Below are 114,942 nucleotides of genomic sequence, written 5' to 3' on the forward strand. Positions count from 1 at the left end.
ATCAAATTGACGGCACCGTCAAGTTTAAATTGTTTGCCCACCTGCGTTTTGGAAAAAGTGTTGCCGCTGTCAAAAAGCATAAAGGGGTTTTCTTGGTTCGAGAGTAAATTCTTCAATACCGCGATTCCGCCGGTCGGACGGTTGTCGTTTTCGGCGGATTTGCGGGCCCAATAAAAACCTTGTATATCGTTCGTGTGAAAAATATCAAGCTCTATTCCCGGGTCTGGGCTGCAGGCGCATAAGAATATCAAACACGCCGATATGAAAGAGAAAAAATATCTCATTTTAAATCAACTTTCTTTATCCTTCCGTTCTTGACGCCTTTTATGCCCTTGGGATTGGCTTTGACGTAATCGATAAAAAGTTCCGTAATAGTCTTTTGGGAATAAGGTTCTTTATCCTCTATCTTTTTGAACATATAACCCTCAGATCCGCCCTTGGCGGTATAATCGTTGGTGCCTATGGTGTAAGTCCTTTCAAGGTCCAGAGGTTCCCCGTTAACCTTTACGGAAATTATTTGCGGCTTCTTGTGTTTGTATCCGTATTCCACTTCTACGCCGGAATATTGGAACAGGCTTCTGTTCTGTTTCAAACTTTTAAGTATCAGTTTTTTTAAGAAATCGCCCTTTACCCTTACGATATAGGGTTTATTGGGGAATGGGAAAATCTGATAAGCTGCTCTTGTGGTGATGTCGCCTTTAAGCAGAGCTTCGCGCACGCCGCCGGTGTTTTGCAGGCCTATTTCCGCGCCCGTATGTTTCTTGACCAAATCGGCAAAGAGATTGCCCAGCGGCGAATCGATATAATCCGCGTTTTTAGGTGCTGTGTTGGGGATGGTTTCCAAGGCTTTGCCGATAGGTTTATCCATATATTTGGCGCGGTTAGCCTCCGCAAACTCCTGCATATAAGGGTCGGGCGAATATTTATCGGCATCTAGTTCCACGAACTCCGAGTAGGCTTTTACGAATTTGCCTGTTTCGTCGTCAAATTCCAGCGTGATATGGCTTACATGCGTCAAGGCCGTTCCGCTTTCCACAAACAAAGTTCCGTTTTTGTATACGTTTTGGAAAACCTTATGAGCATGGCCGCCCAATACTACGTTTATTCCTTCAAGGCCTTTGATAAGGTCGCGGTTGTTTTTCTCGTCGGTATGTTTATCGTCTTCAATGGAGGCGTGCACAAGTAGGATAATGGCGTCGGGCCCCTGCTGTTTTAATTGGTGCAAAGCTTTTTTGAGGGCTTTTCTTTCGCCGGATATTTTTATATTGTCGGCTTTGGTGGAAAACTCTTTCCCTATGCCGATTACGCCTATCTTCTTGCCGTTGATGATATAGGTTTTAAACGGTTTAACTTTGGAGAGTGCGGGATTGTCGGAAGAGTCTTTTAAATTTGCGGCCAGAATGTCAAAAGCGGCGGAGTCGACGTTCTTTATCAAATTGGCTTTGCCGAAATCATTTTCGTGATTGCCTATGGTGGCGGCATTGTATCCCAGCCTGTTCATAAACTGTATGGAAAGGTTGCCGCCGGATTGTTTTGCCTCATAAGTGCCGGAGGAAAAATCGCCGCTGTCAAGCAGCAGATAAGGCGCCTGCTGTTGTTTTAGATAAGCGTCCAATACGGCAAATCCGCCGATATTTTTGCCGTTTGTTTTTCTGGGAAAGTAAAATCCGTGAGTGTCGGAAGTGTGAAAAATATCTACGGTTGCGGCAAAAGCGAAAGAGCCGAAAATCAAAAGAAAAGCCAAAGAAAGGAATTTTTTGAGCATTGGGCCTCCGTTCTAATAGAAGCGGCGTCGGTAACGCCGTCGAATAATTATATATAAAAAGGATAACAAAATTAGATATAATATGCAAAAGGGCCGGCGCGCCTGATTGACAGCTCGGCACGCGGTTTAATATAATATATAAGTCCCTTAAAAAGGGCGGATTTATTTCAGTTAGGAAATAGATGAAAATAAACAATAACAGAAGCAGTAAGGATCTTTTAAGAAAAAACGAACAAATCCGCGCCGCCGAAGTCAGATTGATAGACGAAGACGGAACAATGCTGGGCATAGTGAACATCCGCGAAGCCCTGGCAAAAGCGAGAGAAAAAGAGCTTGACTTGGTGGAGATATCTCCCACAGCGCAGCCTCCTGTTTGTAAGATATTGGAATACTCCAAATATATCTATGAACAGGGAAAGAAGAATAAAGACGCTAAGAAGAAGCAGAAGGCGGTCTCTTTAAAGGAGATACGCTTGAAGTCCAGAATAGCGTCCCACGACTTGGAAGTGAAAGTTAGGCAAATTGAAGGATTTCTTAAAAAGAAAGACATGGTCCGCGTGTCCGTCGTGTTCTACGGGCGCGAGAATCAGCATAAAGATATCGGCTTTGCGATGCTTAACGATATGAAAGTTAAGCTTGAGCAAGTGGGCGATATTGATGGCAATATACAGACGCAAGGCAACAGGGTAACCGTTACCTTCGTCCCCAAAGCATAAGAAAAGAGGTAAGGAAAGTTAATATGCCAAAACTAAAAAATCATACCGGAGCGAAGAAGAGATTTAGAGTTACGGCTTCCGGTAATTACAAAAACAGAAAAGCCGGCAGGCGGCACTTACTCGCCCCTGAAAAGGCAAGCATTAAGAGAGAAAGAAGAGAAGCCTCTATAATAGCGGCGAACTCGGCGGAAGGTAAAGTTCTTAGGAAATACCTTCCCATGAAATAAGGTTGGAGTGGCAAAATGAGAATAAAATTTAGCGTCGCGAGACACGCGAGAAAGAAAAAAGTTCTTAACAGAGCAAGCGGATACTACGGTGACAAATCCCGCCGCTTGAGAATGGCCACCCAGCAGGTGGACAAGTCCTTGGTACATGCGTACACGGACAGGAAAGACAAAAAAGGCAATTACCGCTCGCTCTGGATTACCAGAATCAACGCCGCGGTACGCGAAGAAGGCATGAATTATTCCACCTTCATCAGCGGCCTTAGCAAAGCCAATATTACGCTTAACAGGAAGATGCTTTCGGAAATGGCGATTAAAGACCCGACTTCTTTTAAACAGTTGGTCGATATAGCCAAGACCGCCGCAGCGAAATAATCGGCTTGGTAAAATCTGAGCGCCCCCGCCCTTAAAAGCGGGGGCGTTTTTTTATGGGGGGAAAAAGAGGGGTGTTCTCGGCGGTGTTTTATATTGATGTTTATGCGAAAGCCTTAAAGCGGCAAAAGTAAAAGCCGATATTTATTGTAATACGTGATTGAAATTATATGGGGTTACCGGAAGGCTTTTATTTAAGCCTGTACAGCTCTATGGTATTTTGCGTGGTAAGATCGGCCGTTTTGCTTAGCGTTTCGCCTGTAACTTCCGCTATGGTTTGGGCGATCTCGGGGATATAGGCGGGGGAGTTTCTCTGTCCGCGTTTGCTTTGCGGCGGCAGGTAGGGGCAGTCGGTTTCGAGGTGGATATATTTTAGGCCGACTTTTTTTACTATTTGGCGCAAGTCGTCGTTTTTCTTGTATCCTATAATACCGTTTATTCCTAGTTTAAAACCCATATCCAGCGCCTTAAAAGCGTCTTGCTCGCGCCCGCTGAAACAATGCATAATACCGCCAGTGTATACTGCGTTTTTTAGTATTGAAAACATATCTTCATAGGCGGAGAAATCTTGGGGATCCCTGCTCTTTCTGCAATGCAGTATAACGGGCAGGTTTACTTTTGCCGCCAATTTTAACAAGGCCGCAAAGGCTTGTTTTTGTACTTCTCTGTCTTTTGGCTGATCGTCGTATTCATTATAGTCCAGGCCGATTTCGCCCAGCGCTTTTACTTCCGGATTAAGAAGATATTGTTCCAAATCGTTTAAAGATTTATCGTTAAGAGTAGCAGCGTAGTCGGGGTGTATGCCGCATACGGGTAAGATTATGCCTTTGTACTTGCGGCTTAATTCAATGGCGGGCTGCCATTCTTCAATTTCGCAGGCGATTTCGGCAATGCGTTTGACGTCGGCTTTGAGGCACTGTTCAATAACCTCTTGACGGTCTGAGTCAAAGGCCGGGTCGTTAAGATGCGCGTGCGAATCTATAAATTCCATATATATATTATACCAATTTATAACCGCCTTATTTTGTTTATAAATTCTATTTTCCCCGACGTATTTAGACTTTTAATCAGCCTTTGCCGCGGCGATTTTTGGACAAGAATTTCGGCAAATTATTTTTAGCAGACTAAAAAGGGGATTGACAATTTTGATTTTATTAGCTAGAATATTAGCAGTCGTGATAAAGGTTTGCTAATAAATAAGCAAGAAGGTCGCCGAGAAATGAGGATACTTAAACCTGAGATAGCCAAAGAACGGGAAGAGAAAATATTAAGAATGGTAATCCAAGAATATGTGGAAACCAGGAAACCCGTAGGCTCGGAACTGGTGGCGCAGAAAGGGCTGCCCGGAGTATCAAGCGCGACGATAAGAAACACGATGAAAAAGCTGGAAGAGGAAGGCTATTTATATCAGCCGCACGCTTCCGGCGGCAGAATCCCCACCGACAAAGCATACCGCTTTTATGTGGACTATTTGTCCAAAATCCAAAAGATAGCCGTCAAGGAACGGGAAAGGATAGAAAGCGAATATAAACAGAGCCACGCGGAAATCAACCGCGTAATGGCGCAGACATGCAAGATGCTGTCGATGTTATCGCATTCGGCGGGCTTTGTGTTCAGGAGCAGCGTAGAGGATTTAAGCGTACAAAGGCTTGATTTTATACCGCTTGGGCCATATAACATTTTGGCCATATTGGTAACGGAAGAAGGGGTAATAAAACATTGGCCTCTTAGAGTTAACCGCGCGGTATCGCCTACTTGGCTTATGATGTTCAACCACTTCATAAACGAGCAAATATCGGGTTTGACGCTTAAAGACGCGCACAGGGTGCTGTCCGAAAATATGAGAAGAGGCAGCGCCGATCAGGAGGGATTTACGGAGCTGGCCTGCGATATATTAAACGAAATGTCAGCCAATCAGCATAGGGAGGAGCGTCTTTATATAGACGGCATCAGCCAGCTGGTGGACACTATGACGCAGGAAGAATACAGCCAACTCGGCCAGATGATGCGCATAATGGAAGAGCGTGAAAGATTTGCCGGGCTGCTTAGCGAAAAGATGCAGCAGCTTGACAGCGAGAACGGCAAAAGGATAGATGTTAGCATCGGTTCGGAGAACGAACTGAGCGAACTAAGGGACTTGAGCATAATATCTTCGGCGTGCAAGGTAGGGGGAAAGACTATAGGGCTTATAGGAATAGTAGGGCCCAAACATATGGAATATAACAGAATGATGTCGCTGGTAAATTTTATTGGAGATATGCTTGGCGCGACGATAAAGAATTGGCGGGCCTCATTGGAATTAAAGGAAAGGAGCGACAATGAATAAGAAGAAACATTCCAAGCCGCAGGGGGGAGAGGAACTTTTGGAAGAGGAAGGACTTTCGGAAGCGACTCAAGAAGAAGCGGCCGGCGAAGAGGAAAAAACGCAAGAGAGCGACAAAGCCGCTCAGTACTTGGAACAGCTGGTAAGATTACAGGCGGACTTTGAGAACTATCGCAAAAGGACGGAGAAGGAGAAGCCGCAGCTTATAAACTACGGCAAGGTAGAAACCTTAAAGAAACTTTTGCCGCTTTACGATACGCTTTTAAAGGCTGAAGGCGAAAGCGCTAAGCCGGGGGCGAACGTAGAGCATATAAAACAAGGCCTTAAAATGATATTTGATCAATTTGACAAACTTTTTAAGGCGGAGGGCGTAAAGATAATAAGCGCCAAGGGCAAACCATACGACCCTATGACGCAGGAAGTAATAACTACGATCGCATGCCCGCCGGAACAGGATGGCATAGTTCTAGAGGAACTGGCCGCGGGGGTGGAAATAGACGGGAAGACTGTCCGGCCGGCGCAGGTGATAGTGGGCAAAAGCAGTGAAGACGAGAAAGAAGAAGCAGAAAAACAAGAGATTTTATAAGGAGAAATAATATGTCTAAAATAATAGGTATTGATTTAGGAACATCAAATACCGCCGCGGCGGTAATGGAGGGCGGACGCCCTACGATAATCCCTTCGGCGGAAGGCAGCTCTATCGGCGGTAAAGCGTTCCCTTCTTATGTGGCTTTTACCAAAGACGGGCAGCGCTTGGTGGGCGAGCCCGCAAGAAGACAGGCGGTATCCAACCCGGAAGGCACGGCTACGGCTTTTAAGAGAAAGATGGGCGAGAGCTTCAAATATGATTTAAGGGGTAATGAGTTTACGCCTCAACAGCTTTCGGCTTTCATTTTGCAGAAAGTGAAAAAAGACGCCGAAGCCTTTTTGGGCCAGCCTGTGGAAAAGGCGGTAATTACCGTACCGGCCTACTTTAACGACAACCAGCGCCAAGCGACTAAAGACGCGGGCAAGATTGCGGGTTTGGAAGTGGTAAGACTTTTAAACGAGCCTACGGCCGCGGCTTTGGCTTACGGTATCGATAAGACCGGCAAGGAACAGAAAATATTGGTCTTTGACTTGGGCGGCGGTACTTTGGATGTCACCATTATGGAAATGGGCAAGGAAGGAACTTTTGACGTATTGGCTACTTCCGGCGATACGAAACTCGGCGGTACCGATATGGATAATGCCATAATCGATTGGATAGTTGACGAGTTTAAGAAAACTTCCGGCATCGACCTTAAAAACGACAAGCAGGCGATGATGCGTCTTAAAGACGCGGCGGAAAAAGCGAAGATTGAGCTTTCCACCACCATGGAAACGGACATCAACCTGCCGTTTATCACCTCTGACAGCACGGGCGCGAAACACCTTGAACTTAAACTTTCCAGAGCAAAACTTGAGAGCTTGGTAAGCCCGATAGTTGAACGCTGCGGCGCTTCTATCGACAGAGCGGTAAGCGATTCGAAACTTTCGATGAGCAATATCGATAAGATTATTATGGTAGGCGGTCCTACCCGCATGCCGATAGTACAGGAATATGTGGAAAAACACGTCGGCAAGAAAATAGAACGCGGTATCGACCCTATGGAATGCGTCGCGGACGGCGCGGCGATACAGGCGGGTGTACTTACCGGTGATGTAAAAGACATCTTGTTATTGGACGTAACCCCTCTGTCTTTGGGTCTTGAAACCTTGGGCGGAGTATTTACGAAACTTATCGACAGGAACACCACCATACCGGTACGCAAGACGCAGGTATTCTCCACCGCGGCCGACAATCAGCCTGCCGTAACGGTAAACGTCTTGCAGGGCGAGCGCCCTATGGCAAAGGACAATGTTCCTTTGGGCAAATTCGACCTTGACGGTATTCCGCCCGCTCCCAGAGGCGTACCTCAGATAGAGGTAACCTTCGATATAGACGCGAACGGTATATTGAAGGTATCAGCCAAGGACTTGGGCACGAACAAGGAGCAGCATATAACGATTACGGCTCCCAACAAACTCAGTGAGGCCGAGGTTGAAAACTTCGTCAAACAAGCGGAGAAATTCGCCGAGGAAGACAAAAAGACGAAGGAAAGAATAGAAGCCAAGAACGAAGCCGACAGCGTACTTTACCAGACCGAGAAAGCCTTAAAAGAGCACGGCGATAAAGTACCGCAGGACGAACGTCTTAAAATAGACCAGGCTTTAAGCGAACTTAGGGAAGCCATCAAGTCCGAAGACACTGACAGAATCAAAAAAGCCAAGGACGAGGCTTTGGCGGCCAGCCAGAAACTGGGCGAGATAATCTATAAAGAAGCCCAAGCCAAAGCGCAGGCTGCGCAAGGCGCGGCTGGCGCAAGCCAGGCGGGAGCGCAGGAGGCTGCACAAGGCGAGGCCAAGAAAGACGACGTCGTAGAAGCGGAAGTCGTAGACGGCAAATAAGGATTGTTTAACGAACAAGGGCGGGTAACTCCGCCCTTGTTTTTTTGTGGAAACGGTAAAATTAAAAAGCTTGGCGCAAGGGCGGCAAAGCGTCAAGTTTGATAAAATTTATATAGAGCCGCGAAGTTCAAAAAACTATAATGAACGGCAAAACAATGCTCCATAGAGGAGCGCTAATAGCGGAAAACTAAACGGGAATTTTTGGAAATGGCAAAGAAAGAAGACTATTACTCGGTACTTGGCGTAAACAGAAACGCCGATCAAAACGAACTTAAAAGCGCTTACAGGAAGATGGCGATGAAATACCACCCCGACAGAAATCCGGGTAATCCTGAAGCGGAAGAAAAATTTAAAACGATAAATGAAGCCTTTGAGGTACTTTCCGATCCGCAGAAAAGGCAAATATACGATAATTACGGCGCCGAGGGTTTAAACGGAGCCGGCGCGGGCGGATTTCACGGCGGATTTGGCGGATTTGAAGATATTTTCAGCTCGGTATTCGGCGATATGTTCGGAGGCAGTTTCGGGGGGGCGTCGACCGGCGGCAGGCGCAGAGCCCAGCGCGGCGGCGATTTGAAAGAAGAAGTCGAAGTTACCCTGGAAGAGGCTTATGACGGCATAGAAAAGGAGGTATCTTATAGCCGCGTTGACACTTGCTCCACATGCCACGGTACGGGCGCGCAGGAAGGAAGCGGCCGCAAGACTTGCCCCACTTGCCGCGGCAGCGGCGTGGTGCAGTTCAGCCAAGGGTTTTTCTCCATGAGGCAATCCTGCCCCGATTGCGGCGGGCAAGGCAGCATTGTTGAAAAGCCTTGCCGCGATTGTAAAGGTACGGGGCGCCAGCGCAGCAAAGCCAAGTTTACCGTAAAGATACCGGCGGGCGTAAAAGAAGGCGTAGTTTTAAGAGTGCCCAACGGCGGTGATATTGGCACCAATGACGGCGGCTATGGTGATTTGTATATACAGACACACGTAAAAAAACATAAAATCTTTCAGCGCGACGGTGACGATTTGGTGTTGGAAATACCGCTCTCTTATCCGCAGGCGGCTTTAGGCGCGGCGATTAAAATCCAAAACATTAAGAAGGAAGAAATACAAGTCGTCATACCGCAAGGCTCCCAACACGGGCGCGTGGTTACGGTTGACGGGGAAGGTATGCCGGTGCTTGGCAAAGCGGGCAAGAAGGGCAATTTGCGGGTTGTAGTAAATCTTGAAGTGCCCAAGAAGCTGACGCCAAGGCAAAAGAAACTTATAGAGGAACTCGGCCAAGCCTTTGAGGAAGAGGTCCAAAAGAAAAGCTTGTTTGAAAAGATTTTCGGCTGATTCTCCGCTTAAAAACCTAGAAATATAATTTAAATTGACACAAAAAAACGCGAGGCATACGCTCCGCGTTTTTTGTTTTGTATTATTGAAATTTTATACTTCTTGCGCGAAGCATATTCCGTCCTGCGCTTTTGTTATTTTGACTTTGCGCAAAGCGGGTTGTAAAGATACCCCTTTAATAAGCGCTCTTTGGAAATTGGGCAAGACACCGCTTACGGAGTTGTTTGCTTTTATAAAAGTTTCAGCCAGAAATTCCGCCTCTTTGTCTATAAGGCTTTGAGCGGCTTTTTGTCTAAGCTGTTTGTCTTTTTGATGCAGAATTTCGGAACGGCGTTTTATTTCTTCCGGCGGGAGTTGCTTTAGCGCCGCGGCCTTTGTTCCTGCGCGCGGCGAATAGCTGAACACGTGCAAACCCGCAAAGCCGACTTCCTCCAAGAAAGACAAAGAGCTATTGAAGTCCGCCTCCGTTTCGGTGGGGTATCCGGCTATAATATCGCAATACAAAAATATATTTTTAAAGTAACTTCTGATATATTTTACGCGTTCAAGATATTCTTTTGTGTCGTAATGGCGGCCCATATGTTTTAGGACGGCGTCGCTTCCGCTTTGAAGCGGCAGATGCAGATAATCGCAGAATTTTTCCCCGCCGGAGGCAGCCGTTTGGATAAGTTTGTCGGTTACGGTGTTTATCTCTATGGAGGAGAATCTTATTCTAAAATCGCCTTCTATTTTAAAAACCTCGCCCAGCAAATCGGCCAAGTCCGCCCCGCTTTGCGGGCAGCGGTAATTGCCGATATTTATGCCTGTTAGCACTATCTCTTTATACCCGTTTTTTATCAGATTTTGTATTTCCGCCAAGGCAATTTGCTTGGGTTTGGAAGTTTTCAAAGGGCGGGTATAAGGAACTATGCAGTAGGAGCAGAAATTGTCGCATCCGTCTTGTATTTTGACGAATGCTCTTGTTTTGCCCTCATGGTGTTTTACCGTCCAGTCCAAATCTTCTCCGAAAAGAGTTTTGCCCAAATCAGGCTTAAAAATTATTTGGGCTTGCGGGAAAAGGGCTTTAATTTTATCGGCGGAAGCCATGGCGTAACAGCCGGTAACAATAATCCTGCAATAGGGATTATCGCGCAGGATTTGGCGTATAAGTTTGTTGGCGTCCCTGTCGGCTTTAGCGGTTACGGAGCAAGTGTTTATCAAACACAGCTCTGCGTCTTTGGGGGCCTGCACAATGACGGCCCCGCCGTCTTTAAATTTCTCCAGCAGGGCTTCGCTTTCCACCTGGTTTACCCTGCAGCCGAAGGTTTTAATAAACACTTTCATTGCAGGGCCGCCCAGCAGGCTGCGGCCGCGGCCGTTTCTGCGCGTAAAATATTTTGCCCCAAAGTTACGGGCATAACGCCTTTTTGTTTGGCGAAAGCTATTTCCGCTTTATCGTATCCGCCTTCCGGCCCGATAAAAATGGAAAGATCCTTTGTTTTTATCGTTTGGATATAATCAATTATAGAGGTTTTATTTTCATCTTCGTAGCAGATTATGGCCGGGGTAGAGAGCTTGGTTATGGCTTCTTCAAAGGGGAGAGGTTTTTCTATAAGCGGTACGGAAGGGTTTTCGCACTGTTTGCATGCGGCCAAGGCGAGCTGATGCCAACGGGAATATTTCGTTTCCCATTTTTTAAGCAGGTCCTTTTCCGAGAATTTCGACAATACCGCCGCAAAGCGCGAAACGCCTACTTGCGTACATTTGTCTATGATATCTTCCGCGGCGGCGCGCGCTACGGCGCTAAAGTAAAGGGTAATATTGCGCTTAAGCGTAGGCGCGGGCAGAGGTTTTAATATTTCGCCGCAGGCGGATTTATCTGACAGAGCCGTAAGCCTTGCCAGGAATTTTGAACCTTTCCCGTCAAAGATTTTTATTTCCGCGCCGATATGCAGGCGCGCCACTTTGAGGTGATGCGCCTCCTCTTTATCCATAGTAAAACGTTCTTTAGATATATCTGCTAAATATTGGGGCATATCGCTTAATCCGGCATACCGTCCCAATTAAGGGTGCCGTCTTTTTTGCATAATTTTGCGGGCAAGCCGTTGCCAAGCCCGAAGGAATTGCCGTATACAGGCGCTTCGCTGTTGGCTATGCGTCGTTCTTGACGATATTGCTGAACGTAAAGATAGGGATAGCGTATTGGTTCCAAAGCGTCCGGATGCGCGAATACAAAATATCTTTTATTGCCGCCGCCAATATCTACGTATCTTACTTTAAGCTGGTTGCGCAAAGTATTTTCGGAACATTGAGTTCTGGTCATTAAAGCGGCGTATTCGGTATTAGTTATTTCCATATAATTTTGGGATATTAAATTGCGCACCTGCATCTCTATTTCCTTTTGGGTGGCGGGCAATTTTTCGCCGGGGCGGTAATAAGATTTCTCGCCGCGTAACATTTTGGTAAACGCTGTCAGGCCTTCATCGGTAAGATTGCCCATATCGTTGAAAATCGGTTTCCTGTTTTCGTCCCTAAGGGTAAACAGATCCGCTACGCTAACGCCTTTATTGATTAAAAATTGCTTGGCGTCTGAAGAGAGCTTTCTCAACAGATCATTATATCCCGTAATGGTAAGCATTTTGCGAACATATACTTTATTGCTGTCGCGCTCCACGATAAGGCCGTTGGGTATTTTGCCGCCGTATTTCTGCGAAAGATATTCTATACCGTTGCTCTTTTCGGCGGTTATCATTTTTGAGAGAGTTTGCATATCCTCGCGCGAAAATTCCTGCGCGGCTGGGTCAATTATATTGCGCTCTTTCATCGTTCTTAGCAGTTCCTCTTTTGTTAGGATATCGGGTTCAAGCGCGATGAGCCTTTCCCTTGAAACGATATTAGTAAAATCCACCGCCAACGCTTTTTTGTAATATTCCACCGCTTTATTTATGTCGCCCGTTTTTTCCTCGCAAATACCCGCGCCGACAAGAGCATTAATGTTTGCCGGTTCGTATTTGAGGGCTGTTTTATAATATTTTTCGGCCTCTTTAAGATTGGCTTTCCTCATATAAATATCGCCCAATCTTGAATAAATATAGGCTTTATAAGGGGATTTGGCGTTCAAATAACTTAAGGCCTTTATAAAATTCTTTTCGGCATTGTTGAATTTGCCCAAAATCATTTCCACGCCGGCAAGGCTTATTAGGGCGTCGGCGTTCTTGGGATTTGTTTTAAGACAGCCGTTTAGAGTCTTTTCCGCCAGAGAGTATTCCTTTTCGTTAAAATACTCCTTGCTTTTTGAAAGGCATGCGTCGATATTCGTTTTTGCTTTGGCCGCAGCCGGCATAAGCGCGAAAGCTAAAATAAACAGGGCGGGAAGTAACTTCATAGACGGTTTCTCCATGTGTTAAAGAGTATTCTTATTTTTTCAATCTTATTTAACTTTATCTTTTTATCGTCCAATCGGCAAGGGCGGGCGATAAGTTTCGCCAATATGGCCTTATAGGTATTGCCCATAGCTCTGGCCGGGAGCATGGCTTTAAAATCTTCTTTCGGGAGAAGTTTTTCCGCTTGGATAAAAAGTTCCTGCGCTTTTTGCGCTTCAAAAAAGAGGAGGGCTTTTGTCCTGCGGTTGTCCTTGAGCTTTAAAATATCTTCTTCTTTCACTCCGAAAGATTCCAAATCCTGCTTTGGTATGTATATGCGGTTTATTTTTGCATCTTCGGCTGCGTCCCTTACGATATTGGTAAGCTGTACGGCATAGCCTAAGGCTACGGCGTATTTTTCCGTCCGCTCGTTTTTGTATCCGAAGATTTTTATGCACATCAGCCCGACTGTGGAGGCTACCCTGTACATATACCATTGCAGATCGCCGAAACTTTCATAACGCACAGGCGTTTTTAAATCTCTTTCGCAGCCGTCCAATAAGTCGGACAGATATTGTTTTGGTATATTAAAAGGCTTTACGGCTTTTAGAAGTTCTTTACCCAATTCTGTTTTTGGGCAGCCCTCGTAAACATTGTCCAGTTCTTTTCTCAAATCGTCCAGCTTTTGCTTAGCATCGGAAAAGCCTTCGTCTACAATATCGTCGGCAAGGCGGCAAAATGCATAAATAATACTCAAGGCTTGTTTCTTTTCTTTTGACAGAAAGAAAAAAGCCCCGCCGAAATTGGATTTTTTATAAGCAGGCATATTGTCGCTCATTAATAAAATTCTACTAAAAAACAGTATAAAAAACAGCCCGATAGTTTGTATTTGCGGAAAATAAAAAGCCCGACTCTTATAAGTCGGGCTTTTGTCTTTTTAAAACGATTTATTTTAAAGTATACCCATCGCCGCTTTTTGTCCAGCCGGAAGAACTCGCCACCTTGTGAAACACGTCACCCCTGTTCCCGCTTGCCAAAACGACGAATTCTTTTCCTGCTCCGAATATCGTGCCAGAATCGTTAATGTTATACTTAAATACGAACTTGTATTCCGCGGTGTCTCCTTTGCCGCATTCCATAGTTACCGCTTTGTTTGCGGAGTCTATGGAAACAATGCAAGATCCGTCATCTGCGGTGGCGGTCAATCCGCTGACGCTGTAACTTTCCGGCAGTGATACGGGCAGTTTCTTTAAGCTGTCCGGGAACTCGTCGTTAAAACTGTAATACTGCAATGCGGAATCGTATATAGGTTTTAACACGCTCATATTGCTTGTTACCCTGGCTCTTTCCACCGATATCATATATTGCGGAAGAGCAATCGCCCCCAATATCCCTATTATGAGTACGACTACCAGAACTTCTATTAAGGTAAACCCTTTTTTGTTTTTTAACATTTTTATTTCTCCTCTATTTTATCAAAGGTTGTATCAAATTAAGTATCGGCGCTATGGTAAGGGAAACTATGGCTATAAGTTTCATTAGTACGTTAAGGCTTGGGCCCGCCGTATCTTTGAAAGGATCTCCTACCGTATCGCCTATTACGGCGGCTTTATGCTGGTCCGAACCTTTCCCGCCGGCCGTCTTTTCTATATGTTTTTTTGCATTATCCCACGCGCCTCCAGCGTTTGCCATAAACAAAGCCAGCATAACTCCTGTTATGGTAGTTCCTATTACCAAACCGCAGAGCATATCTTTGCCGAAGATTAAACCCGTCAGGGTCGGCGCAAGTACGCCTATAAGCGCGGGCAGAACCATTTTCTTTATGGCAGATTTTGTGGATATGTCCACGCAGCGCGCGTAATTGGGGGTGGCTGTCCCTTGCAATATTCCGCTGTTTTGTCTGAACTGTCTTCTTACTTCCTGCACCATATCATTAGCCGCAGAGCCTACCGCGCGCATGGCTAAAGCCGAAAACAAAAACGGCAGCATGGCGCCTACAAAGAGGCCGGCCATAATATACGGGTTGGCCATATCCACTTGTTCTATTTTGGCGGCTACCCTATAAGCTTCAAATAGGGCAAGGGCGGTTAAGGCGGCGGAACCTATGGCAAACCCTTTGCCGATGGCGGCTGTGGTATTGCCGACTGCGTCAAGACGGTCGGTTCTCTTTCGGACTTCGGGCTTCATTTTCGCCATTTGCGCTATGCCGCCGGCATTGTCGGCGATAGGGCCGTAGGCGTCTACCGCAAGCTGTATGCCGGTGGTCGAAAGCATACCGAGCCCGGCTATCGCTACGCCGTACAGTCCGCTGAATTTGTAAGATAGTATTATCGCGGCCGCTATAAAAATAGCAGGCCACATCGTAGATAACATTCCTACGCCCAAGCCCGATATTATGTTTGTCGCCGCGCCGCTTTTTGAGCTTTGCGCTATCTCGGCTGTGCAGGATTTGCCTTCCGCGGTGTAATGATCGGTAATAAGGCCTATAAGAACTCCGCAGGCAAGGCCCGCTATTACCGCGGCGTAAATGCCGCCCGCTTTATAAAATTCATCGGAAAAAGAGAAGACTTCCGGCGAATAATACATTGTTATCGGGTAAGCCGCAACGGCAAACAATATAGCCGCCAAATACATTCCCCTGTTAAGAGCATTTTGCGGGTTGCCTTTTTCGTGTGTTCTTACTATAAAATTGCCCAAGACGGAAGCTATTATGCCCGCCGCGGCTAAAATAAAGGGCAGTAGCGCGAGCATTATATCACCGCCGGCCGCCGCCGCGCTGGCGCCGATTACCACCGCGCTAATTATCGCCCCGCTGTAAGATTCGAACAAATCCGCTCCCATTCCAGCGACATCGCCCACATTATCGCCGACATTATCTGCTATCGTAGCCGGGTTTCTGGCGTCGTCTTCGGGAATGCCGGCTTCCACTTTGCCGACCAAATCCGCGCCTACGTCGGCCGCTTTGGTGTAAATGCCGCCGCCGACTCTTGCAAACAGCGCAACCAAACTTGCCCCAAGCGAAAAACCTGTAATTATGGGTAAAATGGTGAGGTTTAAAGCTTCCTGATCCGCTCCGAATAGTTTAGTAAGCAGCAAGAATAAAGATGATATCCCCAGCAAAGAAAGCCCCACTACGCTCAAACCCATTACCGAACCGCCGTTAAAAGCGACTTTCAAAGCCGCGTTTAAGGATTTTTGCGCCGCATTGGCCGTTCTGGCATTTGAGAAAGTGGCGACTCTCATTCCTATTACGCCGGCCAAACCGGAAAATATCGCCCCGCATATAAACGCCGCCGCGACAAGGCGCACTTCTCCTTTGTTAAAAGCGGCAAGCAGCGCCGCGACTATTATTATCACTACACCCAGAACTTTGTATTCCCTTTTAAGAAAAGCCTTCGCGCCGTCTTGTATTGCGTGGCTGATTTGTTTCATCTCATCGGTGCCTTGAGATTGTTTGTAAACCCATAATCCTTTCAAATAAGCCGTGATTAAAGCCAATATCGCGGCCGCTATGGCAAAAGCAATCAATAGATTCATAAGACCTCCGTATAAAATTAACGGCAAAGTGTTAATATAATAACAAATTTACAAGTCTTTACAAGATTTATAAATGCTTTTTATTTTAGAAAAAATTTTTTTGAACGCTTTTACCGCGTGCGGATCAAAGGCTTTTTCGCTTTGATCTATTATGAATTGATAGGCTTTCATTATATCCCAAGGTTTTTTGTAGCAGCGTTTCATGCATAAGGCGTCGAACACGTCGGCTACGGCCACTATTCTGGCTTCAAGCGGGATTTCCTCCCCTTTAAGGCCCTCGGGGTAACCAGTCCCGTCAAAACGCTCGTGGTGGTACAAACTCATTTTATGCGCTATTTTCAATAAGGAGGACTGAGCTCCGCCCAATATTTTCCCGCCGTATACTGTATGACGCTTCATTATTTCAAACTCTTCGGGTGATAATTTGCCGGGTTTTAGCAAAATGTTGTCGGGTATGGCGATTTTGCCTATATCGTGCAGTGCGCTGGCGTGTTTTATCGTTTGGGCCCTGCTTTCTTCCAATCCCAGGCCGCGCGCTATAAGATAGCTTATTTGCTCTATATTCTCGATATGTTGTTTGGTGTCCGCCTGATCGCGGTATTCCGCGGTTATGGCCAGGCGGTATATTGTTTCAAGATTGGAGAGTTTTACTTCTTCATAAAGTTTTGCTATCTCTATTTTGCCCGCCGCCAAATTGGCCATAAGCTTCAGCAATCCTTCGTCTTTTTTGGAAAAAGGGGTCGCGTCTATTTTGTTGCTTACTTGCAGCACTCCTATGGTTACGTTTTCCTTATTTTTTAAAGGAACGGCCAAAAGAGAATTAGTTTTAAAGCCTGTTACCAAATCCACCTCTTTTGAAAATCTTTTATCCGCGTAAGCGTCGGGCAGATTGATGGTATGTCCGCTTTGGCATACCTGCGCGGCTATACTCGGCCCTTTAAGAGGCAAATGTATTTCGGTATATTCCAATCCTTTGCCGCGTACGGTTTTGGACCATAACTCCCCCGCCTCTTCGTCTTTGATGAAGATAAAACATCTTTTCGTACCAAGGATATTTGTTACTTGTTTTGCGGTAAGTTCCAAAAGCGCGTCGAGGTTGGTTTCATGCGAAACTCTCCACCCGAACTCCACTAGAAGATCGAGTTTATTTTTATCGGTGAGGGTTTGATTCTGAGTTCTTGCCATAAAACTCTTCCGGTATTTGGGATACGTGTAAAATTTTAAGCCGCTTTTGCTTGAAGTTGCGGGCGGCCTTTTTAAACAGATTTTTATCCGCGTAAGAAGAAACCACAAGATAATCCGCCTCAATACTTTCAAGCGTATCGGCGATTTGCGCTGTTATGATTTTATTACCTTTCACTTCCGTCCAATAAGACGCACCCGCCGACGGCAGTTGTTTGCTTTGAATACACTCTAGCAAAAAAATGTTTTGCGGGCAAACAAAAAGTTCCGCAAGGCTTATGCCCAAAGCTTTTAACTCGGGCGAAAAAGAGTTGTGATGAAGGATAATTTTTTTACCCGAAAGGGATACTTTAAAACTTTTGGGCGCTTTTATGTATTGGGTTATAAACTTTACCCTGTTTGAAAGAGGGGTAAATTCTTTGCCGAACAAGGCGGCCTTTTTCAATATGGAAAAAATCTCCGCCGAATCCACGGCCATATCGGCGGGGTTTTCCTCGCTTAGTTTTAAAAGTGCGCGAAGGACTTTCCTTACCCCCATAATATCGGCGCAAAAATAGAGGTGCTCCAGTTCCGCGGCGTTTAAGTCCGTCAGCGCACTAAAACCGGCTTCGTTTAATATTTTTAAAGAGTCTTTTATCTGCCTGAAGCCCAGCAGGGAAGGAAGAAAAATAATTTCTTTTTCCAAGGCGGGCTGGCGTTTTGCCGCGCGCAGGATTTTATGGCGGGCATAGGCGCGGGAGAAAATCTTTCTTAACGCGGAGGCCTTTGTTTTTCTCTTGCCCAAAAGCGAAAAATTTAGCTCCGCCATCAAATCGGACACTGGCGTTTTTGCCGGGCAAAAATCGGTGCAGGCTCCGCACATTAGGCAGGAAGCGGAAGTGTTTAAAATATCGGTTTTATCCTGTTTTAAATTGAGTTTTCTCTCAAAGATACACTTTAGCAGCTGGCTGCGCCCGCGGGGGGAGTAAAGCTCGCTTTTTAGCGCCTTGAAAGATGGGCATCTCTGCAAACACGCCCCGCAGCGCGTACAGGTACTCGCCGCATATTGCGCCTTGAAAGGGCCTTCGCCCTTGATATAAAAATCAAGCCCGCGTTCGCTGCCCAATTTCAAAGGGGCGGGCGGGAGTTTAAGGTGTTTTATTTTCATCTTCGGTGCCTTCAAAAAGGAAAGGATTTAAAATGTTGTTCGGATCCAACGCCTTTTTTAGCTTAAATTCTACGTCGGAAGGGAGCCTCCTTTTAAAAGGGAGAACTTCACTTTTTTGCGCTTTATAAGGCAAAAGCCTTAAAGTAAGAGATGTTACTATGCCGTAAGCCCCGCGTGCGCCGCACATAAGCGCGATTAAATCGTAGCCTGCGGTATTTTTAACGTATTTCCCGCCATAGGATATAAAGGAACCGTCGGGCATAACAGCCTCTATCGCGGTTACATAGTCTTTAAGCGCGGGTATGGTTTTGGCGGAAAAGACTCCCCCGATACTGCCTTTTACCGCGGGTACGGGCAAATATAAATTATGCTTCTTGAGTTCCTCTTCCAGCTCTTTCATGCAAAACGATGGCTGAATGGTTATTGTGTAGTCGGTCTTATCTATATCAAGGATTTTGTTTAAATTTTTTAAAGACAAAATATTTCCCTTTTTCAATTTTAGCTTCGTGTTTAGCCCGACAATGTTCAGCGGTTTGTTTTCCGCGTTGGCTAGTTTTACGGCCTCAATCAGCGGGATAATGTCTTGCGGAGGGGAGGCCTTCTTTTCGGAAACGGAGGCTATCGGCAGCACTTTATCGGGGTTGGCGACATTTTGGGGATCCAGCGCAGTTTTGATTTTGCGAAATATTTTAAGAGTATTTTCATCGAACATCATTGCCATGGCCGCGCGCTTTTCCACGCCGATTCCGTGTTCTGCGCTGATAGTGCCGCCGAGCGCGCAAATAGTTTGATGTATTTCCTTTATCGCTTTTTTGATATTTGAAAGTTCGTAAAGATTATTCTCTTTAAAAGCTATGTTAGGGTGCAAATTGCCGTCGCCAGCGTGGAAAACTATTCCCGCCCTGAGGCCGTATTTGCCGAATATGGCGGAAATTTGTTCTATCGCTTTTGGCAAATTGGCTCTGCTTACGGCGCAATCCAAGGAGAAGAGCCCGCTTCCCAAACTGGCCAACGCGGCCGCGGCCGAAAGTCTTGTTTGCCACAAGGCGCGGCGTTTGGCTTCATTTTGTGCCGCCTCTAACTTTACGGCCTTGTTTATTTTGCAGAAAGATTCTATTTGCTTGGCATGTTTGGGCAGCTCGGTCCTTTTTCCGTCAAGCTCTATTATCAGCAAGGCTTGCGCTTCTACGGGAGATTCGCTCGCTTTTAAAGTGGCGTGGTCCAGCGCTTCCAAAGCGGAAGGTATGATGCCTGCGGCGATTATTTCCTTAACGCAGAGCATAGCGTCCGTGAGCGAGGGAAAATAAGCCAGAAAAGTTCTTTTGAAAGAAGGCTTGGGCAATATTTTTAAGCGCAGTTTTTTTATCAATCCCAAAGTACCCTCGCTTCTTAAAAGCAAAGAGAGCAAATCCGGCCCCTGGGAATTTTTGGACAAGGCAATTTCCGTCCCGTCCGGTAAAATAAACTCCGTTCCCAATACATTGGCCAAAGTTGCGCCGTATTTTAAAGTTTTTGGGCCGCCCGCGCCAAGCGCGCAGTTGCCGCCTATGGTGGAAAATTCTTTGCTTGCCGGGTCAGGCGCGTAAAAAAAGCCCTCTTTATCCAACATTTTTTGCAGATTGCCGTTTACCGTGGAGCATTGAACCAGGGTATAACCCTCTTTTATATTGATATCTTCCACGGCGTCCAAATGGTTCAAATTTAATATCGCGCCGCCTTTAATGGCTACTGCCCCCCCGTCGTGATTTGTGGCGGCGGCCCGCGGCACAAAGGGTACTTTATGTTTGTTTAAAACGGCGATTAAGGCGGGCAGTTTGGAAATGTCTTTAATTTCCAATACGGCTTCCGGCAGGCTTTTTACGGGGCTGCCGTCAAAACAGTTAAGCAGTAAAGCCGTTTTGTTTGTGAGTACGTTTTCCTTTCCAAGAAGTTTAATTACTTCCTTCTTAGCCGTGTTGAATTTGTCGGATTTTATCATTGCCATTACTATTATAGTATTTACATTGGTATAATTAAAATATGGCGAAAAGCAAATTCCGCAAAATATACGCGATAGGCGACGCGCACGGCAATTACTATTCTTTCAGCGCGGTTTTAATTTGCGCCGGCATAATGGATCCGGAACTTAATTGGACTGCGGGCAATTCGATAGTGGTGCAGATGGGCGACATATTGGACCGCGGCGACAGCCCGTTGGAAATAGACCGCCTCTTGGACGTGCTTGCCATTCAAGCCAAGAAAGCGGGCGGGCAGATTATAAGGCTTGTAGGCAATCACGAGTTGGAAATTTTAAGAAGGAATTATCATATAACCTCGCTGCCTTATTTTCATATAGAAGCGTTCAGACGCAAACTTATCAAGGGTATTCTTGCCGGCGCCTGGCAGGCGGCATATAGCGCGCGGCACTATCTTTTTACGCATGCGGGAGTATGCGACGGTCTTTACCCTGTGCTTAAGGAAGAAATCGGCCAAAAGCGCCCCAGCCTTTCCAAGATAGCCAAGCATATAAACGAAGTCTTTTTGGAAGCCGTCCGCACCGACAGTTATCATCACGCCATATTTAATGTCAGCCATTTGCGCGGCGGGCGCGACAGATACGGCGGCATATTTTGGGAGGATTTGACGTCTCTTATCGCGGGGCACGAGTATCTGCCCTATAAGCAGATAGTGGGGCATACGCGCACCGGCCAAATAGTGCGCAGCGAGGACAGCAAAATCCTGGCAATAGACGTCGGTATGGAGAAGGTGTTTGACGGCGAATTTGAATATTTGGAATTTAATTCTTCGGGCAAGCCCGAAGCTGTGGGAGTAAAGTGATGAAAGATGACAAAGAAGCCTGCCGCCTGTTCGGCGAGCTTAACAATACCATACTTGCCTTACGCGCTCCAGGCGGCTGTAAATGGGACCGCGCCCAAACGCACGAAAGCCTTATAAAAAACCTGCGGGAAGAGAGCCAAGAAGTCATCGACGCCATAGAAAATAAAGACGATGACAACTTCTGCGAGGAATTGGGGGATCTGCTCCTGCAAGTTTTGTTCCACGCCGCGATAGCCGAAGAGCAAAACAGATTTTCCATAAGGGAAGTAATAGACGGTGTAAATCAAAAACTTATCCGCAGGCACCCGCACGTATTTGGCGGGGCAAATGCATCTTCGCCTGAAGAAGCGCTTGCAATGTGGAAAGCGGTCAAAGCCAAAGAAAAGGAAATGAAAGCCGCCAAGAAAAAGGAAATCAAATGAAAAAGATAAAAATAATTTCGGCTTTGCTGTTTTGTTTCGCCTGGCAATATGTTTTTGCATATCAAGGGTTTAACGTCAACGGCGGATACATTATGCCTATGGAAGTGTCTTTATACGGCGGCGCGGCCTTTTCCGACACTCGTAAAACTTGGCTCGGGCAAGATGCCGATTTCGGCGGAAGCGGATTTGTGCTGGGCGGGACTCTTATGGGGCTGATAAGCAACTATTTCAGCGTTGGTTTTGACTTTTCTTACACCAATTCTGGTTATGGCAAGAGCGTAGCTTTGCCGCAGGGCGATTTTGATTTCCGCATGGAGCAATACCGGCCTATGTTGCTAACGAAGACATATCTTATTTCGCCGGCAATTTCCAGGTTTTCTTTGTATGTTCCGCTTGGCGCGGGGCTGGATTTTGCAAGGGTGAGCCAAAGGCAAAGCGGAGTTGAGGATAAAAAAGCCGACACTCTTTCGGGATTTGCGCTGTCGGCGGGCTTGGGTGCGGAATTTAATTTCGACAACAACACTTTTATTTCTTTTGAAGGGCGTTATAATTGGGCGTGGTATCCCGGCTCAAACGATTATGATTTATCCTCGGCCAAAAGCGCATTTGCCGCCGTTAAGCTGGGCATAAGATTTGACAGCGGATACGAATTCCTCTACTGATTATTGGCCTGCTGCGCCGGGACGGTAAAGAGTTTCTTCAGCAATTCGTAAACTTTTTTGTTCGGGTTGCCCTGCGCGTATTGAAGCAAGGCCCTGGTGTCGGGCACCGTTGCTCCGCTTTGTAAAAGCAGGGCGGGGACTTTCTCATTCGGGTTTTTATTGGCCGCCGCCATAATTATGCTGGTGCCGTTATTATCCGTTGCGTTTACGTCTGCGCCCGCGGAAATAAGGGCCTGTATTACCGGTAAATTTTTATTTGTCAGAACGGCGGTCATCAGGGGGGTGTCGCCGTTATTGTTTGTGCCGTTTACGTCTGCGCCCGCCTGTACCAGGGCGTTTATCGGTTCTGCCGTTTTGCTGAACGCGGACGCCAGCATAAGCGCATTGATTTGGCCTTTCATTAAAGCCTCAAGATTTAAATTTTTCTTAAGTTCTCGCTTAATGACGGCGGTATTGCCGCTTCTTATCGCCGAAACGAGCGCGGCGTTATTGAACCAGATTGAACTGTCGTTAAGATTTTTTGGGTTTTTGCGTTCCTCAAATTCCGCGTTAAGCTGTTTAATTACGGCATTGTATACGTCTTGATTTTGATTTTGTGCCGCAAAATCCATTATGTGGCCGGTATCAAGTTTATTTTTGCTTTTTTCCATAAGGGCCAAAGTCACTTCCGGGACGGGATTGCTTGTCGCGGCGGTAAGAAGGGCGGTAAAACCCTGATTGTTTTTGGAATCGATATTGGCGTTATTTTCCAAAAGCAGGTTGATGATTTTGTCGTCCTTTGCGTTTGCCGCGGCCAAGATCAGGGGAGTATTGCCCCTTGCGTTTTTTAAGTTGATTTCAGCTCCGTTTTTGATCAGAAAATCTATCAATTTAGGGTCTTTGTTTTCCTCTATAAGTTTAAAAATCAGGGTGGATCCCTCCCTGTTATATCCGGCGTTCAGATTGGCACCGGCTTGTATGAGGGCTTTTATATTGCCGAGTTTTTCGGGCTGATTCAAGACGGCGGCCATTACGGGGGTGGTGGCGTCTTTGGCGCGGATATTGGGGTCAGCCTTAACGGTTATTAACGCTTTAAGCCAAGCGTCGTCGCCTTCTTGCGCGGCTTTGTAGAGCAAAGTTTTTCCGTCTTTATCCTGAGTGTTTATGTTCACGCCGTTTCTTACGAAAAGAACCAGTTCCTCTATGTTTTTGTGTTCACTTAAAAGCGAGGAGGCGTCCATTCCCGAGTTTTCCTCTTTCGCGGTTAAATCCGTTTTTCTTACGGCACTCATCAATTTTTTTGTATCGCCAGACTGAAACGCGGCTTTAAATTCCGTGCTGTTATACCACGGTATTTTTACCGTATTTTCAATTTTGCCCATAAGCAGGAAGTTTATGTCCGCCTGCGTAAGATTGACGTTCTGTATAAGCGCCTGTCTGAAGGCGGGGTCGTTTCTGCCTTGTGCGCCCGCCTGCAAAAATAGCAATATTACATTTTTGTTTTTATTATTTTCGGCCGCCAGCATCAAGGGCGTTTTGCCGGAAGGGTCGGCTTGTTCAATATCCGCACCAGTCATTATTATGGCTTTGGCAATATTGGGGTTTATATTGTTTTTCGCGGCAAACATAAGGGCGTTATATCCTTGTTTGTTTACGGCGTTTGGGTCTATGCCGACGTCTATCAGTGTCTGGATAAGTTCGGCGTCGGTTGAGTACTGTACGGCCAAAGTAAGCGGAGTGTCGCCGTTTTTGTCTTGGCTTTTTACGTTTATGTTCGAGGTGTAAATATATCCGCTTACCGATTTGAAATCTGACAATTGTAAAGCCTTGAGGAAAGATTGGTTTTCATACCATTCATTGTTTTTCCCGCCGGAGGAGCAAGCCGCCCCAAAAAAAGACGATAAAATCAGACAGATAAACAAAAAATGTTTCATAATGTTTCCTTTATTCTATTATACCGCCGCCCAAGACGGTATTACCTTCGTAAAACACCGCGCTTTGCCCGGCGGTAATCGACATTTGCGGCTCGTCAAAAATTACCTGTGCCTTGTCTTCTCCCAAAGGCTTTACGGAAGCCAAAGCAGGGATATGCTGGCGCCTTATTTTTACCATCGCTTTAAATTCGCCTTGCGGTCTTCGTACGGAACACCAATTAACCGAAGACGCAGTTAATTCGTGGGAGAATAAATCTTCCTTAAAGCCCGCCACTATTTGATTCTTTTCGGCGTCTATTTTTATCACGTATAAAGGTTTTTGGTTCCCGCCGCCGGTGAGGCCCTTTCTTTTGCCGATGGTGTAATTCCATATTCCGTTATGCGCGCCGATAACTTTGCCTGTTTTGTCGACTATTTTGCCGGGCTTGGGCGGAAATTTTAGAATATCGTTATAATCGCCGCAGTAGAAATCCTGGCTGTCGGCCTTGTCGGCTACGGGCAAGGCATATTTTAAAGCCATTTCCCGGACCTCTTTTTTTGTATAAGCGCCAAGCGGGAATAATGTCTTTGAAAGCTGTTCCTGGCCCAATCTGTAAAGGAAATAGCTTTGGTCTTTAGTTTCGTCCTTGCCTTTTTTGAGCAGCCACATATCTGTTTTGGCGTCAAATTCTATAATTGAATAATGCCCTGTGGCGAATTTGTCAAAATCAATGCCGTTTTGTCTTGCGGCATTGGGCAAAGCGCCGAATTTAACGTAACTGTTGCACCATACGCACGGATTGGGCGTTCTGCCAAGGCGGTATTCATCCTTAAAATTGCCCAAAACGATATTTTTGTATTGTTCGCGGCAGTCTATTACTTTAAGAGGTATATTAAGGAAATCGGCTACTTTTTGGGCTGTGGCGATATCGTTCTCTTCAGGGCCCAGACAGGCTTTGTTGGGCACTTTAGGCGTGGGCATGGATTCGTCCCAAATGGACATAATCGCCCCAATGACTTCATAGCCTTGCTCTTTAAGGAGCAAAGCCGTCATTGTCGAATCTACGCCTCCGCTTAAACCTACCAATACTTTTTGCATAGCAATATTCTAACAATTTTGAAGCCGCTGAGAACAATATAAACTTAATTTGATATAATAAATAAAGAAGTTTAAACGCTTCTAAACAAAGAAAGCAGGCCTCTGCGCCGGCAATAAGCCGGAGCGAATGGCTATTTTCCGCTTTTTTTGATAAAATAGAGTTATGTATTCAATAATAGAAACAGGTGGAAAACAGTACTGGGTAACCCCCGGTCAAAATCTGCAGGTTGAAAAACTGGAGGCGGAAGTCGGTTCTACCGTAGAGCTTAAAGCTCTGTGGGCGGCTGAAGCGGAAGGTACCTCGTCAGATGCCAAGGCGGCGAAAACCGCCAAGGTCACCGCGGAAGTCGTAAGACATTTACGCGGTCGCAAGATTATTGTTTTCAAGAAAAGACCCAAAAAAGGTTACGAAAGGACCATGGGTCACAGACAAAATCTTACAGAAATCAAGATTAAAGAAATAATCTTATAACCGGCTTAAAGCCAAGAATAGGTGGATAACAATGGCACATACAAAAGCACAAGGTTCCTCTTCCAACGGAAGGGACAGTCACGGTCAGAGGCTTGGTGTTAAGAGATACGGTTCACAGTTTGTGAACGCCGGCGAGATTATTCTTAAGCAGCGCGGCACCAAAATATTGCCGGGCAACAATGTCTCGAAAGCCAGCGATGACAGCCTCTTTGCCAGAGTTTCGGGTATCGTTACCTTTGAATGGGCTAAAAAGGGCAAACAGCAAGTTTCTGTTTATCCTAAAGAGGAAGCTAAAAAATAGACTTTTTTAGTCTTAAAAGGCGGCCTTTTAAGGCCGCCTTTTTTGTTTGGGAAATTATTTTTGGTGTTTTACTCTTTTGACTAAAAGGCTTATGTTCGTTTTTGACTTGCTATAATAAATATATGAGCAAACAGATTTTATTGATTTTGTTTTTAATTCCTTTCGTTGCGGGTTGCCTTGGCGGGAAAGCCAATATCTATGAACGCCAGAAGAAGAACATAAAAGCCGAAGAGTGCAGCCCTTCGCAAGTTTATCGTACTTTTGACTACGAGCAAGGGGAAGTAGAGAAAGCTTGCAAGCAGGTATTGGAAGCTTACGAATATAAAATAAACGACGAGCTTATCAAATACGGCTTTCTTTACGGGCAAAGCGGGAAAGCGGATTCCTCTACCGCTACAAACATATTCGTAGCGCCGTGGATTTGGCTTGGCATAATCTCGCTAAGATATGAAGAGGAAGTATCTTTTTCTGGGAATATTTTTATTAAGCCGGAAGGAGATATTACTAATGTCAAAGCAGTTTTCTTTAGGGAAGCGTGGGATAATAAAGGCGAACTGCTTAGAAGTTATAGAATAAAGAACAAAGCTTTATATGATAAATTTTTTGAGGATTTGGCCTTTGTGCTTTCTCAAGTTATTCCGGAGCCGAAATGAAGAAGATATTTTTAGTTTTGTTTTCTTTTGTCTTTTTATGCGCTTGCGCGCATATCTCGGCTAATGATAGCGGCGAGCAATTCCGTTCCAAATACTATGATGCCGCTTATCAAGAGCTTACGGCTCGCGCCCTGCTTGAAACGCTTAGCGAAGCGGGCTTTGCCGTGGAAAAGCCCGAAAATAAAGACTTTTTTGCCAAAGGCGTTTCTCAAGACGGGAAAACCGAGGTCTTGGTTTTTCTGAAGGAAACAACCAAAGGTGTGCTAGTGGAGATTTCTTTTTATTATAAAGATAAACCCATAAAAAAAGAGAAACCGTATAAAGGCTTTTTTTCCGATTTGGATAAAAAAGTTTTTGCGGAGTGAAAATAAAGCTCTATAATGTGTACTATATCTCCGATAAAAGGTAAAATATAAACAATACGGACTATTTTATGGAAGGGAAACATGCAGGCCAATAATTTTTTAGACAGAGTTAAAATATACGTAAAAGCGGGCAAAGGCGGGGATGGCTGCCTTTCGTTTAGGCGCGAGAAATTTATAGAATTTGGCGGGCCCAACGGCGGTAACGGCGGGCGCGGCGGCGACGTCTATTTGCAGGCCGAGCCTAATCTTACCACTTTGCAGGAACTTGCCTATAATCCGCATATAGAGGCCGGCAACGGCGCCAAGGGCGGCACTTACAATAAGACGGGCGAAGACGCGGAAGACAAAATAATACTTGTTCCGCTTGGTACGGTAGTAAAACAAGACGGCAATATAATAGCGGATTTGACTTTGCCCGGCCAAAAGGCGCTGGTAGCGCGCGGCGGGCGCGGCGGGCGCGGAAATCAAAGTTTTAAGACCAGAAACAATACCGCCCCGCGCATAGCCGAAAACGGCCAGCCCGGCGAAGAAGTAACCCTTATATTGGAGCTTAAAGTATTGGCCGACGTCGGTTTGGTGGGTTCCCCCAATGCCGGCAAAAGCACGTTTTTAAGCGCAGTATCTGCGGCCAGGCCGAAAGTGGCAGATTACCCTTTTACCACTTTAAACCCGAATTTGGGCATAAGCACGCACAAGGGCAAGAGTTTTATAGTAGCCGATATCCCCGGCATAATAGAAGGCGCGAGCGAGGGCAAAGGCTTGGGGCATCAGTTCCTTAAACATATAGAACGCACACGCGTTTTGGTGCATATGATAGATCCCCAGGGTTTTGAGGATATGGACGCTTTGAAATCGGTCAAAGTGATAGAGGGCGAACTTAAGAATTTCAGCAAAGAGCTGTCCAAAAAGCCCAGGATACTCGTCGTAAACAAAGCGGATTTGCCCGATGCCAAAGAAGTTTTTGAGAAGATAAAAAAGAAATACGCCAAATATCCCGTCTTTTTGATTTCGGCCGCGGCCGCTGTGGGGATAAACAAGGTTTTGGACGAAGTTATAAAGATTTTAGCCAAGAACCCGATAGTCGCGCCGAAAGAGGTAAAGACGGGCGGCCCCGTAATCCACGCGGTGGAGCCGATGTTCAGGATAACCAGGCTGGACGAAGAGCGTGTGCAAATAAGCGGCAAGAAGATAGAGGAATTTATCTCTATGACGAATTTCTCTCAGCCGGAGGCTGTGCAGCGGCTTAGAGGCATTTTCAAGAAGGTGGGGCTGGAGAAAGCTTTGTTGAAAGAAGGCGTAACTGACGGCAGTGTTATAGTGGCCTGCGGGCGCGAATTTGAATGGAACGGCAGTGAAGTCGACGAAGAAGTTTCCGCCTTGCCCGATAGAATAGGCGGATACAAACGGCGCGAAACCAAGGCCGAGCGCCTTGCCAAGCGCAAAGCGCGGCGCGCCGCAAAAGAAGGTTTATAAGTTGTGGGGGGGTATATGGAACTTGCCGAAAAAGCGTTAAGACATTATTTCGATTTCAAGGGCCGCGCAGGCATTAGGGAATTTATTTTGGCGCACATAATGATAGCGCTTGTTAATATATGCCTGCTGGCCGTTTTGCTGGGGCTGGTTTTTATAGGCAATCTTATAGCCTCAAAAGTCGGCGGGATAAGGGCGTCTTACGCTTTCTTGGACGGCGCGCAGACTTTTGTCAGCATTGTGTTGGTGTTTTCGATAGGTCTTGGCATAGCGGCGATAGATTCCCGCAGGCTGCACGATTTAAATTTAAGTTCCTGGTGGCTGGTCGGCGCGGTGGCGCTGTTGGTCGCCTTAAACATATACGGCTTTTTTGCTTTCGCGACTTATTTACATCTTTTCTTTATAATCGTATTGCTCTTCCCCGCGGACAAACGGGCCAACAGATACGGCCCCGCGCGCGTTTCGGTGCTTAGGGAAGAGGACGAAGACTTCTAACCTTATAAGAACAAACTTACTATTTTTTCGGCTTTGGCGTTCATCGCGTTTCTAAGCTGAGGAGTATCGTCTTTGTATCCGATCAGATGCAGTGTGCCGTGTGCGGCCAGTACGGCGTTTTCAAAAAGAGCTCCGTGGCCTTGTTCTTTGGCTTGCCTTTTGGCCTGCGCGGTGCAGACGAACACATCGCCAAAGGTGCCGCCTATCTTCTTGTCGTAGGGATAATTGAAGGAGATAACGTCAGTCACGTAATCGTGGCCGATATATTCGCGGTTTATTTTATGTATTTCTGCTTCTCCCACGAATACGATATTTACTTCGCCTTTAAACCCGGCAGCTTTGCCCAGGGCTTTTAAGACGATGTTTTTGTAGGCGGAAGTTTTCCTGTAATACTTTGCTATCTGCGGGCGGTAGAAGATGTTTACTTGCATTTTTTCTCCCATTTGTCATAGGCTTGAATAATGTCTTTTACCAACGGGTGGCGGACAATATCCTCGTTTTCAAATTCGAAGAAGCCTATCTGCGGCACTTTGCCCAATATTTTTTTTACGTTTAAAAGCCCGCTTTGTTTGGAATTGGGCAAATCTATTTGGGTAATATCGCCGGTAACTATTATCTTGGAGTTAAGCCCCATACGGGTAAGGAACATCTTCATCTGTTCGGGCTGGGTGTTTTGGGCTTCGTCCAAAATAATAAAAGCATTTTCAAGTGTGCGGCCCCTCATATAAGCCAAAGGTACGATTTCTATGATATTGGCGTAACGAAGGGAGTTAAACTTTTCCGCGCCCAGCATAGCCTGGAAGGCATCATATACGGGCCGCAAATAAGGGTCCACTTTCTCGTTGATGTCGCCGGGTAGAAACCCTAGCTTTTCGCCGGCTTCCACTATCGGGCGGGTAACGACTATTTTGCCTATTATGCCAAGCTGCAGCGCCCTAAGCGCGCAAGCGGCGGCAAGGAAAGTTTTGCCCGTACCCGCAGGTCCTGTGCAGATGATAAGATCCCGCTCCCAAATCAATTTGACGTATTCGTTTTGGTTTAAGGTGCGCGGCTTTATCGGGGAAGCGTGTGCGGGACGGAAAACTACTCCGTCCGCGAAAGGCACTTTTTGGGAAGCGGAGGCATTAGGGGCGGGCGGCACTCTGAGCAATTCCAAATTTTTCTGTATTTTTGAATAGGCCTTATCCACGCGGGAGTGTATCCCGCTGATTGATAATTCCGCCCCGCCGTCTTCGTCGGTGTGTTTCACGTTGAGGGCTATTTTAAACTCCTTTTCCAAAGCGCGGAGGTTCCTATCCTGTATTCCTAGTACGGCGTAAATTTCGTCTTTGTTTAGGAGCTTTATTTTCTTTATCACAGAAATTTCGTCCTTCCGCGCGGTATCACCACAATGCCCGAAGGATCGATATAGTAATTTTGGATATCGTCCTCGTGGTTTATGCCGATTTTGCTGCCCGCGGGGATATTGTTGAAACGGTCCATAATGGTCTTTTTAATATGGCAGTTTTTGCCTATCACGCAAGAGTCCATTATTACGCTGTCCTCAATTATCGCGCCGTCCATTACCACCACATTGCTGGCCAGAACGCTGTTCTTTATCAAGGTTTTGGGGTGAATGACGCAGCCGTTGCTAAGCATGCTGTTTTCCACCGTGCCGCCCAGATAGGAAGTCGGCGGCAGATTGTGGACGGAAGTGTTTATCGGCCAATGCGGATTGTTCAAATCGAATTTAGGATTTTCGCCCAAGAGGTCCATATTAGCCTGCCAATACGCTTCTATGGTACCGACGTCGCGCCAATAGCCTTGCTCTTCGTAAGGCCTTAGCCCGGCGAGTTTATCGGACGGGAAATCGTAGGCGAAAGTCCTGTGCGTTTTAAGTATTACGGGTATAATATTCTTGCCAAAATCCAAAGAGGGAATGTCGCAGTATTTTTGCTGAAGGATTTTTAAAAGGACGTTCTTATCGAAGATATAATTGCCCATAGATATATAGGCATTTTTCGGGTTGCCCGGTATCGGGTGCGGATTTTTAGGTTTTTCTTCGAAGTTGATAATTCTGTTATTGTCGTCGACCGCCATAACGCCGAAGGCGGAGGCCTCTTTAAGCGGCACCACATTTGCCGCGACGGTTACATCGGCTTTATTTTTGATGTGGAAGTCTATCATTTTGGAAATATCCATTCTGTAAATATGGTCCGCGCCGAAGATTACCACCAAATCGGGGTTAAAATCATTAATCAAGCTGATGTTTTGGCGTATGGAATCGGCGGTTCCTCTGTACCAATGTTCGCCAAGGCGCATTTGCGGGGGCACTACGGTGAGGAAATGATCCCTGCTGATGCCTTGCGTGGGCCAGCTTGTCCTTAAATATTCTATAAGCGACTGCGACAAATATTGCACCAATATATAGGAAGAAAATATATTAGAATTGACGAAGTTGGAAAGCACAAAGTCTATAATTCTGTACTTGCCGCCGAAAGGCACCGACGGTTTAGATCTTTCTTTTGTCAGCGGGAAAAGCCTTTCTCCTTTTCCGCCGGCCATAATCATACCCAATACTCTCATAAAGTCTCCTTAAAAAGCCGAAAAGGGCTTTTATTTTTTATGTAAAAGTTCAAAAGCGGCCCAAGTCCAGGGCAGTTTTTGTTTAAAAATCTTTTCGATCGCTTGCGCGTATACGCGTATTTCGTATTGTGCGTGTCCGTCGGCCCTGAGGGAGAGGAAGTTTAGCAGGCTTCTGGCGTTGACGGTCCAATAGAACTGCGTATACTGGCTTACCGGCAGCAGGCCGCGGGCCATTTCTCTGGCGACGCCGGCCTTTAACAATTTTTGATACGCTTGATAAGAGGCTTCAATACTGTCGGCATAGATTTTTAAAAGGGTTGCGTTGTCCAAGTCCTTGCTGGAGAGGGAACCTTGTTTATTGTGGGTATCCTGCACGCGGAATTCAGTCGGTATATAAAATTCGTCTTTGACTTCGGTATACCTTGCGCTGACTTCGTTGTAGGAGGCTATTCTGTGCCTCATCCATTGCCTGGCCACGAAGATAGGGCATTTTATGTGAAATTGAAATGTGCAGTGCTCAAACGGTGAAAGATGCTGATGCTCCATAAGATATTTTATTAAGGCTTTGTCTTTTTCCTCGCCTTTGCTTACCCCTCCGAAGGATACTCTCGCGGCGTTGACGGTTCTTAGGTCGCTGCCCATGAAATCTATCAATTTGACGAAACCGTGGTCCAGAAGATGGACTATTTCTTCCTGTTCGGTTTGCGGGTAAGTTGTATTCATAAATATCTCCTGAAGTTAAAAAGTTAAATCTAAATTGTCTGCGGGTTATCCGCTTTAATTTAATATATTAAAAATTGTCCGTTGCGTAAACTGCCATAAATCCGCCTTCGGCGGTGCCATAAACGGCGGCAAGCGTGTTTTTAAACGGGCCAAAATTGCCCTGTTTCATATCGTAAAGCGTGCCTTGCAGCGGCAGTACTTTATATTTGCCGAAATTGCTTCCCGTCCATTTAAGTATATAAATATTTGCGGAAGGATTGTCCTTATCCATATTATTTTGCGCGGCGGCCAAAAAAGTTTTACCCTCTTCGCCGCCATTAAATATGGGCAGAGGCAGATAAAGAGAGTGTTTGGCTTTGTTAAACTCAAAAACATTTGGTGAAACGGAAAAATTATTTCCGCCTTCGGATAGCGCAAAGTCTGTCGGCTCGCCGAGGCGTGTTCTTATCTTGCCGTCTTGTGTGATGTATATGGGTGTCAATACGCCATCGCCTTCCAAATCCGCCATATTAAAACCGAAGATGGTATTCAAGCCTTTTATTTTCAAAGCCTCTCCTGCTTGATAAGCGCCGTTTTCAAAAATCAATCTGGCGGGCGGAGTAAGATTGTTCCTTTTTCCCGTTTTTACCACTTTTTGGGTATAAAGCACTCTGGGCCTGTTGTATGGTGCCAGGCCTTGGGTTAATCCTTCGAAGGGTTGTCCCGCCTTAAGTTCGCCGCCCTCCATTGAAAGGGGAAGCGTTTCAAAGGTATTGTCCAGCGGGTTGAAAATGGTAACGAACAGCGTCGCCTTGCCGGTATCGGGCAGAGTAGCGCAGTCGAGCGCGAGTATATTTTTTACCCGCGGAATTTTGTAAGAAGCTTTTTCAAGAAGTTTTTTATTTTCCGAAAGCGAAAAGATTTTTATTTCATTGTCGCGCGCAAAAGAGAGTACTGCTTCGTTTATAGCGTTGCCGTCGATGTCGCAAAGCGCGGCGAAGCGGGGCGCCTCTTTAAAAGCTGGGCTTTGCCAGAGCGATTTTACGGCATTTTGTTCTGGGAATTCGGCCTCTAGGAAAAGGACGTTTTGTTCGGCCGGGTTATTTTTACTTTTAAATTGCGCTTTTAAACCCAGTACTTCTATATCCTTACCCAATTCGCCTACGGCGAAAAGGTCTTTTACTCTGATAATAGTGCCGTTTATTCTTTCGCCTTCTTCCCTGCCGAGCGATTTGCCCGTTTTCGGGTTGATAATTTCTTCTCCCGGCAAAACTATTTCAAACAAATCCCCGCCGCGCGGAAGTTTTTTTGTGTCGGACAAATCAAAATAAACTGTTTTTCCGTCTTGTCTTATCACTTCCGCGCCTTGCGCGAAAAGGGGCAAAGCCAAGGCGGAAAACGCCAAGAAAAAAAGCAGAGATTTTACGGGAATTTTCATAAAATTATTCTAACTTATTTGTTTATTAAATAGGAAGAGTAATTTGATAGAATTAAGTATATGGAAATAAAGAAAGCGGCGATATTTTTTAATCCTTCGCGCGAAAGCTGCGCGGCGGCGGCTGACGCATTGGCGCAAGCGGCGCAAAAAAGCGGGATAAATTATTATTTTGCCGATTATTCCGCATCTTTAAACGACGTTGAAAAGGATACGGACATAATATTTTCGGTCGGCGGGGACGGAACTATTTTGAAAACGGCGCGCGCGGCGGCCAAAAGCAATATAAAGATTTTGGGCATAAACGCGGGACATTTGGGATTTTTGGCGGCGGCGGAGCGCGGGCTTGACTTTGTTAAACTTTTTGAAGACATAAAAAAAGACAATTTTATTTCCCAGCGCCGTATGATGTTAAATTGCCGCGTATACAGGCAAGGGCGGGAAGTATTTGGCGACTTGGCTTTAAACGAGGCCGCCGTGAGGGCGGTTTCGCCAAGGAGCGTCAAATTGAGCGCTCAATATTGTTCCTTGCCCATAAAGGAATATACGGGCGACGGGATTCTGGCGGCAACTCCCACAGGGTCTACCGCTTACAATTTGGCGGCGGGCGGGCCGATAGCCATGCCGGAACTTGACGTTTTTATTTTAACGCCGATTTGTCCGCATACTTTAAATCAGCGCCCTTTGCTGCTGCCCAGCGCGGGCGAGCTGCGCGTTAAGGTTATGTCGGAAAAGAGCCAATCTGACGCGGCGCTCAGCTTGGACGGGCAAATAAATTTTCCTTTGGATTGCGGCGACGAAATATCAATAAAAAACTATGAAGGCGGGGTAAATATTTTATTCCCTAAGGGATACGATTTTTTTAATATATTGAGCATTAAGCTCAAGTGGGACAGCAGATAATGCTAAAAAGTTTGGAAATAAAGAATTTTGCGATAATAAGTTCCGTAAAGGTGGCGTTTGGCGCGGGCCTGAATATTTTTACGGGCGAAACGGGCGCGGGCAAATCGATAGTGATAGAGGCTTTGGGTTTTCTGCTCGGTGCGCGCGGCGACAGCGGCCTGATAAAACAAGGTTCTTCCAAGATGACGGTATGCGGGGAATTTTCTTCAGATTCTCTGTCAAAAGCGCAGCTGGATAAATACGGCATAAAGGGCGCCGGTTTTACCTTAAAGAGGGAGCTCGACGTAAAAGGCCGCAACAAGGCTTGGATAAACGATAAAGCGGTATTGGTGGCGGACTTGGCGGATTTGGGAGCGGATTTGGTCGACTTCCATGGCCAGCACGAACATCAAACATTATTTAAGGCCGCCGCTCATTTGGATTTGCTTGACGAATTTGCGGGGCTTGGCGCGGAATTGGCGTCGTTTAAAAAAGAATATGATGCTTTTGTGGATTTAAAACATAAGCTTGCGGCTTTGGAAATGTCCTCGGAAGAAAAGCAAAGAGCTTTGGATTTGTACAAGTACCAGCTTGAAGAAATAGAAAAGCTTAATATAAGGGAAGGCGAAGACGAGGAAATTGAAGAAGTTTTACCCAAAATGAAAAACTCCGGCCGTTTATTGCAAGACGCCCAAACGGTATACGGCTATTTAAGTGAGATGGAAGGCTCGGCGGTGGAAACGCTGGCCAAGGCTTTAAACGCGTTAAGGCAGATGGCGGAAACGGACAAGACTCTTCAAAGCGCGGCGGAGGAATTGGAAAGCGCGCTTAATTGCGCGGGAGATACAGCCTCCACTATATCTGCGTATCAAGAGGGTTTGGACGCGGACCCGGAATGTTTGGATAAACTGCTTAGCAGACAGGAGGATCTGCGCCGCGCCAAAGCAAAGTACGGCGCAACCCTTAAAGATGTTTTGGCTTTTGCCGACACTCTGCGGGAAAAGATATCGGCGCTGGACTGCAGCGGGGAGAATATCGCCAAACTCAAGCAGGCCCTTGAAAAACAGGATAAAAAACTTCTATGCTTAAATGAGGAGCTTTTTAAACGCAGGGAGGCCGCGTCCAAAGCGCTGGCTGCGCGCATTAAGGAGGAAATATCTCCGCTCGGGTTCGGGAAGGTGCGTTTTGAGGTCAGCTTGGACAAGCGCGGCGAAATCGGCCCGAAAGGCGACATAGCGGCGGAATTTTTGTTTTCCTCAAATGCGGGCCAGGCTTTACGTCCGCTTAGAAATATAGCCAGCGGCGGCGAGATATCCAGGCTGATGCTTGGATTAAAGACGGTGCTTGCCGGATCATGCGGGACAATGGTCTTTGACGAAATAGATGCGGGCATCAGCGGCATTACGGGCAAGCTTGTAGGGCGCAAGATGCGGACCTTGGCCAAGAATAAGCAGATAATCTGCGTAACGCATTTGGCGCAAGTCGCGGCCTGCGGGGAAAAGAATTTCAATATAAGTAAAAAAGAGAGCGGGCAGAGTACTGAAGTTGAAGTCCGTGCGCTTGAGGGTGAGGACGTAATCCTGGAGGTAGCCAGAATGATCGGCAGCAGCGAAGGCGCCAAAGCAGGCTACCAGCACGCGGCGGACTTGATAGCGGAAGCCCTGTCGGTAGATTTAAAATAAAAGGAGAGTTATTTATGGCAGAAAAAGAAGAGAATATACCGGAACAGGAAACTGCTGTTACGGAATGCACCAAGGAAACTTGCTGCACGAAACGCAAATGCTGTATTACTCACAAATTATTTGGTCTTAAAGGTTTGAGCATAATATATAAGGTATTAAGCGTGCTTGCTTTGCTTTATATGGTATATGTACTTGCGATGCTCTGGTACTATGCTTTTAAAGAGAGCGCACCTTTAATGGATTCTCTGGCGATAACTTTGCAAGTGATTATAACATACGGCTTCTTTGCTTTGGTTATGATTACGATATCCAGAGTACTTAGAGTTCTTAAGAAGATCAAACACGCGGTAGAACACAAATAAGCGTTTTTTGATTATGCGGCGCGGCCTTTTTAAGGGCCGCGCCGTCTGACGGTAACACAGTAAGTTTAAGCGGTTTATGAAAAGATTTTTATTTTTAATTTTAGTTTTTTCCCTGCTTCCTTTGGTATCCAACGCCGAAGCCATCAAACTTAAAAACGGGACTATAATAAACGGATCGATCTTGGATAGGGGGGAATATATTTTAAGGGTGCAGACGAGCTACGGCCCCATATCGATAAATCAGGGCGAGGTTGAAGCCATAATGCCGGATTTGCACCGCGTGCTGTTGAAGGGCGGCGGGGAGTTCGTCGGAACGGTTGTCGATTTGGACGAATTTAATCTGACGTTAAATACGGACAGCGGGATAGTAAATTTGGACGTGGCGGAGATTTCTTCGATGGAAGTCTACGATTACGAAAGTGCGGAAAAGCAAAAGAAGTATATAACCAAGAAGCAAGAACTTGAACAGGCCGCTAAGGAAGAGGCCAAAGCCGCACAGGAAAGCGGGGATTCATCCTCCGGGGCCGCCGCGGCCGCTGCGACGGTATCATCTTCGGGATTATCCTTCGATGAAGATTTGGAAAGGGTATTCCCTTCCAAGCCGGAAGTGATTGAGCCTAAAATAACCTATAAATATCACGTTCACAGCATTCAGCAGCAAGAAGAACCCGAAGAAGAGGCCGAAAAACCTGCGCTGACGGAAGAAGAAAAGAAACAGCAAGAACAGGAAGACGCCTTGATTACCGATCAAATAAAGAAAAAGGATACGGGCAAAAACTATTTCGCCGTGAATCTTGGTATGATGAACAGCAGCCTTAATTTGGACTTATCCGAATATGGCGGCGCGGAAGAAAAAATCAGCGGTGCTAATGTAGCGTTTTCTTTAGCGTATATGAGGAAGATGACCAATCGTCTGTGGTTTGGCGGCTCAATAGGATACGCCATGCTGCCCGGCGGGGAGTTTGAGTTCCCTTTAAGCGGAGCGGAAAAGATGTATGTGGAAACTTCCGGGCAGGTATACGATATCAACTTGTTAAGCAATTTTTATCTTAATACTCAAAGTGCTTTAAGGTTTTATCTTACCGGCGGGCTTGGATACACCAGCTCAAGCGTGGAGGAAAGCCCCTCTAAATATGAATTGCTAAACGTTGAAACGGGCGAATACGGTTGGACTACGCAAGAAACGCACAGTATAAGCGGCGGCAATTTCAACGCTATGTTCGGGCTTGGTGCGGAATACGCGATTGACGACGTCAATTTGGGCTTTGAGGTTAAGGGCAAGTATTTCGGCTTTAAAGACGAGTTGGAGAACAGCTCGAAGATGAGCGTTTACGCGATGTTAAAGATAAACTGGTTCTTCTGATGAGGATTTTATTTGCGCCAAATTCTTTTAAAGGCAGTATAAGCGCGCGGGATATATGTGCTCGCGCGTCTTTTTTATCTGTCGCGCATGATGTGAAGTTTATGCCGTTTTCGGATGGCGGTGACGGTGTGCTTGACGTCTTTGCCGCCTCTTTTCCGTCGGCTAAAATCTATAAGGTAAAAGCTAAGGACGCTTTGGGGCGGACGAAAGAGGCGCCATATTTATTTTTACCGGACGGCAATACTTGCGTGATAGAAAGCGCCAAAGTTTGCGGGCTCGGCGAGCTGAAAAAGAGCGAGCTGGATATTATCCATGCTTCTTCTTACGGTATCGGACAGGTGATAAAAGCGGCTTATAAAAAAGGCGCGCGAACATTTTATATAGGGCTTGGCGGAGTCGCTTTTAACGATGGCGGGACTGGTATGGCCAAGGCTTTGGGATATAAATTTTTTGATGCTTCGGGCAGAGAGATTGGCACAGACATTAAAACATTACGCTTTTTGACGGGTATTAAAAAAGGCTCTTTCTGGGGGGATATTAAAGTATACGGCTTAAGCGATGTGGATAATCCTTTGTTGGGGGAGAAGGGTTCCGCGCGGGTATACGGCCCGCAGAAAGGGGCAAATGCGGCGCAAGTGGCGGAGCTTGAAGAAGCAATGGCGGCTTTATGCCGCGCAGCCAAAAAAGGTTTGGGCGTAAACATCAATACAAGGCATTGCGGCGCGGCGGGCGCTTTGGGCGCGGGCCTTAAAGGGTTTCTTGGGGCCAAGCTGGTAAGCGGAGCTCCGTTTATAGCGGCGCGGCTTAATTTGACGAGTGCGGTAAAACAGGCGGATTTAATAATTACGGGTGAAGGGAAGTTAGACGGACAAACTTTTTACGGGAAGGGACCTTTTTATATTTGCGATACGGCCAGGCGTCTGGGCAAACCCGTAATATTTATATGTGGTCTTAACGAAATAAAAGATAAGGCTTTGCTGAGCAAATATTCAATTGTCAAAGTAGTTGAAACAAGCCTCATAGCGGGCAGTGTGGATAAATCTTATAAAAAAGCCGGTTTTTATATTCAAGCGGCGCTTAAAGATTTGTTCGGATAAAAACGGGGAATTTAAGTTCTTTTCGCGGTGGATTTTGACGGCTGTGCAAATGATGCATAGCCATTTTATTTTTTAAGAGGCAGTACGAAGCGAAGGTGTAGAAGACGGATCTAAATTTTATTGCCTTTGGAAAGATTTTTTTGTTTTGCGTTGACAATCAGGCCCGCTAATTTTTAGACTAATTTATATCAAAATTGGGGGTAGCAATGAAAAACAGATATATAATGTTTTTTGTTTGTTTGCTCGTGTGTTTCCTGCCGATGCTTGGCGGGTTCGCGATAAGCGCGGATTCATTGGAGAAATGGTACGCCGCTTTAACAAAACCGGCTTTTACGCCGCCCGGGTGGCTGTTCGGGCCGATGTGGACGGTGCTGTATATACTGCTCAGCGTGGTGCTATACAAGTTGGTGCGCGCGGATATTGAACACAGCCTGAGAAAGCTTCTGCTGACATATTTCGGCTGGCAGCTGTTTTTGAATTTTCTGTGGACGCCGGTTTTCTTTGGGTTTCACGCGATTTTTTTAGCTTTATGCGTAATAGTGTTGATGGCGGCCTTATGTGTGGATTTTATCAGGCAGGCTTGGCGGGCAAAGCCCGTATTGGCATATTTGATGATGCCTTACACGCTTTGGCTTTGCTATGCCGGGTATCTTAACTGCGGGATATATATATTAAATTAAAGGAGAAAAGAGATGAAAGTTTGTATGATAGTGGCCGACGGCTTTGAGGAAATGGAAGCGATGTCCTCTTTTTCTGTAATGACGCGCGGAGGACTGGATGTTGATTTATACGGCCTTAACGGTGCTGAGGCTCTAAGCAAGCATGGGGTAAAGGTATGCGGATTAAAGCCTTTTGCTCTTTTTAAAGATGAAGATTATTCCGCCTTGGTATTGCCGGGCGGGCCGCATTACGCCGCTTTGGAAAGCAGCGAAGCCGTGCAATCTTTGATAAAAGATTTTTTGGCCAAGGGCAAGAAGGTGGCCGCGATTTGCGCCAGCCCTACAATACTTGGGCATATGGGCCTATTAAAGGGCAAGAACTATACCTGCTATACTTCCATGAACGAGGATTTTGGCGGAACTTATAAAGAGGATTATGCCGTTACCGACGGCCAAATAATAACGGGCAAAGGCCCCGCCGCGGCGATAGACTTCGGTTTGGAAATAGTGAAGCAATTAAAAGGAGAAGCCGCAGCCAAGGAAGCGAAAGAGGGAATGTATTATAGATAATTTTTTACGATTTGTGTAAAGAATTTTGATTAGAAAATAAAGCATCTTTTTGGGGCTTGCCAAAACGGGTTTTATTTTGTTATATGGAAGGGTAAGCTGTATAACACACAGAAAGGAGGAGTAGCATGAAGAAACTACTTGGCTTGTTTATGGCATTAGCTATTGCGATGCCTGCAAGCGCAGAGCTGTTAAGAAACTTTGAGCTAACCGGGGATGTGCAGGTTATAGCTTCGGACGTCAGGCATAATGCCTCAGGCGAATTCACCACCGGCACCAATATGCGTGTTTTGGCGGGCGGTTCATTTGACGTGGCGGAAAATGTACGCGCCAATTTAATGTTCCAGTACCTCAATCAATGGGGTTCCGGCCCTACGATAGAGGGTGTCACGCCCGGTACCATAGGCAAGAGCGCCAATGACTATTTGGATCAAATCCGCTTGGTGGAAGCCAATGTGGAGATGAAGGAGCTCTTCGGCTGGCTGGATATGAAAGTAGGCCGCCAGTTCTACGGAGACGAGGACAGTACGGTAATGTATATCGGGCCGAGATACTATAACTCGGAATTGAATGGTGCCACCAATTATAATTATGCCACCTCCATTGACGCGGTGAAATTGGCCTATGCCAATGACTTTGTCAACGCCAATGTGATTATGGGTGAGTTAGAAATATATAACTCTGCCGGCGCCGGGGTTCCCCCTATTTCCGCTACTGGCAACAAACATTATATGTACGGTTTGGACGCAAAGTTTAGACTTAGCGATCCTTTAAGCTTCCAATTATACGGCTATAATATAAAAGATGTTGGCGAAGACTATAATGGTTTTTACGGCGGCAAATTAACTTTCGCGCCGGAGGCTTTCCTCGTCAGCGCGGAATATGCCCGCAACCATGAGGGCAACAGGCTGATAAAAGAGTCGCACGATAATCCTTACCTGTTGAAATTGGACGCCAAACTCAATATGGACGCGTTTACGCCCAGAGCGGCTTTTGTATACAGCAAAGACTTTGCAGCGCCCTTTGGCAATTACAGGCCGGGCTTGTTGATGGGCGATTGGGCTCCGACGGAGATTATTTTAGCTTATGGCAGGATATACAATGTCGGCTTGGATTACAACTGGGAGAAATGGAACTTCGCTTTGGACGGCTATGCCTTCCAGGACAGAACCGCCCAGCATTCTGCTTCTTTGGAGGCGGACCTTGTAGTCAAGTATGACTATAACGACAATATCCAGCTCTTCGCGGGCGCCGGTTATATCAAATATAATTCTAACGATAGCAATACATTTGATGCCGCTGACAATACCAAGGGTCAGGTCGGCGTACTCGTAAGGCTTTAATATATAAGGCTTTAAATAAAAGCGGGGCTTTAAAAGCCCCGCTTTTTGTATGTTGTGAAAACCCCCAGCTAGGCCGGGGGATTTTTATTTTTGTTGTCTGACGGATAGAAAAATCGGTTTATAAAGAGGATTCTCCTTTCTTTATTTATTCAAAGACACATCTCCGCGCCGCTTGCCGAAAAAGGGCCGCTTAGGCAAATAAAAAACTCCGCTTTTTATAACAGTTCGCAAATATATTTGAATTTTCAAAAAAAGTCTTAAAGTATAAAATATATAAATAATCTTTTTAATTGCGTCTAAATATGGGGGTAAAATGTTTTTGGCAAGGCGTCGGGCTTGTTTGAAGTGGAGGCAAAGCGCGGCGCTGGCGGAGAAGCCGCGGAAAAGTAAAAAGGCTTGCCTTTGGAGTAACTCCAAGTATTAAAATATAAATAGCAGGGAATATTTTAAGGGGAGGAGGCTTTTAATGAATAAAATTAAAAAAACGGCATTCCTTGTTTTTGGCGTATGCATATTGGCATTGGGATGCGCTAGCGCGGCGAACAAGGCGGATAATCCCGCAGAACCTTTGCCCGGCAAACAAGCTAAAGCGATAGTATACTTTACCGAGGACATCACTCCCGAAGGGCTTGTAAAGATTTACGATAAAGTCGGCGTTAATATCAAAGGCAAGACGGCCATAAAAATACACACCGGCGAGCCTAACGGGCCAAACATAATACCGCGTGATATGGTAAAGGCCTTGCAGGCGCATGTGCCCAACAGTAATTTGGTGGAAACGAACACTTATTATAAAGGTGCTCGGCATAACACAAAAGACCATTTGGAAACTATAAAGACCAATGGTTGGGATTTCTGCGAAGTTGACATAATGGACGCCGACGGCGCCGTTATGCTGCCTATAAATGGCGGGAAGCATTTTAAGGAAATCTCCGTCGGGAAGAATTTGCTTAATTACGATTCAATGATAGCCCTTACTCATTTTAAAGGGCATGCCATGGGCGGGTTTGGCGGTTCTTTAAAGAACATTTCCATAGGCTGCGCGGATGGTAAAATCGGCAAGAAAATGATGCACGAGAAAAGTATGCAGAGCAAAGACGAAAGTTGGAGCGTTTCCGGCGCCGCTTTTCAGGAAAATATGGTTGAAGGAGGCAAAGCGGTTACGGATTTCTTCGGCGATAATATAGTTTACATCAATGTGCTTAGGAATATGTCGGTAGACTGCGATTGCGCGGGGGTCGGCGCGGCGGAGCCCAAAACTCGCAATATAGGGATATTGGCTTCCACCGATATTTTGGCGGTGGATCAGGCTTCTGTCGATATGGTCTACGCTTTGCCCGATGAAGAATCCCACGACTTAAAGGAACGTATAGAAAGCCGGGAAGGTTTAAGGCAGCTTAGCTATATGAAAGAACTCGGTATGGGCAATAATGAATACGAGCTTGTGAATATAGACTGAAAAAGAAGTTGTTTTTTGATAAGCGGGCCTATTGAGAGGCCCGCTTTTTTGTCAGAAAAGTTTATCAATACACAGGTAAAGCCCCAGCATATGAATATATTTGTTTATATCGTAGCTGGATAGGGATGCCTCTTCAAGAAAGCCTGTATCCGGGTAGAAGTAAGCGTAGTTTAATTTTAAGGAGAAATCGTCAAAAGCGTAAGCGGCCGACAAATTGACTTCCGAACCTATATATTGATTAAAAGAATCTTTAAAAGAGGAAGAGTAGTAAAATATTTCGAAATCCAAATTTAGGCGCGCCATTGCCTGAGGGGAAATGTTTACCCCGAAGGAGAGTGCCTGTATCGCGTTGGAAAACAGCTTTTGTCCGCCCGCTATATCGCCGTAGATATTGTAAGCGGATATGGGGGTAAAAGGCTCGGAAGATCTGTCGCTGGGGGAGGAGAAAGCCCAATTAAGAAATAATAGCGTAGATAGAGAGTCGGAAGATAAATCCGCCTCCGCATTGACGCCTAAAAAATAACCGTTGTATTTCTTTTCAAAAGAGTTGTTAAACATTTGATATTCTTCTTTTCCCGCGTTAAAAGCGAAATAGGCCGCCGCACTTAGTTTTGAGGTAAGATTGAGCCTCGTTCCCCCGCCAAAAAGATAGAGGGTTTCTTCTTTAGGCAATTGCGTAAAGTAGGAGAATAAGGAAATTTTCCAAAACGCATAGGGGGAAATATCCAATTTAAAACCGCCGGTCAAATCTTCGGCCTTTCCTAAGATGATGTCATAAGAAAGAATATCGCCCCCGAAAGAAAACGCCGCTCCGTCGATATAAGAGGGAAAGGAAAAATCATAATTATCGTCCGGGCCGAAATATACGGCAAAATTGGTATCACTGTCTGCGTAATACTGCCGCCCCAACTTTAAGGAATATTGGCCGAAATTCAAAAGCAAAAAAGCATTGGCGAAGGCGAGTTTTTGATCTTCCTCAAAGGCCTTGGAATAGTAAGTTTTAAAATAAGGCTCCGCGTATAAGGCCGCTGGAATAACGTCAAAAGAATATTGCAGCGGAGCATTGATAAAAAGATAGGCTAGGGAATAATCCTCCCCGTTATATATTGCCGATTTATTGTTTGATGCACCCGCATAGGATTGCAAAGACGGTTTGAACTCAAAATTGTTTATAGAGAACGAATTGGCCGCAGTTAAGAACGCCAAGACAAAAGCGGCAAACGAAAATAACCGTTTAAAGGACATAAAATAAAAATCCGAAAATATATTAACAAAAATATTTTAGATAAAAAGAAGAAATAAATATGTAATCAAAAAATATTATAAAAATAAAAAATATCGGTAAAAAGGAATAAAATTATAAAAAGTTTTTTGTGGTAAAGGGATAAATGTTGTATCTTTGTGAGTTGTAAACACCAAAATTTATTTTGCGTATTATTAAATACAAAAACATAAAATAGTATATATGCTTAGTTTTAAAGGTTTTCTGTATGCGGTAATTACTTCGGCTACATTCGGGCTGATACCGCTGTTTACCATTCCTCTTTTGCACGGCGGGATGAATACCCCTTCAATATTGTTTTATCGTTTTTCTATGGCCGCGGCTATGATGTGGGCATATTCTTTTTTTATGCGCAAATCGCTGCGGATAAGCATAAGGGAGTTGATAACCTTAGCCTGGCTAAGCTTGCTTTATATAGGTTCGGCTGTTTTTCTGTTTTCATCTTATTTGTATTTATCCAGCGGTATTGCGACTACGATGATGTTTCTTTATCCCGTATTTGTTGCGCTTATAATGATGTATGTGTTTAAGGAGAAAAAATCGCTTTGGACGATGTTCGCGATAGTTTTGGCTGTACTTGGCGTGGCTATGCTTTCTTGGAACGGCAGTGATGGCGGGGTAAGTTTTTTTGGCATTTTGCTGGCCGTTTTATCGGGGTTGTCGTACGGGGTGTATATTATAGCCGTGAACAAATCCTCTGTAAGAACAATGAGTTCCGAAAAGCTTACTTTTTACGTCTTTTTATTTACGGCCGTTTTTCTGCTTGCGGGAACTTCGTTGACGGGCTCCTTCCAAACGGTCGAGGCTTGGCAAGATATTTTTAATCTTGCGCTATTGGCTTTGGTGCCTACAATAATTTCAAACTTAACTTTAGTTTTGGCGATAAAGGCCATAGGCTCCACCTTTACTTCCGTGTTGGGCGCGATGGAGCCGCTTACGGCTATGGCGGTAGGGGTGTTTGTTTTTTCCGAGCCGTTTACGCTTTCCACGGCTTTGGGGGTTTTCCTTATAATTGCGGCGGTAAGCGTCGTCGTTTTGGCGCCCGCATTAGAAAAAGGTTACAGGACGGGCAAGTTCTTATATATAACTAAGATAAAAAGGATTCACCCCCATATAATCCCCCACCATTGACGCTTTGCAAAGTACGAATAATAGATAATCGTTAAATAACGCCGCAATATAGGCTTGCTTCTCTCATCGGTATGGCATATTATTGAAATTTGCCCCTTTTCCCTTAATATTGTTATATGGCTGCCTATGCGCGTTTGTAAAAAAGATTGTGGGTGCTTGCGTATGAGGGGCAAAACAGTATCGATATTATTTTATAGGTAAATAATTTACATATCAATTATTTTTTGTTACAATCCTTTTATGGAAAAACATCTTGTAACAAAATTGATCCAAGCCAATAAGACTTTAAGGCGTTCGCGTAATTCCTCGGAGTTATTGGTTAGGGCTACGGCTTTTTTGTATGCCAAGGCGGAAAAAATCACTAGCGGATTTTTTCTTTCCCAAGGCATTACTACGGCGCAGTATAATGTTCTGGCGCTTTTGGCTGAAGAGGACAATCACATCAATCAGCTGACGATAAGCAAGAGGATGTTGGTTTCCCCCGGAAATATTACGCGTATTTTGGATAAGCTGGTATCTGCGGGGCTTATAAAGCGGGAGGAAGACCCCCGTGACCGCCGCCACAAATGCATATCCATTACGGCAAAGGGGAGGGCTCTTCACAGCAAGATAAAGCCCGCCTATCACGCGTTTATACGCCGTCTTACGGAGTGGATATCGGAAGACGAACGCAAAGAGATGGCCTATGTTATGATAGAATGGGCGAATAAATTGGACGGTTTTTCTTATGATAAAGCGTAAATTGATTTTTGTTTTATGTTTATTGTCGGCTAGCACCCTGTTCGCGAAGGAATATTCTTTTGAGCAAGCCTATGACCGCGCTTTACAGACAAGCGACACCCTCTCTTCAGTCAAGCGGGAGCAGGAAATGTACCGTGCCCAGCTTAGCAGTGCGCGCGGCCTGTATTTGCCGCAAATAGGGGTAAAGGGCAGTTATACCGCGATTAACGATCCTATCTCGATAGATCTTAACGAAATTCGCAGCGCCATTCAGCCGCTGTATCCCGCGGGCGTAACTCTGCCGCCTTTTATGCTTAAGGTTCAAGACGAACAGTTTTTTCAGGCTCAGGCCTATGCGGCGTGGACGCTGTATTCAGGCGGGAAGATATCCTCCGCCAATAAGGCCGCGGGCGCCAATGTGGCGGGGGCCCAGGCCAAGCTGGATATGCTTAGCAATAATTTATTGGTGGAACTTACCAATAAATATTTTGGCGCTTTATTGTCCGATAAGATGGTGGAAGTGCGGGAAAAGTTTTTACAAAACGCGCGCCAAAACGCCAAGGACGGCGCGGATATGTTCCGCGTTGGTATGATAGCCAAAGTGGGAAAAATGTCCGTCGACGTGCTTCTGGCTCAGGCGGAACGCGACTATGCTTCCAGCTTAAATGACGCGCAAATGGCGCAGTCTTTGCTTAAAAGCCTGCTGAGGGAAAACGAGGATATAAAACTCGGGTCCTCTTTATTTGTCGTCGCGACAGAAAAGCTGCCCACTCTGCGGGCATTGCAGGATAAGGCTTTGGAGAATAATCCATCGCTGGCTCTTTTGGATAGTAAAATGGTACTGTCGGAGGCGAACGCAAAAGCCCAAAAATCCGGTTTTTTGCCTTCGGTATATTTGTTTGCCAACCGCGAATTATACACTAACGATTTAACGGTGCTGGACCCGGATTATGCTTACGGCGTCGGCTTTGCATGGAATCTGTTTGAAGGTGGGCGGACATATAACCAGACCAAGGCGGCCGAGAAGCAAACGCAAAGCATAATATCCCTTAAGCAACAGCAGACCAAGGATATTTTGACCGGCTTGGAATATTATTACAAGAAAATGCAGAACGCGGAACAAAATTATCGGGCTTTGCAAAAGGAATTGGCTTTTACCGAGGAATTTTACAAGACGAGGCGTTTGGGATTTAGGACCGGCACCAGCACCTCTTTGGAAGTGAATATGGCAATGACGCAATGGCTTAAGACGCAGCTGGACAGCCTTAAGGCGCAGTATGATTTTGTTACTTCGCTGGCTATGCTGCTCAGTTTAAGCGGTCAGGCGGATTTGTTTGGCGAGTATGCAAAGCAGGCTTTATAAGGAGAATTTATGAATAGTAAAAAATGGTTGTTTATCTTGGGCGGTGGTATAATAGCGGCGGCGGTATTGGCGGCACTGCTATGGCCTAAGGATATGTTTTTGCAGGGGGAAGTAGTTATAAGGCAGCTGAGTGTATCGCCTAGGATAGCGGGGCGCGTAGACCAAATTCTGGCGAGGGAAGGAGATATGGTCAGCAAAGGAGAGGTCGTGGCGACGCTTTACGCCCCCGATATGCTGGCCAAAGCCGCGCAGGCGCACGCCCCCCGGGAATTGGCGCAAAAAAGTTATGCCCGTATGAAGGAACTGTATGACGGGGGCGTAGTATCCGCCCAGAAATTGGACGAAGCCCGCGCCAACGCGCAGAAAGCGATGGGCGCGGTAAACGAGGTGGAAAGTTTCGTAAACGAAATGAAATTGGTTTCCCCCGTAGACGGGGAAGTGTCCTCAGTAGTGCTGGAGCAGGGCGAATTGGCCGCACCCGGCATAAGCGTACTTACGGTGCTGGACACTTCCGACGTATGGGTTTCTTTTAACGTCAGGGAGGATTTGCTTTCCAACTTCGCTTTGCAGAAAGAAATTATGCTGACTTTCCCTTCCTTGGGCAAAGAGTATTATCCCTTTAGGGTGACCTATATTTCCAAACAAGGCGATTATGCCGTTTGGAGCGCCACCAAAACGAGGGGGGAATTTGACTTGAAAACTTTTGAAGTCCGCGCAAAACCCGTCAATCCCATGCCCTCTTTGCGCCAAGGCATGACGGCTTTGATGGAAATCCCTTTATGAAAAATATTTGGCGCCGCATTATCCATAGGGAATGGGCTTTTATCTTTGAACGCAAAAAAAACTTCGGTTTTTTTATGCTCGCCTATCCTTTTGTAATAATGGGGCTCATACTCGCAATATTTTCCGGGAAAGTGTTGGACCAAATCCCCGTAGGAGTGGTAGATAATTCATCTGGATATTATTCCCGAGAGTTGATGCGGACATTAAAAAGCAACAGGTTTTTGTCGCCCCGTCCTTTCGCTACGGTCGCGGCCGCGCGCAAGGCTTTGGACCAGGGGCGGATATACGGAGTGGTATCAATAGATGAATCTTATGATAAAGATTTGCTAAAGAATAGCGGGGCGAGTATAAACGCCTGGATAAATAACGAGTTTTTGCTGGTAGGCGGCAATTTGACAAAAGGCCTAAACTCCGTAGTGGGTGCACTGCAAGCCAAATACCAGCGCAGAACCCTTGCCGCATTGGGGGTGCCAGCGTCGATGGGGGATTCTTTCGCCTCTCCTGTGCAGGTAAGCGAAAATATTCTTTATAACCCGGGTATGAATTATATTTATTTCCTTGGGTTGGGCCTTTTGCCCGCAGTGTTACAGATTTTTATTTGCATAAGCGTAAGCTACGCTTTGTTATGGGATATAAAAACATATCGCGCAAGACGATTAAGACGTGTTTTTGAAGAGCACCCCTACGCTGCCTGCGCCGCGAGAATAACTTTTTACTCCGTGGGTTATTTCGCGGTTTTTGTCATAATGTTGACCGGTATTATCGCTTTATTCCAAGTACCTGTGGAAGGAAGTCTTTTCCGAGTTATGTGCGGCGGTATTGCTTTTATTTTTATGACGGCTTGCGCAGGCCTTTTATTTGCTGGCTTTACCAATAATTTACGTTTTTGTTTAAGCATATGCGCCATTTATGCAGCCCCGGCATTTGCGTTTTACGGGGTATCTTTCCCGGTGCAGTCTATGCCGATATTGGCGCGGGCTTGGGCCGAATTTTTGCCGGGTACGCATTTAAACCGCATTTTCGTAAACGAATTGCTGCGCGGCGTCAACGCGGCCGGAACCTGGCAGGATATTTTGTTTATGACGGCTGTGGGGGCGGTATGTTTTGTGCTGGGGGCCAAGGGTTATTCCCGTTGGGTAAAACAGGATAAATATTTGGGGCCAAAGTTATGATTGAGTTTATATTAAGAGAATTGAAGGCATTGCTTAAAGACGGCGGCTTTATCCTGCTGGCTTTTGGCGGGCCGCTGTTTTATTCGTTTTTTTATCCGTTTCCGTATGCGCGCGAGGTTGCGCGCCAAATACCGGTGGCGGTGGTAGATCAAGATAATTCTGTCCTTTCCCGCCAGCTGGTGCGCATGATGAGAGCGGAGGAAGAAATATCCCCCGTTGCCTATCCTTCGCTGTCCGAGGCAAAGAAAGCGCTGGACCGTAGAGAAGTGTTTGCCGTAGTGTCGCTGGACGAGGATTTTGAGAGGGATATCCTCAAGCAAGTGCCAAAACGGGTACATATATATACCGACGCCAGCTATCCAGTTTACTATAAACAAGCCACTACCGCTTTGCAGAAAGCTATTAAGACGGTTTCCGCGGGCGTGGAAATTAAGAAGTTGCAGTCTCTTGGGGCAGGCAAAGCCGCAGCGCAGCTGCGCAGCCCGATAAAAATGAATATTGTCAATTTGTATAATCCTTTGGGATCTTATAGTAATTATGTGGTGCCAGCCGTGTTTGTGGCAATGGTGCACCAAATTATGCTGATAGTAATAGGCCTTAGGGCGGGTACGTTATACGAGCGAAAGAAGGAATACTCTAAAAGGCTTAAGCCGTTTAAAATATGGCTGGGGAAGATGTCTGCTTTCTTGCTTTTTATGGCGGGCTATTTCGTGTATTTGTTTATAATAATGTATCGTCTGTACGGGTTTAGCGGCGGAGAGCGTCTTCTTGAGTGGTTCTTGTTCTATATGATTTTTGCCGTGGCGACTATCGGTCTTGGTCTTACGATAGGAGGTTTATTTAAAGAGAGGGAAACCCCGATAGTATTTATCGTGGTAACGTCTTTGCCGCTATTGTTTATGTCTGGGGTTATTTGGCCGGTCTGGAAAATGCCTTTGGCGATACAAGCTCTAAGGCTGTGTGTGCCGATGACATACGGCATTAACGGGGCGGTGCGTTTGTTTGTGATGAATGTTTCTTTAGGGGATATTTTGCCTTATATTTACGGTTGTTCGATATTATCCATATTGTTTGGTTTTACGTCCTATTTGACTATAAAGAAGCGCTATCCGTTGGAGATGTAACTTAGGGGAATGTCCTGCAAGGGAAAAGGTTTTCAGGATAATTTTCTCCGCCAAACAAGACTGATATTAAATAGCAATAAATGGTATTTAAAATATTGGCAGTGTAGCGCTAGCGACTTAATGCACACTACAAACGGCAAAAATAGACAAACAGACGTATTATAAAGCACTTGCTTTGCAGATGCGGGAATATATGAGGGTAAATAACCTTTCCCAGCGGGAATGTGCCGCGGCCCTTGGCATGAGCCCCGCCCGCGTGAGCCAAATTCTTACTGAATATTAAATAAATTAGGAGTTGATGGCACTTCATCAATTGGAATGAGTTTGTAAAAGATTATTTTAGGCTTTTTCTCAGTAATATTTCCGAACTCATCTTCTCGACTTACAATACCATAAATTCGGCATTTTCTAAATATGCAATTTTTATATTGTTTAATGTCGCCTTTTTCTGGAATACAAGTTAGGATTTTTTCTTTATATTTAATTCCTAACCTGTTTGTAGAGGAATTACCACGAGTTATTTCTCCGATAAGTTCAACATTTTTTGCGTGTACCAATTCGGGAAGGATATCATCTTCCTCTTCTGTGCTAGCAAATATATATTTTTCTGAGAGCGAAATGTTTTCTTTTTGTAGCTCTTGATTTTCATCAATATATCCAACTTCCAATTCTCTTTCTGCAGAAATAGTGTTTGCCATTTTTCCCAGTAATCCCGGTGGTGTCTGTAAATACATATCAATCATATCTCTATGAACAACTATTTCTTTTCCAGCATCATTATATATTGTGATAAAGGGATCTCCAAAGGAACTTTTAGTTTTAAAAGTTGTATTTCCGAAAGACCCCAAATGTTTTGCTATTTTAATTACATTTTTAATGCATTTTAATGAATGTAAAAAAATATCTTTTGATGTAATATTTTTAAAATCATTTTGAGCTATTTGGGTGATTACACCTGCTGCATAAATGACAGCACCCCATTTTATAAGTGGAACGATAAATTCAAGACATCCTTGTTGAACTTTTACAGGAAGATCAAAGTTTAAATTTTCATATCTAGGATCTTCTTTTTTTAAGTAAAACTTAATAGCATTATGAAATCCACTAAGAGAAGAAACAATCTCTTGCGCCCCCATAATACCTTCTTGGACTGCGGTCCCTTCATATTTTAAATAACCAACGATATTATTTGTATGTTGTAATTGCCCCATAATTTTTTGTATTCCTGTAATTTTCTTAGATTAAGTTTGAACCTAGAATCTATTTTTAACTTGTTTCTGCCTAATGTACCCCTCATTGTATAACACACAATAATTGTTTCCAAAGAAAGCAAAATAGATTCTAGGTCGTTTTACTAGCTTTTAATGATTTAAGCGAAAGTCTGGGAAATAACTTTGGTGTCCTGTTTCTTCCACAAAGACTTTTTGGAATATTTCTAATTTACTTTCATCAGATAATGAAATATTGTTATCTTTCTCAATTTTGGCAATATACATCTCCCATTCTTCCAGATAAATTTTGTCTTGATTATCAAATAATAATTTGGCTAATTTCAGTTGGGCCGGGGTTGCCTTTAATAAATCGTTCCATTTATTAAATCCAACAATATTGGCTATGAGATGCTGAGCATTCATCAATGTGAAATGTTCTTCATCCCAGTCAAAAGTGAGAAATATTTCGTCTATATCAAAATACTTTGGGGAATACTTGTAAAAGGTATAACCCGTCACATTATCTATATAAGGAGTTTTTGTTTTATAATCCCGGAAGAGATTTTTGGCTTGCAATTTGAAGTATTCGATTTCTTTCATAATATAATCCTCTCTGTAACCAAGCTTGTTATCCATTATTATGCGTTCGTATCCTTAATTGGGATAATATACTTGGTAAGGTTATATTATCGTGTTGGCTGATAAAATCTTTGCACGAACGAGCTGGCTTGCCAACAAGCACAGATATATTCTAGTAAATTTTTTCAAAAATTAAATTTCGGGCAGTTAAATGAAGGGCAAAAGGATACAAAGATGCCTTTTGCCCTTGCTTTTGGAGCCCAAATGCGCCATAGGCAAAAGTATCTATTGGGGGCCGTGTGGCCCAAAATAAAAAATCCCCGACGATAGCGGGGGATAAACAAGCTAAAAAGGCATTAAAAAATCCCACCAAAAGTTCGATGGGAGTAAATATGGGGTGGTGTCCACTTGCGGCTACCCTGTTGCTATTGCCTCCCCGCCTAAAAGATAGTTTTTCTGTTCCGGCAAACAGGGAATATCTTTTTGTGGCAAAGCTATTGTTATATCTACTTTTTATCCAGATATTAAGATACGCGGAACAAGACCTTTATAAGGTGGCAAATTCCCTGATAAACAGGGAAAATACAGGGAATTTTTGTGTTTTTCCCTTATTACATAAGGAAAGGGGCGACTCTCTGTATAGTGCCGTTCCTATCTAATTTACCCAAATTCCCTAAAATCATAACAAGGAAATTAAATATCGATCAGTGTTTAAAAAAAGATTTTTTTGATTTTTTGTCCCAAATATATTTGCATTTGTCCCGTTTTTTTGTATCATAACCTAAGGAGTCTTTCTATGAAAAAACAAAATATTGTTAATTTAATCAAATATCATGTTGACAAGAACGAGGATGCTTTTATTTCGGAAGTTACCGAGATTGCTAGAGATTTTGATATGAAAGGCGATCATTCTCTTGCACAATATATAATGGAACTTATTGCTAGTGCAGATTTCTATATTCCCCAAAATAGTTATACAAATTTAAGATACTTGCAAAAAAAGGAGTACTCCTTAAAACCATTATTATTGCCTAACATTATTGAAGAAGATATTATGGGTATAACCAGGGCAATTAATAATAAGGCAGGTTTGTCAAAATTTCTTTTTTATGGAGAACCAGGAAGTGGAAAGACGGAGTCTGCTTATCAAATTGCTCGTTTGCTTAATCGGGATATTTTATCTGTAAATTTTGAACAATTGGTCGATAGTCGGTTAGGAGAAACTGGGAAAAATGTTTCCCTTCTTTTTGATGAGATTAATCACCTTTCATATAACAGAGTTATAATTGTTTTTGATGAAATTGATTCTATAGTATTGGATCGTGTTAATAAAAATGATTTGCGAGAAATGGGGAGGGTTACCTCATTATTTTTAAAAGAAATGGATAGACTCAACGAAAATATCATAATAATAGCAACGACCAACTTACATAAAAGTCTTGATAAGGCTCTGATGCGTCGGTTTGACGGCGTAATATCATTTGATAGATATTCAAAAGAGGATCTAGTCGATATTGCCTCCTCAATGCTTGTAGATTATTTAAAAAGGCTTCATAATTCCAAGCAAGATATGCGTTTGTTTCATAAAATACTTAATAAACAAACGAAATTACCTTATCCCGGAGATCTCAAGCAGATTATAAGAACAGCAGTTGCTTTCAGCGATGCTTCGTCTGGCTATGATTATTTAAGAAAAATATATTTGGCTCTTAATGGCAATTTAGAAAAAGTTGATATTCAAACTCTTAATAATGAGGGATTCACTACGAGAGAAATCGAAATTTTATCTAGAATTTCTAAAAGTAGTGTATCGCGTAAGTTACGGAGAATATAAATGAATCGTTTATTACAAGTCAAAATGCCTTTTACGAGTGAAAAAAACACTCAAACGCCAGGTTCTAGAAATTTGCGTAAAGGGAATGAAACAAGTGTCGAAAAAATCGATAAACTTTCTGCAGATTTGAAAGCGGTATTGCTGTATTATAAAGGAATTCCTAAGATAATTGATAATATTATCATTGATGTTAATTACAATGATATCATTGCAAAATCTAACAGAATTGTGGATTTACTTAAGCCAACAGGGAAAAGTACGAATGATATGGTAGTTGGGGCAAGGTTTTCTGCTGGTAGTGTTGGCGAAGAAAATCATATCATTACTTATTATATTGATGTTAAAACAATTTCTAAAACTTTAGATGAGTTAGAAGTTGCGAAAGCTTTTTTAACAGATAAACTTTCTGGAAAAGCTGTCGTTGATAATTTTAATGAACCCTTAAATAAATTGTCTTATGAAGGGTACTCTCTTTCTAAAAGCAAATTAAGAAATCTTATTGTAGATTGTTCTGTGGTATCTTCTTTTTCTGTTCCTAAACCTTCTTATAGCGCAGGTAAAGATTCAGTCTTGATTACTTTTTATAAAACAGAAATTCCTCTTGCAACACTTTTAGAAAAGCTCCAAATAGATGAAAGAAAATATCCATATTATTTTTATGGAGAAGATTCCATATCTGTTACCAAGGATTTGTATGAGATACTAACGGATAGAGTTCCTTATTTAATATCCATGATATCTTCTGATATTTCTAAAATTGCTTTTGAAAAATCTGTGAACAATCGCTCTATGGAAGCTTTTACTGTTCCCCTTCCTGCAAAAGAACCTGTAATCGGAGTAATTGATACCCTTTTTGATGAAAATGTGTATTTTAAAGAATGGGTTGAAAATATAGATTATCTGGACGATGAAGAACGGTATTTTATGGGAAGCGCATCAAGAGATCATGGAACCGAAGTCACTTCTTTAATTGTGGATGGTCCTCAATTAAATCCTTGGTTAGAGGATGGCTGTGGCCGTTTTAGAGTTAAACATTTTGGAGTTTGTATAGATAAAATTTCTCCAGCTAGGCTTATTAGAAAAATTAAAGAAATTGTTTCCAATAATCCTGAAATTCATGTATGGAATCTCTCTTTGGGGACAGAAGATGAAATATCAAAAAATTTTATTTCATATGATGCTGCGATGTTGGATGAATTGCAAGTTAATAAGAATATTATTTTTGTAGTTTCTGGAACTAATGATAACAGAAAGGATAAGAAGAACACTATTAAGATAGGTTCTCCTGCCGATTCTTTAAATGCGGTAGTTGTAAATTCCGTAAAACGTAATGGTAGTCCTGCCTCATATTCTCGGCAAGGAAATGTGTTGTCTTTTTTTAATAAACCCGATGTTGCTTATTACGGGGGAGATTTTAATGAACGTATCAAAGCATATTCTTCGAATGGCGAAGTGGATGTTTTTGGTACCTCCTTTGCCGCCCCTTGGATTAGTAGAAAATTGAGTTATTTAATTGATGTAATGGGTTTATCAAGAGAGGTCGCTAAAGCAATAATTTTGGACGCTGCGGCGGGGTGGGAGTATAAGAAAGCCACGTACAAAATTAAAAATCTTGTTGGTTATGGTGTTGTTCCTGTACATATACAAGATATTTTATCAACAAAAGATGAAGAGTTTAAATTTATGGTTTATGGAACTGCTAGTTCTTATAAAACTGTTAATTATGCAATTCCAATTCCTAAAGATGAAAATGGTAACTATCCGTACGTCGCGAGAGCAATATTGTGTTATTTCCCAAGATGTTCCCGGAATCAGGGCGTTGATTATACCAATCGAGAATTATCAATAAAATTTGGGCGGGTTGATTTGAAAGGAGTCATTAAAGATATAAACGATAATGTTCAAGATGATAGTGAGTCTTATATTGATGAACGAAAGTCAAGGGAAGAATTTAGAAAATGGGAAAATTCTAAATTCATTTCAAAGATTTTTAATCGTAATAAGCCTCTGCAATCATATAAAGATCGTTTGTGGGGTCTTTCTCTAATATCGAAAGAAAGATTGAAATCAAGAACAGAAGAAGGTTTGAACTTTGGGATTGTTATCACACTAAGAGAACTGTTTGGTGTAAATAGAATTCAAGATTTTGTTAAAGCTTGTTCTTTAAGAGGCTGGATTGTGGAGTATTTGAATGTTAATCATAGGCTTGAATTATATAATACCAATCAAGAGGAAGTAAAATTTGAATAAGTCTTTATTTGCGGATGCTGTTAATGGAAATGGAGTTAGAAAGCAATGTCGCTGGTATTTAAGAAAATAGAAAGTGGAGAGATTTTTACACGAGATTTCAATCCTCTAGTCCAAAATAATGAAATAACTTTTCCGACAACTGAGGAAATAGTAGTAATTTATGGTCCGAATGGCACAGGAAAAACGAGCCTTATTAGGGTTTTGGCAGATACCCAAAATACAAGAGTTCAGTTTTCTCTGAATGATACAGAGTACAATAGAGGCTCAGAAATTTTTCATATTATTAATGATCAAAATAATCGTAATATTATTTCTGGAAAAACTAGTGATTTTTTTCTAGGGGATAATATCCGGAAAGAGGTTAAACTACAAGAACAAATTCTTGTTGATCGTAATGTCCTTTTGTCCTCCATTTTAGACCTTATAAAAAATACTTTTAATATTTCTGCAGGTAATAGCCCACTAATCGACTTGTTATCTAAAAAAGAATTGATTGCCTTTATAAAAGATTGCGCTAATAGTAGATCTAAAGGCAAGCATTATACGATGGAGAAACTGGTAGAGTTATTGCAATCTCTGACGTTTCAGCATATACCAAAATATGACTCTAATAAACTCGCATTTCTTCAGAGGGACTGGGGTGATAAATCATCAATAATAAAACAAATAGAGGCTTTGGTCGGTGCCGACATTAGCCCGAATATTCATGTTTATGAGATTGAGGAAAACACAGAGGCAATTAAAATTCTTTCTCGCTTTCATAGAGATAAATGTATAGTATGTGATAGTGAAGGCATTAATTGGAGTGCTCTGCTGAAGGCCAAAACGGACCATAGACAAACTACGCTTGAGGCCTTGGATAAAAAAATCAAAGAAGCTATAGAGAAAGCGATACCATTCGTGCCTACTTCTGATCCATTTAATATAAAAACTTGCTTATTAAATGCTACTGCGAGTGGAGATACGGAAGGACTTACTTCTTTGTTCAAATAGTTTGCTGTGTACAAGAAGCTATATGGGGATCTGATAGAAAACGAAATTATTGATATTGTAAAAGGAAATGATCTGATTGCACATTATGCTGAGTATCAACGTGTCATTTCAGAAAAACCTAATATTACAGATGAGGATTATCTCTATATTCAAGAGATTATCAGCAATAGTATGAGTAAGCCTCTCACTGTAGAGAGAGATGAAAATAAACGGTTACGAATTTACCTGTCAAATCAAGAATTTTTAGGAAAGACTCGCGATGAGTTACCGTTAAGTGCAGGAGAACAGAATTTTCTTTCTTTGACCTTTGAATTTTTGCGCGCGAAGAATTCTCATTGTCCAATAGTAGTGATTGATGATCCTGTATCCAGTTTTGATTCTATATACAAGAATAAAGTAGTATATGCTATTGTAAAGATGTTGTCCCATAAAAAACGGATTATATTAACTCACAATACTGACTTAATTCGGTTGTTGGCTTCTCAGTATAGGCATTGTTTCAATCTATATCTGTTAAATAATACCGAAGGCGAACTTAATGGTTTTATCCCGTTGCAAAAACATGAGCAAGACATGCTTATCAGTCTTGAAAAACTTTTAGTTGCTTTTAGAGAAATTGTCCCTTCCTGTGTCATTAGTCCAGAGCTATTTTTAATTGCTATGATTCCCTTTATGCGCGGATATGCGAATGTCATTTGCAACAAACCTTTGGTTGACACTCTGACTCAAGTAATGCATGGATATAAAACAGAAAAGGTAGATATTGCAGAAGCGTATTCGCAATTATTTGGGGCACATTCAAATCTTCCGATTTCTTATAAGGTGTCTGTAACAGATATTCTCAGTAAAACCGTTGATGGTATACACTTGCTTGATCCTAAAAGGTTTCCTTTACTGGATCGAACATTACGTCACTCATTTATATATTTATTTCTTCGTCTGCTAGTTGAGAAAAAACTTGTTGAGAAGTTTAGGATTAACACCGCGAAGTATAGCCAGCTAGGACAGATTATATCGGCTGCATATCCCGATGAAAAAGATGTCGCACAAATTCGCAACCGTATTCGGTTAACTTCAAAAAAGACTCTTATCAATGAATTCAACCATTTCGAAGGGAACCTAAGTATTTTCCAACCAGCCATTGATATTACGGATCAAGCTCTTGGAAAGGAGCGGACGGATCTTATAACTTTTATTAGTACTTTATAGACCTATAGGATATCTTTTAATAGGGTAATTAGGTACTATTTTGGTTTTTGGGATAAATTGGGTGAGAAAAATGGGTATTTTAAGAGAAAATAATAAGAAAGCTTTATATATAGATAATTCCACATTGTTTCTTTTAGGAAATGGCTGTTCGATGGAATACGGTTTTCCTAGTGGGGATAATTTGCTTGTTGAGGGATTTAATATTATTCAAAAATATACCTATGATACTAATAGTCTTCTGCAGGGAAAAGCGTTTGGGATATATCAGTCCTTAGAATCATTATTAAGTAGTTTGAGTGATTTACATAAAAAAGTTTCAGTAGGAAATCTTGAGTTTTTGCATGTGCCTGAATACTTGTACAGACTTATAACCGCGCATGAGCCTAATTTGTGTTCTTGTAGAGAAGAATGTCCGTATGCGTGCCATGATAAAACATTATCAGAAATTGGATTTGAGATTTCAAAAGAAAAATATGAAAGCTGTAAAAAAATACGAGAAATTTTAGATCAAAACAAGATTTGGAAACTCTTTCCTGAGTTGACTGAAAAATATCAAGACAATGAAACTTACGGTCAGGGTTGTGTGGATTGGAAGAAAAAATCAATAACTGATATCTATGATAGTCTTGCAAATTTGACAGTTTCTATTTTGTTTTTCTTTTATGAACAGGCTAAGAAAAATATCAAAGTCGATCCTTATTTAGATTTCTGTCAAAAATTAAAAAGATATCAGGGAAATATTATTAATTTAAATTATGATTTATTATTTGAGGATGCAAAAAAGCAGTGTAATGTTGCTTCATTTAAGATATATAAACCTCACGGTTCTTTTGATTTGGTGTATTACACGCGGGAACCGAGGGATTATTGGAATTGTGCGAGAATTCGGCAGAATGTATATCAGCTTTTAGAGGAAAAAAATATTAATGAATTTTATCAAGGGAGGTATCTTGTTAAGAATCCTTTGTGTGTGGCTTATTCTAATATAAATACCCATCAATCAATTTCTCAAACGAAACAAGCTCGATTTGTCAAAGAGTATACAATCCCTATGTTGCAACAATTAAAAAGGGAAATGAGTTCATTTAATAAGGTTGTTTCAATAGGATACTCATTTTCTGTCGATACTACTGGCAATCAGTTCATCGATCACCATATTATTGAACTGTTTAGAGGTAAAGATCTTTATATTGTGGGCAAAGGGAATACTTCACCTATTGCAAGAATCGTACGCAAGATTATGCCTAATATTCAAGCCCATCCTACTGATTTTGATGGATTCTCTGATTATGTGAAGCAAATAAAATAATGTTTGTTTTCCCACTATTTTAATAGAGAAACAGCCCTCTTATGCGAACCAAGAGGGCTATTAGAAAAATATTTAGAATTTTTTCAATAAGTGGTGAAAGTCCACACCTCTTTTGTTAATTTTAATAGCAATTCTTGGCGTTGCTCAATGGACTGCTTTGTCCAAGTATTCCAATGGGGTAAGTTTTGGAAAAACTGGCCATGCTGGCTCGTAGCCCCGGTTGTGACTGATAGACCAGCAATGCTTTTCGTGAATACGCAGTTAGTTTCTGTTGCATATCTCTGTTTTTTGTTTTCGAAAAAATCATTACCCAAAGAGATATTAAGTGGTTTTTCTAGTAAGGTCAGATTTCCTAACCTATTCTTGTATTCTTCATATATTTCTTCTCCAAATTCTTTTCTTAAGGCTCCCTTCGGGTGATCGGGTAAAATATGCTCTATGTCCAAGTCTTTAAACAATTGGTTGGGGCAGGAATGACCATTCCATTTCTCCTGTACATATAGACTTATTTTATTCAAAATATAACGCGTACGCGTTCTGTTTTTTCCCATTTGCAAACGTTTAAAATAATCGTCAAAATTATCCATTCTTTGCTGTGTGGGGCTTATTAAGGCCTTGGTAATAAATTCATTATATGATGAGATTTGTTCTGCTTCATTTGGAATCTTACTGAGAATATATAACTGCTTAGCCCAGCCGGCACACTCGCGTTCCAATGCATTGGTATTGTTTCCCGGAAGAATGTAGAAAAACATAAAAGATTCTACTTGTTGAATGAAATGCTTGAGAATGGGCTGTGGCAAATTTTTAGCAGCCAACAGGGCAATAATATATGTAGATAAACCACCATTTAAGGTGTTAATATTTTGCAGTTGGTCATTGTCTTCTCCATTGAGTTTCCCTTCTAGAAAACCATTGTAATCAGATGCGGCTTTATACAAATTATCCAAGAAATTATGGGGATTATTAATGTTATCCAACTTAGATGTAAAATTAAAGATATCATCGGTTCTTAAAATGCCATTTTTATAAATACTAGAATCAATCTTGTCGGGGAAATTTGCCATAAGGAAATAGCGGATAAAACGCAATTTATGGGTTTCGTTCTTGCGAAACAGTTTAAATACTTCTTGCCATTTATCTTTTAGAATTTTAAAATCTTTTTTATCGATATGACCAAATAGACGGTTTTTAATTAGATCCAAGGGATTTAATCCGACACCACGCTCATTAATTGTTTCAAAAATTTGTAAAGCCCGATTAATATCTGTGCTGATTTGCAAGACAAAAACTTGGTGTAAGGTGTATGTGATAAAAGCGAACAACTCTTCCGGAGTTGTACAATGCTCGTCTAAAAAATCGTTAATTTGTTGATAAGCATTATATAGATTTTTAATGGTATCTGGTAAGCGATTGCCATAATCAGTGCGCAACTGTTTGAGAAGATGATCTGGTTGGGCGTTAATGATTTCTAAAAATTCCTGTGCATTTGCATAATTTAAATTGAGATGATAACGCGAAGATAACTTGCCAGATGAATCCCAACTTTTATTTTTGATAAGGTCGCTAAGGAATTTTTGATAATCGTCTGTAACTTTTTGTGTAAAAATACTTAATAAAATAAACAAAGTTGTTAGGCGTTGCTGTCCGTCAATAACTTCCAAAGATGCGTTATATGGGTTATTTGCCACAACTGTAGTTCCAATAAAATAGGCATTTTGCGGATCTTCTTTAAATGCTGAATAAATATCATTAAGTAAAGCTAATACATTTGCTGTTCGCCATACATATTCGCGTTGGTAATCAGGCACTTCGTAGAACTTATTAAAAATTTCCTCAATATTTAATTGATCTTTATCAAATAATTGGCTATTCATAGGTTTTTCTCCGTTATGTATGTTACATTAATTGGGCGACAACGTATTGTCGCTAAGGACAGCTGGAAAGTCAAACGGAAAGCAATAAAAAACGGCTGTTATTCCTAATGGCAACCAATACGCATTAGAAACACAGCCGTAGTTACTTACCAAATTGGCAAATAACATTCGCCGTAAATTGGCGGGCTCATGACTTCCCTCCGCATTACGGTTAATTGGCCTTGTCAGTATTGGTTGCCTTTTGCCCTAAGGCAAAAGCGTGCCGTTTCTTCGGCACTAAGCCAGGTTTAAATCGTTAATTTCTTTTTTCTCTTTTGATCCTTTTTAAAAGCTAATTTTATTGTAGCAATTTGTACCAGAAATATAATAAAAATACGATTTTGGCAAACTTTCCTAAAAATATTTATGCAATTTTTTGTCTTGCCTGTGTCACTTTAAACTTCCGTCGAGAAAATAATCAAATCCTTAATTCTTAAATCTACTTATTATAATAAATAATTAGCACTCATTTGACTTGGTTGCTAATTTTAAGTAGTATATCTATCAAATTAAGCGGGAAAACCGCTTCTCAGGGTCTGTTAATGGCGAAGTTGGAGGAGTCAGTTTCTTGGACCCTATTAGAAACCATAGCACAGGGGCAGAATACTGTGCTAGGCTAACCCCAGCCTGAACGGGGACTCCATCCTGCAGTGCAAACCAAGGCCAACTGGTATAAAAACCTGAAGCGTTTCGCTTCAATTTCCCACAATTAGGAGTATTTTTATGAGGCAAAAATTAAACTGCGACCTTACGGTCGTCTATATCTCCTTGGACACGCTGACGGAGTATCCAAATAATCCCCGCCAGCATGACGCCAAGCAGATTACTAAAATCCAGCATTCTATTGAAGAATTTGGGTTTGTAAATCCTATTTTGGTAGATGAGCATAATGAGATTATTGCTGGCCACGCTCGGCTGGAAGCGGCCCGTCTTGCCCACTTGCAGCAAGTGCCCGTGATTCGTTTAGGACATTTATCTGTGGCCCAGAAAAAGGCATATCGTATTGCCGATAATAAACTGGCCGAGTTGGGAACATGGAGCATAGAGAATTTGCAGTTGGAGTTCCAAGAACTGGAAAAGTCTGCGTTGAATTTTTCGCTGAATATAACCGGCTTTGATATGGGAGATATTGATCTGATTTTAGAGGGAAAAGAAACAAAAGCCGATCCCAAGGTTAATAATATTCCGTTTATCCCGGATGATGAGATTGTCAGCAAGGAGGGGGATATATGGCTTTTAGGGGAACACCGCATTATGTGCGGGAATTCTTTGCAAAAGGACGCTTTAAGCCAACTGATGGAAGATAAAAAAGCCGATATGGTGTTTACGGATCCGCCGTATAACGTAAAAATAAACGGCCATGTCTGTGGAGCGGGGAACGTGCAGCATAAAGAGTTTAAATTCGCTTCCGGCGAGATGACTAGCGAGGAATTTACTCAATTTTTGAAAACGTCCTTTGAACTGTTGTGTGCATTCAGCAAAGACGGTTCTCTGCATTATATCTGTATGGATTGGCGGCATATCAAAGAGATTATGACGGCGGCAGAGGTGTATGACCAGTTTAAAAATCTGTGTGTATGGCGCAAAAATAATGCGGGGATGGGCTCATTCTATCGTTCCCAGCACGAACTAATCTTTATGTTCAAACACGGGAAGGAGCCTCATATCAATAATGTGGAACTGGGGATACACGGCCGCTATCGTACTAACGTATGGAATTATGCGGGAGTAAATACCCCCAGCGCGGAAAATGCTGAAAAGCGGGCAATGCATCCGACGGTTAAGCCAGTGGAGCTAATTAAAGACGCTATTTTAGATGCGTCCAATCGGGGCGGTGTTGTATTGGATGCTTTTTTAGGTTCCGGCAGTACGCTAATAGCGGCGGAAAAGGCCGGCCGTATATGTTATGGCGTAGAACTGGAACCGAAATATGTGGATACGGCTATCCGACGGTATGAAAGTTTGGGAGGAAAACATTTCGCTGTACATATGGGCAGTGGCAAGACTTATCAAGAACTATTGACCGCTAAACGGGCGGAAGGAGGCAAACATGACTAATGAATACGAAGTGGGATACGGGAAACCGCCCAAGAAACATCAGTTTAAGCCGGGATACAGTGGTAATAAAAAAGGCCGCCCGAAGGGAAGTCCCAATATAAATACGATGGTGAATGAAATTTCATGCGAGCGTATTAGTATATATCAAAATGGCAAGAAGAAAAAAATCTCCAAGCGTGAAGCTGTATTTAGAAAATTAGAATTGGATGCAGTTTCCGGTGAGCCAAAAGCACGGAACAAATACCTTGATATGTGTATGAACGCCGAAAAAAATGCCGCTGAATTAGAGCAGCGGAAGGAATTTATTAGACAAGATGATACAAAATTGTTGGAAGAAGCCTTAAAAGAATTTTCTAAGGGGGAACCTCTTAATGAGTAATGAAGAAATAATTACACAGCAGTTCTATGCAGTTTTACGTCAAGACCTTAAAACTTTTGTCCGCAAAGTATTTCAAGAAGTAAGCCCACAGAGTCAGTATTTGGATAATTGGCATATTGATTTAATTTGCTCCGAACTAATCGCTATGTTGCGAGGGAAGAATAACCGGCTAATTATCAATATTCCCCCACGATATATGAAGTCTATTATCTGTTCGGTTGCGTTGCCGGCATTTATTTTGGGACATTTCCCCCAAGAAAGCGTTATTTGCGTTAGTTATGCGGATGATCTGGCAAAAAAGCTGGCGGCGGACTGCCGCCGGGTAATGGAATCGGCATGGTACAAGCGGACATTTCCTTGTACCCGCTTGGCGCTTAATCGCAAGGAATTGATGGACTTTGAAACTACACAAGGCGGCGGGCGCTATTCTACAACGGTGGGCGGGCCACTAACCGGACGAGGTGGAAATTGGATTATCATTGATGACCCTATCAAACCGGCTGATGCCAACTCTGATTTGATTCGGAATAAAGTAAATGAGTGGTATGGTAATACACTATACAGCCGTTTAAACGATAAGAAAAATGGAAAAATTCTACTTATTATGCAGCGCACGCACGAACAGGATTTAACAGGTTTTTTGTTAGAAAGCAAAGCCGGTTTCAAGCGAATATCCATCCCCTTGCTGGCCTTGCAAGAGGAGCATTGGGAATACAAGAAGTACCTTGGCGATAAGGCGTTTTTGTATCATGCAACGCGTCAAGTGGGTGAGCCGTTGCACCCCGCCCGCGAGGGTAAGGAACAGATCGCGCAGATGAAAGTAGCTATGGGCAGTATGGCGTTTTCCTGTCAATGCCAACAGAGTCCGCTTGCCCCGGACAGTAATATCGTTAAATGGGGGTGGTTCAAACGGTATCATAAAAATGTTTTGTTGAATCCAATTCATGATGAAAACTATCCTGAGATTATTCGTTTAGAATTTAGTTTTGATTTAGCCTTGAAAACAGGGCGCGAAAATGATTACAGTGTGTGCATTTGCGCCTTACGCGCGCCTAATCAAACATTTATTTTGGATATCAAACGTTGGAAACTGGAACTCCCCGAACTGGTGAAAACGGCGCAGGCTTATATAGACGTCCAACTTCAGAATTGCAAGGTGGTAAACCGCTATTTAGGGGTCCGTCTTTTGATAGAAGATGTTGGATGTGGAACAGGGTTTTATCAAGCGATGAAACCTTTGAGGTATCGCATAGATCAAATTCATCCGAAAGAGGATAAAATAACGCGTTTAAAAAATGTAACCCCACTTATAGAGAGGGGTGTTTGCTTGCTCCCGGATAAACCCGAACCATGGGAAGCTGATTTTAAGCATGAAATCCTAGGTTTTCCTAATGCAGCGCACGATGATCAAGTGGATGCCTTGTCCCAAATGTTAGAGGTGAGTGTACACAAGACGTTTGATTTTATCTAGTTGACTTTCCGCCCGACAGTAAGGCGTACTGTAATTGTCGGGCGGAAGCCTAAGGAGGATTTATGAATAAACTGGAAATGTTAACGCAAAGTCTGCAAATTTTGACGGAATTATCCGCGGATATGCAACAGCAAATTGCCAATGCCCAAGAGGGCATAAGTGAAAAGTCTGCTAATTTGATTATAGGCAGTTTGGCCGGTATAGAGGACACGGCTTCGCACATCAAAAATATTTACGAGGCGATGATGTTTATGCATAGAAGATAAATAAAATTAGTACAATACGCTTATGAAAACTTTATATATTTTGGCGGGTGCCAACGGCAGCGGTAAAAGCACCATTGCCAAGGAGTTATTGCCTGCGGAAAACATCTCGTATGTAAACGCTGATGATATTGCACGGGAGCTGTGTCCGGAAGATATGCAAAAAGTGCGTATTCAAGCCGGCAAAGAGGTGCATTTTCGCATAGCTGAGTTGGTTCGGGGCGGGAAATCTTTTGCTTTGGAAAGCACGTTGTCCGGCGTTGGGCATTTAAAGACCATTTCCTTGGCAAAACAAAATGGATATAAAGTTGTGATCGTGTATACTTTTGTGGATACGGTGGAAACTTGTCTAGAACGTATCAAAGCACGCGTTCGTAATGGAGGCCACCCCGTGCCCGAGGAAGACGTGAAAAGACGATTTTTACGAAGCAGAGAGAATTTTTGGCATAAATACAGATGGGAAAGTGATCAATGGATGATATATTTTAACGGGGGTAATGATATCACGTTGGTGGCTCAACAACAGGGGGCTGAGGTTGAAATCATATCGGAAAATCTCTATACTATATTTAAGAGGGATTTATGACGGATTTAACGATTAAATTAACGCGCATCGCCAGCCGCGCCGTCCGTAAAGCGCAAGAAGAAAACCGGCGTAAAGGTATTGCGAACGTATATGAAATTAATGGGAAGAACGTATGGCAGCTTCCCGACGGTTCATTTACGGATAAAAGTCCTTTTTAATTATAATGTTTATGGATTTAAAAAAGAACTCCTAAGTTTATAACCTAGGAGTTCGTTTTTTTAGAACATTTTATAGAGGTAGATAGGTTTTCTTTAAGGGAAGTAGTATTTTCCCTTCAGCAGAAAAGTTATCATAATATCGTTCTATAATACCTGCGAGTCTGTCAATATCCATTAGTGTCAATGGAATAGTAGAGCGTTCTGCTTCATATTTTGCATCTTTTGTAAATCCACCGGTACTGACAAATATGCATCGGTCGTATTCTTTCCTGCTTCCCAAGAACTGACGTATTTCTTTTGAGCCCATTTTCCCATTTCTATGTTTTACTTCAACGCAAATCCTAGGATCTTCCAACCCTAATCCATCTTTTGAAGCAAATACATCTAAGGCTCTATCTGGTCCTTTTGGTGTTTGTTCTGCAATATAACCCATTGCATTTAAGATTTCTTTTAATAATTTTTCCATTTGATCTGGATCTAATTCCATGATTCTATCTTTTAGACGTTCACGAGCCTCATCAATGATTGCGGCATTTTCTTCTTTTATATTTTGTGCTTGTTCTACTACCTTTTCTAGTTGGTTATTAATTAAAGATAAAATTTCCTTGGTTTGTTCAGGTTGTAATTCAGAAAGAGTTAATGTTGTTCCCAAAGAATTCTTAGTATTTTGAGAAAGAATATCTCTAGATATAGGTCTGGAATTCCATTTAGTTTTACGAATATGAGGCCAATTTTGACCCATGAAAGACATTTTGGGAGCATACTGATACTGACCGGTTATTTCTCCGAGCAAATAATTCCTTTCTGTTGAGTTATAGGTTAATACCATGTCTCCAATTTGTATTTTATGGATAAACTTTTCAAAGTAGGAGGCCCAAATGTTAATAGCGGTTTCTCTTTCGGGATATGCTTTTAGTAAATCTTTTTTAATTGCTTGGGTCGTTTTATGACTTAAATCTTCTGCTAATTTATCCCATCCTAACGCCACACATGCCTTATCTATAAAAAAAGGAACTAATTCTCCATGTAGGGAGCGTAAAAACCAAATTTTTTTCATAAATTCCTCCTATCTTCAATTTATTTTATCTTATTTATAAAATAGCCGTGATCTATATCTCGAAAACAAGCGATAATCGAACCCGTTTCTATAGAAGATTGCATAAAGGGCTGTAGGAAACTGTCTTTTAGTATTTAGTATAATTGATTTATTTATTTGGGGCGGGCAATGAATGTACAGTACTACTTTTTCTGTTAATTCGATTGGTCAAATTGATTGCGGAACATTTACACATTTTTATTTATTAGGTTTTCTCAAAAGATTTAATGAAGAACTGATACCTAAATTAAAATAACCAAATTATATGAATGATATGGAAGAATTGTTTAAAGAAGAAACAGGCGTAGAGTTAAAAATAGAACATAAGCAGTGGATTGAGGAAATATGTAAGATTGGCTTGAAAGTTTTATTATTGCTTATTTTATTTTATATTTTAAATATTATTGGGGAGAAATTAGCTCAAAATAATTTTTTAATACAAGGAGGATTTAACTCAGATATTTTATATTCGGTATTAGTTTTACCTCTTTTGTACTCCTTAAAAGATATAAAAGATTGTTTCGAATCTGTGTTTATTAAAGTATGGAAAGGAAATGGCTATATTACGGTAAAAAGAGGATGCCTGAATATTAGGTATGATAAGTTATATCTTAATGAAATCAATAATATAGAGTTAACACGTTCTCTTTGTGGCAAAATGGGACAGTATTGTAGTATAGATTTATATGCAATGGGTGGATTCCTTCGCATTCCGCATCTTAAAGACAATAAAGAGAATGTTAAAGTAATCGAAGAGTTAATGACTATAATACAACATAATAACGATAAGGAAATTCCTTGTAGTGCTACAGCAGGATCAGTATCTGTGCATAAATAACGTATAATATAAATAAATTAGCCGCGCTTCTATTTTTTACTTGTATTATGAAACATTTTTCGGAAGAAGATATTAAATTAAAATTTATTACGCCTGCTATTGAAAAAAAGTGGGATAAAATGGCCCAGATCCATTGCGAATTTACGGCGGGCCAAGTCCTTGTTAGAGGAAATATTGTAAAACGAGGACCTAAGAAACGGGTTGATTATTTATTATCTTTGCGTAAGAACTTTCCTATTGCTATTATTGAAGCCAAGGACAATACGCATTCTATTGGTGCCGGTATTCAACAGGCAATTAGTTATGCAGAAATCTTAGATGTTCCCTTCGTGTATAGTTCTAATGGGACTGGTTTTTTAGAACATGATATGCTTACAGGAAAAGAAAGAGAACTGCGGTTAGAAGATTTCCCAACACCCAGCGAACTTTGGGAGCGGGTAAAACAAGAACGTTCTATTTCTATTTCAGAAGAAAAAATTATTAATGAACGGTATTATTCTGGAATAGAACACAAAACGCCCCGCTATTATCAACGCATTGCTATTAACCGTACGGTTGAGGCAATTGCCCGTGGGCAACAGCGTATTTTAATTACTATGGCTACGGGAACGGGGAAAACTTTTACGGCCTTTCAAATTGTTTGGCGGCTTCTTAAATCTGGACTTAAAAAGAAAATTCTGTATCTGGCGGATCGGAATATTTTAGTAGATCAGACGATTGTAAACGATTTTAAACCCTTAGCAAAAGTAGTTACAAAAGTTGAAAAGAGAAAATTAGATAGTTCTTATGAAGTCTATTTTGCACTTTATCAACAATTAGTTGAAAATGAGGATAGCGACCCTTTGTCCACATTAAAACAACTAAAACAGGATTTCTTTGATCTGATTATTGTGGATGAGTGTCATAGAGGCAGTGCAGATGAAAAGTCTAAATGGCGGGCAATTTTGGAGTATTTTCACTCTGCTACGCATATTGGTATGACCGCAACTCCCAAAGAAACCAAAGATGTTTCTAATATCCACTATTTTGGTGAACCTATTTACACATATAGTTTAAAACAAGGAATTGATGACGGTTTTTTGGCTCCTTATAAGGTAATACGTTTAGATTTAAACGTGGATTCTCAAGGTTATCGTCCGGAAATGGGTAAAACGGATGTAGAAGGAAATCTGGTGGAAGATCGGGAATACAATGTTAAAGATTATGACAAAAATTTGATTATTTATGAACGCACCGAGGCTGTAGCACGGAAAATTACAGAATTTCTTAAAAAAACGGATCGCTTTGCGAAAACCATTGTGTTTTGTGTAGATATTGAACATGCTGAACGTATGCGTCAGGCACTTGTAAATGAAAATTCCGATTTAGTCGCTCAATATCCTCGATATATTATGCGGATTACGGGGGATAATCCAGAGGGTAAAGCGCAATTGGATAATTTTATAGATGTTGCAGAAAAAACTCCTACTATCGTGACGACTTCTAAGTTAATGACCACTGGGGTAGATTGTAAAACTTGTAAATTAATTGTACTTGAAAACAATATTGAATCTATGACGGAATTCAAGCAAATTATTGGCCGTGGAACGCGTTTATACCCTAGTGCGGGAAAAGAATATTTTACAATAATGGACTTTCGAGGGGTGACGCGTAAATTTGCCGATAAAGGATTTGATGGAGAACCAATATCTATTTATGAACCTACGGGCGTAAACCCGGATCCCGTGCCTCCCGAGGAGACTCCCGTGCCTCCGGAGATGCCTAGCGAGGGCTCGGGAATAGACCGAGGGTCTATATTGGTAGATCCTCCTTTTCCACCGGAGACACTTCGCAAAAAAGTGAAAATAAAAGATGTAGAGGTATATTTGCTATCAGAGCGCGTTCAATACTACAACAAAGACGGTAAATTGATTACTGAAAGTTTGACGAACTACACCAAAAAGAATATTTTAGGTAAATATGCTACCTTGGATGCTTTTTTGCAGCGTTGGAATAAAGACGCTCAGAAACAAGCTATTATTGAGGAACTCCAAGGAGAAGGGGTGCTTTTGGATGCCCTACGTGAAGAATCGGGGAATAAAGATTTAGATGACTTTGATCTTATCTGTCACATCGCTTATGACCGGCCTCCACTTACTAAATCAGAACGTATTAGAAATGTGCAAAAACAGGGATATTTGCACAAGTATTCTGCACTGGCGCAGCGCGTCTTAAATGCTCTTTTGGAACAGTATAAGAATGAGGGCATTAAAGATTTGTGCGGCACTCAAATATTAACCATTGACCGGTTCCGTCAAATTGCCAGCCTGCCTGCGATTATGCGTGAATTCGGTGGAAAAAATGCCTATATGCAGGCCGTAAAAGGTCTTCAAGACCAACTGTATAGTTCGTCTATCTATTACAATTAGGAAGGATGTATGAGTTTAAATAATATCGTCAAAAGATTGCAGGATATTATGCGCAATGATGCTGGTATTAATGGGGATGCCCAGCGTATTGAGCAAATGACATGGCTTTTATTTTTAAAAGTATATGACGCTAAGGAAGAAGAATGGGAACTGACTGAAAATGAATATACTTCTATTATCCCAGAAAAATTCCGCTGGCGCAACTGGGCTGTGGACCATAAAGACGGTAAAGCTCTTACCGGGGATGCCTTACTTACCTTTGTAAATACAGAATTATTCCCTGCATTAAAAAATATTGAACTGGATGAAACTACCCCTATGAGTAAGCTGGTAGTTCAAGCTACTTTTGCGGATAGTTATAACTATATGAAAGACGGCGTTCTTTTACGGCAAGTAATTAATGTGATTGATGAAATTAATTTTGCGGAATACGCCGAACGCCATGCTTTTAACGAAATTTATGAGCAAATTTTAAAAGATCTTCAATCCGCCGGAAACGCCGGGGAGTTTTATACGCCGCGTGCTGTAACGGATTTTATGGTAAAAATGGTAAATCCACGGTTGGGTGAACAAATTGCTGACTTTGCCTGTGGAACGGGTGGCTTTTTAACATCTTCGCTCAAGCATTTGCTTCCCCAAGTAAAAAACGTATCAGATAAAGAAATCTATTGTAGTTGCGTATATGGCGTAGAGAAAAAGGCCTTGCCCTATTTGTTGTGTGCGACTAACCTCTTATTACACGATATTGATCAGCCTCGCGTAATTCATGGAAATTCGTTAGAAAAGAATGTACGGGATTATACAGAGGAAGATAAATTTGATGTGATTTTGATGAACCCTCCTTATGGCGGCAGTGAAAAAGAGGTGGTAAAACAAAATTTCCCTGTAGCGCTTCGCAGCAGTGAAACGGCTGATTTGTTTATGGATGTAATTATGTTCCGTTTGAAACAAAACGGACGTGTGGCCATTGTCTTGCCGGATGGCTTTTTGTTTGGTGAAGACAATGCAAAAGTGGCTATTAAAGAAAAACTTTTAAGTGAATATAATCTACATACGGTAATTCGTTTGCCGCATAGTGTGTTTGCGCCTTATACGTCTATTACCACCAACTTGTTGTTTTTTGATAAGACGGGTCCGACTAAAGAAACATGGTTCTATCGTATGGATATGCCGGAGGGATATAAGCATTTTTCTAAAACTAAACCTATCAAGTTGGAACACTTTGCGCCAGTCATCGAGTGGTGGAATGATCGTAAAGAAATTATTGTAGATGATGCTCCCAAAGCACAAAAATATAGCATTAATGAAATCAAAGGGAAGAACTACAATATTGATCTGTGTTGTTTCCCTCACGAAGAGGAAGAAATTTTAGAACCTAAAGAGCTGATAGCGCAATACCAAGAAAAACGCGCCACTCTCAATGCTAATATAGATTCTATCTTATCGCAGATTACAACCATCTTGGAGACCAAGTAATGAAAGCGAAAGATTTAAAGAATTCTATCCTACAATTGGCGATTCAAGGCAAACTGGTTCCTCAAGACCCCAAAGATGAGCCCGCTTCCAAACTATTGGAAAAGATTCGTGCCGCCAAGCAAAAACTTGTCAAAGAAGGGAAGATAAAGAAAGACAAGCAGGAAAGTTTTATCTACAAAGGTGACGATAACAACTATTATGAGAAGATTGGTAAAGACATCCGCAATATAACGGATGAGATTCCGTTTGAAATTCCGGATTCTTGGGAGTGGGTAAGACTGGGTCAATTGTGTGCACTTGAAAATGGTAAAAAGGTGGAAAATTTATCTCTACCATTATTGGATGCTAAATTCTTACGTGCTCAGAAAACGGCAACTTTGCTTTCAAAAGGCATTAAAGTTGAAAAAGATGAGTTAATTATATTAGTCGATGGAGAAAACTCGGGTGAAGTCTTCATTGCGCCCGAAGATGGTTTTTTAGGGTCTACATTCAAAAAATTATTTATTACTCCAGAGACATACAGAGAGTATACTTTAATCATTCTCAAATTTTATCAGGATTTATTCCGAAATTCTAAAAAAGGCGCAGCAATTCCACACCTCGATAAACATTTGTTTCACGATCTGCTTGTCGGGATTCCTCCATTTAAAGAACAAAAACGCATTGTTTCTAAAATAGAGTCTTTGGAACCTTTCATTGACGATTACAATCAAACTGAAACCGAATTATCCAAACTTAATGAAACTTTTCCCGATCAAATAAAGAAATCTATTCTACAATATGCCATCCAAGGGAAACTCGTGCCACAAGATCCGAGCGACGAGCCTGCTTCGGTATTACTAGAGAAAATAAAAGCGGAAAAGCAGAAACTTATCAAGGCTGGAAAGATTAAAAAAGACAAGCAAGAGAGTTATATTTATAAGCGTGATAATCGCCATTATGAGAAGATAGGCGATAAAGAAGTAGATATAACCGATGAAATTCCGTTTGAAATACCCGATAGCTGGGCGTGGACAAGATTGGAAAATTTAGTACAAGTTTTAAGTGACGGCACTCATAAAACGCCCCAATATGTGGCAAAAGGGGTTCCATTTCTATCTGTACAAAATATTTCTTCAGGAAAATTTGATTTCACAAAGTTAAAATATATTACCCAAGAAGAGCATTCAAAACTGATTCAAAGGGTAAAACCTACTTATAATGATATCCTCTTTTGTCGCATTGGCACCCTTGGGAAAGCCATCAAGTGTACTTTGGATTTTGAATTCAGTATATTCGTCAGTTTAGGATTAATCCGGTTAGTCAACTTTTCCATGAATGACTATGTGATTCTGCTTTTCAACTCTCCTTTGGGAGATCGATGGATTCAGGATAATAAAGTAGGAGGGGGCACTCACACTTTTAAATTGAATTTGGTAGATATTCCTCGTATGCTATTGCCAATACCACCGCTTGCCGAACAAGACCGTATTGTGGCAAAAGTGAAAAAACTTCTAAAATTATTGCCATCAAACGACTAAGACAATGTCTTAAATAATTGCTCTATTTTTTCAACAATTCTCTTCTGCTCAGTATAGGGAGGAATTGGAATCAATGCCCGATTTAAATTGCTCTGTGTAATCTGATTAATTGTTTCTGTTTTTGTGGATTTTAGCATCGTTTTAAACAAGGCAGAATCTAAATATATTTTGATATACTCATTCAATTTACTTCTGAAAATTGCCATAAATGCCCCGAAGGACATTTTTTCTCCCACATTTATACTGTTTATAATTGCATTTTTCCCAACTAATGATTTGCTACCATTTCTTACACAAATTAAAATATCTCCATTTTTAACAAGCAAGTTATGGGAAACCTCACAATTAACATGTACCATATTGTTTAAAATTATTTCTCCGTTTTGAATATTTCCTGAACGAAGTACAGGAGTCCCTTCTTCACAAATATCTTGTGGCTTGTAAGTTAATCCTATCCTTGAAAATCCGATGTGCCCCAATCTTGTCCACGCCCAGTTATCAGGTATCTCAAACGGAATTTCGTCGGTTATATCTACTTCTTTATCGTCTATCTTCTCATAATGGCGATTATCACGCTTATAAATATAACTCTCTACTTTGTCCTTTTTGATTTTTCCGGCTTTAATAAGTTTCTGTTTTTCAGCTTTTATTGTTTCTAATAATGCCAAAGCGGGCTCGTCATTGGGATCTTGTGGGACCAATTTCCCTTGGATAGCGTATTGTAGAATAGATTTCTTTATTTGTTCAGGAAAGATTGCGTTAAGCTTTGTCAATTCTGTATTTGCTTTATCGTAATCTTCTATAAAAGGTTCTAAGGATTCTAATCTTGTAACTATCCTTTGTTGCTCCTTTAAGGGAGGCAAAGGTATATATGTCGATAAAATTCTTTCTATAGCCAATTTTGGCTGAGCGACTTTATTGGTTTTTTGATGAAATTGATGTTGTACACAAGGAGATTGAAGGAGTTTTAATAAAAAGGATTTATCAATTTGAATATTGGTTAATTTTACTGCATTTTCCGTCAAATTCATGTTGTCAAACACGGGAGGAACTTCGCCAGCTTTCCCGATCGTACCTGCTATTGTTAGATATAAATCTTCCTTATTGATTATATAGTTCTTAATAGCTTCATATATCTCATTGGAAATATATTTTAGTTTATCCGGTATTAGAGTGTTTTCCTTCATATTTGTAACTCTAATATAAATATGCGAAGTAGGAGTATCTAACAAAGTATATCCTTTAGGAACCCGTTTACCACCTTTTACATTAGTGACATCTCCTATTCTCACCCACACCCAACTATCCGGAATTTCAAACGGTATCTCATCCGTTATATTACGGACTGCCTTGCCAATCTTCTCATAATAGTTGTTATATCGTAGGCTACCAGTCTATGATGTTATCTACAATGGCTCTTTGTTCTAGGCTTGTTTTGCGAAGATAAATACGTGTGGTCTCAATGCTTTCATGGCCCATAAGATCCGCGAGTAGAGCGATGTCATTGTATTTTGCTAAAAAATTTTTGGCAAAACGATGCCTAAAAGAATGAGGATAAACTACTTTTGTATTAATTTTATATCTTAAGGCTAGTTGTTTTAGTTGGCTAGATATTCCTCTGGGAGTAATTCTGTCTCCAAATCGATTTCGAAAAATAAATCCAGAAGAGAGAGCTTGTTCCTTTAGCCATAAGAGGGCCTCTTGTTGTAGTCTGATAGGAATATAAATTCGTCTTATTTTCCCTCCTTTAGAATACAAATCTAAATATCCTAATTGTATGTGTTCAGCTTTGATTTGAATTAACTCGCTGACGCGGGCTCCTGTCGCGGCTAAAAAACGTATTACGAAATACCAAAATAGATTATATTTTTTAAGTTTCTTCTTGAAGTATTCATAATCTGCTTCGCTAATAACATTTTCCAAAAAGTTTTTCGTTTGTACTTTTACGCAGCTTAGTTTTAGCTGTTTTTTATTTATAAACTCGAGGTAGCAATTAATCCCACGGATTCTTAAATTAATAGTGTTGGCAGTATACTTGTCTAAAAGGAAACTTTTAAATTTTTGTAAATTTTGTTTATTAAAACGTTTGTGATATATTTTGTTAAATAATTTTAACGTATATAAATACGAGTTAATTGTATTAAATGCTAGGTTTTTATTGATAAGATATTGAGCGAAAGAAATGTTCATAAGTCCTCCCTGTAATTAATAAATTTTTGTATATATTGTGATAATTTGTTATTACAAATGCCTAGCATCTAGAAAAGATAGCACTTAAAATATACCTTGACTTCTGTCCCCATAGTAAGCGGTAATACAGTACCGGCTGGAATATGCCGGAATATATACCGACACTAGAGGGATAGAAATATGAAAAAGACGAAAAAAAGAACTTCTGTTCTGCCTATAGAACATACCCCAGAAGAACTGCAGCTACGGGAATATGCAGATAAAATAAATCCATTGGAGGAACTCATCAAGAAGAAGCAGACACATAAAGATAAGAAAGCTCAGAATAATCACGGGCGTAAACTGCGTGATGTCCGTTTGCCGCTTCCCGGCAGTGTTTTAGAGAAAGATTACAAGGGAAAACGTCTGGCTGTAAAAGTCCTCGAAGTAGGTTTTGAATACGAGAGTAAGTATTATAAAACTCTGTCTGGTGTAGCCGTGGCTATTACAGGCCAGCATATTAGCGGGTATTATTTCTTCGGGTTATGAACGAGATTATCAAGCCGATGCGCTGTGCGGTCTATACTCGTAAATCCACCAGTGAAGGTTTGGAACAAGATTTCAATTCCCTGGACGCACAGCGCGAGGCTTGTTTAGCTTATATCTCCAGCCAACGCGGGGAGGGGTGGATTCCTGCGGAGGAACATTATGACGATGGGGGATTTACTGGAGCGAATACTGATAGACCGGGTTTGCAACGTTTATTAGATGATATTCGGGCCGGCAAGATACATTGTGTAGTCGTGTATAAGGTGGATCGTTTGTCGCGCTCTTTGTTAGATTTTTCCCAACTCTTAGAGTTTTTTGATAAGTATGAAGTATCCTTTGTGTCTGTTACACAAAACTTTAATACCAAGACTTCTATGGGGCGTCTGACGCTGAATATCCTGTTGTCCTTTGCCCAATTTGAACGTGAAATTATTGGAGAACGCACCCGTGATAAAATGGCGGCCTCCCGTATGAAGGGAAAGTTTATTGGCGGAACCATTCCATTTGGTTATAAGTTAGACAAGGAGCGGCATATATTAGTGCCGGACGATATACAAGCTGAGCAAGTACGGTTTATTTTTGAATGTTTATTACGTGAAGAGAACTTGGCCTATGTGATGAATATCCTTCAAGCTAAAGGAATCGGTCTGCCGGAAAAGAAGTACAAAAATGGGGGTATCCGTTCTGCTAGACCTATATCTCGCGCGTACCTATATCGTATTGTGCATAACCCTGTTTATATTGGCAAAGTACTCTATAAGGGGAAAATATACGAAGGTGAGCACGAAGGGTTAGTGCCCGAAAGAACATTTAATGCGGTGCAAAAGTTATTGGCAGAGAAGTATACTGCCCGCGGCTATGTGCGCAAACGGATAGAGGGCGTACTCAATGGATTGTTATATTGCAAAGAATGCGGCAGTAAAATGGTGCCTACCTATGCTAAAAAGAAGGGCCGGAAGCACTTTTACTATGTATGTCATAAATGTGTAAAAGAGAGATATTCTGCTTGTCCGACTAAAACCGTCCGGCAGGTGGAATTTAACGAAGCCGTATTTAGGCGCTTAATGGAACGCGGGTTATTAAATAAAAACGACTTTAATCAATTGGATATAGATAAACAAACCGAAGAATTAATGAAAATTGTATCTAGGATTACTTACGAATACAAAGAAAGTTATATTGAGGTAAGTTTGAAAAACGGGGTGCAATTTGGTTTCCGCGCTGCTGTGAAACCGCACCCGGGCGGAATACCGAAACAAGAACGCCAAGCCTACAAAGAAATCCAACACTTAAAAGCTGATAAGGCTACCTACTACAAAGCCCTCGCCCTGCAGATACGTGAATATATGCGTGTAAATAACTTAAGCCAAAAGGAATGTGCGCAAGCCCTTGGATTAAGCAGTGCAAGAGTGAGCCAGTTGATGAAACTTAATACTTTGTGTGGATAGAGCTGTTAAAGTTTTTAATTAGTTGTTTTCTTTGTAGACAGCTTTACAATTGTTTCCACTATATTTCCAGTATGTAATAATTCCATTCTCAACAGTAAAAGTTGTATCACAGTAAAAATGAAAGTAATTTCCATTTAAAGTGAAATTATTTTCTTCTTTATAAAGTAAGTATTTCTGCCCCTCTATTTCATATGTTTGAGAAGGAATTCCCCATTGTTTGATAAGTTGGATTTCTCTGGCATTTTCCCAACTTTCCATTATTTGTGTATATCCTTCCCCAGTAGGTTCAGTAAGAGAAATTTTTTTCCCATTTTTAATTGTATAGGAGCCACATGCAATTAAGCATACAGAGATAGTTAATATTGATATAATTTTTTTCATAGATATTCCCTTAGAAGTATTCTAATAAATTTCAATCACCAAGACAAAAGAGTTAGGAGTATAGGGCATTGTGGTGAAAGCCTCTCACAAGTGGATTGTTGTTTAGAGGTCAAGATACGAAATTAAATTTTGAAAGTTAAATTTAGGGGCAAAAAGATACAAAAAGCCCAAAATAGCCCTTTTTTCTATTTTTTGGGGACACCCCAATAATCTATCTTTTCTGTATTAGCAGCTGATAAACCAAAAATCCCCGACGGGGAACGGGGATAAATGGGCCAAAATACAATTAAAAATTCCCGCCGAAGGTTCGACGGGAAAATAAATGGGGTGGATGACGAGATTTGAACCCGCGACCTCCGCTTCCACAGAGCGGCGCTCTAACCAGCTGAGCTACATCCACCGTAAATCCTCTTAACGCCTTATATCACAAATACTCATTGAAATATTTCCGGCTCAATACGCTAAACCGCTAAGGCATTATATCAATTCCTTTTAATTTTATCATTTTGCCACGCCGCCTGGCAAGATTTATGCAAAAATAAATGGCAGATAATTATCTGCCGATTGATAATCTCAACAGAATATACAAGATTTCTACCAACTTTCGGCGTGTACTTTCGCGGGGTCAAAACGATCTTCTTTCCCTTTTTCCTCATCGCCGTAGCCAAGCACTACTATGCCGACAGGTACTATATTTTCTGGGAGAGAAAACTCCTTTGCAATTCCGTCCGCTCTTTCTTTATTGGGATATACTCCCAGCCAGACGCTGCCAAGCCCCAAGTCTTTTGCCGCTAATAGCATATTCTGTATAGCCGCGGCACAATCCTGCTGAAAGAAGGGTGTGCTTTCCTGCGTGTCCGCGCACACTATTACGGCGCAAGGGGCTGTTTGGAGCATCATAGAATAGGGGTGCGCGTTCATTATCTTTTGTTTGCCCTCTTGCGTTTGTACTGTGATAAAGCGCCAGCCTTGCATATTCCTAGCGGTGGGGGCGCTCATTGCGGCTTTTAAAATTAAGGTCAGTTTTTCCGCTTCAAGAGTTTGATTTTTATATTTACGGATACTTCTTCTGCCAAAAATAGTTTCCCTGGTTTCCATCTTTATTTTCTCCTTAAAATTTTCTCTTTAAAAAATTTGGCCAGCCCGCCTTTTGCGGTTTCGCGATAGTCGCTGTTCATATCTTTGCCGGTCTGCATCATAGTGGCTAGAATATCGTCATAGGATACGCGGTTGTCGTCATCGGACGCTATTGCATATGTTGCGCAGTCTATCGCGCGGCTGGCGGCGAGGGCGTTTCTTTCTATGCAAGGGATTTGCACCAGGCCGTCCACCGGGTCGCAGGTAAGGCCCAAATGGTGTTCCAACCCCATTTCAGCCGCGTATTCTATTTGGCGGTTGTTGCCGCCTTCAAGCTGACAGGCTGCTGCGGCTGCCATCGCACAGGCGACGCCCACTTCGCCTTGGCAACCTACCTCCGCACCTGATATTGAGGCATTGGCTTTAGCCAGATTACCGACAAGCCCCGCCGTAGCCATTGCGCGGAGTATGGGGGTATCGTCCAATTCGTAAATTTCTTTGGTTATTCTTAGCACAGCCGGCAGTACGCCGCAGGATCCGCAAGTCGGCGCGGTAACTACTACTCCGCCGCTTGCATTTTCTTCCGAACAGGCAAGCGCATAGGAAAATAGTTTATGCATACGTCTTACGTACCTTGGGGAAGTATCGGATATTTTAAAATATCTTCTTGCTTTTCTTTCAAGTTGAAGGCTGCCGGGCAGAACTTCCCATTTTTTTACGCCTGCGTCTATCGTTTTCTGCATTTGGCTCCACATATCAAGCAGGTAATCCCAAATTTCGGGGCCTTCAACCTCCTCGACATATTCCCACAGGCTCATCTTTCTTTTTTTGCAATATTGGTTTATATCCTGCATGGTTTTTAGGGGATAAATCGTTTGTGGCGGATTATCAAAGTCTTTATCGTCTTTAATGTCGCCGCCGCCTACGCTGTAGACTAGCCAGGAATCCAGAATATTGTCCTTTTCGTCCAAAGCTTCGAATTTCAGGGCGTTTGGATGTTTGGGCATAAAGGTTTTTTCTTCCCAGACCAGCGATACAGGTTTAGGTTCCAATCCGGAAGTTACGGCGAAGTCTGTCAGATGGCCTTTTCCGGTAAGAGCCAGCGAGCCGTAAAGATAAACTCTAAAGCTGTGGGCCGAGGGGTTTTTCTTGTTGAAAATTTCGGCGGCTTTTCTTGGCCCCATAGTGTGGCTGCTTGAGGGGCCCATACCTACTTTAAACAGTTCTTTTAATGTCTGCATATAAAAATGTTACTATATATTTTAGAATTATGAACATTATTGATATTATACTTATAACATTCAGCCTTTCAATAGACAATTTCGCCGTAAGCGCGGCCAGCTCCTGCAGCGGGAAGGGCTTTTCGTGCGCTCATATTGCTAAAGTTGCCTGCACATTTTGCGCGGTTGGGGTTTTGTTTTTGTTTTGCGGGTATTTCGGCGGGGTGAAACTGCTGGGCTATATCAGCAGTTGGGATCATATAGTCGGCCCTCTGATTTTATTTTATATCGGCGGTAAAATGATAAAGGGTGCATTTTTCGGCGGCGATGATGATTCCGAGTGTCACTCAAGGCTTGATATGCGCGGATTAAAAGTTTTGTTAGCTTTGGCATTAGCCACCAATATAGATGTTTTGGCTGCCGGGGTATCAATGGCGGCTTTTGAGGTTAATATAACTGCGGCGGCCTTATTTTTGGTTTTTTTCGTATGTTTGGCTGTGGCTTTAGGTTTTACGGTCGGTTCAAGGCTGGGCCGCAGTTTCGGCAATAAGGTGGAAATAGTCGGGGGACTGGTATTGATAGGGCTTAGCGTCAAGATTTTTTTGGAAGGTTGAAAGTTGTTAAAAAATGGCAATTTAATGTAAAATCTTGGTATACATTATGATAGAATAAAATATAGGATATATATATGGGAATAATATCGTTGATACTAGTATTGTTGTGCATATCGACCGGCTGTTTCGCCATTGGCGTTACGTCCGGCAGCAAGCTGGGGAGCTGCTATAAATCTTCGGTGGCTTTGAAGACGACATTGGTATTTGTCGTGACCAGTCTATTGGCTTTATCGTTGAGTTTTATTCTCGGCAAGTTATTGTATGACAGCGTTGCGCATGTTTCGCAATGGATAGCTTTCGCGATGTTCTTCTTGATAGGCGTAAGGCTTCTTATGGAATCGATAGAGAAAGCGCCGAGTTTAAACTATACGGATATAGTTCAAAGTTCCTATCTGATAAGGGTGGCTGTACAGGCCAGCGTAGACGCTTTTATGCTGGGCTTTGTGCTTGCGCTTATAGCGCCGCGTTATTTGCTGGGGACTTTATTTTTATCGGCGTTGTTTACGTTTTTGGCTACGACTTTAGGCCTTTCGCACGGACACAGTTTTACCAAGACGGTTTTGGGCAACAGATTGCAGCTTGTTGCCGGTATAATAATGGTGATAATAGCAGTAAAATTCATTATCGTGGCCAACGGTTAAGCCCTGGCCTAAGAACATATTTAAAAAACGCTGCCAGTTTGCAGCGTTTTTTATAGCAAGGAGTTTTATTTATGGAATATAATCCGCCTGTAAAAAAGGTACTTATCAGCGGGGAACAGATAGATAAAAGAGTAAAGGAACTCGCCGATAAGATTTCCGAAGATTATAAAGGAAGAACGCCGATCTTAGTCGGGATCTTGCGGGGCTCGGTATTGTTCTTCTCCAATTTGGTAAAGAATTTGAGCATAGACTGCAATTTGGATTTTATGTGTTTGGCATCGTACAGCGGCACTGAGAGCAGCGGTAAGGTGCGGTTCATTTTGGATATGCGCGAAGACGTAAAAGGGCGCGATGTAATCATAGTGGAAGATATCGTAGATACGGGCATAACGGGGCAATATCTTTTGGATTTGCTTAAGACGAGAAATCCCGCCTCGGTGGAGATATGCTCACTTTTGGATAAACCCTCAAACCGCCAACTTGAGATAAAGCCGAAATATGTCGGTTTTGAGATAGAGAACGAATTTGTAATAGGTTACGGTCTGGATTATAACGAACTGTACCGCAACTTACCTTATATAGGAGTGTTTGATGAAACAAAGAAATAACAAAAGGCTGCCCGGAGTACCGTTAAGGCAGATATTGCTGTGGATATTAACTTTTATAATAGTCGTAAGCATATATTCCAAGATGGGGCAGAACCAAGCCGCCAAAGAGATAGACTATTCCGATTTTAAAGCGAAGGTGACAAACGGGGAGATCTTATCTGTAACGATAACCCCCGATATGGTTACCGGTACATTTAAAGACAATGGCAAAGAATCCAAATTCCAAACGATAAAAGTAGAAGACAACTCGCTGGTGCAGGAGTTGGTCGATGCGAAGGTTCCGTTTAAAGCGCAGGCCGACAAAAGCTGGATATACAGCGTATTGTTCAATATCGGCATGGTGCTTTTGTTCGTATTTGCGTGGTGGTTTTTGTTTATCAGGCCGCAGCGCAACGACGGCAGGAGCGCTTTGAATTTCGCCAAGAGCAAGGCCAAAATGCAAGATCCTTCCAAGCAGGAAGTTACGTTTAAAGACGTTGCCGGCTGCGACGAGGCGAAGGAAGAAATGCAGGATATAATAAAATTTTTGAAAAACCCCAAAAAGTTCCAAACTTTAGGTGCGAAACTGCCCAAGGGCATATTGCTTTACGGTGCGCCGGGTACGGGTAAGACTTTGCTTGCCAAGGCGGTAGCGGGCGAAGCAAAGGTGGCGTTTTTCTCCGCTTCTGCATCGGAATTTGTGGAGATGTTCGTAGGCGTGGGTGCCGCGCGCGTAAGGGATTTGTTCAACAATGCCAAGAATAATGCTCCGGCGATCATTTTTATTGACGAGCTTGACGCCGTCGGGCGCCGTCGTTTTGCCGGCATAGGCGGCGGACATGACGAAAGAGAGCAAACCTTAAACCAACTCTTGATAGAGCTTGACGGTTTTGAAAGCAAGCAGGGTATAATTTTGATGGGCTCTACGAACCGCCCCGATGTATTAGACCCCGCCTTAACCCGCCCCGGCAGATTTGATAGACACATCAATGTCCCCGCGCCGGATATGCAAGGGCGCAAGGATATACTGGAAGTTCACGCCAAGAAAGTCAAAATGGGCAAAGACGTTGATTTGGGTGTAATAGCCAAGAGCACTCCGGGCTTTGTGGGTGCGGATTTGGCCAACGTGATAAACGAAGCGGCGATTTTGGCCGCGCGCGCCGATAAGCCGGCGGTAGAAACAGACGATATAGAAGAAGCGGTGGAAAGAGTAATGGCGGGCCCTCAGAGAAGGAGCCGCGTCATCTCCGAACACGAGAAGCGCGTAATAGCGGCGCACGAGGCAGGCCATACGGTAGTGGCCAAGCATTCCAAACACAGCGATCCTGTGCATAAAGTATCAATAATACCCAGGGGCCCGGCTTTAGGCTATACTATGCAGCTGCCTTTGGAGGATAAATATCTCACCACCAAGAGCGAGATTTTGGACAAACTGACAATACTGCTCGGCGGCCGCGCTGCGGAGGAGATATTGTTCGACGAGATAACCACCGGCGCGCATGACGATTTGTCGCGCACTACGGCCTATGCCAGGAAAATGGTGGCGGAACTGGGTATGAGCGAGAAACTCGGCCCCATATCGGTACAGACCGACCAAAACGAAGTGTTTTTGGGTATGGATTTATCCAGGCACAAAAACTATTCCGAGGAGCTTGCCAGAGAAATTGATAATGAAGTCAGCCTTTTAGTCAAAGAATCTTACCGCAAAGCAAAAGCCATACTTACCGAAAATAGAGCAGCTTTGGAAAAGCTTATAGAACGCCTGCTTGAGAAAGAGGTTGTCGATTCCGACGAAATCGATGAAATACTCGGTTTTAAGAAGGAATCCCAAACCGATGAAAAGGCCGCTTCCGCAGACGAGGAAAAGAAGGCCGATGGCAAAACGCAAATTAGCGATAATGCCGAAAAAACGGAGGAAGAGAATGCCTAAATATTTCGGCACGGACGGCGTCAGGGCTGTTGCGGGTCAGTTTCCGCTTGTAGAGGATTTTATAACAAAGCTGGGCTATTGCGCTTTGAAAGAGATAGAAAAGCAAGGCCGCGCTTTTGCAAACAGAGATGTTATCATAGCGGAAGACTCCCGCGCTTCCGGCCGAGAGATAGCGAGTTATCTTTCCAAAGGGATAAGAGCGGCGGGCTACAATGTGGTGCATATCGGTATCGCGCCTACGCCCGCGGCGTCTTTCCTCACCCAAAAATACAAGGCGGTGTGCGGGATAGTAATATCGGCCAGCCATAACCCGGCGGAATTTAACGGGATAAAATTTTTCTCGCCGCTGGGCTGTAAAATTAACGAGGATTTGGAAGCGTCTATAGAAACGGCGATAGAAAACTGTTCATCCGTCCCCGCGGAAAAGGAAGGGACCTCGTACAGTGAGAAAGGCGAACTCGTAGACGATTATATCGCTTTTCTTAAAAGCACTTTCCCCAAGGATATAGATTTAAAAGACACAAAGATAGTTTTGGATTGCGCCAACGGCGCATCATATAAGATAGCGCCGCGCGTTTTTAAGGAACTTGGCGCGCAAGTGCTGTCTTTAAATACCTTACCCAACGGCGTAAACATAAACGCGGGCTGCGGGGCATTGCACACGCAGGGCATGCAGGACGCGACGAAAGACAATAAAGCCTATATAGGTTTTTCTTTCGACGGAGACGCGGACAGGCTGATCGCTTCCGACGAAAAAGGGCGGCAGCTTGACGGGGATAATATCATCGCGGCGGCGGCGCTTTATTTAAAGGGTAAAGAAGCGCTAAAAGGCAATAAGGTTGTGCTTACGATAATGGCCAATTTGGGCTTAATAAACTTTCTTAAGGCCAATGCGATAGAGCCCGTCCTCACGAAGGTAGGGGATAAATATGTCTTTGAGGAATTAGAAAAGGACGATTTATCCATAGGCGGAGAAACTTCCGGCCATATAATATTTAGGGATATATCGCAGGCGGGGGACGGTATTTTGTGCGCTTTGCAGCTTTTGGCGATAGTTAAATATTCCGGCAAGCCGGCCTCTGCTATAAAGGATTTGTGGACTAAATATCCGCTTAAACTGGTGCCCGTAAAGGTAACGGAAAAGACGCCGCTGGAACAAGTGGACGGCTTTTTGGATTATGTGGCAACCATGCAAAAGGCGATGGGCGAAAAGGGCAGAATAGTGATAAGATACTCCGGCACTGAGCCGCTTTTGAGGATATTGGTGGAAGGCGAAGATAAAGCCTTGGTTGAAGAAACGGCGGAAAAAGTGGCGCAATACTACAAAAGCAAAGCGAGTGCGGCAGTATAAAGAGGTGTATAGTATGAAATTGGAATTAGGCGTAAATATAGATCATATAGCGACTTTAAGGCAAGCGCGCGGGATGAATAATCCAGTCCCGTTTGAAGCCGCCCAAGCGTGTATAAGGCTTGGCGTAGAATATATAGTAATACATTTAAGGCGGGATAGACGCCACATACAGGAAAACGATCTGCGCCTGCTTACCAAAGAGTATAGGGAACATATCCACTTGGAAATGGCCGCCACGCAGGAAATGACGGACTTGGCGGTAAAATACAAACCGGGCTCGGTGTGCATAGTGCCTGAATATCCGGGCGAATTGACGACTTCCGGCGGGCTTAAACTTGACGAGAAACATATCCCCACGATACAAAAGACTGTAAAAATTTTAAAGAAAGCGGGTATAAGGGTAAGCCTGTTTGTCGACCCCAAAGCGGATAATATCCGTTGCGCAAAAAGGATAGGAGCCGACATAGTGGAATTGTGTACCAAAGATTACAGCGAGGCCAAAACGGAAAAACAGCGCCAGTCTTTACTAGAGGAACTTTCCGTAGCCGCCATACTGGGGCGCGAACTCGGGCTTGAGGTCCACAGCGGACACGGCCTGGATTACGATAATGTGGAAGACGTCGCAAATATAAGCGGAATGCAATGCCTTAATATAGGGTTTTCAATAATAGCCAGGGCGGTATTCGTCGGATTGCCGCAGGCCGTATTGGAAATGCGCCAAAAGATTGCTTAGGAGCGGAATATGTGCGGAATAGTGGGATATACCGGCGGTAAAGATTGCGTAGACATTATAATAGACGGGCTTAAAAAACTTGAGTACCGCGGCTATGATTCGGCAGGGATAGCTTTTGAGGAAGACAAAGGCATAGATATTCTTAAAGCCGTAGGCCGTGTGGAGAATTTGGAAAAGTTGGTAATAGCGGGCAAGGTTAAATCTCATTGTGCGATAGCGCATACCCGCTGGGCTACGCACGGCAAGCCAAGCGTTTTAAACAGTCATCCGCACGGCGACTGTAAAGGCGAAGTCGCCATAGTCCATAACGGAATAATAGAGAATTACGACGAACTTAAAAAAGAGCTTTCTTCCAAAGGCCACAAGTTCGCTTCGGAAACCGACAGCGAAGCCGCCGCCCATTTGATAGAAGAAGAATTAAAAAAACAAAAAGATTTTTTTAAGGCTTTCGCCTGCGCCGTAAAGAAGCTTAAAGGGGCGTATGCCCTGGCCGCGACGTATAAAAACGCGCCAGGAGTAATTTGTGTAGCCAAGAAGCAGAGCCCGCTGGTAATAGGGCAGGGCAAAGGCGAATATTATTTGGCTTCCGATGTGCCGGCCTTCCTTAATCACACCAATAAGGCTATATTTTTAGAAGACGGCGATTTGGCGAAGATAACCGCCGACTCCTGCGAGATTTACAATCTTGCCGGCGTGAGGCAAAATCGCAAGGTCAATATAATAAAGTGGAATCCCGCCACCGCTCAAAAAGGCGGATACAAGCACTTTATGATAAAAGAAATTTTTGATCAACCCCAAGCCACAAAAGATACTATTTCCACTTTGCCGCCGGACATCAAAAAGGCTTTCGGTATAATGCCCGCGGCGGCAAGGAAAATCAAGGGACTCTATATAGTGGCTTGCGGGACGGCTTATCACGCTGGGCTGTGCGCCAAGTATGTGATAGAGCACTTTGCGAAATTGCCGGTAGAGGTTGAAACCGCTTCGGAATTTAAATACAGGAGCATAAACTTCCAAAAAGATTGGCTGTTTATAGCGGTGTCGCAGTCGGGCGAAACGGCCGATACCTTGGCCGCTTTAAATAATGCCAAACAGGCGGGCCTTAAGGCTTTGAGCATTTGCAATGTGGTAGGCTCCACTATAACGAGGGCTAGCGATTATACTGTCTATACACACTGCGGTCCGGAAATAAGCGTAGCTTCGACGAAGGCTTTTACCTCCCAGCTGGCGGTACTATACAGCTTCGCTTTGAATATCGCCAAAGAGCATGGAACTATTACGAAAACTGCCTTTGATAAATTATATAAGGAATTTAAGGCGCTGCCCGCACTTATCGAGCAAACGCTTAAAGACGCCGCTCAAATAAAGAAACTTGCTAAAACGGTTTATAAGAGCAATTCCTATATATTCTTGGGCAGGAACGCCGCTTTCCCGATAGCGCTTGAAGGCGCTTTGAAACTTAAGGAGATATCTTATCTCCATGCGGAAGGCTTTGCAGGTGGCGAAATAAAACACGGCCCGATAGCCATAATAGACAAAGGTATGCCCGTGGTGGCTTTGGCACCGAAAGGCGAGCTGTATGAGAAGATGTTGTCTTCCTGCCAGGAAGTCGGCGCGCGCGGTGCGAAGTTGATAATCGTAACCAATGCCCCTTTAAAAGGTGCGGTAGAGGTGCCTTACACAAACGAGTATTTGTTCCCTGTTTTGGCGGTGGTGCCGCTGCAGCTATTGGCTTATTATGTTTCGGATATGCGCGGGCGCGAAATAGATAGGCCGCGCAATCTGGCAAAGAGTGTTACTGTGGAGTAATATGGCGATAATCGGCATAGGTGTCGATATGGAAGATATCTCCCGCTTTAAAAATGCGGAAGAGAAACTCCTCAAGCGCGTTTTTACCGATGCGGAACTTGCCTTTTGCTTTAAATCCGTTAAACCTTGGGAGCGTTTGGCCGCACGCTTCTGCGCTAAGGAGGCCGCTTTCAAGGCTTTGCCTTTTAAAGAAATAGCTTTTAAAAATATAGAGGTTAAAACTTCTCAAGATGGCAAGCCGAACCTCGTAATATATGACGAAAGAGCAAACGGGCTTGATATAAAGCTTTCTTTATCGCATACCGATACGGCTGCGATAGCTTTTGTAGTAGTAAGCGAGTAGCTTATGCAAAAAGCCGAAAGAACTGACAACAACTTCTTTAAAAATAATTACCCGCGCAGAAGCAGAAATTCCTATAAGAATTTAAACGGGAAAGTGTTTATCGTAGCCGGCAGTAAGGATATGCCGGGCGCGGCCGTTTTGGCGGCGCGCGCAGCTTATAGGGCGGGTGCGGGCTTTGTTACGGTGGCAAGCGCGCAACAGTGCAGGGGCGCCTTGATTAAGGCTGTTCCAGAAGCTTTGATATTGGATATACAATCTCCTAAAGGCTATCTTGGCGAAAGCGCTTTAAAAAAGATACAAAGCTATATCAAGCAAAACAAACAAGATATAATCCTTATCGGCTGCGGACTTGGAAAAGGCGCAGATATCACCTTTAAACTTTTACGCTCCGTCAAAACGCCTGCCGTAATAGATGCCGATTCGCTTAACTTCATAGCGAAGCGCGGCATTAACCTTTTAACGGATATACCTTCGATACTTACTCCGCATGAAGGCGAAATAAAGCGGCTGCTTGGCGATATATCTTTTAATAAAGATACCGCCGCTTTGACGATATCGGATATTACCGGAGGCGTTTGCCTGCTCAAAGGCCCGAATACTCAAATTTGTTTTAAAGGGCGTAAACAAATCAACACCAGCGGCAATGAAGGTTTGGCCAAAGCCGGCAGCGGTGACGTGCTCGCTGGCATTATCGCGGCGATATGGGCCAAATTGCTTAAAAACGCTGCGGAAGCGGACGCGCGGGAAAAAGGATTTCTCGCGGCCTGTATGGGAGTGTATCTGCACGGTTTTGCAGCCGATTTGGCCGTTAAAGGCATTTCCAAGGAATCGCTTACGGCAAGCGATGTTATAGCGGCTTTGCCCGTTGCTCTTAAAAAACTTTTGGGATAAAAAAATATAAAATATATATATGACGATACTTATAATCATTCTTTCTATAATACTGATAGCGCTGTTGATGGTCTTTATAGCTTATAAAGAAAGCGACAAAATTATATTGCGCAATACAAAGCGCTCTCAAATAACGGTGTTTCCGGATCAGCTTAAGTTGGAATTTGAAAGGGTTATTTTTAAAAATTCCGACGGCATTACCTTAAAAGGCTGGTTTATACCCTCGGAACAGGAAAGCTCCAAGACAATCGTATTTATGCATGGCTGGGGTATGAATAAAGGCACGATATTGCAAAACACGGCTTTTTTAAGAAGGAAATACAATTTGTTTTATTTTGATTTCAGAGGTTCGGGCGAAAGCGGGGAGGGATTATCCTCCATCGGCTATTTGGAGATACGCGACGCAAAAGCCGCGATAGAAAAACTTATTGAGACTCGCCCCGATGCCTGTAAGGAGATCGGGCTTTACGGCCTTTCGATGGGCGCGGCCGTAGCAATTTATGAGGGTTCTCATAACGATTTGGTCAAATGCGTGGTAGCGGAAGGATGCTATTATTCTTATGAGAAAGTGGTCGCCCGCTGGGCGCGCCTACATAAGCATACGCCGTATTTCCCGCTTGTGGCATTAGCCTTGTATTTCGCCAAGAAGCGATTGGGTATGGATCCCGAGGACTTCAGCCCGAAATACAATATAGAGAAATTAAACGGCAAGCCCGTATTTATAATAAATGGTGCCGACGACACTCTTTCGCCGCGCCATGACGCGCGGAAATTATACCGCCGCGCCAAGGAACCCAAACAGATTTGGATAGTGCCCAACGCCACCCATACGGAAGTGGCCGACGTCGCGGGGCAGCAATACAAAAACAGATTAAATGAATTTTACGATAAGTATTTGTAATATCTAATTTGTTTAAAGGAAATAAATCCCGGCTTTAAGGCCGGGATTTTGTTTGTCGGTTTGTAGTATTTATCTAGAAAAAGTTTTTGTTTAACCCTTTCCCAAAGCGTTCTAAATCCTTCTTGCTTATCTTTATGGCTTTCGTTTTGAAGTCCTTATGCGGATAATATTTTTGTAAATATCCTTGCCAACGGGTAGCTTGCAGGATATGCTTATCCGTTGTGGTTCCACTTTCAAAAGTGCCGTAAAGCCAACGGCGCCCTTTGTTGATGAAATCTCTTATCTTTTTTGCTTCTTCCGGGGTAATCAATTCCTGATCTGACGAGGAGATTTTATTATCTCGGCTTTGTATTATGGCGAACTTGTTATAATTGCGCATATTGTAAACGAACATGGTTCTGTCCGTTACGGCGTATGCCAATGCTCTTTGATCGTCCAAAATGGCGTACACATAAAGGAGTCTGCCTTCATTGTTTTTTATTTTCACCATCGTGCGAGATACTTCATTGTTAAAAGTTATTTCCCGGATTATTCCGCCTGGGGCATATTCATATACGATGGTGTTTTTATCTGCGGGCACTTTTTTTCTTTTATCCGATGTTAAGTCCACAAGGATATATTTGTGCCCGTCGTCTTTAGGAAGGTCTGGCACCTTTAAGGTATAGGGTATGGCGTCGCACTCCGTGCGCGTAGTTTTTTCCAAAAGGTCGAGAGGAGCCCTAAAATCTATTTTCAGGGAAGATTTTATTTGTCCGGTTTTGCAAAATTCGGTAATGTAATAACAACCGTTAAAAAAGTTCAACATCGGTTTCTTGTTTGTTTGCATGCCGTTGCGGAAAGATATTCTTTCGCCATTTTCGTTAGGACAAAAAGATTTAAACTCAAAATTGTTTGCCAAATCCTGGTAGTCTTGGGGTATTTTGTTTGTTTTTCTCATTGTAAGATAGATGGCATTTGCCAGCGCGTCGGCGTCATCGCAGGTAAGATCTCTTGCCCTATCCATTATTGACGGGCGCAGATCGCTGCTGTATACGATGTCTTTCAATTTAGCGCCGCCTCCGTAAGAGTCGGCTATACCCAAACTGTGGCCGACTTCGTGTATTAGTACCTGTTGCATAATGGCGGGGGAAGCTTGTCTTAAATATATGAATGTGCTAAGAAGGCCTTTGTCAAAAGAGCCGGAAGCTAAAGTTTTCAAACGGTTCCAGTAAGGGTCATCTGTTTCCAAAATGCCAATGGATAATCCTGCGTTTATGCTTACAAGTTCCTCATCTGCATGGTAAAGTACTTTTTCCGACATTCCAAATTCTATTATATCCCGCATAAAGGAAAATTCTTCCTCGCGGTTTTGGGCTGTTATTAAATCGTTAAGATTTTCGAACCAGGCATTATAAGCTTTAGTCGGATCTACTGTTGCTTTATCCGGTGTCAGCGGCGTTTGCGTGTTGTTTTGCCTTATGAATATTAGGTAGGCAATACTTTCTTGGTTCACGATATGGTCAATGGCGTATCTTTGGCTGCCGCGAATATCGGAATCTAAATGCGATTGCAAAAGCACATACGGCGCCGCATAAAGGGCCGACGACGTAATTGCAAATAAAAGAGAAAATAAAAGTTTATTCATAATTAAAGTCTATATAAAAGAAAATAAAAAATACAGGGTAAAAAGACCTAAATTCATTTGGGCCTTTAGGGCGTAAAAATGATACTGTTAAAGCGGACGCAATATTCAGAAGTTGTTTTAAGCAATATCAAAGTATTTTATATTCTTGTTAAGCCTTTAATATTCTTGCCAAAATCCACGATATCCTTATCAGTTATTTTCAGGTCCTCATAGTTGACGGCTGCGTTGCTGTGCGGATAATATTCGTTAAGATATTCCTGCCAGCGTATTCCTTGTTGTAAAATCTGTTCGGGTGCTGCGCCCGTTTCAAAAACTCCGTAGGGTTTTTCCCCGTCGTATCGGAAAAGGTTATAAATCTTGCGCAGTTCTTGCCGCATAGCCGGATTGTTTATGCCTATTTCTTCAATGGGTTGGCTGCTGTAATAAAATTTCATTCCCACAAAAGATGAAGGGGTGAGGGTATCGTATAGCATTGCCACTCTTTCCGCAAGCGAATATAAGAAAGCGTATCCGTCATCTAAAAGAGCATAGATATATAATAACCCTCCGTCTTTATCTTTGACTCTTACGGTTGTTTTGGCCGTTCCCTCTTTAAATCTTATTTCCCGTATAATATTGGCTACGTGTTCATAGATGACGGTATTCTTTGCGGCGGGTATTTTCTCTTGGGCGCCTGAGTATAAGTCTACAAATTTGAAAGTTAAATTCTGCTCCAAGGATATATCTGGTTTTTCCGCTTGATATGGAATAGACTCGCAAACCTTTTTCCTTTCTTTTTTAAATAGATTGATAGGTTCTAACGCATTTATTTCCAAAGTGTCTTTAATGTCGCCGTTTTTGCAAAACTCCACTATATAGTAATGCCCTTTTACGTAAGAGATAATAGGCTTTCTGTTAATTTGTTTAGTATCTCTTAAAATTACAGGTTCTTGATTTTCGGTTCGGCAAAACGATTTGAACTCAAAATAGTTTATAAGTTTTGCTTTAAACTTTTCCTGTGTTTTTTTATTGTCCTTAAGTGCTTTGAGGGGTTGATCTGCTTCTTTGATGAAATACTGAGGCAGCTTGTTTTTATATCGTAAGGTTTTATATATAACATTCATTAAGGCGTCGGCATCATCGCAGGTGAAAGTTAACTCCTTTCCCATTAAGGAAGGTTTTAAGTCGCTGCCGTATTCTATTTCTTTTAACATTGGTCCGCCCATATAAGCATCGCTTATTCCCAAGCTGTGGCCTACCTCGTGGGTGAGAACCTTTTGAAGGTCCTTTTCGCTTTCCATATTGATATATATAAAGATTTTGTCGTAATCCCTTAAGAAAAGCCCGCCCGCCAAAGTTTTTATTGTTTTCCAATAAGGATCGTTTTCAAAAGCGAGATATACCGTAAGTCCATTTGCTTTGTCGATGTCATTTTCGTATTCCGGATATACTACTTTATCCGACATCCCGAAATCTATTATATCTTGAAAGAAGGCAAACTCTTCCTGCCGCCCTTGTTTGACTATGAAATCGTTAAGATTTTTAAACCAATCGTTATAGGCCTTTGTGACGTTTACCGGGCTGTTTTCCTGGCTTATGGGTATTTCTGCGCCGCTTCTTTTGTCTATAATTTTGAAAGGCGCGGGAGTCATGTCGACTATATGGTCTATGATGTATTCTTTTTGGCCCTTATTGCGGTAGAAATCGCTTCGTGTTTTCAAGAAATACTGGCTGCTCGCGGCGAAGGCCGGGCAGGCACCGTAAAGGGTAGCGAACAATAGTAATAAAAAACTCTTCATATTTAAAATTTATATAAATAAAAGCGTAATGAAAAGAGCTAAAAGGCCCATTTAAAGGTGGGCCTTTTGGCACGAAGACTAGTTGCGATCTTGCGCTTAAATGGTAAAGTTTATTTCTTTTTTGCTTGTTCTTCTTTTTGTCTGAATACGCTTATAAGCTGTTGGCTGTAAGCGTAGAATTTATAGAAATCGCCGGAGGTGTTTCTTGCCGACAGTTCATCAATGGTAATATAGAAAGTCTTGTTTTTATTTATGACGAAAAGCGTTATTTTGGATGGATCCTTTGGCTCAGGCAGAATGTCGCAAGGCATCATTTTGTCGCAGAGTTTGGCGCCTTCCTCTATAAAGGTAAGGGCGGCGTTCTTTACGCTGTCCTCGTTCTCTCCGATAAGCCCGCCTATGCCTGCGGGGCTGTTGTTTTCGAAGTAGAGGCTGGCGTTGCCCAATACGGAGGCTGCCAAGATGATATTTTTTAGTATGCCGTTATGGTCCTTCATACAATATTCCAGCCCGGCCACCAGGATTTCTTCCTTGCCGATGCCTTTAAGTTCTTTTTTGCTTTCCAAATTGTTTACGTCCAGCCAGAAGCCTCTCATATTTTTATAGGCGTTATTCATAGCTACCCCCTTGCTAAGCAAATCTTTTTAATATACATTGAAATTATATCAGTTCTCGGAGGTTTTATGCAGGCTAAAGGCAGAGTTGTTATCTTGATGATGGATTCTTTCGGCATCGGCGGCGCTAAGGATGCGGCTTCTTTTGGAGATGAAGGTGCAAACACTTTTTTGCACATAGCCGAAAACTATAAAAATCTTAGGGTGCCTAATTTAAAGAAACTTGGTCTTGTAGAGGCGGGCAAGGCTTCTTGCGGAGTATCCGCCCCTACCGACGAAAGCGCGAAAGCGGATTTTGATTTGCCTTCAAAATATGGATATATGAAGGAAGTAAGCAAAGGGAAAGACACTTCTTCCGGCCATTGGGAAATGGCTGGCGTGCCGGTAACTTTTAATTGGGGTTATTTTAAACCGGAGTATCCGTCTTTTCCGGAGGATTTGATAAAAGCGATATGCGAGGAAGCCGGCCTAAAGGGAATACTGGGCAATAAGGCGGCTTCGGGCACGGTGATAATAAATGAACTCGGCGAGGAGCATATAAAGACGGGTTTGCCGATATGCTATACTTCGGCCGACAGCGTGTTCCAAATCGCGGCGCACGAAAAATATTTCGGTTTGGATAAATTATATCGTCTTTGCGAGATAGCTTTCAAACATTTAAAGCCATACAATATAGCGCGCGTAATAGCGCGGCCTTTTGAGGGCGAGAAAGCGGGCGAATTTAAACGCACTAAGAACCGCCACGATTATTCCGTCAAGCCGCCCGCTCCCACGGTGCTTGATATTATGAAAGAGGCTGGCGGGCAGGTAATATCTGTCGGAAAAATATCCGATATTTTCGCCGCGCAGGGCATTACCCGCGCGGTAAAAGCCAGCGGTCTTGAGGAGCTTTGGGATGTAACTTTAAGCGAAGTTAAATCCGCGCCCAAAGGCAGCATAATATTTACCAACTTTGTGGATTTCGATATGACTTGGGGCCACCGCCGCGATATAAAAGGCTATGCCGAAGGTTTGGAATATTTTGATTCCAGATTAAAAGATTTGGCGGCGATACTTGAAGATGAAGACATCGTCTTTATAACCGCCGACCACGGCTGCGATCCGCATTATAAAGGCAGCGATCATACCCGCGAGCAGGTGCCGGTGATAATGTTCGGCAAGAAGGTTGAACCTGGCTTTATCGGCGGGCGGGAGAGTTTTTCGGATATAGCCGCGACGATAGCCGATTATTTTAAGCTCAAAGCGCCCTTAAACGGAAAGAGTTTCCTCTAAGCAATTAAATCATAAAAAGATAAGCCCCCGCGGTTATGCGGGGGTTTTCGCGTTTAAATTTTGTCGGCGCCATTATCCCAACAATCTGCGCCCGGCAAGAATTGCCGCCAAGGGGCGGGTAGGCTTATAACGTTCGAAAATCATTTTGGCTATTGAGGTAAGCGGTACGGCCAGCAAAGCTCCCATAACGCCCCAAACCAAAGCCCAAAAGATTAAACAGGCTATAACTATTACTGGGTTTAAATCCATACCCTTGCCCAGCCATTTCGTTTCAAGTATATTGCCTATGACGAAATGTATCGTAATCAACAAGGAAATCGCCAATATTATATGCCAGTCAAACCCGTATTGCAGGAAAAGCACCGGTATCGGCAGCATAGTGGCTATAAAAGGCCCGATGTTTGGGATAAAATTCAGCGCGAAGGTAATAAACGCTATCATTAAAGCCAGCTCTGCCCCGACCAAAGTAAGCGTAAGCCAGGTAAAGAAACCCGTCAATAGAGAAACGAGGATTTTTATTATCAGGTAATAGGAAATTTGCTTTTCTATATTGCTTACGAAATTTGTTTTTTCCTTGGTGCTGCTCATAAAAATAAATATTACGAACAGCGAAATTAAACCCGCATTGGTGAATATGGAAACAATATTGCTGCCCATGGTTTTGACCATATTGAAAACGGGTATATTGTTAAGGTAGTTCATCAGCACTTCTGAGTTTAACACTATGCCCATTTTTTGCGCCGTCAAAATAAACCAGTCGATGGTATCATTAAGTTTTGAGGCGTAAATATCGGTGCTTTGGATAAAAGATTCTATTGAGGCGGAAATGAAGAATATCGAAAGAACCGAAAGGCAAACGAACAACAATACCGTAGCCAAAAGGCCCAGAAAGGTAGGGACGTGCCATTTTTCTTTCATATACGCCGCGGCGGTATTTAAAAGCATGTAGATAAAATAAGCGATTACGAAAGGCATTAAAATGACTCTCGTGTAAACCAGAAACGCCGTAAGCGCGCCCGCGGCGAGTATCATCAGGCAGACATTATTTGCCGCGGCGAACTGTTCCAACTTTTTATTTATATTATTTGTCTTCATCTATATCCTTAAGCCATAAATCTCCGCCGATGTCGCTTGGCAGGCGCAGGTCCGCGCGCGGGCTTATGGCGGCGGAGCCTATTTTCGGGCCGTCGGGCAGGCAGGATCTTTTAAACTGCTGGCTGAAAAATCTTCTAAAAAACACTCTAAGCCATTTGAGTATTTGATTTTTGGAATATTTATCTTTAAAAGCGTATTGTGCCAGGAATAGTATCTTTTTCGGCTCGAAGTTATATCTCAAAAAATAATACAGGAAGAAATCGTGCAGTTCATAGGGACCGACAAAATCTTCCGTCTTTTGAGCAATTTTCCCGCTTTTGTCCGCGGGCAGAAGCTCGGGGCTGATTGGGGTATCGACAATATCAAGCAATATGTTTTTTACTTCCGAATTGTCGTTCTTTTGCGCCAAATATTTGACCAAATGTTTTACCAAAGTTTTTGGCACACCGCAGTTGACGCCGTACATAGACATATGATCCCCGTTGAACGTAGCCCAGCCCAAAGCCAATTCCGACATATCGCCAGTACCTATAACCAACCCGCCGTATTTGTTTGCCAGATCCATCAGTATTTGTGTGCGTTCGCGTGCTTGGGCATTTTCATAAACGGAATCTTTCAAATTCTTGTTATGCCCTATATCTTTAAAGTGCGTTAGGCAGGCTTGTTTAATGTCTATCTCCTTAAAATCTGCGCCCAGCAGTTTGATTAGTTTTACGGCGTTGCGGTAAGTCCTGTCCGTGGTGCCGAAACCTGGCATTGTAACGGCCAGGATATCGCTTGCGGGCAAATTGAGTCTATCAAGAGTTTTTTTGCAGATTAAAAGCGCCAAGGTGGAATCCAGCCCGCCCGAAACCCCTATAACCAGTTTGCGTGCTTTGGTGTGCATGATGCGTTTTGCCAAAGCGGCGGCTTGGATTTCCGTTATTTCGGAAAATCTTTCTTCCGCGGCGAAGCCCTGAGGCACGAAAGGAGATGAATTTATTTTTCTGCTTAGTTTTATTTCTTTAGCGCCTGAGTTTATTTCAACAGTTCTGTATTCTTTTTTGCAGTTTGACGCGCAGTCTTTAAAAGTGGTGTTTGTCAGCCTTTCGTTCCTTAAGGCTTGGACGTCAATTTCGCTCATCATTATTTGCGGTTTTAGGCTGAAGCGTTCGGATTTTTCAAGCAAGGTCCCGTTTTCAAAAATAAAGGCGTTGCCGGCAAAAACGGCGTCGCTTGTAGATTCTCCGAAGCCGCAAGAGGCATAGACATATCCCGCCAGGCACCTTGCCGATTGCTGGCTTGCCAAACTTTTAAGATATTGATATTTGCCGGTAAGCTCATCGGAGGCGGAAAGATTGAAAATGATTTCCGCGCCCGCCTGCGCCGCGAAGGAAGAAGGCGGTATCGGCGCCCAGAGGTCCTCGCATATTTCTACGGTGAAAACGGCGTCTTTTGTCTTAAAGAGCAAATCCGTGCCGAGAGGTATTTCTTTCCCGCCGATGATTATCGTTTTGTTTTGTATATCGGCGGCGGAAGAAAAATATCTTTTCTCGTAAAATTCTTTATAATTGGGCAGGAAGGTTTTGGGTACTATCCCCATTATTTCGCCTTTATGCAATACGGCCGCGGCGTTTATCAGTTTGCCCTCAAACAACAAAGGCAAACCCAATATCGTCACGATATCCAAGGCCTTAGTTTGTTGCGCCGCTGTCAAAAGTTGTTTAAGAGCGGCATTTATCAATAGCGGATTAAGAAACAAATCCCCGCAGGTATAACCCGTCAAAGAAAGCTCTGGCAGCAGGGCGAAATTCGCTCCGCGCGAAGATGCTTCCTTAACCGCTTTGACTATTTCCGCTCGGTTAAATTCCGTATTTGCCGGCAGCACTTGCGGTATTATCGCGGCCGCCTTTATAAAACCGTAATTCATAATATATAAATTAGCAAAAAAAGGGGGAAAACGGCAATTTTGCCAATATTATTTTATCCCCGTTACTTTATAGCCCGCGTTTTCTACCGCGCGGATAATATCTTGGTCCGAAATGTTTTGCGGTATTTGGGCCGTGGCGGTTTTTGCGTTCAAGTCTATTTCAGCATCTATTCCCAAAGCCGCCAGCGCGGTTTTGACTCTGCCCGCGCAGTGTTGGCAGGCCATACCTTCAATATGGATAATTTTTGTCATATAATTCTCCTTGTTTTTTACGGGATTGAAATTGGCGAGTCTTAAAGAGTTTAAAACTACGCAAACGGAACTTAAAGCCATAGCGCTGGCGGCGAACATGGGGTTTAGCTGCCAGCCCAAGGCTTTATAGAAAACGCCTGCCGCCAGCGGTATGCCCGCGGCATTATAAAACAGCGCCCAAAACAGGTTTTGCTTGATGTTGGTTATCGCCACGCGGCTTAGTCTAATGGCGTAGGCCGCGTCGGAAAGTTTATCGTGCATAAGCACTATGTCGGCAGAGTCTGCGGCGATATCACTGCCTGCGCCGATGGCTATGGCGAGGTCTGCCCGGGCGAGGGCGGGGGCGTCGTTTATGCCGTCGCCTATCATCGCGGCGGTTTTGCCCTGCTTTTGAAGATCTCGGACGAAATTTTCTTTATCCGCGGGCAATACTTCCGCTTTAAAATTTTCTATTCCCAGTTCTTTTGCCAAAGCCGAAGCGGTAAGTTCATTGTCGCCCGTAAGCATATATACTTCAAGGCCCATTTCACGAAAGGCTTTTAAAGCCTCTTTGGCGTCGGGTTTGATTTGGTCGGCCAAAGCGATTAGCCCCAATGCGGTTTTGTCTTGAGTGAAAAACAAAACCGTTTTGCCTTGCTCAGAGAGCTGACGCGCTTTTTGTTTAAATTCCGATACGTCTACGCTTTCTTTATCCATCAATTTTAAATTCCCGGCTAAAGTTTCTTTGCCTTGACACAACGCTTTTACGCCGAAGCCTTCTCCGTAGCGGAAGTTTTCGGCCTTAAACGGGGTTATGTTGTTTTGCTTTGCGTAATCGGTTATGGCTTTGGCCAAGGGGTGGGAGGATAAAGCCTCTATGCCGGCGGCGGCCGAGATAAGTATATTTTCATCCTTTGCGACGATATCCGTTACCGCGGGCTTGCCTTGCGTCAGTGTGCCGGTTTTATCCAAGACTATACAGTCAATTTTTATGCCCGTTTGAATGCTTTTTGCGTTTTTTATCAAGACGCCGTTCCTTGCGCCGCTGCCGGTAGCGCACATAATGGCGGTAGGCGTAGCCAAGCCCAAAGCGCAAGGGCAGGATATTACCAATACCGCAACGGCGCAGTTAAGCGCGAAGGGGAAAGAATACCCCGCCAAAAGCCAGATAACTGCGCTTATTAATGCTATGGCGATTACCGCAGGCACGAAAACGGAGCTTATTTTGTCGGCCAGTTCGGCTATCGGCGGCTTTGAGGCATTTACGTCCCTCATTAATTTGATTATTTGGGCAAGAGTTGTATTATCGCCGACTTTTTCCGCCTTAAAAATAAAATATCCGTCGGTATTTATCGTCGCGCAAATTACTTTGTCGCCCGCTTTTTTGTGTACGGGGACGCTTTCCCCGGTGACGAACGATTCGTCCATAAAACCTTCGCCCTTGTCAATAATACCGTCCGCGGGGAGGCGCTGCCCGCTTCTTATGACTATCAAATCGCCTTGTGTGAGTTGGGCTACGGGTATATTTTGGTTTTTGCCGCCGCGGATAACCTCCGCCGTTTGGGGCGCCAAATCGATAAGTTTCTCTATGGCTTTGGAAGTGCGGCTTTTGGCGCGTTCCTCCAGAAATTTGCCAAGACTTACAACGCTTAGGATCACTGCCGCGGATTCAAAATACAGGCTGTGCGACAGATGTTCGGCGTGGCCGTAGTCGCCAGCTTTCGCCGCCAGCAATATCCCCGCTAAGGAGTATAAACTGTAAAACAAAGCCGCGCCCGAACCTATCGCTACCAGGCTGTCCATATTGGGCGAGCCTTTAAAAAGGCTCCTAAAGCCGGATAGAAAATATCTAAAATTCAGGCCGACGATCGCCAGAGTAAATAAAGCCTGCAGACAGCCGTTCAAGACGGGCGAAAGGGCTTTTGCCAAGGGTAGGCCGAACATAGCCCCCATGGATATATACATCAGCGGTATTAGAAGAATAAAGGAAAGGATAAGCCTTTTCTTTGTGGGGGAAAAATCTTTTTTTGCGGGCGCGGCGTTATTTTGCAGGACGCTTGCGCCGTATCCCGCCCGTATTACGGCGGAGATAATATCCCGCTCGGATACGGCGTCTTCCTCAAATTGTACGCTTAGCGTGTTAAGCAACAAGTTCACGCGCGCTTCTTTGACGCCTTTAAGGGCGCGTACGCTTCTCTCCACCGCCGCAGAGCAGGCGGCGCAGGACATTCCAGTAATCAAAAAAGTTTGTTTCATAACGCTTTAAAGCAGGCTTTGTTTTTTGGAAACCGCTTTTACTTGTTTTCGGAATAAGACTTCATCCTGTCGGAAAAGTCATTGTTCCTTAACATTTTGCGAAACTCCTCTATCGGTACGGGTTTGGAGAACAGATACCCCTGCCCCATATCGCAGCCTATTTCCTTTAAAAATTGTGCCTGTTCGCAAGTTTCCACGCCTTCGGCAACTATGGTTATCCCGAGGGACTTCATCATCTTTACCGTTCCGGCGATAATATCTTTCGCTCTTTGCGGGTCCCCTTGCGTTTTGAGAAATTCTTTATCCATTTTCAAAGTGTCAAAATGCAGGCTTTTCATCACGTTGAGCGAGGAATACCCCGCCCCAAAATCGTCTATCGCTATAAGATAGCCCTCTTTGTGGAATTGTTTGATTACTTCTTCCATCTTGTCCAAATTGTCCAGCAAGGTGCTTTCGGTAATCTCGGCCTCAAGCAGGTTTGGCGGAATTTTGTAAAAATCCGCCGTTTGTTTAAATTCTTCGCAGAATTTTGGATTGTTTATATGCAGCCTGGAAAAATTTATGGCCAAGTGCACCGGTTCCAATCCCTCATCAATACAGGCGCGCAGTTCCTTGGCTGCGCTTTCCAGCATAAACATATCAAGATCCAAAATAAAACCGTTGCTTTCGAATATCGGGATAAATATGTCGGGCATTATCATTCCTTTTGCGGGATGCTGCCAGCGCACCAATATTTCCGCGCCTTCCATCTTGAGGCTGTTTAAATTTACTTTAGGCTGAAAATATATTTTGAACTGCTCATTGGCGAGGGCTTCCCGCATGCCGTTTTCTATGGATTTTTCCGTAAGGATTTGCTTTATGGAAAAGTCGCGGTAAAAGGCGAAATTTGTAGATTTATTCTTTTTTACTTCCGAACACGCCAAATTGACTCTGTCTAGCATAAGGTAGAAAGGCAAGCCTCGCTCTACCGGGAATATTCCGCAGTTTGTTATTATTTCATAATTCAAATCGGTGGAGGCATAACAGTTTTTTATTTCTTTGCATATTTCGCGTATGCGTTTTTCTATTTCCTCTTTCTCTTTGTATTCTATTATCAGCAGGAACTTGTCGCCGGAAAATCTGGCGAAAGTTTCGTGTTCTTTTAAATGGTCTTTTAATACATTGGAAATATGTATAAGCACCATATCGCCCTGCCTGAAGCCGTAAAGCTCGTTGATTACCTTAAATTTATCTATATCAAGCAGTACCATGGCGTAATTTGCCTCTTTGTTTTCCGCCAGCAGTTTGGAAAGATCCATCTTGAGCTTATTTAGATTGCCGCTTTCGGTAAGCGGATCTATGAACGCGCTTTGATAAAAAGCTTTTTTGTTTTTTGTTTCCGTTCTTTTGATATGCATCATCAGCAGGGTGAAAATCAATATAATTTCCAGGCACAGCGCAATTGACATCAACATTACTTGGTTTACCCTGCCCATAAAAGGTTCCGTAGGCAGAACGAAAAGCAAATACCAGTCGTTTACGCCCAGCGGCATATAGGCCATAAACTTATGTTCCCCTTTTACTTTCAAGCTGGCAATTCCGCTTTTGCCTTGCAGCAGTTCCTTGACAAAAATATCTATATTTTTTGGTTTCTCGAATTTGATGCCCTGCATGTATTCCAGCAAGTTCTTTGCCGTTTTTACCGCTTGGTGATGGGCGGACTTAATAATAAGGGTTCCGTCATTGTTGACGATATAGGAATAGCCGTGCCCTCCGAATTTGGAGACTTCCAAAATCCTTTCATAATAGAAAGTTGGGTGCGTGGCGAATATCGCTGCCTGAGGCTTGCCGTATACGAACACTGGCGAAGCTATAACCACAAGCTGCTTGTCGCTGTAAGGGTCGGCAATGGGGCCCGCTATTACGGTTTGGCCGTCCAATATCTTTTCCATATCCTCTTTGGGTAGGAAGTTTTTAACCATGGAATGATCGTGAAAATAGGCTTCGCCTTCATCGAGTATTATGCCCATCTGCGTAAAATCGTTGTTGCGGGTTTCTTCGTCGAGGATGTCTATAAAGGTATCAAGGTCGGTTATATTATAGTATTGTGCCATAATGCCGGCAACAGCCTTTACCGTTTGTGTTTCTTCTTTAAGTTTTGAACTTAAGGCGTTTGCTTCCATTTCAGCTATTTCGGTAATATTGCCGCGCATATCTTTTTTTAGATTTCTCTGCAGAATATCAAGATAGGCGAAAAGGCTCGCCACCAGCAGAATTACCGTAATTGAAATAAAAAACCAAAAATTTTTATAAATTGCTTTCGTTTTTTCGTGCATAACAATAACCTCTAGCCTCTTTAATTTATATTAGCAAAAATAGAGGCTTGATTAAAAAGGGAACTATATTTTGTACAATAGTTCTGCTTGAGTTTTATTTGAAAAAACGGAGGTCGTTTGAAATGAAGAAATTGTTAGCGTTAATGGCAGGGTTTGGCTTGTTAACGGTTTTTGCCTATGCCGCACAAGATACTTGCACTTGCCACAAGACGGATCTTACCTGCAGGACTATGTGTATTGAGAAACTTTCCAAAAACTGCAATAAAAAAGATTGTGCAAAAAAAGTGGAAGCCCAAAAGGCGGCTATCAGAGCCGAAGTAAAGAATAAAGGGAATCAAGTCAAACAGCTTAAGGAGAGCTTGAAAACCTCAGCCCAAAGCGGAAGCTCATCGGTAAAGGCCAAATATGAAGAGGCCAAAGCCGGTGCCAAAGCGAAAAACGAGCAGTCCAAAGCCAAGGCCGAGCAAAAAATAGCCGACGCCAAAGCCCAGTATAAAGAGGCCAAAAGCAATATAAAAGAAGCCGCGGCGGAAAATAAAGACTCGGTAAAAGCGCGCTATGAACAAGCTAAAGCCGACGCCGAAGCGGCCAAAGACGCCGCAGAGGAAAAAGCCGAGCAAAAAATAGCCGATGCCAAAGCCCAGTATAAAGAGGCTAAGGCCAAAGCTGAAAATAAAGAGCAAAAAGAGCGGGCTAAAGCCAAGTATGAAGAGGCCGTTGCCAAAGCCAAAGCCGATAAAGAAGCCGCAAAAGCCAAGGCTAAACAAGCCAAAGCCGATGCCAAAGCTGAATTTGAAGCTTGGGAAAACGCTTTTAAGAAATAAAGCTTAATCGGATAGAAATTGAATCCGCCCGTCAATTACGGGCGGATTTCTGTTTTGGAAAGAAAGCAAACAAACCTGTTTTTGTATTGTGTGGAAATATTGCAAATGATCTATTCTACGTACGGTTTTATGCGTTTGTGTATGCGTTGAGCGATAATCGCATATCCTTTGGCGTTGGGGTGTATCATATCGGATTTAAGAGAGCGGTCCGTAAAAATGCCGGCCATTATCGCGGGAACGAACACAGCTTTCTTTTCTTTGGCTAAGTCCTTCATCAAATCCGTATATTTTCCCATGCCCGGCCCGCCGGTATCTACTATCACCGCTATTGCGCCTCTTCTTTGAACATAGTCGACAATATCGTTTAGGGCTTGCTTTGTTTGATCGAAGGGGCGTTTGCGCATATAATCGTTTGCGCCAAACTCTATCAAGACCATATAAGGGTTATAATCGTCCAATTCGGCGATTCTTTCAACTCCGTCTTGGGCGGTATCGCCGCTTACGCCCAAGTTGATGATTTCCCGGCCGATTATTCCGCCCAGCACTGCGGGGTAACTTTCATCTTTTGGGGCACCGTAGCCGTAGGTCAGGCTGTCGCCGAAGGCGATAATGTCGCTGCCGCTATTGCCCATATTGGCGGGTTTGCCGGAGCAAGCGCTTATCAGGAGTAACATAAAGGCTAAATAATAAAATCGCATACAAGGAATATTACCATTTTTTATATACTATTAGTAAATAAGGAGTATCCCCATGGTTAAAATAAACGAAAATTATCTTAATTTGGAACAAAATTATCTTTTCCCGGCCATTGCCAAAAAGGTGAAGGAATATAAGGAAAAACATCCTTCGGCCGATATTATCAGTTTGGGCATAGGCGACGTTACCCGCCCTCTGCCCAAGGCCTGTGTGGAGGCGCTTCATAAAGCGTCCGATGAGATGGCTGACGAAAGAACTTTCCGCGGCTACGGCCCCGAGCAGGGATATTCCTTTTTAATTGAAGATATTATAAAGAACGATTACGAAGCCTTCGGTATAGAACTTTCCCCGCAGGAGGTTTTCGTAAGCGACGGCGCCAAGTGCGACGTGGGCAATATACAGGAGATTTTCTCGGACGATATTACGGTCGCGGTGGCCGATCCGGTATATCCCGTTTATTTGGACACGAATATAATGGCCGGGCGCAAAGTGTTAAAACTGCCCTGCCTGGCGGAAAATAATTTCGCGCCAAAAATACCTGATTTTAAGGCTGATTTAATCTACTTGTGTTCCCCCAACAATCCTACCGGCGCGGTTTTGAGCAAGGCTCAACTTAAAGAATGGGTGGATTATGCCAAAAAGAACGGTTCGGTAATAATATTTGATTCCGCCTATAAAGAATACATTCGCCAGCCAGATTTGCCGCGTTCGATTTATGAGATTGAAGGCGCCAAAGAAGTGGCGATAGAGGTTCGTTCTTTCAGCAAGACGGCGGGCTTTACTGGCCTTAGATGCGCCTATATGGTTGTTCCGCTGGCTTTGAAGGGTGCGGGCAAAGGCAAGGAAGTTCTTTTAAACGATTTATGGCGCAGGCGCCATTGCACCAAGTTCAACGGCGTCCCCTATATAGTTCAGCGTGCGGCGCAGGCAGTATACAGCGAGCAGGGCAAAGCGGAGGTAAAGCAGCTTATAGAATATTATATGACCAATGCTTCAATAATAAAAAAGGGGCTTTCCTCTTTGGGTCTTACGGTATACGGCGGGGAGAACGCGCCTTATATTTGGCTTAAGCTGCCTAGCGGTGTAAAGTCTTTTGATTTTTTTGATATCTTGCTAAGCCAGGCCAATGTCGTGGGTACGCCCGGCAGCGGGTTCGGCGAATGCGGGGAGGGCTTTTTCAGGCTGACCTCGTTTGGCTCGCGCGAGAATACCATAAAAGCCGTGGAGAGGATAGAAAAACTTAAATTATGAAGAAAATACCCTTTATTAAAATGGACGGATTGGGCAATGATTTTTTTATCATCGAGCCCGCAAACTGCGGCATTAAACTCAGCGCCAAAGATATACAGCGCCTTGGCGACAGAAAAACGGGCGTCGGGTTTGACCAGCTTTTTGTTTTAAAACCTTCAAAGAAAGCCGATATTAAAATGGTCATTTATAATTCCGACGGGAGCGAAGCTGGCGCCTGCGGCAACGGCGCGCGCTGCGTGGCGGACTGGGTGTTTAAAAATAGGGGCGTAAAAGAGTGCACCATAGAAGCGCCCGGGGAAAAGATTCTTAAAGCATATAAAGGCAAAATGGTAACCGTAAATATGGGCCCCGCGAAAACCAATTGGGACGAAATACCGCTAAGCCGGAAAGTGGATACGCTACGTCTTCCGCAGATATTGCCCGCTTTTGACGCGCCTTGCGCGGTGTCTATGGGTAATCCGCACTGCGTATTTTTTGTCAAAGACATAAAGAAAATAAATTTGGCGCAAAACGGCCCGGAAGTGGAATGGCATCCGCTGTTTCCTCAGCGTACCAATGTGGAGTTTGCCCAGATAATAACACCATCAAGAATACGTATGCGTGTTTGGGAGCGAGGCGCGGGCATAACTTCCGCCTGCGGCAGCGGCGCTTGCGCGGTGCTGGTAAGCGCGGTAAGACGGGGCCTAACAAAGAATAAGGCCGAAATCATAGCCGACGGCGGAACTTTGGTGATAGAAATAAATAAAGCGGGTGATGTTTTGATGAGCGGGCCCGTCCATACCGCTTTTACTGGTGCGGCCTATCTGTAAAACCCGAACAATCTGCTTTTAGGCAATAAAAAACCGCGCGTATTTTACGCGCGGTTTCTGTTTATGGCTTTAGTTTAAAATAAATATCTGGCGTTTAAGCCCCATACCGCCGAGGTGGTGACATCCTTGGTGTGTTTTTCTATGTTGTAGTAGGGCGTAAGGGCGAATCTGTCCTGTATGATTTCGCGAGAATAGTCTATGCCGAAAGCAAATCCGAAGAAATCTTCCTCAAAGCCGAAATATCCTTTTAGCCCCAAAGAAAAGCCCAAAGAATTATAATCGTCCCAATAGTATTTCGCCAAACCGGTTAAATCCCATACCGATCCGGCAGACATGGCGTCGGTGGAGCTCATATATTTAAAGCCGAAGCGAGAGCCCAAAGTAAAATTGTCAAGCAGGCTCGTTGAGCCTATTGTGCCGTGCATCGCGAAATCGGTGGAGCCTTTGGCCGCGCCTTCGTCGCCGTTAAAAGGGGAATCAAACATCTTAGGGCTGAAGTAGACATCCAAGTCCAAAAATCTGCCGTGGCTGATTTCGCTCATAAATCTATATTTGCCGTATATGGCGATGTCTTGCAGGCCGCTGTCTTCGTGTTTTATATCCGCCCAGCCGAAAGATAAGCCTATCATCAAATTGTCGCGAAATCCGGCGCTAAGGCTTTCGTAAAGGCCCCAGCTTTTGTCAAGTTTAAACGCATTGTTCGTAAACCCCAAAGAGGTATCCGATATTATTTGGCCTTGCGCGGGCATAAAAAACGGATCAGTAATATTTAGCGCTTTGGCGTTTGCCGGCAAAATTAAAGCCGCGGCAAGAAGCAGAATATACTTTTTCATGGCAACTCCTATTTTTTAGATTAAAATTATATACTTATAATATCATTTTAAGGAGGTTATGCAAGAATGATTTTTATAGAAACCTTATTTCCCACCCTGCCGCCTCAGCTCAAATATCTTATAGGCGTGGCTCTGCTGATTGTATGTATAGCGCTGTCCAAATATATAGCCAAGGGCCTGCAGATAGCTGTGGAAAAACTGCTGGAAAAAAGAGCGGTTATATCCAAAGGGTGGCTGCCCCTAATGTCGAAGAACAAATTGTTCAGCAATATCTTCTTCGCGTTTGCGGTTTCTTTCCTGGCTTCTTCTTTGCCGTTTTTTATAGGGGAATATTATCCCAATATCAGTTCAATGATATCGCGCGTATTAAGCTGCTTGGGGATTATTATGTTCACCTTGGTTTTCTGTTCGGCTTTGAGTGTTATATCGGATAAATTTTCGCGCAGCATAAAATTGCCGGTTAAAGGGATAGTACAGGCCATAAAGGTGATATTGTGGATAGTGGCCATTATTCTGATGATGTCGGCGCTGCTTAACAAAGAACCTCTTTACTTCCTGGGCGGCTTGACCGCTTTATCGGCCGTAATATTGTTGATTTTTAAAGATTCCATATTGGGTTTAACCTCGGGCTTTCAGCTGCTTCTGAACGATTTGGTAAGGGTCGGCGACTGGATAGAAATACCCAGCCAGGGCGCGGACGGCGAGGTCGTCGACATTCTGCTTACCACCATCAGGGTAAGGAATTGGGATAATACCATAGTTAATGTGCCGGCTTATGATTTGATAGCCCATTCTTTCACCAATTGGCGCGGAATGACGGAATCCGGCGGGCGGCGCATAAAGCGGGCGATAAACATAGATATGAAGAGTATCCGTTTCCTTAAGGACGAAGATATAGAAAAGCTTAAACATATGAATTTGTTGAAAGATTATCTTTCCGCCAAGGAAAGGGAAATAGAGGAAATAAACAAAAAGCGCGGCGTTAAGGAAGATAATTATAATGCGCGGCGCCTTAGCAATATAGGCACTTTTAGAGCGTATTGCTACAATTATCTTAAACAAAACCCCAATATATCGGATAAATTTACCTGTATGGTGAGGCAGCTCGCTCCCACTACCGAGGGCTTGCCTTTGGAAATTTACGCCTTTTCCTCCAATACCAATTGGACGGATTACGAGGGGATACAGGCCGATATTTTTGATCACTTCCTTTCCATAATAGATGTTTTTGACTTAAGAGTTTACCAACGCTACGGAACGGATTGAACGGTTTAATAAGTTCGCTTGAATTGGCCAAGGCGATATTAAAATGGTAAAATTATATATAAGGCGCCAGCAATAAAGCCGGTGCCTTATTATTTTAAGCGCGTTTTCGCGCGCTTAGGAGGAATAATGAATAAAATGTTTCGACTTGCCGCGTTTGTTGCGCTTTCCTGTTTTTGTACGACAACCACTCTTGGCGCGGGTTTTGGGCTGTATGAATTTAGTGCCAGAGGCAATGCCATGGGCGGCGCCGTGCTGGCCGGAGAAGCGGAGCCTGCCTCATTGGCTTTAAATCCCGCTTTGATAACCGATCTTAAAGGTACGCAGCTTCAGCTGGGCGTTACCGAAATTACGGCTTCCGCCAAGGTAAACTATAACGGCGAAGGCCAATCGCCGGACAGAGTCTGGTGGACTTTGCCCACCTTTTATTACACTCAACAGCTTTTTGAAGATTGGTACTTCGGCTTGGGCGCGTTTCCGCGTTTTGGACTTAGCGGAACTTATCCTGATAAAAATTGGGCCGGCGCGACTGATGTTTATGACGTTGACGTTCAGTCCTACTCGGTGCAGCCCACGATAGCATTCCAGGCGACAGACAGATTTTCCGTCGCCGCGGGTGCGGAAATTATGTATTTTGAGTTCAGCGAAGGCAAAAGAATACCTTTAGGCCCTTTAGGTCATAACGATCTTGAAGTCGAAGGCGACAGCTGGGGCTTGGGTGCCATTTTGGCTATGGCTTATAAAGCCAACGATAAGGTAAATTTGGGCGCCAGCTTCAGGACCAGAGTCAAACAAGGCTTAGACGGAACCAGCAAATTCTCCAACCCGATGACGATTCCCGGCGTAGGGGCTTTTATCGACGGTTCGGCTCACGGCGACATTATGCTGCCGGCTCAGCTCGCTTTGGGTATTTCTTACAGGCCTATCGACGATTTATTGATAGAGTTTAACTGGACCAATATTTTCTGGAGCAGCTTTGACGATTTGACTATCTCTTTTGAACATATGCCCGGCACCGGCGCTTCTGGTTCCAGCAGGCAGAAGAAAGAGTGGAAAGATACTTACAGAATGGGTTTGGGCGCGGAATACACGTTATCCAATGTCGTTAAACTCAGAGGCAGCTATATCTTTGACAAGACCCCGACCAACGACGATTATATGGACGTCTTGGTCCCCGTCAGCAACAGGCATTTGTTCGGCACGGGCATCGGGCTTAACTTGGGCAAAGGCTTTATATTGGATGCTTCCTACACTTTCCTTATAGGAGAGGGTATGAGCGGTACCAATATTGAAAACGGCGCCTCGGTCAGGTATGGACAGGCTTTCAGCCATATGGCCGGTTTGAGCTTGAGATATATCTTATAAAAGATTGCAAAAAGCCCCGCCGAAAAGGCGGGGCTTTTTTATTGCCTGATTTATATTAAGTTTTTATATGCTTAAAAGTTTCACGCCGAAACTTAAGGACCAGTCCATAGTTTTATTGCTTCCGCCCGCGTGCCAGCCGGGTTTAAGATACATTGATATTTCGTCAAAGAGCATGATACCCGTTTCAATTTCTATGATAAATTCATCGGAATTATTTTCATAGTCCATATAGTATTTAGGGTCAAAAAGCAACCACCAGTTATAGTCGGAAATATAGGCGGCCATAGTTCTTATTCTGCCTTTGTTGATATCGTTTCTGGATGAAGGCCCCGCTATGCTTACATAATGTTTGTATCCCAAAGCAAAGAATACTTGCGGCACAATTTCATATTCCGCAAATACCGCAGGACTAAATTGCCATTTGCCCGTACCCAGTTCGTCATACTTGGCCGAAGGGAGATAAAATTCCCACGTGGTGCCGAAAGAGAGTTTCTCTTCTTTTTTTAGCGCCGAGGCCGAAACCAATATATCGCCTATTCCGTTTTTAGAATTATCGGGGCTTTCAAATCTTTTTACTGGCACTTCGGTACCTATGGAAAATATTTTATTGAAAGAGTAATAATATTTAAGCGTCATCGCGGTTTCGGAAATGCCGGCTTTGTCATCGAAAACAGTTAATGAAGGATTAAATTCAAAGGTGGATATTTTATCCGTAGGCTTAACGCCGCGCACCTCGCATTCCGGTATTTCAACGGCGAATATATTAGACGATAAAGAAAGCAAAGTCAAAGCCGCCGATAAGAGTTTTCTTTTCATTTTACCCCCTTTGTGACATAATCTAAGTATAGTAATTTGTGATTAAAAAGCCATAGCCGCTTTAGAAATTTATGAATATACCCGCTACGGCGCTCAGGCCGATATAAACTATCGGGTGCAGTCTTATTTTGCGCATTAGAACGAACAGTATAATCATAAAAAGAATATTTTTAAGCAGGAAAAGATCTTTTATGCTTGAGGTTTGCTCGTAAAGCTCAAAATCAAATACGGATACTTTGACTATTTCCCAAACGGCTATGGTTATAAGCGCGCATACGGCGGGCCTTAAACCCGTGAAAGCGTCCGCGACGTATTTGTTTTTAATAAATTTATTTAATATCCCGGCCACTATTATTATAACTATTACCGAAGGAGTAACTATCCCCAAAGTCGCGACAATTCCGCCTAATATCCCGCCTGCGTTAAAGCCGGAGAAAGTAGCCATATTTATACCTAGCGGGCCTGGCGTAATTTCCGATACGGCAACCATATCGGCCAGCTGATGGGTGGTGAACCAACCCGTTTTTAAAGACAGCTGATACAAAAAAGGCAATGTCGCCAATCCGCCGCCTACGGCAAAGAGGCCTATTTTGAAAAATTCAATATATAAAAGCAAATATATCATTTTGAGGTTTTCCTCTTTATGGAGTTGTATATTATAGCCGCTATTGCGCAAAAGACCACCAGTAAAGCGGGCGATATTTTAAAATAGAAGTAAACGGCTAAACTAAAGGCGAACAAAAAACCCGTAAATATGCTCACTATCCCTTTTTTAAAAAATGGCAGTAAAGCATTTACTATCAAAGCGGCGACGCATATTCTTATGGAAGCGAAGAGCTTTTCCGTAATTCCCGAGCTTATATATTTAGTAAGGAACAAAGCTATAATCGTTATGATTATAATGCTTGGCGTTATTATGCCCAAAGTGGCGGACAAAGCCCCTAAAATACGGCGCTTTTGATAGCCCAGCAAAGAGGCGGTATTTACGGCTATTACACCTGGCGTTACTTGAGATACTGCAAAGAAATCCATTAAATCTTGGCGGGTCATCCATTGTTTTTTGTCTATCAGTTCCTTTTCTATTACGGGCAACATTGCGTATCCCCCGCCGAAGGTCATTGCACCGACCTTGGCGAAAGTCCAGAAAAGATCAAGTAAAGAAACATTTTTATCTTGCATATTAAAGTATTTTTAAAAGGTCTTCTATTTTGTCTACCTTGATAAACCCGTGCGATAGTTTCCCGGTGTTTAAATTTTCGTGCTGCCAAGTTAGCGCATAAGGTATCCAGACGGCTTTTGCGCCGAGTTTCACCACCGGCATTATATCCGACTTTAAGGAATTGCCCACCATAATAAATTCCTGCGGCATTACGCCCAGGCGCGCCATAAGAGTTTTATAGCCGCGGATATTTTTTTCGCTCATTATTTCTATATGGTGCAGATATTTTGTTAGGCCGGATTTATGCAGTTTTCTTTCCTGGTCCAGCAAATCGCCTTTTGTCGCAACGACCAATTTATACTTTTGGCTCAAAGTCTTAAAAGCGGTTAAGGTGCCGGGCAACAGTTTCACGGGCTGTTTTAACATTGTTCGGCCGATATTTATCATTTCGCCTATGGTGGCGGAAGGTATTTTGTTGCCGCTTATTTTTAAAGAGGTTTCTATCATTGATAGGACAAAAGCCTTGATACCGTAACCGTAAAGGGGAAGGTTTTTTATTTCAGTGGAATACAGCTCTTCTTTAGCGGCGTATTTATCGGCATATGGCGCGAGCAATACGCAAAATTGCTCTTCCGCCTGACGGAACAAGTCCTCATTTGCCCAAAGGGTATCGTCGGCGTCAAAGGCCACTATTTTTATATTGCGCATCATAATTAAATTCTACCAATTTTTAATTATAAAAAAGGCGCCGCTTTTTGGCGGCGCCTATATTTGGGGAGTTTTTATTTTTTTACCTCGAAATAGGCTTTTTTGTATTTGCATACGGGGCACATCTCAGGAGCCTTTTCACCGGTAAAGGTAAACCCGCAGTTCATACATTTCCAAGTTACTTTGCCGGTCTTTACAAATACTTCGCCTTTTTCAAGTTCGGAGAAGAGTTTTAAATAGCGCTCTTCGTGTTCCTTTTCTATTTGGGCTACTTTCTCAAAGAGGAAGGCAATATCGTTGAAGCCTTCTTCTTTAGCTTCTTTTGCGAAGTTGGCGTACATATCTGTCCACTCATAGTTTTCGCCTGCGGCGGCGTCTTTAAGGTTCTGCAAGGTGGAGGGAATATCGCCGTCGTGCAAGAGTTTGAACCATATTTTGGCGTGCTCCCTTTCGTTTTTGGCTGTTTCCTTAAAGATTGAAGCTATATAGTTATAGCCTTCTTCTTTGGCTTTTTTGGCGTAATAGTTATATTTGTTTCTGGCTTGGGACTCGCCCGCGAAGGCGGTCATGAGATTTTTTTCGGTTTTTGATCCTTTAAGTTCCATTTTATTTCTCCTGTTTATTTCTGCATTTGCTGCATATCCCGTTGAAAACTATTTCACGGTGATTTATTTTAAAATTTGTTTTATCTGCCGTTTCGTTTATTTGTTTTGAAAGGTTTTCATCTATAAACACGTCTTCCACTTTGCCGCAGACTTCGCAAATTATATGTGCGTGTTCTTGAACGATATGATCAAAATGATCTGCCTGGTTAAGGCCGCTTATTTTTTTTATTCTGCCCTGTTTGGCCATTTGGTTCAAATTTCTGTAAAGCGTACCAAGGCTTAAAGGCGGATATAAAGGCTTTATTATGGAATAGAGATAATCCGCCGTGGGGTGGCAGGGATTATTTTTCAAGGCATTATAAATAAGTTCTCTTTGTTTGGAGTATCTCATAAAGTATTCCAATAATAATAACAGTAACTATTACTGATAGTATAACAAAGAAATGAAAATTTTGCAATACTATGTTAAATTAAGGTACGATTTGCGTTCCGATAAATTGTGGGGCGGATTTTACAAGCGGCTTTATTTAGGCCGTTTTTGTATTTGAGGATATTAAAGCGGGATATAAAGAACTGCGGTTTA

109 protein-coding genes and 1 tRNA gene (1 of these 110 running past the window's edge) are annotated in these 114,942 nt (G+C 43.1%); 65 read left to right on the top strand and 45 right to left on the bottom strand.

Translation table 11 applies throughout. The features are described from left to right. Together ACQY3M_RS02590 and ACQY3M_RS02595 are read right to left on the bottom strand one after the other, a co-directional pair. Positions 1-284 carry the beginning of a bifunctional metallophosphatase/5'-nucleotidase gene (locus ACQY3M_RS02590; RefSeq protein ID WP_428065906.1) on the bottom strand. The gene continues 1,210 nt to the left of window position 1, outside the view, so 284 of the gene's 1,494 nt are visible here — the first part of the coding sequence; the start codon lies at positions 282-284; the stop codon falls past the left edge of the window. Next, the gene (locus ACQY3M_RS02595) at positions 281-1,765 is read right to left on the bottom strand and encodes a bifunctional metallophosphatase/5'-nucleotidase (RefSeq protein ID WP_428065907.1); all 1,485 of its coding nucleotides are present in this window, start codon (positions 1,763-1,765) and stop codon (positions 281-283) included. The genes ACQY3M_RS02590 and ACQY3M_RS02595 overlap by 4 nt, the downstream gene beginning before the upstream one ends. Positions 1,766-1,947: 182 nt before the next feature. On the opposite strand from ACQY3M_RS02595, the gene infC reads away from it, so the two are divergent. Genes infC through rplT form a run of 3 tightly spaced genes read left to right on the top strand, consistent with a single transcriptional unit; the run spans position 1,948 to position 3,080 of the window. After that, positions 1,948-2,481 (top strand): translation initiation factor IF-3, encoded by a 534-nt coding sequence (infC, locus tag ACQY3M_RS02600; RefSeq protein WP_428065908.1) that lies wholly within the window; start codon positions 1,948-1,950, stop codon positions 2,479-2,481. A gap of 23 nt (positions 2,482-2,504) precedes the next feature. Further along, positions 2,505-2,708, top strand: coding sequence for a large ribosomal subunit protein bL35 (locus ACQY3M_RS02605; protein WP_428065909.1), 204 nt, complete (start codon positions 2,505-2,507; stop codon positions 2,706-2,708). 15 nt (positions 2,709-2,723) lie between these two features. Beyond that, positions 2,724-3,080: a 50S ribosomal protein L20 gene (gene rplT / locus ACQY3M_RS02610; RefSeq protein ID WP_428065910.1), complete on the top strand. Its 357-nt coding sequence runs from the start codon at positions 2,724-2,726 to the stop codon at positions 3,078-3,080. A 187-nt stretch (positions 3,081-3,267) separates the two neighbouring features. Here the strand turns inward: rplT and ACQY3M_RS02615 are convergent, their stop codons facing one another. Then, entirely contained in the window at positions 3,268-4,068 is an 801-nt protein-coding gene (locus ACQY3M_RS02615; RefSeq protein WP_428065911.1) for a TatD family hydrolase, read from the bottom strand. Between the two features lie 228 nt (positions 4,069-4,296). Here ACQY3M_RS02615 and hrcA point away from each other — a divergent pair, with 228 nt between their 5' ends. From hrcA to dnaJ, 4 genes are all read left to right on the top strand, one after another. Beyond that, positions 4,297-5,403: a heat-inducible transcriptional repressor HrcA gene (hrcA, locus tag ACQY3M_RS02620; RefSeq protein ID WP_428065912.1), complete on the top strand. Its 1,107-nt coding sequence runs from the start codon at positions 4,297-4,299 to the stop codon at positions 5,401-5,403. Continuing rightward, on the top strand, positions 5,396-5,986 hold the full coding sequence (locus ACQY3M_RS02625) for a nucleotide exchange factor GrpE (protein ID WP_428065913.1): 591 nt from the start codon (positions 5,396-5,398) through the stop codon (positions 5,984-5,986). The genes hrcA and ACQY3M_RS02625 overlap by 8 nt, the downstream gene beginning before the upstream one ends. 11 nt (positions 5,987-5,997) lie before the next feature. Continuing rightward, a complete protein-coding gene (gene dnaK / locus ACQY3M_RS02630; RefSeq protein ID WP_428065914.1) occupies positions 5,998-7,869 on the top strand; it encodes a molecular chaperone DnaK in 1,872 nt (623 codons plus the stop codon). 207 nt (positions 7,870-8,076) lie between these two features. Further along, positions 8,077-9,192 (top strand): molecular chaperone DnaJ, encoded by a 1,116-nt coding sequence (gene dnaJ, locus ACQY3M_RS02635; RefSeq protein ID WP_428065915.1) that lies wholly within the window; start codon positions 8,077-8,079, stop codon positions 9,190-9,192. Positions 9,193-9,285: 93 nt separating this feature from the next. On the opposite strand, the gene ACQY3M_RS02640 is transcribed toward dnaJ, so the two are convergent. The 9 genes from ACQY3M_RS02640 to ACQY3M_RS02680 form a co-directional block, all read right to left on the bottom strand. Then, positions 9,286-10,515 (bottom strand): MiaB/RimO family radical SAM methylthiotransferase, encoded by a 1,230-nt coding sequence (locus tag ACQY3M_RS02640; protein WP_428065916.1) that lies wholly within the window; start codon positions 10,513-10,515, stop codon positions 9,286-9,288. Next, on the bottom strand, positions 10,512-11,207 hold the full coding sequence (locus tag ACQY3M_RS02645; protein WP_428065917.1) for an RsmE family RNA methyltransferase: 696 nt from the start codon (positions 11,205-11,207) through the stop codon (positions 10,512-10,514). Before ACQY3M_RS02645 ends, ACQY3M_RS02640 begins: the two co-directional genes overlap by 4 nt. 5 nt (positions 11,208-11,212) lie before the next feature. After that, positions 11,213-12,556 carry a tetratricopeptide repeat protein gene (locus ACQY3M_RS02650; RefSeq protein ID WP_428065918.1) on the bottom strand — a complete coding sequence of 448 codons (1,344 nt, stop codon included), beginning with the start codon at positions 12,554-12,556 and terminating at the stop codon, positions 11,213-11,215. Continuing rightward, positions 12,553-13,371, bottom strand: a complete 819-nt coding sequence (locus ACQY3M_RS02655) for a phytoene/squalene synthase family protein (RefSeq protein ID WP_428065919.1) — start codon at positions 13,369-13,371, stop codon at positions 12,553-12,555. The genes ACQY3M_RS02650 and ACQY3M_RS02655 overlap by 4 nt, the downstream gene beginning before the upstream one ends. Positions 13,372-13,480: 109 nt before the next feature. Continuing rightward, a complete protein-coding gene (locus ACQY3M_RS02660) occupies positions 13,481-13,987 on the bottom strand; it encodes a type IV pilin protein (RefSeq protein WP_428065920.1) in 507 nt (168 codons plus the stop codon). 13 nt (positions 13,988-14,000) lie between these two features. Further along, the gene (locus tag ACQY3M_RS02665; RefSeq protein ID WP_428065921.1) at positions 14,001-16,070 is read right to left on the bottom strand and encodes a sodium-translocating pyrophosphatase; all 2,070 of its coding nucleotides are present in this window, start codon (positions 16,068-16,070) and stop codon (positions 14,001-14,003) included. A gap of 48 nt (positions 16,071-16,118) precedes the next feature. Beyond that, complete coding sequence (locus ACQY3M_RS02670) at positions 16,119-17,255, bottom strand: GAF and HD-GYP domain-containing protein (RefSeq protein WP_428065922.1); 1,137 nt, start codon at positions 17,253-17,255, stop codon at positions 16,119-16,121. Continuing rightward, positions 17,221-18,399 (bottom strand): 4Fe-4S dicluster domain-containing protein, encoded by a 1,179-nt coding sequence (locus ACQY3M_RS02675; RefSeq protein WP_428065923.1) that lies wholly within the window; start codon positions 18,397-18,399, stop codon positions 17,221-17,223. The genes ACQY3M_RS02670 and ACQY3M_RS02675 overlap by 35 nt, the downstream gene beginning before the upstream one ends. Beyond that, positions 18,380-20,383: an FAD-binding oxidoreductase gene (locus ACQY3M_RS02680; RefSeq protein WP_428065924.1), complete on the bottom strand. Its 2,004-nt coding sequence runs from the start codon at positions 20,381-20,383 to the stop codon at positions 18,380-18,382. The genes ACQY3M_RS02675 and ACQY3M_RS02680 overlap by 20 nt, the downstream gene beginning before the upstream one ends. 35 nt (positions 20,384-20,418) lie before the next feature. Between ACQY3M_RS02680 and ACQY3M_RS02685 the strand changes: the two genes are divergently transcribed. The 3 genes from ACQY3M_RS02685 to ACQY3M_RS02695 are packed head-to-tail and all read left to right on the top strand — an operon-like array spanning position 20,419 to position 22,300. Further along, positions 20,419-21,216, top strand: coding sequence for a metallophosphoesterase (locus ACQY3M_RS02685; protein WP_428065925.1), 798 nt, complete (start codon positions 20,419-20,421; stop codon positions 21,214-21,216). Then, a complete protein-coding gene (locus ACQY3M_RS02690) occupies positions 21,216-21,638 on the top strand; it encodes a MazG family protein (RefSeq protein ID WP_428065926.1) in 423 nt (140 codons plus the stop codon). The genes ACQY3M_RS02685 and ACQY3M_RS02690 overlap by 1 nt, the downstream gene beginning before the upstream one ends. Then, entirely contained in the window at positions 21,635-22,300 is a 666-nt protein-coding gene (locus ACQY3M_RS02695) for an outer membrane protein (protein ID WP_428065927.1), read from the top strand. The genes ACQY3M_RS02690 and ACQY3M_RS02695 overlap by 4 nt, the downstream gene beginning before the upstream one ends. Here the strand turns inward: ACQY3M_RS02695 and ACQY3M_RS02700 are convergent. Beyond that, positions 22,294-24,213, bottom strand: coding sequence for an ankyrin repeat domain-containing protein (locus tag ACQY3M_RS02700; protein WP_428065928.1), 1,920 nt, complete (start codon positions 24,211-24,213; stop codon positions 22,294-22,296). The two genes, ACQY3M_RS02695 and ACQY3M_RS02700, sit on opposite strands and share 7 nt — an antisense overlap. Positions 24,214-24,223: 10 nt before the next feature. Next, entirely contained in the window at positions 24,224-25,291 is a 1,068-nt protein-coding gene (gene mnmA, locus ACQY3M_RS02705; protein WP_428065929.1) for a tRNA 2-thiouridine(34) synthase MnmA, read from the bottom strand. Positions 25,292-25,454: 163 nt separating this feature from the next. On the opposite strand from mnmA, the gene rplU reads away from it, so the two are divergent. The 6 genes from rplU (at position 25,455) to ACQY3M_RS02735 (ending at position 29,047) form a co-directional block, all read left to right on the top strand. Next, on the top strand, positions 25,455-25,763 hold the full coding sequence (gene rplU, locus ACQY3M_RS02710) for a 50S ribosomal protein L21 (RefSeq protein ID WP_428065930.1): 309 nt from the start codon (positions 25,455-25,457) through the stop codon (positions 25,761-25,763). A 31-nt stretch (positions 25,764-25,794) separates the two neighbouring features. Continuing rightward, positions 25,795-26,064 (top strand): 50S ribosomal protein L27, encoded by a 270-nt coding sequence (gene rpmA, locus ACQY3M_RS02715; RefSeq protein ID WP_428048098.1) that lies wholly within the window; start codon positions 25,795-25,797, stop codon positions 26,062-26,064. Between the two features lie 122 nt (positions 26,065-26,186). Next, positions 26,187-26,717 carry a hypothetical protein gene (locus ACQY3M_RS02720; RefSeq protein WP_428065931.1) on the top strand — a complete coding sequence of 177 codons (531 nt, stop codon included), beginning with the start codon at positions 26,187-26,189 and terminating at the stop codon, positions 26,715-26,717. Beyond that, entirely contained in the window at positions 26,714-27,082 is a 369-nt protein-coding gene (locus tag ACQY3M_RS02725) for a hypothetical protein (RefSeq protein WP_428065932.1), read from the top strand. The genes ACQY3M_RS02720 and ACQY3M_RS02725 overlap by 4 nt, the downstream gene beginning before the upstream one ends. A gap of 81 nt (positions 27,083-27,163) precedes the next feature. Next, positions 27,164-28,555, top strand: coding sequence for a GTPase ObgE (gene obgE, locus ACQY3M_RS02730; protein WP_428065933.1), 1,392 nt, complete (start codon positions 27,164-27,166; stop codon positions 28,553-28,555). Positions 28,556-28,570: 15 nt separating this feature from the next. Beyond that, on the top strand, positions 28,571-29,047 hold the full coding sequence (locus ACQY3M_RS02735; protein WP_428065934.1) for a DUF805 domain-containing protein: 477 nt from the start codon (positions 28,571-28,573) through the stop codon (positions 29,045-29,047). Positions 29,048-29,049: 2 nt separating this feature from the next. Here ACQY3M_RS02735 and ybeY read toward each other — a convergent pair whose 3' ends face one another. The 5 genes from ybeY to ACQY3M_RS02760 all read right to left on the bottom strand — a co-directional run bounded on the left by ybeY (position 29,050) and on the right by ACQY3M_RS02760 (position 33,752). Beyond that, positions 29,050-29,478 (bottom strand): rRNA maturation RNase YbeY, encoded by a 429-nt coding sequence (gene ybeY / locus ACQY3M_RS02740; protein WP_428065935.1) that lies wholly within the window; start codon positions 29,476-29,478, stop codon positions 29,050-29,052. Then, positions 29,469-30,404 (bottom strand): PhoH family protein, encoded by a 936-nt coding sequence (locus tag ACQY3M_RS02745; protein ID WP_428065936.1) that lies wholly within the window; start codon positions 30,402-30,404, stop codon positions 29,469-29,471. The genes ybeY and ACQY3M_RS02745 overlap by 10 nt, the downstream gene beginning before the upstream one ends. Next, positions 30,401-31,612 (bottom strand): glucose-1-phosphate adenylyltransferase, encoded by a 1,212-nt coding sequence (gene glgC / locus ACQY3M_RS02750; protein ID WP_428065937.1) that lies wholly within the window; start codon positions 31,610-31,612, stop codon positions 30,401-30,403. Before glgC ends, ACQY3M_RS02745 begins: the two co-directional genes overlap by 4 nt. A 30-nt stretch (positions 31,613-31,642) precedes the next feature. Beyond that, the gene (gene thyX / locus ACQY3M_RS02755) at positions 31,643-32,335 is read right to left on the bottom strand and encodes an FAD-dependent thymidylate synthase (RefSeq protein WP_428065938.1); all 693 of its coding nucleotides are present in this window, start codon (positions 32,333-32,335) and stop codon (positions 31,643-31,645) included. A 67-nt stretch (positions 32,336-32,402) separates the two neighbouring features. Continuing rightward, positions 32,403-33,752: a hypothetical protein gene (locus ACQY3M_RS02760; RefSeq protein ID WP_428065939.1), complete on the bottom strand. Its 1,350-nt coding sequence runs from the start codon at positions 33,750-33,752 to the stop codon at positions 32,403-32,405. A 60-nt stretch (positions 33,753-33,812) separates the two neighbouring features. Between ACQY3M_RS02760 and ACQY3M_RS02765 the strand changes: the two genes are divergently transcribed. The 9 genes from ACQY3M_RS02765 to ACQY3M_RS02805 all read left to right on the top strand — a co-directional run bounded on the left by ACQY3M_RS02765 (position 33,813) and on the right by ACQY3M_RS02805 (position 43,163). Then, positions 33,813-34,652 carry an NAD(+)/NADH kinase gene (locus ACQY3M_RS02765; protein WP_428065940.1) on the top strand — a complete coding sequence of 280 codons (840 nt, stop codon included), beginning with the start codon at positions 33,813-33,815 and terminating at the stop codon, positions 34,650-34,652. Next, positions 34,652-36,313, top strand: a complete 1,662-nt coding sequence (recN, locus tag ACQY3M_RS02770) for a DNA repair protein RecN (protein ID WP_428065941.1) — start codon at positions 34,652-34,654, stop codon at positions 36,311-36,313. Before ACQY3M_RS02765 ends, recN begins: the two co-directional genes overlap by 1 nt. A gap of 14 nt (positions 36,314-36,327) precedes the next feature. Then, complete coding sequence (locus ACQY3M_RS02775; protein WP_428065942.1) at positions 36,328-36,675, top strand: hypothetical protein; 348 nt, start codon at positions 36,328-36,330, stop codon at positions 36,673-36,675. Between the two features lie 76 nt (positions 36,676-36,751). After that, positions 36,752-38,038, top strand: a complete 1,287-nt coding sequence (locus ACQY3M_RS02780) for an outer membrane protein (RefSeq protein ID WP_428065943.1) — start codon at positions 36,752-36,754, stop codon at positions 38,036-38,038. Beyond that, on the top strand, positions 38,038-39,135 hold the full coding sequence (locus ACQY3M_RS02785) for a glycerate kinase (RefSeq protein ID WP_428065944.1): 1,098 nt from the start codon (positions 38,038-38,040) through the stop codon (positions 39,133-39,135). The genes ACQY3M_RS02780 and ACQY3M_RS02785 overlap by 1 nt, the downstream gene beginning before the upstream one ends. Positions 39,136-39,341: 206 nt before the next feature. Continuing rightward, the gene (locus tag ACQY3M_RS02790) at positions 39,342-39,815 is read left to right on the top strand and encodes a TspO/MBR family protein (RefSeq protein WP_428065945.1); all 474 of its coding nucleotides are present in this window, start codon (positions 39,342-39,344) and stop codon (positions 39,813-39,815) included. 12 nt (positions 39,816-39,827) lie between these two features. Then, complete coding sequence (locus ACQY3M_RS02795) at positions 39,828-40,364, top strand: DJ-1 family glyoxalase III (RefSeq protein WP_428065946.1); 537 nt, start codon at positions 39,828-39,830, stop codon at positions 40,362-40,364. 125 nt (positions 40,365-40,489) lie between these two features. Further along, entirely contained in the window at positions 40,490-41,704 is a 1,215-nt protein-coding gene (locus tag ACQY3M_RS02800; protein WP_428065947.1) for a porin, read from the top strand. Between the two features lie 466 nt (positions 41,705-42,170). Continuing rightward, the gene (locus ACQY3M_RS02805) at positions 42,171-43,163 is read left to right on the top strand and encodes a DUF362 domain-containing protein (RefSeq protein ID WP_428065948.1); all 993 of its coding nucleotides are present in this window, start codon (positions 42,171-42,173) and stop codon (positions 43,161-43,163) included. 51 nt (positions 43,164-43,214) lie between these two features. Here the strand turns inward: ACQY3M_RS02805 and ACQY3M_RS02810 are convergent, their stop codons facing one another. Further along, positions 43,215-44,408, bottom strand: a complete 1,194-nt coding sequence (locus ACQY3M_RS02810) for a hypothetical protein (protein ID WP_428065949.1) — start codon at positions 44,406-44,408, stop codon at positions 43,215-43,217. A 220-nt stretch (positions 44,409-44,628) separates the two neighbouring features. Between ACQY3M_RS02810 and ACQY3M_RS02815 the strand changes: the two genes are divergently transcribed. The 6 genes from ACQY3M_RS02815 (at position 44,629) to ACQY3M_RS02840 (ending at position 50,738) form a co-directional block, all read left to right on the top strand. Next, positions 44,629-45,576 (top strand): DMT family transporter, encoded by a 948-nt coding sequence (locus ACQY3M_RS02815; protein ID WP_428065950.1) that lies wholly within the window; start codon positions 44,629-44,631, stop codon positions 45,574-45,576. A gap of 240 nt (positions 45,577-45,816) precedes the next feature. Then, positions 45,817-46,317, top strand: a complete 501-nt coding sequence (locus tag ACQY3M_RS02820; RefSeq protein WP_428065951.1) for a MarR family winged helix-turn-helix transcriptional regulator — start codon at positions 45,817-45,819, stop codon at positions 46,315-46,317. Further along, positions 46,304-47,659 carry a TolC family protein gene (locus tag ACQY3M_RS02825; RefSeq protein WP_428065952.1) on the top strand — a complete coding sequence of 452 codons (1,356 nt, stop codon included), beginning with the start codon at positions 46,304-46,306 and terminating at the stop codon, positions 47,657-47,659. Before ACQY3M_RS02820 ends, ACQY3M_RS02825 begins: the two co-directional genes overlap by 14 nt. Positions 47,660-47,668: 9 nt before the next feature. Then, on the top strand, positions 47,669-48,442 hold the full coding sequence (locus ACQY3M_RS02830) for an efflux RND transporter periplasmic adaptor subunit (RefSeq protein WP_428065953.1): 774 nt from the start codon (positions 47,669-47,671) through the stop codon (positions 48,440-48,442). Further along, positions 48,439-49,614 carry an ABC transporter permease gene (locus ACQY3M_RS02835; RefSeq protein WP_428065954.1) on the top strand — a complete coding sequence of 392 codons (1,176 nt, stop codon included), beginning with the start codon at positions 48,439-48,441 and terminating at the stop codon, positions 49,612-49,614. Before ACQY3M_RS02830 ends, ACQY3M_RS02835 begins: the two co-directional genes overlap by 4 nt. Then, positions 49,611-50,738, top strand: coding sequence for an ABC transporter permease (locus ACQY3M_RS02840; RefSeq protein WP_428065955.1), 1,128 nt, complete (start codon positions 49,611-49,613; stop codon positions 50,736-50,738). The genes ACQY3M_RS02835 and ACQY3M_RS02840 overlap by 4 nt, the downstream gene beginning before the upstream one ends. A gap of 269 nt (positions 50,739-51,007) precedes the next feature. On the opposite strand, the gene ACQY3M_RS02845 is transcribed toward ACQY3M_RS02840, so the two are convergent. Next, the gene (locus tag ACQY3M_RS02845; protein ID WP_428065956.1) at positions 51,008-51,949 is read right to left on the bottom strand and encodes a hypothetical protein; all 942 of its coding nucleotides are present in this window, start codon (positions 51,947-51,949) and stop codon (positions 51,008-51,010) included. A gap of 150 nt (positions 51,950-52,099) precedes the next feature. Continuing rightward, complete coding sequence (locus tag ACQY3M_RS02850; protein WP_428065957.1) at positions 52,100-52,549, bottom strand: hypothetical protein; 450 nt, start codon at positions 52,547-52,549, stop codon at positions 52,100-52,102. A 278-nt stretch (positions 52,550-52,827) separates the two neighbouring features. Between ACQY3M_RS02850 and ACQY3M_RS02855 the strand changes: the two genes are divergently transcribed. The 6 genes from ACQY3M_RS02855 (at position 52,828) to ACQY3M_RS02880 (ending at position 60,123) form a co-directional block, all read left to right on the top strand. Further along, positions 52,828-53,187, top strand: a complete 360-nt coding sequence (locus ACQY3M_RS02855) for a hypothetical protein (RefSeq protein WP_428065958.1) — start codon at positions 52,828-52,830, stop codon at positions 53,185-53,187. A gap of 137 nt (positions 53,188-53,324) precedes the next feature. Beyond that, the gene (locus tag ACQY3M_RS02860) at positions 53,325-54,362 is read left to right on the top strand and encodes an AAA family ATPase (RefSeq protein WP_428065959.1); all 1,038 of its coding nucleotides are present in this window, start codon (positions 53,325-53,327) and stop codon (positions 54,360-54,362) included. Beyond that, positions 54,363-56,612: a S8 family peptidase gene (locus tag ACQY3M_RS02865; protein ID WP_428065960.1), complete on the top strand. Its 2,250-nt coding sequence runs from the start codon at positions 54,363-54,365 to the stop codon at positions 56,610-56,612. It begins immediately after the preceding gene. Positions 56,613-56,657: 45 nt separating this feature from the next. Continuing rightward, complete coding sequence (locus tag ACQY3M_RS02870; RefSeq protein ID WP_428065961.1) at positions 56,658-57,605, top strand: hypothetical protein; 948 nt, start codon at positions 56,658-56,660, stop codon at positions 57,603-57,605. Positions 57,606-57,611: 6 nt separating this feature from the next. Next, on the top strand, positions 57,612-58,814 hold the full coding sequence (locus tag ACQY3M_RS02875; protein WP_428065962.1) for an AAA family ATPase: 1,203 nt from the start codon (positions 57,612-57,614) through the stop codon (positions 58,812-58,814). Positions 58,815-58,884: 70 nt separating this feature from the next. Continuing rightward, complete coding sequence (locus tag ACQY3M_RS02880) at positions 58,885-60,123, top strand: hypothetical protein (RefSeq protein ID WP_428065963.1); 1,239 nt, start codon at positions 58,885-58,887, stop codon at positions 60,121-60,123. 83 nt (positions 60,124-60,206) lie between these two features. Here ACQY3M_RS02880 and ACQY3M_RS02885 read toward each other — a convergent pair whose 3' ends face one another. Next, positions 60,207-62,000, bottom strand: coding sequence for a DUF262 domain-containing protein (locus tag ACQY3M_RS02885; RefSeq protein ID WP_428065964.1), 1,794 nt, complete (start codon positions 61,998-62,000; stop codon positions 60,207-60,209). A 762-nt stretch (positions 62,001-62,762) separates the two neighbouring features. On the opposite strand from ACQY3M_RS02885, the gene ACQY3M_RS02890 reads away from it, so the two are divergent. The 6 genes from ACQY3M_RS02890 to ACQY3M_RS02915 all read left to right on the top strand — a co-directional run bounded on the left by ACQY3M_RS02890 (position 62,763) and on the right by ACQY3M_RS02915 (position 66,954). Further along, positions 62,763-64,097, top strand: coding sequence for a site-specific DNA-methyltransferase (locus ACQY3M_RS02890; RefSeq protein ID WP_428065965.1), 1,335 nt, complete (start codon positions 62,763-62,765; stop codon positions 64,095-64,097). Continuing rightward, positions 64,090-64,476 carry a DUF5681 domain-containing protein gene (locus tag ACQY3M_RS02895; protein ID WP_428065966.1) on the top strand — a complete coding sequence of 129 codons (387 nt, stop codon included), beginning with the start codon at positions 64,090-64,092 and terminating at the stop codon, positions 64,474-64,476. The genes ACQY3M_RS02890 and ACQY3M_RS02895 overlap by 8 nt, the downstream gene beginning before the upstream one ends. Beyond that, a complete protein-coding gene (terL, locus tag ACQY3M_RS02900; protein WP_428065967.1) occupies positions 64,469-65,947 on the top strand; it encodes a phage terminase large subunit in 1,479 nt (492 codons plus the stop codon). The genes ACQY3M_RS02895 and terL overlap by 8 nt, the downstream gene beginning before the upstream one ends. Positions 65,948-66,009: 62 nt before the next feature. Beyond that, positions 66,010-66,213, top strand: coding sequence for a hypothetical protein (locus ACQY3M_RS02905; protein ID WP_428065968.1), 204 nt, complete (start codon positions 66,010-66,012; stop codon positions 66,211-66,213). Between the two features lie 22 nt (positions 66,214-66,235). Continuing rightward, complete coding sequence (locus ACQY3M_RS02910) at positions 66,236-66,796, top strand: AAA family ATPase (RefSeq protein WP_428065969.1); 561 nt, start codon at positions 66,236-66,238, stop codon at positions 66,794-66,796. After that, positions 66,793-66,954 (top strand): hypothetical protein, encoded by a 162-nt coding sequence (locus ACQY3M_RS02915; RefSeq protein WP_428065970.1) that lies wholly within the window; start codon positions 66,793-66,795, stop codon positions 66,952-66,954. Before ACQY3M_RS02910 ends, ACQY3M_RS02915 begins: the two co-directional genes overlap by 4 nt. A gap of 70 nt (positions 66,955-67,024) precedes the next feature. On the opposite strand, the gene ACQY3M_RS02920 is transcribed toward ACQY3M_RS02915, so the two are convergent. Then, the gene (locus tag ACQY3M_RS02920; RefSeq protein WP_428065971.1) at positions 67,025-68,011 is read right to left on the bottom strand and encodes a restriction endonuclease; all 987 of its coding nucleotides are present in this window, start codon (positions 68,009-68,011) and stop codon (positions 67,025-67,027) included. Between the two features lie 313 nt (positions 68,012-68,324). Between ACQY3M_RS02920 and ACQY3M_RS02925 the strand changes: the two genes are divergently transcribed. Genes ACQY3M_RS02925 through ACQY3M_RS02940 form a run of 4 tightly spaced genes read left to right on the top strand, consistent with a single transcriptional unit; the run spans position 68,325 to position 74,292 of the window. Further along, a complete protein-coding gene (locus ACQY3M_RS02925) occupies positions 68,325-68,888 on the top strand; it encodes a hypothetical protein (protein ID WP_428065972.1) in 564 nt (187 codons plus the stop codon). A 47-nt stretch (positions 68,889-68,935) separates the two neighbouring features. Then, on the top strand, positions 68,936-71,296 hold the full coding sequence (gene hsdR / locus ACQY3M_RS02930) for an EcoAI/FtnUII family type I restriction enzme subunit R (protein WP_428065973.1): 2,361 nt from the start codon (positions 68,936-68,938) through the stop codon (positions 71,294-71,296). A gap of 9 nt (positions 71,297-71,305) precedes the next feature. Continuing rightward, positions 71,306-72,772: an N-6 DNA methylase gene (locus ACQY3M_RS02935; RefSeq protein WP_428065974.1), complete on the top strand. Its 1,467-nt coding sequence runs from the start codon at positions 71,306-71,308 to the stop codon at positions 72,770-72,772. Then, positions 72,772-74,292, top strand: a complete 1,521-nt coding sequence (locus ACQY3M_RS02940) for a restriction endonuclease subunit S (RefSeq protein WP_428065975.1) — start codon at positions 72,772-72,774, stop codon at positions 74,290-74,292. Before ACQY3M_RS02935 ends, ACQY3M_RS02940 begins: the two co-directional genes overlap by 1 nt. Here the strand turns inward: ACQY3M_RS02940 and ACQY3M_RS02945 are convergent. Both ACQY3M_RS02945 and ACQY3M_RS02950 read right to left on the bottom strand, forming a co-directional pair. After that, positions 74,289-75,590, bottom strand: a complete 1,302-nt coding sequence (locus tag ACQY3M_RS02945; RefSeq protein ID WP_428065976.1) for a restriction endonuclease subunit S — start codon at positions 75,588-75,590, stop codon at positions 74,289-74,291. The genes ACQY3M_RS02940 and ACQY3M_RS02945 overlap by 4 nt on opposite strands. Positions 75,591-75,678: 88 nt before the next feature. Continuing rightward, positions 75,679-76,482: a tyrosine-type recombinase/integrase gene (locus tag ACQY3M_RS02950; protein ID WP_428065977.1), complete on the bottom strand. Its 804-nt coding sequence runs from the start codon at positions 76,480-76,482 to the stop codon at positions 75,679-75,681. A gap of 180 nt (positions 76,483-76,662) precedes the next feature. Between ACQY3M_RS02950 and ACQY3M_RS02955 the strand changes: the two genes are divergently transcribed. Beyond that, positions 76,663-77,010, top strand: a complete 348-nt coding sequence (locus tag ACQY3M_RS02955) for a DUF2924 domain-containing protein (RefSeq protein WP_428065978.1) — start codon at positions 76,663-76,665, stop codon at positions 77,008-77,010. Next, on the top strand, positions 77,007-78,458 hold the full coding sequence (locus tag ACQY3M_RS02960; RefSeq protein ID WP_428065979.1) for a recombinase family protein: 1,452 nt from the start codon (positions 77,007-77,009) through the stop codon (positions 78,456-78,458). Before ACQY3M_RS02955 ends, ACQY3M_RS02960 begins: the two co-directional genes overlap by 4 nt. An 18-nt stretch (positions 78,459-78,476) precedes the next feature. On the opposite strand, the gene ACQY3M_RS02965 is transcribed toward ACQY3M_RS02960, so the two are convergent. From ACQY3M_RS02965 to ACQY3M_RS02980, 4 genes are all read right to left on the bottom strand, one after another. Further along, a complete protein-coding gene (locus tag ACQY3M_RS02965; protein ID WP_428065980.1) occupies positions 78,477-78,839 on the bottom strand; it encodes a hypothetical protein in 363 nt (120 codons plus the stop codon). Between the two features lie 323 nt (positions 78,840-79,162). Continuing rightward, positions 79,163-79,239, bottom strand: a tRNA-His gene (locus tag ACQY3M_RS02970). A gap of 194 nt (positions 79,240-79,433) precedes the next feature. After that, complete coding sequence (locus ACQY3M_RS02975) at positions 79,434-79,937, bottom strand: nitroreductase family protein (protein WP_428065981.1); 504 nt, start codon at positions 79,935-79,937, stop codon at positions 79,434-79,436. Between the two features lie 2 nt (positions 79,938-79,939). Beyond that, the gene (locus ACQY3M_RS02980; protein ID WP_428065982.1) at positions 79,940-81,157 is read right to left on the bottom strand and encodes an L-serine ammonia-lyase; all 1,218 of its coding nucleotides are present in this window, start codon (positions 81,155-81,157) and stop codon (positions 79,940-79,942) included. A 29-nt stretch (positions 81,158-81,186) separates the two neighbouring features. Here ACQY3M_RS02980 and ACQY3M_RS02985 point away from each other — a divergent pair, with 29 nt between their 5' ends. From ACQY3M_RS02985 to ACQY3M_RS03030, 10 genes are all read left to right on the top strand, one after another. Continuing rightward, entirely contained in the window at positions 81,187-81,750 is a 564-nt protein-coding gene (locus ACQY3M_RS02985) for a manganese efflux pump MntP family protein (protein ID WP_428065983.1), read from the top strand. A 74-nt stretch (positions 81,751-81,824) separates the two neighbouring features. Next, on the top strand, positions 81,825-82,391 hold the full coding sequence (locus ACQY3M_RS02990) for a manganese efflux pump MntP family protein (protein ID WP_428065984.1): 567 nt from the start codon (positions 81,825-81,827) through the stop codon (positions 82,389-82,391). A gap of 71 nt (positions 82,392-82,462) precedes the next feature. Continuing rightward, complete coding sequence (hpt, locus tag ACQY3M_RS02995; RefSeq protein WP_428065985.1) at positions 82,463-82,999, top strand: hypoxanthine phosphoribosyltransferase; 537 nt, start codon at positions 82,463-82,465, stop codon at positions 82,997-82,999. Continuing rightward, positions 82,983-84,908, top strand: a complete 1,926-nt coding sequence (gene ftsH / locus ACQY3M_RS03000) for an ATP-dependent zinc metalloprotease FtsH (RefSeq protein ID WP_428065986.1) — start codon at positions 82,983-82,985, stop codon at positions 84,906-84,908. The genes hpt and ftsH overlap by 17 nt, the downstream gene beginning before the upstream one ends. Next, the gene (gene glmM / locus ACQY3M_RS03005; RefSeq protein ID WP_428065987.1) at positions 84,901-86,259 is read left to right on the top strand and encodes a phosphoglucosamine mutase; all 1,359 of its coding nucleotides are present in this window, start codon (positions 84,901-84,903) and stop codon (positions 86,257-86,259) included. Before ftsH ends, glmM begins: the two co-directional genes overlap by 8 nt. 13 nt (positions 86,260-86,272) lie before the next feature. Next, complete coding sequence (locus ACQY3M_RS03010) at positions 86,273-86,992, top strand: pyridoxine 5'-phosphate synthase (protein ID WP_428065988.1); 720 nt, start codon at positions 86,273-86,275, stop codon at positions 86,990-86,992. A 9-nt stretch (positions 86,993-87,001) separates the two neighbouring features. After that, positions 87,002-88,801 (top strand): glutamine--fructose-6-phosphate transaminase (isomerizing), encoded by a 1,800-nt coding sequence (glmS, locus tag ACQY3M_RS03015; RefSeq protein WP_428065989.1) that lies wholly within the window; start codon positions 87,002-87,004, stop codon positions 88,799-88,801. 1 nt (position 88,802) lies between these two features. Next, entirely contained in the window at positions 88,803-89,144 is a 342-nt protein-coding gene (gene acpS / locus ACQY3M_RS03020; protein ID WP_428065990.1) for a holo-ACP synthase, read from the top strand. A 3-nt stretch (positions 89,145-89,147) separates the two neighbouring features. After that, positions 89,148-90,035, top strand: coding sequence for an NAD(P)H-hydrate dehydratase (locus ACQY3M_RS03025; RefSeq protein ID WP_428065991.1), 888 nt, complete (start codon positions 89,148-89,150; stop codon positions 90,033-90,035). Positions 90,036-90,054: 19 nt separating this feature from the next. Then, positions 90,055-90,936 (top strand): alpha/beta hydrolase, encoded by an 882-nt coding sequence (locus ACQY3M_RS03030; RefSeq protein ID WP_428065992.1) that lies wholly within the window; start codon positions 90,055-90,057, stop codon positions 90,934-90,936. A 73-nt stretch (positions 90,937-91,009) separates the two neighbouring features. On the opposite strand, the gene ACQY3M_RS03035 is transcribed toward ACQY3M_RS03030, so the two are convergent. The 3 genes from ACQY3M_RS03035 to ACQY3M_RS03045 all read right to left on the bottom strand — a co-directional run bounded on the left by ACQY3M_RS03035 (position 91,010) and on the right by ACQY3M_RS03045 (position 94,955). Then, a complete protein-coding gene (locus ACQY3M_RS03035) occupies positions 91,010-92,560 on the bottom strand; it encodes a hypothetical protein (protein ID WP_428065993.1) in 1,551 nt (516 codons plus the stop codon). A 137-nt stretch (positions 92,561-92,697) separates the two neighbouring features. Next, complete coding sequence (locus ACQY3M_RS03040; protein ID WP_428065994.1) at positions 92,698-94,338, bottom strand: hypothetical protein; 1,641 nt, start codon at positions 94,336-94,338, stop codon at positions 92,698-92,700. 110 nt (positions 94,339-94,448) lie between these two features. Beyond that, entirely contained in the window at positions 94,449-94,955 is a 507-nt protein-coding gene (locus tag ACQY3M_RS03045; RefSeq protein WP_428065995.1) for a hypothetical protein, read from the bottom strand. Between the two features lie 66 nt (positions 94,956-95,021). On the opposite strand from ACQY3M_RS03045, the gene ACQY3M_RS03050 reads away from it, so the two are divergent. After that, complete coding sequence (locus tag ACQY3M_RS03050; RefSeq protein WP_428065996.1) at positions 95,022-96,224, top strand: phosphopentomutase; 1,203 nt, start codon at positions 95,022-95,024, stop codon at positions 96,222-96,224. Positions 96,225-96,296: 72 nt separating this feature from the next. On the opposite strand, the gene ACQY3M_RS03055 is transcribed toward ACQY3M_RS03050, so the two are convergent. Genes ACQY3M_RS03055 through ACQY3M_RS03070 form a run of 4 tightly spaced genes read right to left on the bottom strand, consistent with a single transcriptional unit; the run spans position 96,297 to position 104,030 of the window. Then, positions 96,297-97,319: an AI-2E family transporter gene (locus tag ACQY3M_RS03055; protein WP_428065997.1), complete on the bottom strand. Its 1,023-nt coding sequence runs from the start codon at positions 97,317-97,319 to the stop codon at positions 96,297-96,299. Then, positions 97,306-99,228, bottom strand: coding sequence for an NAD(+) synthase (locus tag ACQY3M_RS03060; RefSeq protein WP_428065998.1), 1,923 nt, complete (start codon positions 99,226-99,228; stop codon positions 97,306-97,308). The genes ACQY3M_RS03055 and ACQY3M_RS03060 overlap by 14 nt, the downstream gene beginning before the upstream one ends. A gap of 48 nt (positions 99,229-99,276) precedes the next feature. Next, positions 99,277-101,715 (bottom strand): heavy metal translocating P-type ATPase, encoded by a 2,439-nt coding sequence (locus ACQY3M_RS03065; RefSeq protein WP_428065999.1) that lies wholly within the window; start codon positions 101,713-101,715, stop codon positions 99,277-99,279. Positions 101,716-101,753: 38 nt separating this feature from the next. Next, positions 101,754-104,030 (bottom strand): bifunctional diguanylate cyclase/phosphodiesterase, encoded by a 2,277-nt coding sequence (locus tag ACQY3M_RS03070; protein ID WP_428066000.1) that lies wholly within the window; start codon positions 104,028-104,030, stop codon positions 101,754-101,756. A 122-nt stretch (positions 104,031-104,152) separates the two neighbouring features. Here ACQY3M_RS03070 and ACQY3M_RS03075 point away from each other — a divergent pair, with 122 nt between their 5' ends. Then, entirely contained in the window at positions 104,153-104,854 is a 702-nt protein-coding gene (locus ACQY3M_RS03075) for a hypothetical protein (protein WP_428066001.1), read from the top strand. Positions 104,855-104,964: 110 nt separating this feature from the next. Here ACQY3M_RS03075 and ACQY3M_RS03080 read toward each other — a convergent pair whose 3' ends face one another. Further along, a complete protein-coding gene (locus ACQY3M_RS03080) occupies positions 104,965-105,528 on the bottom strand; it encodes a GDSL-type esterase/lipase family protein (protein WP_428066002.1) in 564 nt (187 codons plus the stop codon). 76 nt (positions 105,529-105,604) lie between these two features. On the opposite strand from ACQY3M_RS03080, the gene ACQY3M_RS03085 reads away from it, so the two are divergent. Both ACQY3M_RS03085 and dapF read left to right on the top strand, forming a co-directional pair. Then, positions 105,605-106,801, top strand: coding sequence for an LL-diaminopimelate aminotransferase (locus ACQY3M_RS03085; protein WP_428066003.1), 1,197 nt, complete (start codon positions 105,605-105,607; stop codon positions 106,799-106,801). Continuing rightward, positions 106,798-107,610: a diaminopimelate epimerase gene (gene dapF / locus ACQY3M_RS03090; RefSeq protein ID WP_428066004.1), complete on the top strand. Its 813-nt coding sequence runs from the start codon at positions 106,798-106,800 to the stop codon at positions 107,608-107,610. Before ACQY3M_RS03085 ends, dapF begins: the two co-directional genes overlap by 4 nt. 74 nt (positions 107,611-107,684) lie before the next feature. On the opposite strand, the gene ACQY3M_RS03095 is transcribed toward dapF, so the two are convergent. Further along, complete coding sequence (locus ACQY3M_RS03095) at positions 107,685-108,443, bottom strand: hypothetical protein (RefSeq protein ID WP_428066005.1); 759 nt, start codon at positions 108,441-108,443, stop codon at positions 107,685-107,687. Positions 108,444-108,509: 66 nt separating this feature from the next. Between ACQY3M_RS03095 and ACQY3M_RS03100 the strand changes: the two genes are divergently transcribed. Both ACQY3M_RS03100 and ACQY3M_RS03105 read left to right on the top strand, forming a co-directional pair. Further along, complete coding sequence (locus ACQY3M_RS03100) at positions 108,510-109,709, top strand: mechanosensitive ion channel family protein (RefSeq protein WP_428066006.1); 1,200 nt, start codon at positions 108,510-108,512, stop codon at positions 109,707-109,709. Positions 109,710-109,835: 126 nt separating this feature from the next. Further along, the gene (locus ACQY3M_RS03105; RefSeq protein WP_428066007.1) at positions 109,836-111,071 is read left to right on the top strand and encodes an OmpP1/FadL family transporter; all 1,236 of its coding nucleotides are present in this window, start codon (positions 109,836-109,838) and stop codon (positions 111,069-111,071) included. Between the two features lie 63 nt (positions 111,072-111,134). Here the strand turns inward: ACQY3M_RS03105 and ACQY3M_RS03110 are convergent, their stop codons facing one another. The 6 genes from ACQY3M_RS03110 to ACQY3M_RS03135 all read right to left on the bottom strand — a co-directional run bounded on the left by ACQY3M_RS03110 (position 111,135) and on the right by ACQY3M_RS03135 (position 114,750). Continuing rightward, positions 111,135-111,887 (bottom strand): transporter, encoded by a 753-nt coding sequence (locus ACQY3M_RS03110; protein WP_428066008.1) that lies wholly within the window; start codon positions 111,885-111,887, stop codon positions 111,135-111,137. Between the two features lie 61 nt (positions 111,888-111,948). After that, positions 111,949-112,512 carry a chromate transporter gene (locus tag ACQY3M_RS03115; RefSeq protein ID WP_428066009.1) on the bottom strand — a complete coding sequence of 188 codons (564 nt, stop codon included), beginning with the start codon at positions 112,510-112,512 and terminating at the stop codon, positions 111,949-111,951. After that, positions 112,509-113,066, bottom strand: coding sequence for a chromate transporter (locus tag ACQY3M_RS03120; protein ID WP_428066010.1), 558 nt, complete (start codon positions 113,064-113,066; stop codon positions 112,509-112,511). Before ACQY3M_RS03120 ends, ACQY3M_RS03115 begins: the two co-directional genes overlap by 4 nt. Before the next feature lies 1 nt (position 113,067). Continuing rightward, positions 113,068-113,757: an HAD family hydrolase gene (locus ACQY3M_RS03125; RefSeq protein WP_428066011.1), complete on the bottom strand. Its 690-nt coding sequence runs from the start codon at positions 113,755-113,757 to the stop codon at positions 113,068-113,070. 71 nt (positions 113,758-113,828) lie between these two features. Continuing rightward, positions 113,829-114,359, bottom strand: a complete 531-nt coding sequence (gene rbr / locus ACQY3M_RS03130) for a rubrerythrin (RefSeq protein ID WP_428066012.1) — start codon at positions 114,357-114,359, stop codon at positions 113,829-113,831. A gap of 1 nt (position 114,360) precedes the next feature. Beyond that, entirely contained in the window at positions 114,361-114,750 is a 390-nt protein-coding gene (locus ACQY3M_RS03135) for a Fur family transcriptional regulator (RefSeq protein ID WP_428066013.1), read from the bottom strand. Between the last annotated feature and the right edge of the window lie 192 nt (positions 114,751-114,942).

The organism is Candidatus Proelusimicrobium volucris, assembly GCF_959605025.1.
Lineage (GTDB): Bacteria > Elusimicrobiota > Elusimicrobia > Elusimicrobiales > Elusimicrobiaceae > Proelusimicrobium > Proelusimicrobium volucris.

Bases quoted from the DNA above. Each gene is read 5' to 3' on its own strand.
- ACQY3M_RS02595 (WP_428065907.1), bottom strand. From the start codon at position 1,765: ATGCTCAAAAAATTCCTTTCTTTGGCTTTTCTTTTGATTTTCGGCTCT.
- infC (WP_428065908.1), top strand. From the start codon at position 1,948: ATGAAAATAAACAATAACAGAAGCAGTAAGGATCTTTTAAGAAAAAAC.
- ACQY3M_RS02605 (WP_428065909.1), top strand. From the start codon at position 2,505: ATGCCAAAACTAAAAAATCATACCGGAGCGAAGAAGAGATTTAGAGTT.
- rplT (WP_428065910.1), top strand. From the start codon at position 2,724: ATGAGAATAAAATTTAGCGTCGCGAGACACGCGAGAAAGAAAAAAGTT.
- ACQY3M_RS02615 (WP_428065911.1), bottom strand. From the start codon at position 4,068: ATGGAATTTATAGATTCGCACGCGCATCTTAACGACCCGGCCTTTGAC.
- hrcA (WP_428065912.1), top strand. From the start codon at position 4,297: ATGAGGATACTTAAACCTGAGATAGCCAAAGAACGGGAAGAGAAAATA.
- ACQY3M_RS02625 (WP_428065913.1), top strand. From the start codon at position 5,396: ATGAATAAGAAGAAACATTCCAAGCCGCAGGGGGGAGAGGAACTTTTG.
- dnaK (WP_428065914.1), top strand. From the start codon at position 5,998: ATGTCTAAAATAATAGGTATTGATTTAGGAACATCAAATACCGCCGCG.
- dnaJ (WP_428065915.1), top strand. From the start codon at position 8,077: ATGGCAAAGAAAGAAGACTATTACTCGGTACTTGGCGTAAACAGAAAC.
- ACQY3M_RS02640 (WP_428065916.1), bottom strand. From the start codon at position 10,515: ATGAAAGTGTTTATTAAAACCTTCGGCTGCAGGGTAAACCAGGTGGAA.
- ACQY3M_RS02645 (WP_428065917.1), bottom strand. From the start codon at position 11,207: ATGCCCCAATATTTAGCAGATATATCTAAAGAACGTTTTACTATGGAT.
- ACQY3M_RS02650 (WP_428065918.1), bottom strand. From the start codon at position 12,556: ATGAAGTTACTTCCCGCCCTGTTTATTTTAGCTTTCGCGCTTATGCCG.
- ACQY3M_RS02655 (WP_428065919.1), bottom strand. From the start codon at position 13,371: ATGAGCGACAATATGCCTGCTTATAAAAAATCCAATTTCGGCGGGGCT.
- ACQY3M_RS02660 (WP_428065920.1), bottom strand. From the start codon at position 13,987: ATGTTAAAAAACAAAAAAGGGTTTACCTTAATAGAAGTTCTGGTAGTC.
- ACQY3M_RS02665 (WP_428065921.1), bottom strand. From the start codon at position 16,070: ATGAATCTATTGATTGCTTTTGCCATAGCGGCCGCGATATTGGCTTTA.
- ACQY3M_RS02670 (WP_428065922.1), bottom strand. From the start codon at position 17,255: ATGGCAAGAACTCAGAATCAAACCCTCACCGATAAAAATAAACTCGAT.
- ACQY3M_RS02675 (WP_428065923.1), bottom strand. From the start codon at position 18,399: ATGAAAATAAAACACCTTAAACTCCCGCCCGCCCCTTTGAAATTGGGC.
- ACQY3M_RS02680 (WP_428065924.1), bottom strand. From the start codon at position 20,383: ATGGCAATGATAAAATCCGACAAATTCAACACGGCTAAGAAGGAAGTA.
- ACQY3M_RS02685 (WP_428065925.1), top strand. From the start codon at position 20,419: ATGGCGAAAAGCAAATTCCGCAAAATATACGCGATAGGCGACGCGCAC.
- ACQY3M_RS02690 (WP_428065926.1), top strand. From the start codon at position 21,216: ATGAAAGATGACAAAGAAGCCTGCCGCCTGTTCGGCGAGCTTAACAAT.
- ACQY3M_RS02695 (WP_428065927.1), top strand. From the start codon at position 21,635: ATGAAAAAGATAAAAATAATTTCGGCTTTGCTGTTTTGTTTCGCCTGG.
- ACQY3M_RS02700 (WP_428065928.1), bottom strand. From the start codon at position 24,213: ATGAAACATTTTTTGTTTATCTGTCTGATTTTATCGTCTTTTTTTGGG.
- mnmA (WP_428065929.1), bottom strand. From the start codon at position 25,291: ATGCAAAAAGTATTGGTAGGTTTAAGCGGAGGCGTAGATTCGACAATG.
- rplU (WP_428065930.1), top strand. From the start codon at position 25,455: ATGTATTCAATAATAGAAACAGGTGGAAAACAGTACTGGGTAACCCCC.
- rpmA (WP_428048098.1), top strand. From the start codon at position 25,795: ATGGCACATACAAAAGCACAAGGTTCCTCTTCCAACGGAAGGGACAGT.
- ACQY3M_RS02720 (WP_428065931.1), top strand. From the start codon at position 26,187: ATGAGCAAACAGATTTTATTGATTTTGTTTTTAATTCCTTTCGTTGCG.
- ACQY3M_RS02725 (WP_428065932.1), top strand. From the start codon at position 26,714: ATGAAGAAGATATTTTTAGTTTTGTTTTCTTTTGTCTTTTTATGCGCT.
- obgE (WP_428065933.1), top strand. From the start codon at position 27,164: ATGCAGGCCAATAATTTTTTAGACAGAGTTAAAATATACGTAAAAGCG.
- ACQY3M_RS02735 (WP_428065934.1), top strand. From the start codon at position 28,571: ATGGAACTTGCCGAAAAAGCGTTAAGACATTATTTCGATTTCAAGGGC.
- ybeY (WP_428065935.1), bottom strand. From the start codon at position 29,478: ATGCAAGTAAACATCTTCTACCGCCCGCAGATAGCAAAGTATTACAGG.
- glgC (WP_428065937.1), bottom strand. From the start codon at position 31,612: ATGAGAGTATTGGGTATGATTATGGCCGGCGGAAAAGGAGAAAGGCTT.
- thyX (WP_428065938.1), bottom strand. From the start codon at position 32,335: ATGAATACAACTTACCCGCAAACCGAACAGGAAGAAATAGTCCATCTT.
- ACQY3M_RS02760 (WP_428065939.1), bottom strand. From the start codon at position 33,752: ATGAAAATTCCCGTAAAATCTCTGCTTTTTTTCTTGGCGTTTTCCGCC.
- ACQY3M_RS02765 (WP_428065940.1), top strand. From the start codon at position 33,813: ATGGAAATAAAGAAAGCGGCGATATTTTTTAATCCTTCGCGCGAAAGC.
- recN (WP_428065941.1), top strand. From the start codon at position 34,652: ATGCTAAAAAGTTTGGAAATAAAGAATTTTGCGATAATAAGTTCCGTA.
- ACQY3M_RS02775 (WP_428065942.1), top strand. From the start codon at position 36,328: ATGGCAGAAAAAGAAGAGAATATACCGGAACAGGAAACTGCTGTTACG.
- ACQY3M_RS02780 (WP_428065943.1), top strand. From the start codon at position 36,752: ATGAAAAGATTTTTATTTTTAATTTTAGTTTTTTCCCTGCTTCCTTTG.
- ACQY3M_RS02785 (WP_428065944.1), top strand. From the start codon at position 38,038: ATGAGGATTTTATTTGCGCCAAATTCTTTTAAAGGCAGTATAAGCGCG.
- ACQY3M_RS02790 (WP_428065945.1), top strand. From the start codon at position 39,342: ATGAAAAACAGATATATAATGTTTTTTGTTTGTTTGCTCGTGTGTTTC.
- ACQY3M_RS02795 (WP_428065946.1), top strand. From the start codon at position 39,828: ATGAAAGTTTGTATGATAGTGGCCGACGGCTTTGAGGAAATGGAAGCG.
- ACQY3M_RS02800 (WP_428065947.1), top strand. From the start codon at position 40,490: ATGAAGAAACTACTTGGCTTGTTTATGGCATTAGCTATTGCGATGCCT.
- ACQY3M_RS02805 (WP_428065948.1), top strand. From the start codon at position 42,171: ATGAATAAAATTAAAAAAACGGCATTCCTTGTTTTTGGCGTATGCATA.
- ACQY3M_RS02810 (WP_428065949.1), bottom strand. From the start codon at position 44,408: ATGTCCTTTAAACGGTTATTTTCGTTTGCCGCTTTTGTCTTGGCGTTC.
- ACQY3M_RS02815 (WP_428065950.1), top strand. From the start codon at position 44,629: ATGCTTAGTTTTAAAGGTTTTCTGTATGCGGTAATTACTTCGGCTACA.
- ACQY3M_RS02820 (WP_428065951.1), top strand. From the start codon at position 45,817: ATGGAAAAACATCTTGTAACAAAATTGATCCAAGCCAATAAGACTTTA.
- ACQY3M_RS02825 (WP_428065952.1), top strand. From the start codon at position 46,304: ATGATAAAGCGTAAATTGATTTTTGTTTTATGTTTATTGTCGGCTAGC.
- ACQY3M_RS02830 (WP_428065953.1), top strand. From the start codon at position 47,669: ATGAATAGTAAAAAATGGTTGTTTATCTTGGGCGGTGGTATAATAGCG.
- ACQY3M_RS02835 (WP_428065954.1), top strand. From the start codon at position 48,439: ATGAAAAATATTTGGCGCCGCATTATCCATAGGGAATGGGCTTTTATC.
- ACQY3M_RS02840 (WP_428065955.1), top strand. From the start codon at position 49,611: ATGATTGAGTTTATATTAAGAGAATTGAAGGCATTGCTTAAAGACGGC.
- ACQY3M_RS02845 (WP_428065956.1), bottom strand. From the start codon at position 51,949: ATGGGGCAATTACAACATACAAATAATATCGTTGGTTATTTAAAATAT.
- ACQY3M_RS02850 (WP_428065957.1), bottom strand. From the start codon at position 52,549: ATGAAAGAAATCGAATACTTCAAATTGCAAGCCAAAAATCTCTTCCGG.
- ACQY3M_RS02860 (WP_428065959.1), top strand. From the start codon at position 53,325: ATGAAAAAACAAAATATTGTTAATTTAATCAAATATCATGTTGACAAG.
- ACQY3M_RS02865 (WP_428065960.1), top strand. From the start codon at position 54,363: ATGAATCGTTTATTACAAGTCAAAATGCCTTTTACGAGTGAAAAAAAC.
- ACQY3M_RS02870 (WP_428065961.1), top strand. From the start codon at position 56,658: ATGTCGCTGGTATTTAAGAAAATAGAAAGTGGAGAGATTTTTACACGA.
- ACQY3M_RS02880 (WP_428065963.1), top strand. From the start codon at position 58,885: ATGGGTATTTTAAGAGAAAATAATAAGAAAGCTTTATATATAGATAAT.
- ACQY3M_RS02885 (WP_428065964.1), bottom strand. From the start codon at position 62,000: ATGAATAGCCAATTATTTGATAAAGATCAATTAAATATTGAGGAAATT.
- ACQY3M_RS02890 (WP_428065965.1), top strand. From the start codon at position 62,763: ATGAGGCAAAAATTAAACTGCGACCTTACGGTCGTCTATATCTCCTTG.
- ACQY3M_RS02895 (WP_428065966.1), top strand. From the start codon at position 64,090: ATGACTAATGAATACGAAGTGGGATACGGGAAACCGCCCAAGAAACAT.
- terL (WP_428065967.1), top strand. From the start codon at position 64,469: ATGAGTAATGAAGAAATAATTACACAGCAGTTCTATGCAGTTTTACGT.
- ACQY3M_RS02905 (WP_428065968.1), top strand. From the start codon at position 66,010: ATGAATAAACTGGAAATGTTAACGCAAAGTCTGCAAATTTTGACGGAA.
- ACQY3M_RS02910 (WP_428065969.1), top strand. From the start codon at position 66,236: ATGAAAACTTTATATATTTTGGCGGGTGCCAACGGCAGCGGTAAAAGC.
- ACQY3M_RS02915 (WP_428065970.1), top strand. From the start codon at position 66,793: ATGACGGATTTAACGATTAAATTAACGCGCATCGCCAGCCGCGCCGTC.
- ACQY3M_RS02920 (WP_428065971.1), bottom strand. From the start codon at position 68,011: ATGAAAAAAATTTGGTTTTTACGCTCCCTACATGGAGAATTAGTTCCT.
- ACQY3M_RS02925 (WP_428065972.1), top strand. From the start codon at position 68,325: ATGGAAGAATTGTTTAAAGAAGAAACAGGCGTAGAGTTAAAAATAGAA.
- hsdR (WP_428065973.1), top strand. From the start codon at position 68,936: ATGAAACATTTTTCGGAAGAAGATATTAAATTAAAATTTATTACGCCT.
- ACQY3M_RS02935 (WP_428065974.1), top strand. From the start codon at position 71,306: ATGAGTTTAAATAATATCGTCAAAAGATTGCAGGATATTATGCGCAAT.
- ACQY3M_RS02940 (WP_428065975.1), top strand. From the start codon at position 72,772: ATGAAAGCGAAAGATTTAAAGAATTCTATCCTACAATTGGCGATTCAA.
- ACQY3M_RS02950 (WP_428065977.1), bottom strand. From the start codon at position 76,482: ATGAACATTTCTTTCGCTCAATATCTTATCAATAAAAACCTAGCATTT.
- ACQY3M_RS02955 (WP_428065978.1), top strand. From the start codon at position 76,663: ATGAAAAAGACGAAAAAAAGAACTTCTGTTCTGCCTATAGAACATACC.
- ACQY3M_RS02960 (WP_428065979.1), top strand. From the start codon at position 77,007: ATGAACGAGATTATCAAGCCGATGCGCTGTGCGGTCTATACTCGTAAA.
- ACQY3M_RS02965 (WP_428065980.1), bottom strand. From the start codon at position 78,839: ATGAAAAAAATTATATCAATATTAACTATCTCTGTATGCTTAATTGCA.
- ACQY3M_RS02975 (WP_428065981.1), bottom strand. From the start codon at position 79,937: ATGGAAACCAGGGAAACTATTTTTGGCAGAAGAAGTATCCGTAAATAT.
- ACQY3M_RS02980 (WP_428065982.1), bottom strand. From the start codon at position 81,157: ATGCAGACATTAAAAGAACTGTTTAAAGTAGGTATGGGCCCCTCAAGC.
- ACQY3M_RS02985 (WP_428065983.1), top strand. From the start codon at position 81,187: ATGAACATTATTGATATTATACTTATAACATTCAGCCTTTCAATAGAC.
- ACQY3M_RS02990 (WP_428065984.1), top strand. From the start codon at position 81,825: ATGGGAATAATATCGTTGATACTAGTATTGTTGTGCATATCGACCGGC.
- hpt (WP_428065985.1), top strand. From the start codon at position 82,463: ATGGAATATAATCCGCCTGTAAAAAAGGTACTTATCAGCGGGGAACAG.
- ftsH (WP_428065986.1), top strand. From the start codon at position 82,983: ATGAAACAAAGAAATAACAAAAGGCTGCCCGGAGTACCGTTAAGGCAG.
- glmM (WP_428065987.1), top strand. From the start codon at position 84,901: ATGCCTAAATATTTCGGCACGGACGGCGTCAGGGCTGTTGCGGGTCAG.
- ACQY3M_RS03010 (WP_428065988.1), top strand. From the start codon at position 86,273: ATGAAATTGGAATTAGGCGTAAATATAGATCATATAGCGACTTTAAGG.
- glmS (WP_428065989.1), top strand. From the start codon at position 87,002: ATGTGCGGAATAGTGGGATATACCGGCGGTAAAGATTGCGTAGACATT.
- acpS (WP_428065990.1), top strand. From the start codon at position 88,803: ATGGCGATAATCGGCATAGGTGTCGATATGGAAGATATCTCCCGCTTT.
- ACQY3M_RS03025 (WP_428065991.1), top strand. From the start codon at position 89,148: ATGCAAAAAGCCGAAAGAACTGACAACAACTTCTTTAAAAATAATTAC.
- ACQY3M_RS03030 (WP_428065992.1), top strand. From the start codon at position 90,055: ATGACGATACTTATAATCATTCTTTCTATAATACTGATAGCGCTGTTG.
- ACQY3M_RS03035 (WP_428065993.1), bottom strand. From the start codon at position 92,560: ATGAATAAACTTTTATTTTCTCTTTTATTTGCAATTACGTCGTCGGCC.
- ACQY3M_RS03040 (WP_428065994.1), bottom strand. From the start codon at position 94,338: ATGAAGAGTTTTTTATTACTATTGTTCGCTACCCTTTACGGTGCCTGC.
- ACQY3M_RS03045 (WP_428065995.1), bottom strand. From the start codon at position 94,955: ATGAATAACGCCTATAAAAATATGAGAGGCTTCTGGCTGGACGTAAAC.
- ACQY3M_RS03050 (WP_428065996.1), top strand. From the start codon at position 95,022: ATGCAGGCTAAAGGCAGAGTTGTTATCTTGATGATGGATTCTTTCGGC.
- ACQY3M_RS03055 (WP_428065997.1), bottom strand. From the start codon at position 97,319: ATGAAGACAAATAATATAAATAAAAAGTTGGAACAGTTCGCCGCGGCA.
- ACQY3M_RS03060 (WP_428065998.1), bottom strand. From the start codon at position 99,228: ATGAATTACGGTTTTATAAAGGCGGCCGCGATAATACCGCAAGTGCTG.
- ACQY3M_RS03065 (WP_428065999.1), bottom strand. From the start codon at position 101,715: ATGAAACAAACTTTTTTGATTACTGGAATGTCCTGCGCCGCCTGCTCT.
- ACQY3M_RS03070 (WP_428066000.1), bottom strand. From the start codon at position 104,030: ATGCACGAAAAAACGAAAGCAATTTATAAAAATTTTTGGTTTTTTATT.
- ACQY3M_RS03075 (WP_428066001.1), top strand. From the start codon at position 104,153: ATGAAGAAATTGTTAGCGTTAATGGCAGGGTTTGGCTTGTTAACGGTT.
- ACQY3M_RS03080 (WP_428066002.1), bottom strand. From the start codon at position 105,528: ATGTTACTCCTGATAAGCGCTTGCTCCGGCAAACCCGCCAATATGGGC.
- ACQY3M_RS03085 (WP_428066003.1), top strand. From the start codon at position 105,605: ATGGTTAAAATAAACGAAAATTATCTTAATTTGGAACAAAATTATCTT.
- dapF (WP_428066004.1), top strand. From the start codon at position 106,798: ATGAAGAAAATACCCTTTATTAAAATGGACGGATTGGGCAATGATTTT.
- ACQY3M_RS03095 (WP_428066005.1), bottom strand. From the start codon at position 108,443: ATGAAAAAGTATATTCTGCTTCTTGCCGCGGCTTTAATTTTGCCGGCA.
- ACQY3M_RS03100 (WP_428066006.1), top strand. From the start codon at position 108,510: ATGATTTTTATAGAAACCTTATTTCCCACCCTGCCGCCTCAGCTCAAA.
- ACQY3M_RS03105 (WP_428066007.1), top strand. From the start codon at position 109,836: ATGAATAAAATGTTTCGACTTGCCGCGTTTGTTGCGCTTTCCTGTTTT.
- ACQY3M_RS03110 (WP_428066008.1), bottom strand. From the start codon at position 111,887: ATGAAAAGAAAACTCTTATCGGCGGCTTTGACTTTGCTTTCTTTATCG.
- ACQY3M_RS03115 (WP_428066009.1), bottom strand. From the start codon at position 112,512: ATGATATATTTGCTTTTATATATTGAATTTTTCAAAATAGGCCTCTTT.
- ACQY3M_RS03120 (WP_428066010.1), bottom strand. From the start codon at position 113,066: ATGCAAGATAAAAATGTTTCTTTACTTGATCTTTTCTGGACTTTCGCC.
- ACQY3M_RS03125 (WP_428066011.1), bottom strand. From the start codon at position 113,757: ATGATGCGCAATATAAAAATAGTGGCCTTTGACGCCGACGATACCCTT.
- rbr (WP_428066012.1), bottom strand. From the start codon at position 114,359: ATGGAACTTAAAGGATCAAAAACCGAAAAAAATCTCATGACCGCCTTC.
- ACQY3M_RS03135 (WP_428066013.1), bottom strand. From the start codon at position 114,750: ATGAGATACTCCAAACAAAGAGAACTTATTTATAATGCCTTGAAAAAT.